Origin of the sequence: Paraburkholderia sp. UCT2, from assembly GCF_014397665.1 — a bacterium.
Classification (GTDB): Bacteria; Pseudomonadota; Gammaproteobacteria; order Burkholderiales; family Burkholderiaceae; genus Paraburkholderia; species Paraburkholderia tuberum.
On the sequence record NZ_VZQO01000026.1, the window covers coordinates 1 to 101346 of the forward strand.

Consider the following 101346-nt stretch of genomic DNA (forward strand, 5'->3'; position numbering starts at 1 on the left):
CCCCCGCCCGCCACCTGAAAAAACGCCACCGCTTCGCTCAACTGCTGCCCCTGATTCTCCATCGCGCGCGATGCCGCCGCCTGTTCGACCAGCGCCGCATTCTGTTGCGTGAGGTTGTCCATCTGCGTGATCGCGAGATTGACCTGCTCAATGCCGCCGCCATCTCCGCCATGATGTCGGTCACGCGCGCCACGGCATGCGTGACTTCGCTCATCGTCCTGCCCGCTTCGCCGACGAGCGCCGAGCCGTCGCGGATCCGGTCGACCGACGTCGCGATCAGATCCTTGATCTCCTTGGCGCGCTCGACGAGCGTTGCGCAAGGTTGCGCACCTCGCTCGCGACCACCGCGAAACCGCGTCCCTGTTCGCCGGCGCGCCGCTTCGACGGCCGCGTTCAGCGCGAGGATATTGGTCTGGAACGCGATGCCCTCGATGATCCCCGTGATGTCCGCGATCTTCGTCGAGCTATCGCTGATGTCCTGCATCGTGCTGACGACCTGGCCGACCACCGTGCTGCCTTTCTGCGCAACCGACGACGCATTCGCCGCAAGCGTGCTGCCCTGCTGCGCGTTGTCGGCGTTCTGCTTGACCGTCGACGTCAGTTGCTCCATGCTCGACGCCGTTTCCTGCAGCGACGCAGCCTGCTGCTCGGTGCGCTGGCTCCATCCAACGGTGGTTTGACGGCGCGCAATGTTTTATTCATTCCCCGGAGCGGGCACGGTTGAGGTAGGCTTAGCGAATCCCACAATGTCGCCCGTTTTGCGCTCTGATCGATGTCCTTCGGGCGCGCCTTCTCGGTAGTTCGTTTTCTGCGTATGCGATCAACACCGGACCCCAACAACCGCGATCTCCGTGCCGCCTTAAGCGACCTAGACGGCGCCCGCAACTGGATGGCATCCATCTGCGGCCCCCACGGCCTGCAGGTCAGTCACCCGGAGCGCTTGCGCTTCCACCAGTCCGGCACCGTACTTCGTTCGATGGCGACGACGATAGGCTACGTCGAATACGGCACCGACGTGACGGTCGCGGTGAGCGAGAGCAGTCCGCTGAACTGCTACAGCGTGAGCCTGCCGATGGTCGGTCAACAGGAGCTCGCAGCACACGGCAAGAGATGGTTGTCAGATCAGGATTGCGGTCTGATCGTCAGTCCACAGGAATCGCAGGATCTCGCGATCACCGGCAATTGCCGCAAGCTGCACGTCGCGATTCCGCGCTCCGCGCTCCAACAGGTGCTGCAGACGATGCTGCAACGCCCCATCGAAGCGCCGCTCATGTTCCAGCCCGACATGGACGCAGCCGCCGGCGACCAGGCATCGTGGTGGCGCATGGTCAAGTTCCTGGCCGGCGAGATGGAGCGCTCGGGACCGTCGCTAGGGCAGCTTTACATGTCCAGCGAATTCGAACTAACGTTGCTGAAGGGGCTGCTGCTGTCACAGCCGCATAACTATTCGGAACAGTTGGCCAACGCGACCGCGCCGACGCCACCGCATTATCTGACCCGCGCGCGCCAGTTCATTCACGACAACGCGCGCGAGCCGATCACGCTCGAAGACATCGAGCGCGCGTCGGGTGTGTCGCGCTTCAAGCTGTTCGACGGCTTCCGTCAATATTTTGGCTGCGCGCCGATCGCGTATCTGAAACGCTACCGGCTCGAATCGGCGCGGCGCGACATTCTCGACGACCGCTCGGCGCGCAATATCTCGTCGGTGGCGCTGGGCTGGGGGATGTCCCATCTCGGCCGTTTTTCGACCGAGTACAAGGCATTGTTCGGCGAGTCGCCGTCCGAGACGCTGAAGCGCGCGGCGCGGCGTTAGAACGTCCTATCGCGCGTTGCTTTCGCCGAACTTCTCGTAAAACAGCCGGTAATCCTGAATACCCTGTTCGGTGAGCCAGGTCTTGATCGCTTCGACCATCGGCGGCGGTCCGCACACGTACATGTCAAAGCCATTCGATTCGAGAAACGAGCGGTCGAAATGCTCGGGAATCAGCCCGGTCTTGCCCGACCATTCCGGCGCCGGATTCATCACGACGGTCTCGACCGCGAATCCTTCGATGCTCGCCTTGTAGCCGTTGATGCGCCCGGTCTCGCACAGATCGGCTGCATTCGTGACGCCGTAGTACAGATGCACCGGATGCGCGACATTGCGTTTCGCCGAGATGTCGTCGAGCATGCCGAGGAAGGCGGAGAGTCCCGTGCCGCCCGCCACCATCACGAGCGGACGCTCGACATGGCGCAGATAGAACGCGCCGAGCGGCGCCTCGAACTCGACCGTATCACCGGCCTTGCAACGTTCGCGCAGATAGTTGCTCATCATGCCGTCGGGCAGCAGACGGATCAGGAATTGCAACTCGTTGCGCGCGTTCGGATGATTCGCGAACGAGTACGAACGCCATTCTTCGGTGCCGGGCACCTTCACGCGCGCATACTGGCCCGGCAGAAAATCGAGCTGACGCTCAAGCGCGCTCGCATCGACACGCAGAATCGCGGTCGTCGCCGACACCAGCTCGACGCCGATCACGCTCGCGCGCACGGTGCTCGTGCCGGCGCCTTCGCACAGCGTCGAGTCGAAGTCGAAATAGAACGACGCATCCGACTTCACGCGCGTCTGGCACGAGAGGATCTTGCGCTGCGCGAGGTCCTCTTCGCTGAGCGTTTCCTCGTCGACGTAATCGAGCGTGTAGTCGCCCGATTCGCAGCGCCCCTGGCAGGTGCCGCACACACCTTCGCGGCAGTCGAGCGGAATGTTCACGCCGTTCTTCAGCGCCGCGTCGAGCAGCAGCTCGTTCGGGCTCACATCGAAGAACGCGGTTTTGCCATCGGCGAAGCTCAACGCGACCTTATGTTTCATCGTCGTGCTCCCGGCTTACAGATGGTAGAAATCCAGCACCGCGTTGATGTGGTCGTTCAGCAGCAGCACGTGCTTGCGCTTGATCTTCCAGCTATCGCCCGACGCTTGCAGGTCGTACACCGCGCGGCCGTAGAAGTAGTCGGTCGAGCCGTGACGCGTGTACAGCGTCGACCAGTTCACGTTCGCTTCGACGCTCGAATCTTCGCGCTCGCTCAGGCGCACGTTACTGATCTGATGCATCGTGCGCGGCAGCGGCGTCGACGCGGCCGACTTGCCGGTGCGCAGCCGGAACACGCGGTCTTCGAGACCGGCGCGATCCGAGTAGTAAATCAGCGACATGCCCTGCTTCGGATCGGTCGTGTACACGTGCTCGGAATCCCACTGCGGCACATGGAACACGCTCTGCGGATCGAATAAATCGAGGTATTCGTCCCATTGCTGTTTGTCGCACAGATCGGCCTTCAGATACAGAAACTGCTCGACGGAGTGTTGGAGTTGGCTCATGCCTGCTCTCCCTGCGATTCGATGGATTTGTCGAGACCCTTGAGGATCGCGTCGCGCCAGGTGCCGTGCTGGTTCACGTAAAGCCCTTCGTGGGTCAGTTCGGTGCCGGTCAGATTCGGCTCGATGCCGAGCAGCGTGGTGTTCGCGGTCGCGCCGCTGGCCCACTTGTGATGCCCGCGCGAGATGTCGCTCCAGCGTTCGAGGCGCGCCTGGAAGCCGCGCTGCTGCTCGCGGAACTCGACGAGATCGTCGGGCGTGCCCATGCCGGACACGTTGAAGAAGTCTTCGAACTGACGGATGCGGTTCTCGCGATCCTTCGCCGACTCGCCCTTCACGCCGATGCACTGGCTGATGACCTCGGTCTTGTTCCACGCGACCGGCCGCACGATGCGCAGCTGCGAGCTGATCTGGTCCATGAAGAACAGGCTCGGGTAGACATTCAGATTGCGCAGCCGGTGCATCATCCATTCGGCCTTGTCCTGGCCGTAGGTTTCGACGAGCCGCGGCATCACGCTCTCGTAGCCGGGACGCACTTGCGGATTCGGCATGTCGCTGAACAGCACGCTGTGGCCATTCCTGAACGCGAACCAGCCGTCGTCGGTTTCGCTGTCGCCGGCGCCGAGCTTGCTGTAGTCGAGCGTGCCGCCGGGGTTATCCCCTTTCTTCGCATTCGACTCGATGCGGTGCTGCACGGTCGCCACGTAGTTGTAGTGCACGGTGCTCACGTGATAGCCGTCGAGACCGTTCTCGTTCTGCAGCTTCCAGTTGCCGTCGAACGTGTAGGTCGACTTGCCGGGCAGCACTTCGAGCTCGCCGGTCGGCGACTGCGCGACCATCATGTCGAAGAAGATGCGCGCGTCGCCGAGATAGTCTTCGAGCGTGTCGATGCCGTCGACGTCGAGGCTCACGAATACGAAGCCCTTGTAGCTCGCGATGCGCGCTTTCTTCAGGCCGCGCACCGACTTGTCGAAGTCGTCGCAGTATTCGCCCGGCGCCTTCACCTTCACGAGACGGCCGTCGTTCTTGTAGCACCAAGCATGGAACGGGCACGTGAAGGTCGACTGGTTGCCCTTGGTCATACGCGTGAGCGTCGCACCGCGGTGCTGGCACGCGTTGATCATCGCATTCAGGTTGCCGGCGCCGTCGCGCGAGATGATCAGCGGCTGGCGCCCCGCGCGCATCGTCAGGAAATCGTTCTTGTTGGGGATCTCGCTTTCGTGGCACGCATAGATCCAGGCCTTCTCGAAGATGTGCTCCATCTCGAGCGAGAACAGCTCGGGCTCCGTGAACATTTCGCGGGCAATCCGGTACACGCCTTCCGCGGGGCGGAAGTCCAGACAGCCGCTGACGAATTCGCGCCATTCCGAGGCGCCGCGCTTCTCGCTCATGATGTGTCTCTCTCCTTGTGTTCAATCGTTTGAACGTGACAGGCTCGATTGAATACTCAAGTGGCGAGGCCAACTATCCAGCCAATTCGCATTTGCTATCCGAATAATTGGACGGCGCCCGGATAATCTGGCGATCGGGCGCAACCTCCGCCGGACGGGACTTCTGGCGTGCCGTTCCGGTGCATGCGGGCAAAAACCCGGCTACGCAAACGTTTGCCTGCACGCCATGTCTGCTACGCTAACGTTTTCGTAGGTCGCGTTTTTGACGGTGATTGCCGAGACGCGGCCGCTTCCTCACGCGCGACGTTCAGCGCATGTCAGAACCAAAAACGCATGGTGACGCGCCGACCGAACAACGTGATTGCGATCAGTGTCTTGCTGGCTGGCGCGATCCTCGCGATCGCCGTGTCGCTGCTCGCACAGATGCGCGAAGATGCGTTGCGGCGCGCGCAGGACTCCGTCGCCAACATATCCCTGCTGGTCCAGCGCGACGTGTCGCGCAATCTCGAGATCTACGACCTGTCGCTGCGCGCGGCGATCGACGGACTGAAGCAGCCGGGCGTGCTCGATCTGCCGCCGGAGATCCGCCAGATGGTGCTGTTCGACGGCTCGATCAGCGCAAAGGACATGGGCTCGGTATTCGTGCTCGACGAGAACGGCAACGTGCGCTTCGATTCGCGCGCGTGGCCGCCGCGCGCAAGTAACCATGCGGACCGCGACTACTTCAAGGCGCAGCGCGCTTCGCCCGACGTCGGCCTGTACGTCAGCCATCCGTTCAGCCCGAGCGGCACCGACGACGACCTGCGCATCGCGCTGAGCCGGCGCATCTCGAGGCCGGACGGCAGCTTCGGCGGCGTGGTGGTCGGCACGCTGCGCCTCACGTATTTCCATCGGCTGTTCGACGGCATGAAGCTCGGGCCGAGCGGCTCGATGGCATTGATGCTCAACGACGGCACGATGTTGATGCGCCGTCCTTACGATTCGAAAACGATCGGCATCAACCTGACCGGCACGGCCAACTTCTCGCGCTTCATCAAGGGGCCGAGCGGCGACTTCTTCGGCACGGCGGCGATCGATCGCGTCGAGCGCTGGTATGCGTTCCGCCATATCGACGGCTTTCCGCTGATCCTCGACGTCGCGCTCTCGACGCGCGACATCTACGTCGAGTGGCGGCGGCGCGCATGGATCATCGGCACGCTGATCGTCGCGCTCGACGTAACAATCATCGCGCTCGCGATCCTGTTCTCACGCCAGTTGCGTCTGCGCCGCGCGGCCGAGGAAGAGTTGCGCGAACTGGCGCGCACGGACGGGCTGACCGGCCTGAACAACCGCCGCGCCTTCGAGGAGCACGTGAACGACGAATGGCGACGCGCGCAGCGCACCGGCCGGCCGCTGTCGCTGCTACTGATCGATGTCGACAACTTCAAGGGCTTCAACGACCTTTACGGCCATTCGGCCGGCGATGAAGCGCTGATCGGCGTCGCGCGCTGTATCGCGCAGAACGTGCGACGTCCGGGCGATACGGCCGCGCGCTTCGGCGGCGAGGAGTTCGCGGTGCTGCTGCCGGACACCGATGCGACGGGCGCGCAGCGGATCGCCGAGCAGATCCGCGCGGCGGTGCAGGCGCTGCAATGCCGCCATGTGGCCAGCACGCATCACGTGCTGACGGTGAGCGCAGGCGCTGCGACCGCGCAGGGCGCGGCGCTCGCGACGAGCCGCGCGCTCGTCGACGCCGCCGACGAAGCGCTGTATCGCGCGAAGGATGCCGGCCGCAATCGGGTGATGCTGTACGGCGCGCCGACGGACCACTCCGCGCGGGACGGCGCCGCGGTGACGCCGGACACTGACCCGCGCCGCACGAATTGACGCGCTTCCAGGGCTCGTTTCCCGAGCCACTTGCCGGCCCGCTTGCCAGCCCTTATTGCTCTCCGTAAACTCGCGCGTAACTTTTGCCGGACCCACGCCGCAGCGCGTGATCGGCACACACCACGCCGACCCTGAGGAGAATCCCCGCGATGGCCGCATCCTATTTCCCCCGCTGGCGCCGCCAGCCTGCCGGCGCCGAAGGCGGCATCGTCGGCATCGACGAAAGGCTCGGGTGGCCGCAGATGTTCGCGATGGGCGTCCAGCACGTCGTCGCGATGTTCGGCTCGACCGTGCTCGCGCCGCTGCTGATGGGCTTCGATCCGAACCTGGCCATCTTCATGTCGGGGATCGGCACGCTGCTGTTCTTCGTGCTCGTCGGCGGGCGCGTGCCGAGCTATCTCGGTTCGAGCTTTGCGTTCATCGGCCTCGTGATCGCGGTGACCGGCTACGGCGGACACGGCGCGAACCCGAATATTGCGGTCGCGTTGGGCGGCATCATCGCGTGCGGCGTCGCGTACGGGGTGATCGGCCTGATCGTGGCGGCGGTCGGCACGGGCTGGATCGAAACGCTGATGCCGCCGGTCGTGACCGGCGCGATCGTCTGCGTGATCGGTCTGAACCTCGCGCCGATCGCCGTGCATGGCGTGAGCGGCAGCAATTTCGAGTCGTGGATGGCGCTCGTCACGGTGCTGTGCGTCGGCGCGGTCGCGGTGTTCACGCGCGGCATGCTTCAGCGTCTGCTGATCCTGGTCGGCCTGCTGCTCGCCTACGTCATTTACGCGATCGTCACGAACGGCCTCGGCATGGGCAAGCCGATCGATTTCTCGATCGTCGCGAACGCCGCGTGGTTCGGCATGCCGCACTTCGTGTCGCCGGTGTTCGACCCGCACGCGATGACGCTGCTCGCGCCGATCGCGGTGATCCTCGTCGCCGAAAACCTCGGCCACATCAAGGCCGTCAGCGCGATGACGGGCCAGAACCTCGACCGCTATATCGGCCGCGCGTTTCTCGGCGATGCGCTCGCGACGATCGTGTCCGGCTTCGCGGGCGGTACCGGCGTGACCACGTACGCGGAGAACATCGGCGTGATGGCGGTCACGAAGATCTATTCGACGCTGGTGTTCGTGATCGCCGCGTTGATCGCCCTCGTGCTCGGCTTCTCGCCGAAGTTCGGCGCGGTGATCCAGACGATTCCGGGACCGGTGCTGGGCGGCGTGTCGATCGTCGTATTCGGGCTGATCGCGGTGACGGGCGCGCGCATCTGGGTCGTCAACAAGGTCGACTTCTCCGACAACCGCAATCTGATCGTCGCGGCCGTCACGCTCGTGCTCGGCGCCGGCGACTTCTCGCTGAAGCTCGGCGGCTTCGGGCTCGGCGGCATCGGCACCGCGACGTTCGGCGCGATCATCCTGTACGCGCTGCTGAGAAGAAAGCCGACGCAAGGGCCGGTGGCCTGAGCGTCTTTTATCGGCACTGGCATTGCAAGCGCCGGTGCCGATGCCGATGCGGCAGCCAACTCCTACCTTTTGCGCGCGGTCAGCGCCGTCTCCGACAGATCCACCTCGCGCATCAGCTTGTTCAGCGTCTCGTCGTTGATGCGCTGGGTGTCGCGCAGGTCGAGCAGCGTCTTGCGCTCGGCGCGCATCGCCGCGAGCTTCATGCGGAATTCGAGGGCATCGGCGCTGCGCGCGAGTTCGCGTGGCGCCTGTTCGTCGTCGAGCGTCGCGAGGCGGCGGCGGTACAGGTCCATTACCCGTGCGGTTACATCGGTCGCATACGCCTGAGCCGATTCCTCGAGGTCCGCGCATTCCGTGTCGTGCAGATGATCGACCGCGCGAATCGCCGACTGCGCGGCGAGCGTACGCGCGAGTGCTTCCTCGGCGGCATGCGGGTCCTTGCCGCGCCGCCAGCCGCGCAGCAGCAGCGGCAACGCGGCCACCGCCACCAGCAGCGACAGCAGGATCACCCCCGACGCGATGAAGATCGCGAGATCGCGTCCCGGCAGCGGCGTGCCGTTCGGCAGCACCTCCGGCAGCGACAGCACGCCCGCGAGCGTCACCGCGCCGCGCACGCCGGCCACCGTCGTCACCGACACCATGCGCAACCCGGGCACTGCGTTCGCGACGCCGTGCTTCGTCGCGCCGCGGCTCGCGAACCAGCGCAGCAGCCACACCCACGCGAAGCGCATCGCGTACAGCGCGAGCGCCACCGCAACGATATAGCCGATCAGCAGCGCGACCTGCGCGTCGTTGGTTTCGTGCGCGTCGAGCAGCGCGCGGCCGAGGATGTGCGGAAACTGCAGGCCGAGCATGATGAACACCATGCCGTTGAACACGAACTCGATCATCGTCCACGTGCTCGAGGCCCGCACGCGCGAGGCGACCTGCCATTTTTCCGTGATGCTCGCGTAGTTCATCATCATGCCGGCGGAGACCGCGGCGAGAACGCCCGACAGCTCGAAGCGCTCGGCGGTCAGATAGGCGGCGAACGGGATCAGCAGGGTCATCACGACGCCCGGCGCGGGATCGCCTTCTTCGGTGAGATTCAGGAAGCGCGCGGACACGAAGCTGAACACCGCGCTCACCGCCGCGCCGACAGCGAGGCCGCCCACCGCGATGATCACGAAGCTCACCGACGCTTCACGCAGCGAGAACGCGCCGGTCAGCGCGGCGGCGATCGCGAACTTCAGCGCGACGAGGCCTGACGCGTCGTTCATCAGCGCCTCGCCTTCGAGGATATGCATCAGCTGGACCGGAATCTTGCCCTTGCCGGCGATGCCGGACAGCGCGACTGCGTCGGTCGGCGACAACACGGCGGCGAGCGCGAATGCGACCGGCAGCGAGATCTGCGGCACCAGCACGTGCACGAAGTGACCGACCACCAGCACCGTCATGAACACGAGGCCTAGCGCGAGCATCAGGATCGCGCGGCGCGCCATGAAGAACTCGCGCTTCGGGATGCGCCAGCCGTCCGCGAACAGCAGCGGCGGAATGAACAGCAGCATGAAGATTTCCGGATCAAACGCGACGTGCAATTCGAGGCGCGGCCACGCGAGCATCGCGCCGATCGCGATCTGCACGAGCGGCAGCGGCAGCTTGAACGGCAGTGCGCGGGTCAGCATGCCGGACGCGGCGACGGCGAGTAGCAGGATCAGGACGGTAAAGACAATTTCCATCGTGTGTTTCGGGGGATGAAGGGGTTGTCCCGGGAGAGGGCGCGATGCAGGGTCGAGTGTAGCCGGCGGCGCGCGCAGTTGCCGCGAGCTTCGCCGCGACGCGGCCTGCGAATCCGTGCACCGCAACGGTGCGCGCGACGCCCACGGGCGGCGCACGAGCGCTGTCGCCGGTGCAATCTTTCGAGCGAGTTACAGCGCAGTGTGCGCCAGCGTGCGCATGGACCTTGCTTAACCGGTAACGATGACGCACATTTTGAGAGCTCGTTGCCGGTCGCGTTCGGACCGGCCGGCTCTCGCGTGAGAGGATTGCATGACGATTGCGCAACAGGACAGGGCGGCGAGCATGCCGCACGGCTTCGAGGTCGAGGTGAGCTCGGGCCTTCAACGCTATTCGGTGCAGCACGGCGAACTGACGCTTACCAGCGTGTTCCAGCCGATTTTCAGTCTGTCGCACCTGCGCGCGGTCGGCTATGAGGGCTTGCTGCGCGCGCACGACGCGCTCGATCGCGCGGTGTCGCCGCTCGATGTGTTCGGCGAGGCCGCGCGCCTCGGCGACGCGCTGCAGGTCGACCGGCTGGCGCAGACGCTGCATCTGGAGAACTTCAAGGTGCTCGGCGCCGAGCGCGAATGGTTGTTTCTGAACGTGCACCCGGGCGTGCTGACCGACCCGTATCTCGCGGCCGCTTTGCTCGCCAATCTGCGGCGGCTCGATCTGTCGCCGCGGCGCGTCGTGCTCGAAGTGCTCGAGCAGAGCGCCGAAGATCTCGATCGACTCGCCGACGCGGTGCGCGAGTTTCGCGAGCGCGGCTTCCTGATCGCGCTCGATGATTTCGGCGCCGGCCATTCGAACATCGAGCGGATCTGGCAACTGAATCCCGACATCGTGAAGCTCGACCGCGTCATGCTGTCACATGCCGCGCATCGCGCCGACATGGCGACGATCCTGCCGGGGCTCGTGGCGATGCTGCATGAAGCAGGCAAGCTCGTGCTGATCGAGGGCATCGAAACCGAGCACGAAGCGCAGATGGCGCTCGCCTGCAATGCCGACTTCGTGCAGGGCTTTTTCTTTGGCCGGCCGAATCCGGGTGTTGCCGATCCGATCCACGCGGCGGTTTGCATCGGCGAAGTCACCGAGCGTTATCGTGAGCAGGCCGAGGCACGCGAGCGGCGCAGCGCGAGTCGGCTGGCGCCGTATCTGCGCGCGTTCGAGCGCGCCGCGGAGCGTCTCGCCGCCGGTGAGCCGCTCGACGAGGTGTGCTGGAATTTCCTCGCGCTCGATCACGTGGCGCGCTGTTTTCTGCTCGACGCGAAGGGGCGCCAGGCCGGCCGCAACGTCGTGCTGCGCGCCGATCGCGCGGCGCACGAAACGCGCTTTCTGCCGCTCGCCGACGCGCAGGGCGCGAACTGGCTGCGTCGGCCGTACTTCAGCGTCGCGATCAATGCGCCGGAGCGGGTGCACGTGACGCGGCCATACCTGTCGATCAACGAGGCGTTGCCGTGCGTGACGCTGTCGGTGGCAACGCGCGTCGGCAGCGAGACCTGCGTGCTGTGCGGCGATATCGACTGGGTCGAAGACGAACGCGACGCGCGCATCTGACATGATGTCGTTTTCAACGACACCAGGTTGCGCTCATGTCCGTGCTGCTCGAAGTGATTGCCACGACCGTCGCCGATGCGCGCGCTGCCGCGCAGGCCGGTGCCGACCGTCTCGAACTCGTGACCGCGATGCGCGAGGGCGGACTGACGCCGAGTGTGGGGTTGATCGAGGCGGTGGTTTCAGCGCTCGGCGTCCGGGCAGCCGGCGTACCCGTGAACGTGATCGTGCGGCCGCATAGCCGCGCGTTCGTCTACGACGCCGACGACTACACGGTGATGCTGCGCGACATCCGGGCCGTCAAGGCGGCCGGCGCGAACGGCATCGTGATCGGCATGCTCGATGCCGAGCGGGCGATCGACCGCGAAGGTCTCGCGCGCGCGTGCGAAGCTGCCGATGGACTCGCGATCACGTTCCATCGCGCGTTCGACGAGGCGCGCGATCTGCGCGAAGCGCTCGACGTATTGCTCGGTTTCGAGGCGGTGACGAATGTGCTGACGTCGGGCGGACAGCCGTCGGTGCTGCGGGCGCAAGCGACGATCGGCGAACTGCTGCGGCAGGCTGCCGGCTCGCATTGCACGGTGCTCGCCGGTGCCGGCTTGACGGTCGATGCGGTCGCGGAGTTCGTGAGCAAAACGCGCGTCGAGGCCGTGCATTTCGGCTCCGGCGTGCGCGTGAACGGCAACGGACTCGCGCCCGTCGATCCGGCGAAGGTGATGCAGGTGAGGGCGCTGCTCGACGCAATGCAACGGTGAGCAGCGCAACGAACCACTTACTTCGCGACCACCACCGGAATGCCGCGCAATTGCCCGGCGCCCTTCATCGCCTCGAGCGACTTCTTCACCGCGACACCCGTCGCCGCATCGATGCCGAGGCGCACGGCGAGGTCATGCTCACCACGCTTGACCCCCGCCAGATTCGCCAGCTTCACGTGCCCATACCCGCGCACGCGCGCATGCAGTTCAGCGAGTTTCGCGACGTCGTCGAAATGGCTCGCGTCGAGTTTCGCTAGCGCACGGTGCAGCGTGACTTCGTAATCGCCCGCGAGCTCGCGCTCCATCTTGCGCTCGAGCGTGCGGCCGAACGGATCGAGCGCAGAGCCACGCAGACCGCGCCATTTCGCGAGCAGGCCGAGCACGGGCCACATCCACTGACCATAGGTTTTCTTCGTCGGCACGGCGCCGGGTTGCGCGCGTGTGAGCGTCGGCGGCGCGAGGTTGAAGCGGATCGTGAAGTCCTTGCCGGCGACGCCCTCGAACTGCGCTTCGAGCGCATCGCGGAACGCGGCATCCGTATGCAGACGCGCAACTTCGTATTCATCCTTCACCGCGAGCAGGCGGTAGAACGTGGTCGCGACCGCGCGCGTCACGCGCTCGCTCGCCGCATCGACGGCGGTTTCCGCCCGCCGTGCCGCATCGACGAGCGAGCGATACCGCTTCACATAAGCCGTGCCGCCATACGCGAGCAGCCGTGCTTCGCGATGGGCGATCAGCTCGTCGAGCGTATCGACCCGCACGCTCGGCTTCGGTGCATGACGCGACTGCCACAGCGATTCGAGCGCGGCGGGATCAGCCGCGGCCATGCGCCCGATCGAGAACGCGAGCTGGTTCATCTGCACGGCGACGTTGTTCAGTTCGATCGCGCGCATCATCGCGGCGAACGACACCGGCACGAGACCGAGCTGCCACGCGAAACCGAGCATCAGAATGTTCGCGCCGATCGTATCGCCGAGAAAACGCGTTGCGAGCGCTTGCGCGTCGCACGTCGACATACGCTCTTCCCCGGCCGCGTGACGCATCTTGTCGATCAGCGCGTCGGCATGCAGCGTCGCATCCGGGTTCTGCACGAAGCTCGCGTTCGGAATCGCATGCGTGTTGACGACGATGCGCGTGCGGCCATGTCGCACCGTCTGCAGTGCCTCGGCACTCGCGCCGACCACCATGTCACAGGCGAGCAGCACGTCGGCCTGCTGCGTGTCGATGCGGACCTGGTTCAGCCATTCGTCGCGGGCGGCAAAGCGCACGAACGACAGCACCGCGCCGCCCTTCTGCGCGAAGCCCATGAAGTCGAGCACCGACGCGCTCTTGCCTTCGAGGTGCGCGGCCATGCTGATCAAGGCGCCGACCGTCACGACGCCGGTACCGCCGACACCCGTGATGAGGATGTCGTACGGCGCGGCGTCGAGTTGCGTCGCGGGAATCGGCAACGCGTCGACGTGCGTGGCGAGCGCCTGCGGATCGAACGCGTCGCCCGCGGCTTTTTTCAGCGTACCGCCTTCGATGGTGACGAAGCTCGGGCAAAAGCCGTTCACGCACGAGTAGTCCTTGTTGCACGACGACTGATCGATGCGGCGCTTGCGACCGAGCGCGGTTTCCACCGGTTCCACCGACAAACAGTTCGACTGCACGCCGCAATCGCCGCAGCCTTCGCAGACTTCCTCGTTGATGAAGAGCCGTTTGTTCGGGTCGGGGAATTCGCCCTTCTTGCGGCGCCGGCGTTTTTCGGCCGCGCAGGTCTGGTCGTAGATCAGCACGGTCACGCCGTCGGTGTCGCGCAACTGGCGCTGCACCGCGTCCATCTCGCTGCGATGGTGAAACGTCGTGCCCTGCGGAAACTGGCCGTGATGGCCGTCGTATTTCTCCGGCTCGTCGCTGACCACGACGAAGCGCGACACGCCCTCGGCTTCGACCTGCCGCGCGATCTGCGGCACCGAGATGCTACCGTCGACTGGCTGGCCGCCCGTCATCGCGACCGCGTCGTTATAGAGGATCTTGTAGGTGATCGTCGCGTTCGCGGCGACCGCCTGGCGGATCGCGAGAATGCCGGAGTGAAAGTAGGTGCCGTCGCCGAGATTCTGGAATACGTGGCGGGTTTTCGTGAACATCGAATGCGCGGCCCAGTCGACGCCTTCGCCGCCCATCTGAATCAGCCCGGTCGTGTCGCGCTCCATCCACGACGCCATGAAATGACAGCCGATGCCCGCCTGCGCGATCGAGCCGTCCGGCACTTTGGTCGACGTGTTGTGCGGGCAGCCGGAGCAGAAGTACGGCGTGCGCTTCACGCTGTCCGCCGCGTTCGACAGGATCTGCGGCGCGACCAGATCGACGACGCGTTCACGGCGATCGAGCGCCGGCTTGTGCTTCGCGAGCCAGTTCGCGAACACCGGGAGAATGCGCGACGGCCGCAATTCGCCGAGCGACGACAGCAGCAACGTGCCATCTTCGGCGTGCTTGCCGATCACGACCGGCCGTGTGCCTTGCGTGCGGTTGTACAGATAGTCCTTGATCTGCTGCTCGATGACCGGGCCTTTCTCTTCGATCACGAGCAATTCGGACAGACCCGACACGAACGCGTCGATGCGCGTCATCTCCAGCGGAAACGACAGCCCGACCTTGTAGATGCGCACGCCGGCCGCGTCGAGATCGGCGACCGTCAGATCGAGCCGGCGCAGCGCTTCCATCAGATCGAGATGCGCCTTGCCGCAGGTGACGATGCCGACATTGGCGTGCGGGCTCGGCGCGATCCATTTGTCGATGCTGTTCATGCGCGCAAACTGGCGCACCGCGTCGAGCTTCGCGTGCAGACGCGCTTCGATCGTCAGACTCGGCAGATCGGGCCAGCGGTTGTGCAGACCGCCGGCTGGTGCTTCGAATTCCGGTGGCGGTGTCCATTCGGTTTGCAGCGCGTCGAGATCGACGGTCGAGCCCGATTCGACGGTCTCCGAAATGGCCTTGTAGCCGACCCACGCGCCGGAGAAGCGCGACAATGCCCAGCCATACAGGCCGAATTCGAGCATGTCCGCGATGTTCGACGGATTCACGACCGGCATATGCCAGCCGATCAACGCGAAGTCGCTCTGATGCGGCATCGACGACGACACGCAGCCGTGATCGTCGCCCGCGACCACCAGCACGCCGCCGTGCGGCGACGAGCCGTACGCGTTGCCGTGCTTCAAGGCATCGCCCGCGCGGTCGACGCCCGGGCCTTTGCCGTACCACATCGCGAATACGCCCTCGACGGTGCGCTCGGGATCGGCTTCGACGCGCTGCGTGCCGAGCACGGCGGTGCCGCCGAGTTCTTCGTTGATCGCGGGCAGAAAGCGGATGTCGCTCGCGGCGAGCAGTTTTTTCGCCTTCCACAACTGCTGATCGACCATGCCGAGCGGCGAGCCGCGATAGCCGCTGATGAAACCGGCCGTGTTCAGGTTGCGGCTCTTGTCGAGCGCGCGCTGCATCAGCGCGAGGCGCACGAGCGCCTGCGTGCCGGTCAGAAAGATCCGGCCGCGCGTCGCGGTGAGATTGTCGGAAAGCTTGTAGTCGGCGAGAGCGGGCGTGCCGTCGATGGGCAGGCGAGCGGTCATGGGGGAGTCTCCAAGGTTCTGGCTTCGCGCGCGGGCGGTGGGGTCACGGATGCCGCGCAGCGAAAGAGACTCTATTTTTTAGCGCTCGTGAGAGTGAATTATTTCTTCTTTAATCGGGCGTGCGCGAATGGGCGCGACGAGTCGCGCGTTTCGGCCCGCTTTTGAGCCGGATTTGCCACGCGGCGGCGCGCTTCGGGTATGCCCTGGGTGTCGTGAGGCGGCGAATGGGACGATGGCTATTGCTATTGCGCCGTGTTCGCCGCGATGTCCGGTTGGAGCGGTGCCGCATCGAGCGGCACGATTTCGTCGAAGTGCGCGTAGTCGATGTGGCTCACGCCGTCGCGCTCACTCATGATGTCGACGAACCGGTACTGCCAGACGATCTGGTCGCAGGTCCACATGTGGCGCGCCTGCATGGTTTGCGACGTCGATTCGTCGATGCCTTCGAGCGTGAGCAGCAGCGAAACGTCGCGGCCTTTCAACGATTCGGCGTTTTCGCCGAACAGCGGACTCGCCTCGTCGATGATGTGCATCAGCGTCCAGCCGAGCTTGAAGACCGGGTGCTGGTCGCGCACCAGCGCGAGGTCGTAGAGCTTGCGCAGCGTAAAGCCTTCGATCGAGGTCTCCAGACGCATGATGCGCAGCCGCGCGCGTGCCTCGGCGATCACGTTCTGACGCGCGTTGGCCGAGCGCACCATCAACGTCATGCGGCCGTCGATCGGCCGGATCACCGCGTAGCGCGCGAACATGATCTTCGCGTGCGGCCGCGAAAAGCGCGCGAAGATCAGCCCGGTCGCCAACGCGATGCTCGACATGCCGATGAAGATTTCGAGCGTCGCGATCCAGTGCGCGTAGACGGTTTGCGGATGCATGTCGCCGTAGCCGACCGTCGCGAGGGTTTCGACGCTAAAGAAGAACGCGCCGGCGAAGCCCTTCGGAAACTGATTCGCGATCGGGGCGTCGCCGAGCATGTAGAGCATGGCGAACACGATGTTGAGCAGCAGGAACAGCAGCGCGAGCGACACGAAGAACCCCGGCCAGCGCACGCCGAGCGCGCGGTGATACAGGTCTTGCCACAGCGGCGTCGGCATGCCGTGCGCGATCACCACGCGATCGTCGAGACGCATTTCGCGACTGCCGCGCGCGCGGCGCCTCGATGCGCTTGCGTCGGTGTCGGTGCCGGTGTCGCCGAGCGTGGAAAAACGGTCTGACGGTTCGCTTGCCATCACGCGCTCGTGGGGATGAAGACGTGCACAGCGTAGCATGGCGCGTTGTGCGCGCTGCGCGAGTTTCCGCGCGGTGCGAAGGCGGCGCGGCGCGATGTATCGCCAAGGTGCGAGGTTGCGCGATGCCGTCGTTGAAATGCTTCCGGGCGCGTCCCGGATTTCAGGCTGGGTCAGGTCGCATCACGCGCGGCGAGCGGGTCGGGCGCAGCCGCGCACCACACGCACCCAACCGCCGTCACGGAAACACGCGCGGCTTCGGAATTCCCGCGCCATGCTCGATATCGTCGACCGCCTGCCGATGCGCACTTTCCACCGCTTCGGCCTGCTCGGCATAACCCGCGTCGCCGCCGACCGTGGTCCACGCCTTGACGGCCTTCTCGCGATGACGGATTTCGTATTCCGCGTCCCAGCGCGCGCCACTGAGTTCGAGCGGACGAACGTGAATCGAATACACGCCGTATTGGAACAGCTGTTCAGCCATGATCGCCTCCAGCCGGCCGATCCGGCAGCGGCGCGCCGATGCGCGAGGACGCGCGACGCGCTGCCCCCTGGTTCGGCCTACAGTTCGATTTCCCCGAGGATACGATGTGCGAGCGCTTTGGCTTCTTCGAGCGCTTCTCCCGGCGTCGACGACGTCGAGTCGACTTCATAGAGCGTGGTTTCCTGATTGGCGCTCGGTTCGCCTTCGTCGCGCGCGAGGGTGACGACACCTTGCCAGGCGTCATGTGCGACTTCTCTTATCGACGCGGTGGCCGTGTAGAGCCCTTTGGTGTAGGTGACGTCCTCCATGGCCTCGCTCCTTTTCGCAAAGGTTTCGATGTTTTCATCCTAGCACGGCGTGGCGGGATCGGTTCCCGCCCTGGGGCGGCTTCGGACCGCGCGACGTGCTCGACATCCGTTACGCTACGCGCGCTTCAGGGCAGCAGAATTACAGCGCCGCGCTTTATAGCAGCGCGACCACCTCGTCGAGCGTCGGCGCGTGCGCACCGGCGTGCCCGCAAGCCGCCGCGCCGGCCGCGAGCGCGAACGCGAGATGCTCGGGCCACCCGCGTTGCGGCGCGCTCATCAGGCTGAACAGCAGACCGCCGATCGACGCATCGCCCGCGCCGACCGTATCGACCACTTCGACGCGCGGCGGCTTCGCCTCGATCACCGCGGCGCCGTCGAGCAGCATCGCCGCTTCGGGGCCGCGCGTGACGAGCACGGTGGCGGCGGGATTCATCGCGCGCAATTGCGCGAGCGCGGCGGCTTCGTCGCTGGTCTTGAAGATCATGCGCAGGTCTTCGTCCGATACCTTGATCAGATCCGCGAGCGCGGCCATCTTGCGCAGCGTCGGCTCGTAGCCGTGCGCCATCAGGTTGCGATAGTTCGGATCGAAGCTGATCTTCACGCCGTGCGAACGCAACTCGGCGGCGAGTTTCGCCAGTGTGTCGCCGAGCGGCTGACGCACGAGGCTGATGCAGCCGAAGTGCGCCCACTTCACCGCGTTCATCCAACCGGCGGGCAGCTTCGCCGGCTCGAACGCGAGGTCGGCGCCGTTCTCGCCCATGAAGAAGTACGCGGGCGGATGCGTCTGATGCACGATCGCGAGCAGCGGCGGGCGCTCGACGCGCTGCAGGAAGCGCACGTCGAGGCCGGCCGCGACGCTCGCGTCCCACAGCTCGTCGGAAAAGTTATCGACGCCGAGCGAGCCCGCGCACGCGGTCGGCAGGCCGAGCCGCGCGACGCAGCGCGCGGCGTTCCAGCCCGCGCCGCCCGGACGCGACAGCCAGTGCGATGCGCCGGTGCGCACGAGATCGGTCAGGATGTCGCCGGCGGATACGAAAACGGGGAGGTTGGTCGTCGCGCTCATTGTGCTTTCTCCGCGGAAACCGCTGCGGCGGGAGCGGCTGATTCAGCCGCAGCGTTTTCGCCGAGCGCATGGGCGAGCACTTCGTAGCACGCGCCCATCGTGTGATAGTCGGTCTTGCCGGCCGGGCTCTTTTCGTCGCTGTACTTGCGGTTGTCGCAGGTGAGGATGCGATACCACGCGCCGTACTTGTGGTCCACGAAGTGCGTCCAGCTATAGCGCCAGATCTCGTCGTACCAGTCCCAGAAGCGCTCGTTGCCGGTGCGCTTGCCGAGCAGCGCGGCGGTCGCGAACGTTTCGGCCTGCACCCAGAAGTACTTGTCGTGATCGCACACGGTGCCATCGGGGCCAAAGCCATAGTAGAGGCCGCCGTGATCTTCGTCCCACGCGTGCGTCATCGCGGCGTCGAACAGTTCGATCGCGCGCGGCAGCAGCCACGGCAGCGGACGGAAGCGTTCGAGAATCAGCAGCAGCTTCGCCCATTCGGTCTGATGACCGGGCTGGAAGCCCCACGGACGGAAGATGTTCGAGCTGTCCTCTTCGTTGTAGTGCCAGTCGACCGACCAGTCCGCGTGAAAGTGCTCCCACACGAGCCCTTGCGACAGCTTCGCCTGGCGCAGCGTGATATTCGACGCCACGCGCTCGGCGCGATCGAGATACACCAGATGACCGGTCGCTTCGTGCGCGGCGAGCAGCGCCTCGGTGGCATGCATGTTCGCGTTCTGCCCGCGATACGTGCTGACACGCCAGTCGGCCGACGCGTCGTCGGCATAGAGGCCGGCGGCGGCGTCCCAGAAGCGGTGCTCCATCAGCTCGAAGGTCGCGCCGATCATCGGCTTCGCTTCCTCGATGCCGGCCATCGCCGCGTGCGAGTACGCGAGCAGCACGAACGCGAGGCCGTAGCAGTGGCGCGTCGCGTCGAGGGTGCGCTGTTTGCCGTCGCGCCATTCGATTTCCCAGTCGTAGCCCTCTTGCTGCGAGTCCCAGTGCGCGTCGCGCAGAAAGCGCAGGCCGTGGCGCGTGTATTCGAGGTGCTTTGGGTCGCCGAACTGCCGGTACGCCATCGCGTAGTTGAACACGTAGCGGCAACTGCTGACCAGGTGGCGCGTGGTGCGGTTGTAGATCGAACCGTCGTCGCGCAAGAAGTGGTAGAAGCCGCCGCTCGGGTCGAGCACGTTCGGCGCGTAGAAGCGCAGCGTGTCCTCGATGTGCGTGAGCAGAAACTCGCGCTTGCGGAAGCTGGCGAACGGCGGCGCCTTCGCGGCGTCGCTGGAAAGTTGAAGCGGATCGGTTAGCGTCATGGCGTTTTCACCAAAGTACTGGCACGGGCAACGAGTTGAACGGGCAAGCGGACTTCGAGTTCGGCGGGCGAGTCTTCGAGCAGCAGTTCGACGCCGCGTCGGCCGAGCGCTTCCTTGTCGACCGCGATCGTCGATAGCGGCGGGGTAGCGTGGGCGGCGGCGGGGATGTCGTCGAAACCGATGATCGCGATGTCGTCGGGCACGCTGAAGCCGCGCGCGAGGCACACGCGCAGCGCGGCAAGCGCGGCGGCGTCGTTGAACGCAAATACGGCGTCGGGGCGCGGGCCCGGCGCGTCGAGCAGGCGTTGCATCGCGCGCGCGGCGCCGGTGTCGGGATCGAGCCCGGCGTCGATGTTCACTTCGAGCGACGGATCGAACAGCAGCCCCGCTTCGAAGAACGCGCGCCGGTAGCCGAGCGCGCGCTCGGCGATGCTGAAGTGCGCGAGCGAGCCGCCGATGAACGCGACGCGCTTGCGCTGCTGCGCGAACAGATGGCGCATTGCGAGCGTGGCGCCGCCGGCGTTGTCGAGATTGACCGAGCGCAAGCCGGGCGACCATAGATCGATCAGCACCAGCGGGCGTTGCATCGCGACCAGCGTGGCGAGCGTTTCGGGCTCGACGAAGCCGGCGATCGCGACGGCGTCGGGCGCGTGCAGGCGCATCTGATGAATCACGTCCTCGGTCGGCCCGGCAGTCAGCACCGACGGCACGATGCCGCGCTCGCGGCACGCGTCTTCGACACCGTGCAGCACGTGCGAGAAGAACGGGCTCGCGGCGAAGTTGTTGTGCTGACGATGCAGCAGGAAAGTTAGCCGGCGGATGCGCGGACGCAGCTGCGCCGAGTCGTAGCCGAGCTGGCGCGCCGCTTCGACGACGCGTTCGCGCGTGGCCTCGGAAAGGCCAGGCTGATTCTTGAGCGCGCGCGACACGGTGCCAATCGAAACGCTGGCCGCGCGGGCGACGTCGCGGATGGTTGTGGCCATCGAATGAAGCTGCCGCGCGAGGCGAGGCAGCACGGGTTCAGGTCGGGCGATTGTATAGTAAAACGCAGCTAAAGCCGCCCGCAAAACGCCAGCATGACACAGGTAAATACCCGTATCGTATGGAGTTGTCGGAAATTAAGCTGTTTAGTAAAACAGACTAAACAGCAGGCGGGCCGCCGTTTTCGAGACGGTTCGAGAATCGTCCTATGCCATCCGGCCGAGGCGACAGCGAGAGCGTTTGCGCGTGAAATAACGACAAAGGCCAGTGAAGAGCCAAAAGAAAAGCCGCCCGAAGGCGGCTTGCTTCACACGATCAAAACGACGCTCAGGGAGGGCGCTTATGAATGTCCTGTTTGCATTGCGTGTGTTTTCAACGGCGCGCGACGGCGGCGGCGGGTCGCCGCGCCGCGGCATTGCTCTCGCCGCTGAGGTCGCGGGCGCCCCAGCGTTGCGCGAGCGCGGCGCAGACCATCAGCTGGATCTGGTGGAACAGCATCAGCGGCAGCACCACGGCGCCGACCGCATGCGACGCGAAGATCACCTTGGCCATCGGCACGCCGGCGGCGAGGCTCTTCTTCGAGCCGCAGAAGATGATCGTGATCTGGTCCGCGCGGCTGAAGCCGAGCCGCTTGCTCGCGAAGATCGTCACGGCCAGCGCGAGCGCGAGCAGCACGGCGCTCACCACGACGAGGCCGCCGAGCGCCGACAGCGGAATCGTGTGCCACAGGCCTTCGGTGACGGCCTCGCTGAACGCGCCGTAGACGACGAGCAGGATCGAGCCCTGGTCGACGAACTTCAGCACGCCGCGATTCTTCTCGATCCACTTGCCGATCAGCGGGCGCAGCAGCTGGCCGGCAACGAACGGCACGAGCAGTTGCAGCACGATGTTGCCGATCGTATGCCACGGCGACGCACCGCCGCTCGCGGCCTGATTCGTCACGATGACGCTGACGAGTGCTGGAGTGACGAAGATGCCGAGCAGGCTCGAGGCGGACGCGCTGCATACCGCAGCCGGCACGTTGCCCTTGGCAATGGACGTGAACGCGATCGACGACTGGACCGTCGACGGCAGCGTGCAGAGGAAGAGGACGCCGGCGTAGAGCGACGGCGTGACCAGCGGCGAAAGGACCGGTTTAAGCGCGAGGCCGAGCAGCGGAAACAGCGCGAACGTGCTCAGCAGCACCACGAGGTGAAGGCGCCAGTGCGTCGCGCCCGCAATGATCGCCTCGCGTGACAGCTTGGCGCCGTGCAGGAAGAACAGCAGGCCGACCGCGATGTTCGTCACCCAGTTGAACCCCACGGCGGCCTGTCCATGAACGGGCAGGAAGCTGGCGAGGATCACGGTGCCGACGAGGCACAGGGTGAAGTTATCGGGCAGGAATTTCGGGCGGGCCATGTCGCAATCTCGATTCAATGACGCGGTGTAAGCATGGGACGGGTCTGTCAGGCGTGGTCCATGCTAATGGAAAGCGGCTATTGTTGTCGAAAGCCGATTGAAAACGCAAATTCATTTGCCGAATCGATTAATGAAGTTTGCGCATTGATTCCCCAATCAGGCCGAGCCCATTCGTGCGACGCGCCAGGTTTCAGTATTGGCGAGGCGCTTTCTCGCGACAAACCGTTTAACCATTGACGTTGCAAGCCGCGTTTATTTGCAACAAACGGCGCCCGAGCGGGCCAGGCGAAAACGCCGGCCAGCAAGCCGCCGAGGCGCGTCCGCACGAGGGCTCCGGCGCGGAAAAACGCCGCAGTAACAGGGTGTTACATCCACCGACGAGACCTAACACTTTTTGGCTCGACACCCTCTGCCCCCGACCATAAATTACTCGTTCAAAGGCCGCAGGGATGCCCTGCGCCGCGACAGGAACGCGGCGCTTTTCTTCCTCCCGCAACAGGTCCATCGCAGCTCGAACGGTGGATTTCAGGCAAGTCTTCGGGCGTGAGAGTCACAGGTGGACGGGTTGTCGAGAACGAGGCACTGGGCGTGGGGCGCGGTCATCGCCGTGCTGTGCTCGTTCGCCTATGCGAAGGAGCCGGGTGGGCCGCATGGCGGCGGTGCCGCCGCGGGCGGCGCTCATTCGCGCGACACTGCCGGGCGCGCGCCGCGCATGGAGATGCGTGGCGACGGCCGTTATGCCGGTGCGGGCGGCGCACCTGCTCCGCGCGGCTCGCGCAGTGCGATAGCTTCTCGTGACGCACGCGCGCAGCGCGGCAACGCGAATATCGCGGACGCCAATTTCGGTTATGGCTTCGGCAGCTACAAGTCCGGCATGCGCCGTGTCGGCAATCCGTCCGGCTATGCGGGCGCGATCACGCCGATCAGCGCGGAGTCGCGTCCGGTGCCGCATCCCCCGTCCAACATGCCGATGCGCAACGGCTCGATCCGCGCCGACGTCGCCCGCTACAACGAAGAGCGTGGCGCAGCGCGCCCGCTGCAACGCCCAGCCGACGATCCGCGTCAGCCGGGCGGTTCACCGTACCGGAATTAGCTGAGCGCGATTTCGCAAACCACCGCACCGCCCCCACCGCAGTCCCGAAACCCGTCTTCCAGATCCTTCCCGCGATCCCTCGCGTGGCTTCGCGCGCCTTCCTCTGCGCTGTAGCCCCGAATCTGACGTTTCGACGCCACACTTTTTTGAAAACACCCGGCATCGAAGTACCGGTCAGCGTCAAATCCTGGCATTCTGCCGCGTCGCGTCATCGGCCCGTCATTTAAGGCGTTCACGCACGCCGTGGCGCGCCGTTCGCCGCATGCCGCATTGCGTCCAGGAGTCGGCGCCAGTCCGCTCTGAAGCGTCGTATCAAGCCGATAACCGACCAAACTAATCAGACCGATATACCCGCAATAAGCAGCGATATTTTTGTTCATAAAAATGGTCCGCAAAGATGGGACCCGCCCAGATTGACTCGACCATCGAACGGATAACAACAACGTTTCGCGCGAGCGCCCCCTTTCGCACAGCCACACCCTTTTGACAAAGATTGGAGAATCCATGAACACAAGCCTCAGCAGCGCGCTGAAGACTACTCTCAAGGCCACCGCATGCGTCGCCGCGCTAGCGAGCGCGTCGTCGGCGTTCGCGCAATCGAGCGTGCAGCTCTACGGCCAGGTCGACGAATGGGTCGGCTCGCAGAAGTTTCCGGGCGGCAAGACCGCGGTGGTCGTGTCGGGCGGTGGCATGTCGACGTCGTACTGGGGCTTCAAGGGGACCGAGGATCTGGGCAACGGCTACAAGGCGATCTTCACTATCGAGGGCTTCTTCCGCGCGCAAACCGGCGAGTACGGCCGCTTCACCGGCGACACGACGTTCTCGCGCAATGCTTACGTCGGCATCGAATCGCCGTACGGCACGGTGACCGCCGGCCGCCTGACGACGCCGCTGTTCGTGTCGACGATCCTGTTCAACCCGTTCGTCGATTCGTACTGGTTCTCGCCGATGGTCTATCACGTGTACCTCGGCCTCGGCACCTTCCCGACCTACACGACCGACCAGGGGGTGACCGGCGACTCGGGCTGGAACAATGCGGTGTCGTATACGTCGCCGAACTTCAACGGACTTTCGGCGACCGCGATGTACGCGCTCGGCAACACGACCCAGAACGGCGCGAAGAAGTGGAGCGGCCAGGTGCTGTACTTCCACGGGCCGTTCGCGGCGACGGCGGTGTACCAGTACGTGAACTTCAACAACGTGCCGGGCGACCTCGGCAGCTTCGAAACCTCGGGCGTGCCGGGTCTGCGCAGCCAGAGCGTCGCGCAGGCGGGCGTGTCGTACGACCTGAAGTTCGTCAAGCTGTACGGCCAGTACATGTACACGTACAACAACCAGCAGGTCACGAGCTGGCACGTCAACACGGGACAGGGCGGCGTCACGGTGCCGTTCGGGCCGGGCACGGTGATGGCGTCGTATGCGTACTCGCGTAACGGCGGCGGTTCGAACCAGACGCGCCAGACGGCGGCGGTCGGCTACGACTATCCGCTGTCCAAGCGCACCGATGTCTATGCCGCGTACCTGTATGACCACATCACCGGTCAGTCGAGCGGCAATACATATGGCGCGGGGATGCGCGCGAAGTTCTGAGCTCGGCCCACGGTGTCACCGCAAAGCCCGCGTTCCGCCCGGAACGCGGGCTTTGTTGTTTTCGGGCGCCGCCGAATACGAGCGTTTGCTGCCGTTCTTTTGATAAACCCGGCAAAATGGCGTCGATTGATTCCTGAAGCGAGCGACTGAGATGGACACCCTCGTCAGCATGAAAGTGTTTCGCCACGTGGTCGAAGCCGGCAGTTTCGTCGGCGCGGCGGAGAAGATGGAGATGTCTGCGGCGATGGCGAGCAAGCACGTGATGCATCTGGAGCAGCAGCTCGGCGCGCGGCTCCTGAACCGCACCACGCGCCGCGTCGCGCCGACCGAGGCAGGCCGCGAGTACTACGAGCGGCTGAGTCAGGCGCTCACCGAGCTCGACGAAGCCGGCCAGGCGGTCGGCGCGGCAAGCGTCGTGCCGCACGGGCGGCTGCGGGTGTCGTCGCTGTCGGCGTTCGGCCTGAATCACGTGATGGCCGCGGTCGCGGACTACGCCGCGCAGTATCCGCAGGTCATCGTCGATATGACACTGTCCGACCGCGTCGTCGAGCTGATCGACGAGGGCTTCGACGTCGCGATCCGCGCGTCGCCGGGCGGGCTCAAGTCGTCGTCGTTGATCGCGCGGCAGATCGCGACCGCGCATCTGGTGCTGTGCGCATCGCCCGCCTATCTGCGCAAGCATGGCACGCCGAAGAGCGTCGCCGATCTCGCGCGCCACAACTATCTGCAGTACGCGGGCGTATCGGCGCTCGAAGTCGCGACCGGCGACGCGGGCTCGCGTGTGCGCCTGTCGGGCAACCTGATCGTCAATCAGCTCGAGGCCCAGCGCGTGGTCGTGCTGCATGGCGCGGGCATCGCGATGCTCGGCACCGAGGTGATCGGCAGCGATCTCGCCGAAGGGCGGCTCGTGCCGCTGCTCGTCGACCAGGTGCCGCCGCGGGAGCTGCCGATCCACGTCGTCTACACGAGCCGACGGCATCTATCGGCCAAGGTGCGCTCATTCGTCGATTTTCTGGCGGCGCGGTTCGCAAACGAATCGCTGTGGCCGTCGCTCGACGAAATCAAGGCGTTGGCGGTGCGGTAGCGTTTCGCGAAGCACCGAGCATACGTCGCCAATCGCCCGCCCCGCGCCCCGGCGCCGTGTTACCCCGTTTCTATATACTGATTGTGAACACCCATCAGTCAAATGATCTGGGGGAGACATGACCGATCTGTCCACGCCGCAGCGTGCCGGCAGCCACGAACTGCCCGCGGGCCGGCGCCTGCGCTTCGTCACCGCCGCCGCGTTGTTCGACGGCCACGACGCGTCGATCAACATCATGCGGCGCATCCTGCAGGCAAGCGGCGTCGAGGTGATCCACCTCGGCCACAACCGCTCCGTCGCCGAAGTCGCGACCGCCGCGCTCAACGAGGACGCCGACGGCGTCGCCGTGTCGAGCTACCAGGGCGGCCACAACGAATACTTCCGCTACCTGGTGGATTTGCTGCGTGCAAGCGGCGGCGAGCGCATCAAGGTGTTCGGCGGCGGCGGGGGCGTGATCGTCGCCGAGGAAATTGCCGCGCTCGAACGCGACGGGGTCGAAAAGATCTACTCGCCGCACGACGGTCAGCGGCTCGGTCTGCAAGGCATGATCGACGACATGATCGCGCGCTGCGTCGAAGGCGCGCGCGCGGCCGACGCGGCGCGGCCGACGCCGGTGCGCGAATGGCTCGCCGAGCTGGCCGGGCGGCCGTTGCCGCGTTGCGGTGAGGCCCATGCCCCGCACGCTGGCACTGCTGCTGGCTCGCACCCCGCCGATCCCGCCGCGCCGATCTTCCGCCGCCTCGCGCAACTGATCAGCGCGTTCGAAACGAACAGCGTCGACGCCGCCGCGCGCGACCAGCTAGCGACGCTCGCGCAAGCGCCACGCATCCCGGTGCTCGGCATCACCGGCACCGGCGGCGCGGGCAAGTCGTCGCTGACCGACGAACTGATCCGCCGCTTCCGGCTCGACCACGGCGACACGCTGAACATCGCCGTGCTCGCGATCGATCCGTCGCGCCGAAAATCCGGCGGCGCGCTGCTCGGCGACCGCATCCGCATGAATGCGATCGGCGATTGGGGCGACGGCGCACGCATTTATATGCGCTCGATGGCGACGCGCGAGGCATCGACCGAACTCTCCGATTCGCTACCCGCCGCGCTGATGCTGTGCAAGGTGGCGGGCTTCGATCTGATCGTCGTCGAGACGTCGGGGATCGGTCAGGGCGATGCGGCGATCGTGCCGTTCGTCGACGAATCGCTGTACGTGATGACGCCGGAGTTCGGCGCCGCGAGCCAGCTCGAGAAGATCGACATGCTCGACTTCGCGAGCTTCGTCGCGATCAACAAGTTCGATCGCAAGGGTGCGCAGGATGCGCTGCGCGACGTCGCGAAGCAGGTGCAGCGCAATCGCGGGGACTTCGCGACATCGCCCGACGCGATGCCGGTGTTCGGCACGATCGCGTCGCGCTTCAACGACGACGGCGTGACCGCGCTGTACCGGCGCATCGCTAATGCGCTGCGCACGCACGGCCTGCGCGAGGGCGGCGCACGGCTCGGCGCGACCGAAGGCCTGCGCTTTTCGAGCAACCTGCATGCAATCGTGCCGCCCGCGCGCGTGCGCTATCTGGCCGACATCGCGCAGACGGTACGCGGCTATCGCGAGCGGGCCGACGCGCAGGCGCAAATCGCGCGCGAGCGCTGGCAACTGGTCGAGACGCGCCGCATGCTCGGCGAGGCGGGCAGCGACGCAGCGTCGCTCGATGCGCTGATCGACCAACGCGGCGCCGCGCTCGGCGAGCGCGAACGCAAGCTGCTCGACGCGTGGCCGCAAACGGTGGCCGCCTATACGGGCGACGAACATGTGGTGCGCATCCGCGAGCGCGAAATCCGCACCGCGCTGACGGTCACGACGCTGTCCGGCTCTGAAATCCGCAAAGTGTCGCTGCCGAAATTCGTCGATCACGGCGAGATCCTGCGCTGGCTGATGCTCGACAATCTGCCCGGCTATTTCCCATTCACCGCTGGCGTGTTTCCGTTTCGTCGCGAGAACGAGGACCCGACGCGCATGTTCGCGGGCGAGGGCGATCCGCAGCGCACGAATCGTCGCTTCAAGCTGCTGTCGGAAGGCATGCCGGCCAAACGGCTATCCACCGCGTTCGACTCGGTGACGCTTTACGGTGAGGAGCCGCACGAGCGCCCGGATATCTACGGCAAGGTCGGCAATTCGGGTGTGTCGGTCGCGACGCTCGACGACATGAAGACGCTGTACGACGGCTTCGATCTGTGCTCGCCGGATACGTCGGTCTCGATGACGATCAACGGCCCCGCGCCGACGATCCTCGCGATGTTCTTCAACGTCGCGATCGACCAGCGGATCGCGCTGGGCGAGCAACAGCAAGGCCGCCCGTTGACCGAAGCCGAACTCGCCGCAACGCGCCGCGCCGCGCTCGAAAACGTGCGCGGCACCGTGCAGGCCGACATCCTGAAAGAAGACCAGGGGCAGAACACCTGCATCTTCTCGACCGAATTCAGCCTGAAGGTGATGGGTGACATTCAGGCGTATTTCGTCGAACACGGCGTGCGCAATTTCTATTCGGTGTCGATTTCCGGCTATCACATCGCCGAGGCCGGCGCGAACCCCATCTCGCAGCTCGCGTACACGCTCGCGAACGGCTTCACCTACGTCGAGGCGTATCTCGCACGCGGCATGTCGATCGACGACTTCGCGCCGAATCTGTCGTTCTTCTTCTCGAACGGCATGGACCCGGAGTACACGGTGCTCGGCCGCGTCGCGCGACGCATCTGGGCGGTCGCGATGCGCGAGCGCTATGGCGCGAACGAGCGTAGTCAGAAGCTCAAGTATCACGTGCAGACGTCGGGCCGCAGCCTGCACGCGCAGGAGATCGATTTCAACGACATCCGCACGACGCTGCAGGCGCTGATCGCGATCTACGACAACTGCAACTCGCTGCACACCAATGCGTTCGACGAAGCGATCACGACGCCGACCGAGGAATCGGTGCGCCGCGCGGTCGCGATCCAGCTGATCATCAATCGCGAATGGGGGCTCGCGAAGAACCAGAATCCGAATCAGGGCAGCTTCGTGATCGACGAGCTGACCGACCTGGTCGAGGAAGCGGTGCTCGCCGAGTTCGAGCGACTCACCGAGCGCGGCGGCGTGCTCGGCGCGATGGAAACCGGCTATCAGCGCGGGCGGATTCAGGACGAGTCGATGCTGTACGAGCATCGCAAGCATGACGGCTCGTATCCGATCGTCGGCGTCAATACGTTCCTGAGCGCGCATCCGCATGAAGCGCCGCGGCCGCTGGTGCTCGCGCGTTCCACCGACGCGGAGAAGCAGAGTCAGCTGCGGCGGTTGCGCGACTTCCAGGCGCGCCACCGCGACGCCGCGCCTGACGCGCTCGAACGCCTCAAGCGCGCGGTGATCGACGACGGCAACGTGTTCGCGGTGCTGATGGACGTGGTGCGCGTGTGTTCGCTCGGGCAGATCACCCACGCGCTGTTCGAGGTGGGCGGGCAGTATCGGCGGAATATGTAGGCCGCGAGCGGGCGCCCCGGCCCGCTCCGTTCTTCACCTCAGCGCGCGATGCCGAGCCGCGCCTTCGCGTCGTCGTATTCGTTCTTCAGACGCCGCACGAGTTCGGCGACGTCCGGCACGTCGTCCATCAGGCCGACGCCCTGGCCCGCGCCCCAGATGTCCTTCCACGCCTTCGCCTTGTCGCCGCCGAAGTTCATCTTGGTCTTGTCCGATTCGGGCAGCGCGTCGGGGTCGAGGCCCGCGTTCGTAATGCTCTCGCGGATGTAGTTGCCGTGCACGCCGGTGAACAGGTTCGTGTAGATGATGTCCGACGCCTTCGCGTTGATGATCGCCTGCTTGTAGCTGTCGACCGCGTGCGCTTCTTTGGTGGCGATGAAGCGTGTGCCCATGTACGCGAGGTCCGCGCCCATCGCCTGCGCGGCGAGAATCGAGCCGCCGTTGGCGATCGAGCCCGACAGCACGATCGGGCCGTCGAAAATGCGCCGCACCTCGCCGACCAGCGCGAACGGCGAGGTGGTGCCCGCGTGGCCGCCCGCGCCCGATGCGACCAGAATCAGCCCGTCGACGCCGGCTTCCAGCGCTTTCTGCGCATGACGCAGATTGATCACGTCGTGCAGCACGATGCCGCCGTAGCTATGCACCGCATCGACGATCTCGCGTGCCGGCGCGCGCAGGCTGGTGATGAAGATCGGCACCTTGTGCTCGACGCAGACGCGCACGTCGTGCTCGAGCCGCGCATTCGACTGATGAACGATCTGATTGACCGCGATCGGGCCGATCACCGCATCCGGGTTCTCGGCCTTGTGCCGGGCGAGTTGCGCCTGGATCTGCGTCAGCCATTCGTCGAGCAGCTCGGCCGGGCGCGCGTTGAGGGCAGGGAACGAGCCGACGATACCGGCCTTGCACTGCGCCAGCACGAGTTCGGGATAGCTGACGATGAACATTGGGGAAGCGACGACGGGTAGCGCGAGGTTTTGCAGAACGGCGGGCAATGCCATGGTGCGAGTCTCCAGGTTGGGCCAACCGGTGCGACGTGCGCCCGGCGAATCGATGAATGAGTTTAGCGGCACACGGCTTGCGGCGTGTTGACCGGCGAATGCGTGTGGCAATCGAACGAAACCGTCATGCCGAAGTGGCGGCAAATTTTTAAGAACGATCGTTCGATTATAGGCGAGGCAGGCGACCCGCGCGCGGTAGGCCCGTTTGGAACGGTTCGAAGGAGTATTCAGGTTCCATGTCTGCGTGGGATATCCCACCTCGCACGGACCTGTTGGCCTTCTACAATGCACGGACCTCAAACGATCAACGAGACGTCATGGCCTTCGAAAATTTCACGTCTTTTCGCGTCGCCGTGGGCGATGTCGACATTTTCGGAGTGAAGGGCGGCGCGGGGCCGCCTCTGCTTCTGCTGCACGGCCATCCGCAATCGCATCTGATCTGGGAACGCTGCGCCGCGCCGCTCGCGCAGCACTTCACGGTGATCGCAACCGATCTGCGCGGCTATGGCGCGTCGGGCAAACCGCCGAGCGATGCCGCGCACGCACCGTATTCGAAACGCGTGATGGCCGCCGACCAGGTCGCGGTGATGCGCCACTTCGGCTTCGAGCGCTTCCTCGTCTGTGCGCACGATCGCGGCGCGCGCGTCGCGCACCGGATGGCGCTCGATCACGCCGACGCGGTCGAGCGTTTGATGCTGCTCGATATCGCGCCGACACTCGCGATGTACGAAGCCACCGACCGCGCGTTCGCAACGCACTACTTCCACTGGTTCTTCCTGATCCAGCCCGAGCCGCTGCCCGAAACGTTGATCGGCGCAAATCCGGCCGCCTATGTCGACGCGGTGATGGGCGGACGTCACGCGGGTCTCGCACCGTTCGATCCCACCGCGCTCGACGCGTATCGGGCGGCGCTCGCGCAACCGGGTGCGGTGCACGCGATGTGCGAGGACTATCGCGCGTCGGCGAGCATCGACCTCGAACATGATCGCGCCGATATCGAGCGCGGCAACAAGATCGGCTGTCCGCTGCGGGTGCTGTGGGGCGACAAGGGCGTGATCGAAAAATGCTTCGATGCGCTAGATGAATGGCGGCATGTCGCGCGCGACGTGAGCGGCCGCGCGCTATCGTGCGGGCACTATCTGCCCGAGGAAGCGCCGGACGAACTGGTCGCCGAGATGCTGTCGTTTTTCGAGGCGCTCGAACAATAAGCGCCGGGCTGCTTCGCGCGACCTTCGTTTGACCTGCGCTCGACCTTCGTTAGCCGAGCGGCGGCAGCCGTCGCGCGACCGGCGTCGACTTGACGATCGCCGTGCTGGTCTCCGCGCGCTCGGTCACTTTCGACAGGATCTCGTCGAGCTGCTCGATCGAATGCAGGTACAGGCGACAGATGAAACAGTCGTCGCCGGTCACCTTGTCGCATTCGACGAACTCCGGAATCCGCCGGATCACTTCCTCCACCAGATGCAGCTGCCCGGGCAGCGGCTTCACGCGCACTACCGCCTGCAGCGTGAAGCCGAGCGCGCGCGGATCGATCTGCACGGTGAAGCGCTCGATCACGCCCTGCGCTTCGAGCCGCCGCACGCGTTCGGCCGTGCTGGGCGCCGATAAGCCGACGACGCGCGCGAGTTCGCTGACCGGCTGGCGCGCGTCCTGCGCGAGCGCGGCGAGCAGTGCGCGGTCGGTGTCGTCGAGTGCGACCGGCGTGATCGATGCAAGGCGTTTGCTCATGATGGCCTTCGTTTATGAGGTGAAAATGCGGTAACGCTTAAGTTTAGCCATGTATTCGCGCGGGTGGATTAATTAGACTGCCAGTTATGCAGTCACAATCCGGGATCGAATCATGGCTTCAAACAAGGCTTCCGTCACGACCTCGAGCAGTTCGCCCAGTGACATCCGCCGTGGCGCGGCGGAGATGAGCGTCGCGATGCTGATGTCGGGCACGATCGGCTGGCTCGTCGTGTCTTCGCAGCAAAGCCCGTTCAACGTGGTGTTTTTCCGCTGCATTTTCGGCGGCGCGACGCTCGCGCTCGTGTGCGCCGTACTCGGCCTGTTCCGCCGCGAGCTGTTTTCGTGGAAGATGCTCGGCCTCGCGTTGCTCGGCGGCGCGGCGATCGTCGTGAACTGGGTATTGCTGTTTGCCGCGTATTCACGCGCGTCGATTTCGATGGCAACGGCCGTCTACAACACGCAGCCGTTCATGTTGGTCGGGCTCGGCGCGCTGGTGTTTCGCGAGCGCATCAGCGCATCGACGATCGCGTGGCTCGTGGTCGCGTTCGTCGGGCTCGTGTTCGTCGTGAAGGTCGAGCCGGCCGTGCTCGCGGTGCCGGGGCAGTATCTGGTCGGCGTCGCCTATGCGGTCGGCGCGGCGGCGATGTACGCGGTGTCGTCGATCATCACGAAGCGGCTGAAGGGCACGCCGCCGCATCTGCTCGCGCTGATCCAGGTATCGCTCGGCGTGCTGTTGCTCGCGCCGTTCGTACGCTTCGACGCGTTGCCGGCAAACGGCGCGCAGTGGCTCGAACTGATCGTGCTCGGCGTCGTCCATACCGGGCTCATGTACGTGCTGCTGTATGGCGCGATTCAGAAGCTGCCGACGTCGATGACAGGCGCGTTGTCGTTCATCTATCCGGTGGTCGCGATCATCGTCGACCGGCTCGCGTTCGGACAGACGCTCGCATGGATTCAGGTGCTCGGCGCCGCGCTGATTCTGCTGGCGGCGGCGGGCGTCAATCTCGGGTGGCGGATCGTGCCGCAGAGAAAGCGCTTATCGTCCACGTGATGCCGATTCGACATTCAATCGGATATTGCTACGGATCCAGGAATAACGCGCAAGCGTTCAAGGGCCTAACCACGTTTGATGACAGATCATGTATGCATTCGTAAAACGTGGCGTCTAATTTCTGTAGGGAAATCACCGATGCGATGCAAAAAACCATACGCGTATCATCGACAGCGACGCTGATCACGTCCAACAGATGTTCCGCCGCTCGCTTCGTCGAGCGGTTTTCTTTTTGGGAGCACGGTTTTGCGTTCCGGTGCGCTTTTCCACCGCACGGGCCAATCACACGTTCAACGCCGCGCGAGAATGCGTGTGCCGTCCACTTCGAGCGGTCCATCGTTCGCCGCTAGCTCCCCGATCATTCCCTTCAGCAACGCGGGCCATTCGCCGCGCGGCTTCAGCATCGATGCGGCGGCGCGCATCACGGCCGCGTCGTCGAGCATGCGCAAAAGCGTGTCCACGCTCATCTCGCGGACTTCGAGCAGCTTGAATACGATCAGCACTTTCAGCGCATTCTTTGCGTTGCGCGCGGGATCGGCGCGCAACCAGGCGACGCGCGACATCGCGCGTTCGAGCGCCGCTTCGACCTGCGTGAACGGCGCGCCGTGGCCTGGGATGACGACGCGCACGTCGAGCGTTGCGATCAGGTCGAGCACGGCTTGCTGCTCGGCGAAGCCGCTTTTGCCTTCGAGTTCGGGAAAGATCACGCCGAAGCCGTTTTCCCACAGCGCATCCGCGCTGATCAGCAAGCGTTCGTCCGCGCAATAGAGCATCAGCGAATGCGGATCGTGGCCGGGCGCGCCGAGCACCTGCCAGTCGAGCGCGCCCAGCCGCAAGCGCGCGCCGGGTGCCAGCGTGCCGGTGAAGCCGAAGCGCTCGCAGGTTTGACCGGTCGCGCGAAAGGTGAGGCGAGTTTCGTCCCAATCGCCTACCGCGTTTGCTTCCGATGCGGGGATCAGCGTGCGGCACGGCCACGTAGCCTGCAGCAGCGCGTTGCCGCCGCAGTGATCCGAATGCAGATGCGTGTTGATGATCAGATCGAGCGGCCGCGCGCGCAACGCGTTGCGTACCAGCGCGACCGTCTGCGATGCGTGAGTCGCATAGCCGGTATCGAGGAGCGCCGCGCATCTGTCGTCGATGAGCAGCACGTTGTTCGACGACAGCCAGCCGCGCTCGAACACCTGGATCGATGCGGGCAGTGCGATCATGGTGCGACCGTTCTCGCTTGCGGGTCCACGAGCGCGTCGGGCTTCGGCATCACGAGAATCGTCGAGGTACCCGTCAACATCAGCTCGCCGCGCTGATTGACCACCGAACCTTCGAGATAGGTCAGATCGCCGTTCAGGCTCGGCTTCCAGTGAGCGTCGCGCACACGCCACGTGATCGTCAGCGTGTCGTGCGCCTGCACTGCCTTCTTCAGCTTGATATCGAATTCGAGGCCGAGCGGTTGCGCGTAAGTAGAGAAATGCGTGGCGAGCAGCGCCATGAAATACGCGGTGGGTTGCGTGCCCGACGCGATCAAGCCTCCAAAGCGGCTTTGCGCGGCATACGCTTCATCGTGATGCAACGGGTTCAGATCGACGACGAGCGTCGCGAACGATTTGATCGAATCCACCGACAACTCGAGCGTCGAACTGAACGTCTCACCGGGCGTCACGATGCGCGGCGCGGCGTTCATTGCTTCTCCTTCGTCGTCGATGTCGTGCGCAGCGCCATTAACGTCGCGTGGCGCACTTCGATCGCGTCCCACACCGCGCGCTTCGCGTCGCTGTCGAGCGTCGACCAGCCGGCGATTTCGTCGATCGTGCGCAGGCATCCTTCGCACCAGCCGGTCGATGCATCCATCCTGCACACGCTGATGCACGGCGACGGCACGCAACCGCCGTCGTCCCTGTCGTCGTAATCGTTGCCGCTCGCCATCGTGTTCAGGCCGGCTCGCGCAACGCGACATCGACGACCGGCGCGCCTGTGAGCGAGATCAGCTCCTGCGCGGTCAGATTGAACACCGCGTGCGGATGACCGGCGGCCGCCCACAGGCTCTCCAGCTCGAGCAGATCCGCATCGATCAACGTGACCGGCTCGGTCGCGTGACCGACCGGGCACACGCCACCGATCGCATAGCCGGTTTTTTCGCGCACGAACTTCGCGTCCGCGCGGCCGATCTCGCCGATGTGCGCGGCCACTTTCTTTTCGTCGACACGATTCGCGCCGCTTGCGATCACGAGCACCGGCGCGTCGTCTTCGCGGCGCCGGAACAGGATCGACTTCGCGATCTGCGCGACCGAGCAGCCGAGTCCGGCGGCCGCTTCGGCGGAAGTCCTGCCGGTTTCCGGCAGCATCACGATTCGCCCCGCGTGACCGCGTTCGCGCAGCAGCAGCGCGACGCGGCGTGCCGAGTCGGGCAGCGCGGCGAGATCGTCGGAGTCGAAGGACGCGAGGTCGTTCATTGTTTGGGACCCTGAATGAAAATGGATGCTGCGGTTATACGCAGGTGTTTGCTTCGCTGCGCGCCTTCGCGAGCAGCGCTTTACCGGCGCGCGACACGTTGGACCGGCCGATCGCGTTCGAAATGAAGTCACCGATTTCGACCACTTGCGCGAGGTCGATACCGGTCTCGATGCCGAGGCCGTTCATCAGATACAGCACGTCTTCGGTCGCGACGTTGCCGGTCGCGCCCTTCGCATACGGACAGCCGCCGAGCCCCGCGACCGATGCATGAAAAATCTCGACGCCTTCGAGCAGCGCCGCGTAGATGTTCGCGAGCGCCTGGCCATAGGTGTCGTGGAAGTGTCCCGACAGATGCTCGCGCGGAAACACGTCGGTCACGGCCTCGAACACTTCGCGGGTGCGCTTCGGCGTGCCGACGCCGATCGTGTCGGCGATATCGATCTCGTCGCAGCCGAGCGCCGCGAAGCGCTTGACGACGTCGACGACCGACGCGACCGGCACTTCGCCCTGGTACGGACAGCCGAGCGCGCATGACACGCTGCCGCGAATCCGCAGCTTATGTTGTTTCGCCGCCGCGGCGACTGGCGCGAATCGCTCGATGCTCTCCGCGATGCTGCAGTTGATGTTCTTCTGCGAGAACGCCTCGCTCGCCGCGCCGAAGATGACGATCTCGTCGGCGCGCGCCGCGAGCGCGCCTTCGAAACCGCGCAGGTTCGGCGTCAGCACCGAGTAAATCGTGCCGTCGCGGCGCTCGATGCCGGCCATCACGTCGGCCCCGTCGGCCATCTGCGGCACCCATTTCGGCGACACGAACGACGCTGCCTCGACGTTGCGGAAGCCTGCCGCCGACAGACGGTTGATCAGCTCGATCTTGGTCGCGGTCGACACGAATTCCTTCTCGTTCTGCAGCCCGTCGCGCGGACCCACTTCGACGATTTTCACTTGCTTCGGTAAGGCCATGATGTGTCTCCGATCCGATGCGGTTTGATCGCTGTCCCATCCGGGATGGGTGCTGCCGCGTTGCTGCAATTCAAGTCAGCCCGCACGCCTGCGACGCGTGCGGGCGCGGGTTTCACTCAGTAGCCGCGTTCCAGTTGCACTGCGCCGCTCACCTGCTCGCCGCGCATCATCGCGCCGATCTTGTCCGCGACCTGCGCGACGCTGTCCTCGCGCAACGTCAGCGCCGACGTGTGCGGCGTGATCGTGACGCGCGGCTCGCGCCAGAAAGGATGATCGGCGGGCAGCGGTTCCTCGCGGAACACGTCGAGCGTCGCGGCGGCGAGCTGGCCGCTCGCGAGCGCAGCGAGCAGATCCGCTTCGACGAGATGCGCGCCGCGCGCGACGTTGATCAGATATGCGCCGCGCGCGAGCTTCGCGAAGACTCGCGCATTCAGCACGCTTTCCGTGTCGGGTGTATGCGGCAGCAGATTGACGAGCACCTTCGCGCCGTCGAGGAAGCTATCGAATTGCGCGTCGCCGGCGAACGTCGCGATGCCATCGATCTGCTTCTCGCCGCGAGTAAAGCCGCGCACCGGCAGGCCGAACGAAGCGAGCGTTTGCGCGACCTGCGTGCCGAGCACGCCGAGCCCGAGCACACCCACCGTGAACGTTGCGCGCGGATGCGGCTCGAGCACTTTCCAGCGGCGCTCGCCTTGCAGCGCCTGATATTCGTCGAAGCGGCGCAGATAGCGCAGCACCGCATGCGTCACGTACTCGGCCATCTGCGCGCCCATGCCGGTATCTTCGAGGCGAATCAACGGCACCTCGGGCGGCAACGTGCCCGGATGCGCGCGTTCGAGCGCGAGAATCGCATCGACGCCAGCGCCGAGATTGAAGATCGCGCGCAGCGTATAGCGTCCGGCCAGCATCTCGCGCGGCGGACGCCAGACCACCGCGAAATCGGCTGGGCCGGTGTCGCCGGGCTTCCATTCGCGCAGCTCGGCGGCGGGCAGAGCGCGCGCAAAGTCGTGCAGCCACGCGGCGGCTTCGGTGTGCGATGCGTAGAAGAGTATTTTCATGCGGTCCGGAATGCGTCGGCGTCGATGTGGGCATGAGCGGGACGGACCCGGAGCGCGCGACGGCAATCGGACGACGCGTGCGGGATCGGGTCTCCTCCCGGTATGAATAGGCTTCATTCTACTTTTTCGACGCAAATCGCGCGCGTTTGCGCACGCACGTGCGCTTCGAGATGCATGCCGTGGTGGGCGTCGAGGTCGCGCGTACCCGCGCATTTCTTCGTTTGCCCGATAACGAAAGCACAAAAACCTGGTTCATCGATGCGCGACCGAGCGGGACAATGCTTGCCTGGATTCCTTGCGCAGCGAGGCACGCACATGCTTTCATGCACCCGATCGATCGCAACAATTCCTAATTTGACGCAATTTGTATATTGATTAGGTTTCTTGAATTGCTGATCAAAGCTTCGCCATGAAAAACACCCCGAAGATTGGATCAACGTCCAACTTTCGGGGTGAATTTCGCCACTATGCGGCGACGCAGACCACTAGTTCGCGCACGCAGCGCATGCGGCTCAGCGGTTCCGCGACTCAATTCGCCACGCTGTGATCCCCATGCCCATGCGCACACCCATGCTCGCGCTCACTCTGCTCGACCGGCATCTGCTGCGCGGCCTCAGCGCGAATCCCTAGGCGCGCGAGCAGCTTGCGATCCGCTTCCGCCTGCGGGTTGCTCGTGGTCAGCAACTGATCGCCGTAGAAAATCGAATTCGCGCCTGCGAGGAAGCACATTGCCTGCAACGACTCATCCATCTGCTCACGGCCGGCTGACAGACGCACCATCGCGCGCGGCATCGTGATGCGCGCAATCGCGATCGTGCGCACGAATTCGAACGGATCGATCGCTTCGGTCCCGGTCAGCGGCGTGCCTTGCACCTGCACCAGATTGTTGATCGGCACCGATTCCGGATACGGCTCCATGTTCGCGAGCTGCGCGATCAGCCCCGCGCGTTCGCGGCGCGATTCGCCCATACCGACGATGCCGCCGCAGCACACGTTGATGCCCGCGTCGCGCACGCGTTCGAGCGTGTCGAGCCGATCCTGGTACGTGCGCGTCGAAATGATCTGGCCGTAGAACTCCGGCGACGTATCGAGGTTGTGGTTGTAGTAGTCGAGGCCCGCATCGCGCAGCGCCTGTGCCTGGTGCGTTTCGAGCATGCCGAGCGTCACGCAGGTTTCGAGGCCCATCGCCTTCACGCCGCGGATCATGTCCTTGATCGGCTCCAGATGACGGTCCTTCGGATTGCGCCACGCGGCGCCCATGCAGAAGCGCGTCGCGCCGTTCTGCTTTGCGACCTGCGCGGCGGCCAGCACTTCGTCGACCGGCATCAGCTTGTCGGCGGCGAGACCCGTGTCGTGATGCACCGATTGCGGACAGTATGCGCAATCCTCTTCGCAGCCGCCGGTCTTGATCGACAGCAGCGTCGACAGTTGCACCGCATTGGCGTCGAAATGCTCGCGATGCGTTTGCTGCGCGCGAAACAGCAGGTCGTTGAACGGCAGTTCGTACAACGCGACGATATCGGCGACGCGCCAACGCGCGAGCGGCTTCGCTTCAGTGGCGGCGGCAGTCGGATTGCTGTTGGTGGCGCTCGTGTCGGCGGTGCCTGCTGCGATGTTCAGTTGTGTCATGTGATCGATCCTCGTAAACGGATGAATTTGGGTTCGGCGCTGCGGGGCAGCGCTATGCCGCGCGCAATTGGCGCAGCGTTTGCAGAAGCTGTCGAATGTCGAGCTGTTGCGCTGCAAGCTCCGGCGACGACGGGCTGATATGCGGCACGACGCCGAGCAACGGCGCGTCGTATGCTTGCGCGAAATGCACGCGAATCGACGCGATGTTTTCGTCGGGAAAGGTCATGTCCGGGTCGATGCGATTCGCGACCCAGCCCGCGAGCGTTAGACCGCGCGCGGCGATCGCCTCCGCTGTCAGCAGCGCGTGGCTGATGCAGCCGAGCCGCATGCCGACCACCAGCACCACCGGCAGCTTCAGCGCGACGGCGAGATCGGCGGTGTCCTGCGTCGCGGTCAACGGCACACGAAAGCCGCCGACACCTTCGACAACGACCACCTCGGCGAGCTTCAACGCCTCGCGATGGCACGCGACGATGTGCTCGAGATCGAACGAGACGTTTTCCAGCGCCGCCGCGATGTGCGGCGCGGCCGGTTCCCTCAGCAGATACGGCGTGCGCATGGCGGGCGGCAGCAGCACGCTCGACGCGGCATCGAGCTGATCCGCGTCCTCGTTGTGCAGCACGCCGTTCACTTCGAACGCGCCCGCCGCGATCGGCTTCATCGCTGCTGCCTGCAGGCCTTCGCGCCCGAAGCCGCGCAATAGCGCCGACGACACGAAGGTCTTGCCGATTTCCGTATCGGTGCCGGTGACGAACAGCGACAGCGCGCCGTCATCGTTAATCATGTTGCTCATGCCGCGCGCGCTCCGACTTGTTGCAGGCCGGCCTCGAGCCGGTCGAGATCCGCATGCGAGTGCGCGGCCGACAGCGAGATGCGCAGACGCGACGTGCCGGTCGGCACGGTCGGCGGACGGATCGCGGGCACCCACAACCCCGCGCGATCGAGCGACGCGGCGATGTCGAGCGTCGCATCGTTCGCGCCGATGATCAGCGGTTGCACGGCCGTATGTGAATCGACGGGCAGCCACGGCGTCGCCTTCAGCATCGCGCGCGTGCGTTCGATCAGTTGCTGGAGATGCGCGCGGCGCGCATCGCCTTCCTCGCCGCCGACGATGCGCAGACTCGCCGACACCGCATGCGCGGCCGCCGGCACCGACGCGGTCGTGAAGATATACGGACGCGCGCGCTGCACGAGCCATTCGATCACGGTCGCGTGCGCGACGACGAACGCGCCGGAGACACCCGCCGCCTTGCCGAGCGTGCCGATCGAGATCAGATGCGGCGAGCGCAGCGCGGCCTGCGCGATCGCGCCACGGCCTTGCGGACCCAGTACGCCGAAGCCGTGCGCATCGTCGACGATCAGCCATGCGCCGTGCCGCTCGGCGAGTTCGAGCAAACGCGGCAGCGGCGCGATGTCGCCGTCCATGCTGAACACCGTGTCGGACACGATCACCTTGACGTCCGCCTCCGACGCTTCGAGCATCGCGCTCAATGCATCCACGTCGGAGTGCGGATAGATCTGCACATCCGCGCGCGACAGCCGCGCGCCGTCGATCAGCGAAGCATGATTGAGCGCATCGGAGAACAGCGTCGTGCCGCGGCCCGCGAGCGCGGTCAGCGTCGCGAGATTCGCCATATAGCCGGTGCTGAAATACAACGCGCGGGCGTCGTCGAGAAAGCCGCCCGCAAATTCGGCGAGATCGTCTTCGAGTTGCGCATGCGCACGCGAATGACCGCCGAGCAGATGCGAGCCGCCGCTGCCCGCGCCATACAGGCACGCGCCTTCGGCGATCGCGTCGATCAATTGCGGATGCGCGGCAAGGCCCAGATAGTCGTTGCTCGCGAAGCCGATGATTTCACGGCCGTCGACCGTCATGTGCGCGGCGCATGGTGTGTCGGCGGTGCGCCGGCGTCGGCGCAGGCCGCGCGCGTCGATTTCCTTCAGGCCTTCGGCGAGTGTGTCGAGCAGATGCATCAGCGTGCCGCCGCGAGCGTGGCGTCGAAGGTGTCGCGCGTGCGCGTGGCGAGCAGCGCGAGTTCTTCGTCGTCGAGGATGTACGGCGGCATCAGGTACACGGTGGTGCCGATCGGGCGCAACAACAGCTCGCGTTGCAGCGCGTTTTCGAAGAAGCGGCGCGAGAACGTTTTGGCTTGCTGAGGATCGTCGATCATTGCGTCGAACGCGAAGATCGTGCCGCGCTGACGCAGATTGCGCACCTGCGCGTGCTCGACGAGCGGCGCGAGCGCGGCCGCGAGGGTCGCCGATTTGCGCGCGTTGGCGGCGAGCACGTCATCGCTCGTGAACAGATCGAGCGTCGCGAGCGCGGCGCGGCACGCGAGCGGATTGCCGGTGTACGAGTGCGAGTGCAGGAAGCCGCGCGCGGTGTCGTCGTGATAGAAGGCCGCGAAGATCTCGTCGCGCGACAGCACGATCGACAGCGGCAGATAGCCGCCGCTGATGCCTTTGGACAGACACAGGAAGTCCGGCCACACGCCCGCCTGTTCGCACGCGAAGAACGTGCCGGTGCGGCCGCAGCCGACTGCGATTTCGTCGGCGATCAGATGCACGCCGTACCGGTCGCACAACGCGCGCAATCCGGCGACGTACGACGCGTCGTGCATCGCCATGCCGGCCGCGCATTGCACGAGCGGCTCGACGATCAGTGCGGCGATGCGGTTCGCGCGCGCCTCGAACAGCGCGCGGACATGGTCGAGCGCGCGGCGCGCGACGTCGGCGGCGGTTTCGCCCGCTTGCGCGAGCCGCGCATCGGGCGAGGCGACGACGTGCGCGTGACGAATCAGCGGATCGTACGCGTCCTTGAACAGCGCGACGTCGGTCACGCCGAGCGCGCCGATCGTCTCGCCGTGATAGCTGTTGGCAACACAGACGAATTCCTGCTTGTCGGCGTAGCCCCGGTTGCGCCAGCTGTGAAAGCTCATCTTCAGCGCGATCTCGACCGCCGACGCGCCATCCGACGCGAAGAACGCGTGGCCGAGCGTGTTGCCGGTCAACGCGTGCAGACGTTCCGCGAGTTCGACGGCGGGCTCGTGCGTGCAGCCGGCGAGCATCGCGTGTTCGAGCGTATCGAGCTGATCTTTCAGCGCCGCGTTGATGCGCGGGTTCGCATGACCGAACAGATTGACCCACCACGAACTGATCGCGTCGAGATAGCGATGACCGGCGCGATCGTACAGCCACGCGCCTTGACCGCGCGCGAGGGGGATCAGCGGCAGACGTTCGTGGTGCTTCATCTGCGTGCACGGATGCCACACCGCGCGCAGGCTGCGGGCGACCCAATCTTCAGGGGCGACCGGGGGGACTGCTGACTTTTCCAAAGAGGTACTCCAGGGTGCTTTTTTGCCACGCACGCAAGCCTCGGCGAGTGCGCGGGGTCGAGATTAGCGGTTTATTTGGTCGCGCGCATCAACCGCGAAATGCTCGTTTTTCGCGGTGGCGTCGAGGTTTAGCATCGTTCGATGCAGCTCGTTCGATTTCGTGAGGGAAGCTCGCCAATCGACGGAGATAGCGACGTCAAAGTAATGGGCTGTTACTGGCCAGAATTGGGGAGACGAGGTGTTTTTTTGCGGGGGAACGGAGCGCACAAGAAAAAGCCCGCCGATACGGCGGGCTTGCGGCACATCAGAATCAGGCGCGATTTACGGCTCGACTCACGCCTCTATTCGTACTTCACTCCCGGCTCGCAATCGCTTTGCGCCCATTGGCATCGGCATCGCTTGCATCCGCCGTCTGCGAGTTCTGATTGCCCCACACGACAGCGTTATCGACCGCATACAACCGGCACGGATCGGAGCTCTGCTTCTGGCAATTCTTCACCGCCACCGACATCGGATCGTCGCCGCCCTCGGCCCACGACCACGCGCCCGAGTCCGACACCGCGAACGCGCGGCTCGGATACTGATGCAGGAAGTTGCGATAGCCATTGCGGCCCTCGTTGTCGAGGTACGGCACCGAGTCGACCGCGTCGAGCGCGGCGAATCCGGTTGCCTTCGGCGCGGCCGGATCGGCGACGTGATACTGCACGGCAGTCGGCATACCGGCGCGCGCGAGGAACGCTTCGACGGCCGGCCACCATACGTGCACGCCGTCGCGGTCGCCGACCAGCCGATGCGCGTCGTTCTTGTAGTGGCCGAAGTCGACCATCTTCACGCTGGCGCCATGCGCGCCATACGCGGCATACATGCCCGCGACGAGCGGCGCGTTCCACACCGAATCGTTATCGCCATAGAGCCACAGCGACGGCACCGCAGTCTTCTCGCCGTACGCGCCGAATGCGCGCGTCAGATTGCCTTGCCAGTCTTCGCAGGCGTCCTGGCGCAGGCCGCCCGAGAAATTGATCAGCGCGCGCACGCCGGGCGCCGCTTCGGTGCCGTATGCGATCGTCGCAAGACCGCCATGCGAGGTGCCGGCCACCGCGATGTGCGTCGCGTCGACATAAGGTTGCTTCGACATGTAATCGATCGTTGCTGCGACGTCGCCGGCCTGGCCAAGGCCGTTGCGCTCGACGTCGCAGCCGTCCTGCTCGTACACGCCATCCGAGTGACCGAAGCCCTGGCGGTTCGGCGCGACGACCACGTAACCGCGGCGCACGAATTCGCGCGCGAACGGCAGCGGGTCGCTGCGTTCCTGCGTGCGCGGGTCGCCCGGAATCTTGCCGTGGTTGAAGACGATCATCGGGAACGGGCCGGGGCCGTCCGGCTTGTAGATCGTGGTTTCAAGCGTGACCGTGCCGGCGGCGTCGACCGGCACGCGGATGATCTTTTCGTTCAGGTGAGCGGTGGGCAGGTAGACGTCGTCGTCCAGCGCGAGGCGCGGCACGCGGGCGCGCGACAGCGGTCCCTGGATGTCGCTCGACGGCGTCGCGTCGTGTGCGGAAAGGGACGAGTAGGCGAGCGGATCGGCATGCGCGATCGTGACAGCACACGTGGCCGCGGCGCAGATCGCCGCACACTTCGTCAGAACCTTGCTCAACACCATTGACGCACCTGCTTTAAAGACGTGTCCTGAACTCCGTGCTGTCCGGTTGCGCAAAACGCGGCTGACATTCAGCTTTCGTTCGCGATTTCGACACAAACAGACTCACTCGCGAGCGTTGCGGGAAGCGCACGCTCGCAAATCGAGATTGCACGGGATGAACCCAACGGCCGACGCGACCCCACGCGTCGAGGATGAACGTCACTTGATACTGTCGGAGTCCGCGCGGCTCGCGTTCGATCAGCGGCCGGTCAGCGTTCCTTTGCATGTTGCGGAGCCGGTATGACCCGCTCTCGCAATGTGACGTCATGAAGCTACGGACTCATCCTGGCACGACAATTTTGTTTTGTGCAATCAAGGAGAACCCGTGACGAAAAAATTGCTGGATGTGCGAACGAGGCTTCAAAGCCTTGCCGGGCAAGGGCCGGGGACATGTGGCGGGAAGCGGCGAGTAAAGGTCGTGTCAGTGCTGTGGCGCGAGGCCAACGAAGAAGCCCGCGTGAAAGGAACGAAAAAAGGCCTATGCAAAGGCCTTTATAAAGTTTGTGGAGGGCAAGTGAAAGACACGAGAAAGCTTCGGCGCGTAATGCAGCGATTGCTTAATCGGCGCGTGCTCTTCATTTACTCATTGACGTCGCCATCGACATAACGCCAGCGGCCATCATCGCCGCGCACGAATCGACTCGATTCATGCAACCGATAAGCACGTCCCCCCACTTTGTAGCGGGCGATGAATTCGACGGTCGCGCGATCGGCATCGCTTTCGGCGAAGCCTTTGATCTGCAGTCCGAGCCAACGGGGCGCGTCGGGCGCGGTGGGATCGACGTCGAGATCGGCGGGGCAGGTGCTGGGGTCCCACGTCGCGCGCAGGTAGTCGGTTGCACCGAGCACGTACGCGCTATAGCGCGAGCGCATCAGTTCGAGCGCGCGCGGCGCCGCTTCGCCGCCGTCGATATAGCGGCCGCAGCATTGCGCGAAACGCGGGGCTTTGGTCGCGGTGCCCCCGCGTGCGTCGGGCGCGGCGCCGCCGCACGGACAGTCGACAGGTCTTTGCAGTGACAATAATGGCTTGTTCATTGAAATTTCAGCTGAGCGCGCGAGCGATCAGGATCTTCTGGATGTCGCTCGTGCCTTCGTAGATCTGGCACACGCGCACGTCGCGGTAAATCCGCTCGACCGGGAAGTCGCTCAGATAACCGTAGCCGCCGTGAATCTGCAAGGCGGCCGAGCAGATGCGCTCGGCCGCTTCGGAGGCGAACAGTTTTGCCATCGCGGCTTCGGTCAGACACGGCTGGCCCGCGTCCTTCAGCGACGCCGCGTGCCAGATCAATTGACGCGCGGCTTCGAGTTGGGTCGCCATGTCGGCAAGACGGAACTGCACCGCCTGGTGCGAGAACAGCGGCGCGCCGAAGCTCTCGCGTTCTTTTGCGTAAGTCAGCGCCGCCTCGAACGCGGCGCGTGCCATGCCGACGCTTTGCGCGGCGATACCGATGCGCCCGCCTTCGAGACCCGACAACGCGATCCGGTAGCCTTCGCCTTGCGCGCCGATCAGGTTCGCGGCCGGCACGCGGCACGCCTCGAACACGATTTGCGCGGTATCCGACGAATGCTGGCCGAGCTTGTCTTCGACCCGCGCGACCACGTAGCCCGGCGTGCCGGTGGGCACGATGAACGCGCTGATGCCGCGCTTGCCAGCGGCCTTGTCGGTGACGGCCATCACGATCGCGACGTCGCCGTTCTTGCCGCTCGTGATGAACTGTTTGACGCCGTTCAGCACGTACGCGTCGCCGTCGCGTGTCGCGGTGGTGCGCAGCGCCGACGCATCCGAGCCCGCTTGCGGCTCGGTCAGGCAGAACGCGCCGAGCATCTCGCCGCGCGCGAGCGGCGTGAGCCAGTCGCGCTTCTGCGCGTCGTTGCCATAAGTGAGCAGGATGCTGCACACGGGGCAGTTGTTCACCGAGATCGCGGTCGACGTGCCGCCGTCGCCGGCCGCGATTTCTTCGAGGATCAACGCGAGCGCGAGCGCGTCCATGCCGGCGCCGCCATACGCTTCGGGCACCAGCACGCCATAAGCACCGAGCTCGGCGAGCTGCCGGTGCACGTCGCGCGGGAAGGTGCGCTCGCGGTCCCATTGCGCCGCGTACGGCGTGATCGCTTCGCGCACGAAGGTGCGCAGCGCGTCGCGCACCATCAGGTGATCCTGATCAAGCACCATGAGCGTGTCTCCGGTCCCATGCAACGTAGTTGTCTACCAGTCGAGCTGCGTGCCGTCGTGCTGAAAGAAGCGGCCGTGGAACGCGTCGCGCGATGCCGCCGCCTGCGCCAGCACCTCGCGCATGCCCGCCACGCTGCGCGCGGGATCGAGCGCGGCTTGCGCGCCGCCCATGTCGGTGCGCACCCAGCCGGGATGCAGCGACACGCAGGTCGCGCGCTGCGCGTCGAGCGACGCGAGCTTCAGCACGGCGTTCAGCGCCGCCTTGCTCGCGCGATATAGCCAGCCGGTCGTGCCGCTTGCATCGGCGATGCTGCCCATGCGACTCGAAATCACCGCGAGCACGCCGTCCGTTTCCTCGACGAGCGGCAGCAGGATTGGCAGCAGCTGCATCGGGCCGCGCACGTTCGTGTGCATTACGTGATCGAAGTCCTCGGCGGTGATCGTTTCGATGCCTTCGGTGCGCGGACCGTACACGCCCGACACCAGGATCGCGGCATCGAGCCGTTCGCCGTCGAGCTTCCAGCCGAGCGCCGCGATGTCTTCGGGCGCGGTGACGTCGAGCGCGAAGGTTTCGGCGCCGAGTTCGCTGAGCGCATCGAGCGCGGCGCCGTCGCGCGCGGTCGCGAGCACGCGCCAGCCGCTCTTTCTGTACTGCCGGACGAATTCCTGGCCGATGCCACGCGATGCACCGACGATCAACACTGTTTTCATCGTATTCCTCGAAGATTTTGTGGATGCATCAGATCAGTTCGATACCCATCGCAGTCGCCTCGCCGCCGCCGATACACAGCGTCGCGACACCGCGCTTCAGACCGCGATTCTTCAGTGCGCCGATCAGCGTGACGAGAATGCGCGCGCCCGAGGCGCCGATCGGATGGCCTAACGCGCACGCGCCGCCGTTCACGTTGACCTTGTTGTGCGGTAAATCGTGCTCTTTCATCGCGGCCATCGTGACGACCGCGAACGCTTCGTTGATCTCGTACAGATCGACGTCGCCGGCGCGCCAGCCGTTCTTCCCGAGCAGCTTGCGGATCGCGCCGACCGGCGCGGTGGTGAACTTCGCGGGCGCCTGCGCGAACGTCGAATGACCGACGACGCGCGCGAGCGGCGCCACGCCGAGCCGTTTCGCGGTCGACTCGCGCATCATCACGAGCGCGGCTGCGCCGTCCGAGATCGACGACGAGTTCGCCGCCGTCACGGTGCCGGTCTTGCTGAACGCGGGCTTCAGCGTGGGGATCTTGTCGAGGTTGGCCTTGAACGGCTGCTCGTCGCGCGCGATCGTGACGTCGCCTTTGCGGCCCGCTACGGTGACTGGCGCGATTTCCCAGTCGAACGAGCCGTCCTCGTTCGCGCGCTTCGCGCGGTTCAACGACTCGACCGCGAACGCGTCCTGCGCCTCGCGCGTGAAGTCGAACGACGCCGCGCATTCCTCGGCGAACGCGCCCATCAGACGGCCTTTGTCGTAGGCGTCTTCAAGGCCGTCGTAGAACATGTGGTCGAGCACCTGGCCGTGGCCCATGCGCATGCCGTCGCGCGCTTTCGGCAGCAGATACGGCGCGTTCGTCATGCTCTCCATGCCGCCCGCGACGATCACGTCGAGCGAGCCGGCGGCCAGCATGTCGTGCGCGAACATCGCCGCGCGCATGCCGGAGCCGCACATCTTGTTGACCGTCGTGCAGCCGGTGGCGAGCGGCAGACCCGCGCCGAGCGCGGCCTGGCGCGCGGGCGCCTGGCCGAGGCCGGCGGGCAGCACGCAACCGATCACCGCTTCGTCGATCTGCTCGGGCTTCAGACCCGCTCGTTCTACGGCCGCCTTGATCGCGACCGCGCCGAGTTGCGGCGCGCTCAGCGACGCGAAGTCGCCCTGAAAGCCGGCCATCGGCGTGCGCGCCGCGCTGACGATTACGATTGGATCGGCGTTGATACCACTGTGGTTTGCGTCACTCATGTTCGAGCTCCTTGGTCATAGCTTGGATGGCTACCGCCGCGCGTTGCCCGCTGCGAACCCTTGTGGGATTCATCAAGCCACGCGCACATTTGGCTCGTTCGCCTGCGCATCGGTTGCTTCGGCGAACCGCTCCGGATAGCGCACGCAGAAGCGCACGCTCCGGTCGTACGGGAAAAAATCGGGCAGATCGCCCTTCAACAGAAAATCTTTGTATCGCTGCCACAGCTCGGGCTCGAAGAAATCCGCGTGATGCCGCATGAACGAGCGCCGCACGCGTGGATCGCCGAGCAGGAACGTGCCGTACGTCTCCGGGAAAATATCGTGCGGGCCTACCGCGTACCACGGCTCGTCCGACATTTCGTCTTCCTCGTTGCGCGGCGCCGGCACCGCACGCACGTTGCAGTCGGTCAGGTATTCGATCTCGTCGTAGTCGTAGAACACGACGCGGCCGTGTCGCGTGACGCCGAAGTTCTTGTAGAGCATGTCGCCGGGGAAGATGTTCGCCTGGATCAGCTCCTTCACCGCGTCGCCGTATTCCTTGATGCCGTGCTCGACGTCGTCGTCGCTACCGTTCTGCAGGAACAGATTGAGCGGCACCATGCGTCGCTCGAGGTACAGATGGCGAATCACGAGGTTGTCGCCGTCGTACTCGATCAGCGACGGCACCTCCTTTTCGAGTTCGCGCAACAGCGTTTCGTCGAGCCGCGCGAGCGGCAGCGCGACGCTCGAATATTCGAGCGTGTCGGCCATCCGGCCGAGCCGGTCATGACGTTTGACGAGCAGATACTTCTGCTGGATCTGCGCGCGCGTGGTTTCCTTCGGCGGCGGAAAGTTGTCCTTGATCAGCTTGAACACGTAGGGGAACGACGGCAACGTGAACACCAGCATCACGAGCCCCTTGATGCCGGGCGCGACGATGAAGCGGTCGCTCGAATGCTTCAGGTGATGCAGCAGATCGCGATAGAACAGATTCTTGCCCTGCTTCTGCAGACCCACCGACGTATAGATTTCCGCCTTCGGCTTGCCCGGCATGACCGTGCGCAGAAACTCGACATACGCGGACGGCACTTCCATGTCGACCAGAAAATACGAGTGCGAGAAGCTGAAGATGATCAGCAACTGCTCGCGCTTGAGCAGCACGGTGTCGAGCGCGAGCATGCCCGGTTTCACGTGACGCAGCGGCACCGCGAACGGCAGCAGCGCTTCGCCGTTGATGATGCGCCCGACGATATACGCGCCCTTGTTGCGATAAAACAGCGACGACAACACGTGAATCTGGAAGTTCGGCGCTTCGTCGAACATGCCGAACGCTTCGTGAATCGACTGCATCACGCAGGCGACGTCGCGCGTCAGATCCTCGAACGGCGGATCGAGCTGGAAGTTCGTGACGACCCGTTCGAGCGTTGCGGCAAGTCCATCAGTACCGGGGTAATACGCGCGATAAGTCGGCTTCGCGGCCGGTTCGTCGTTCTCGATGTATTCGGTCGAGATCGCCGGGCGCACGAAAATGAAATCGTTGTTGAAGTACGAGCGATGCAGAATCTTGCAGGAAACCGAATTAAAGAAGGTTTCCGCGCATTCCGGCTGACGGTGCGTGGTCAGGAGGCCGATGTAGTGCAGCTTGATCTGCTGCCACACTTCGCTGTCGATGTTCTCCGCGTCGTACTCGTCTTCGAGCAACTGCACGCATTCCTGCACGCGATCGTCGTACGACGTGATGCGATCGCGCGCGAGCTTTTGCAGGCCATGCCAGTCGCCGACTTCGAACAGCGTCTTCGCGTGGATCGCCGCGTCGCGAAAGATCCGGTAGTGACGGTCGAACCCTTCGAGCATCGTCTGCGCGACGTCGAAACCGATTTGCGACGATAACAGCTTGGGGAAGTGATTCATCACGCGCGCTCCGCAAACGCCGGTCAGAGTCAGGCCGCTTCAGGCAGGCTTCGCGTCGTGCCTCGCGCCATCGAGCAGCGCGCGCGCCTGCGCTTCATACTGCGCGAGATCTTCGAGCGTCGCGTCGAGATCTTCTCGCTGACGTTCGAGCACTTCGCGATGACGCGCGACCGTCGCGAGGAACGCATGCAACTGCGGTACGGTATCGGTCGGCGATTCGTAGACGTCTAGCAGGTCACGGATCTCCGACAGCGTGAAGCCGAGCCGCTTGCCGCGCAAGGTGAGCTTCAGACGCGTGCGGTCGCGGCCCGAATAGACGCGCCGCAAGCCGCTCGAACCCTCGCGGCTCGGTGAGAGTAAACCCTGGTCTTCGTAGAAACGGATCGCGCGTGGCGTGACGTCGAATTCGCGCGCGAGCTCGGTGATCGTGTATTGCATATTCATCGGGACATCTCGTGGCCGCTTGGTCGGCACAAAACCGGATTGGACGATAGAATCGACGTTTACGTTATCGTCAACCTGAGCGGAAAGCAACCACAACCCGGCCGACCGGCATCGCACACCTCGCCATGCCGGAGGGTCGTCGGAGGAAGACAGTCCCCATGAATTCACTCGAACACCAGCTCGAATACCCCTTCAACGACACGATGCCCGACGCGGGCCGCACGATAAAAGTCGCGCCCGGCGTGCTTTGGCTGCGCATGCCGCTGCCATTCGCGCTCGACCATATCAACCTGTGGCTGCTGCGCGATGAGATCGACGGCCAGCAAGGCTGGACCGTGGTCGATTGCGGCATCACGTCGGAAACGATCAAGGCGAATTGGGAGAGCGTGTTCGAATCGGTGCTCGACGGCCTGCCGGTGCTGCGCGTGATCGTCACGCATTGCCATCCGGATCACATCGGCCTCGCGCATTGGGTGTGCGGCGGTGGCGATAAAAAGCGTTGGGACGCGCGGCTGTGGATGACACTCGGCGAATACATGCAGGCGCGCGTGATGGCGACCGGCGACGGCTCGAACGCGGGTGGCGAGGCCGCGGCGCGGCACTTCGCGCGGCACGGTCTGACCGACGCCGAATCGCTCGAAAAACTGCGCAATCGCAATAGCTACTACTCGAGCCTCGTGCCGGCGATTCCGGGGCAATACCGCCGTTTGCGCGAAGCCGAGGACGTGAGGATCGGCGGCAGGACGTGGCGCGTGGTGACGGGATTCGGCCATTCGCCTGAGCACTGCGCGCTGTACTGCGCGCAAACCGGCACGCTGATTTCCGGCGATATGGTGCTGCCGCGCATTTCGACGAACGTGTCGGTGTTCGATATCGAGCCTGAGGGTTCGCCGCTCGAACTGTATCTGGAGTCGCTCGGCCGCTACGAGACGATGCCTGAAGACACGCTCGTGCTGCCGTCGCATGGCAAGCCGTTTCGCGGCGTGCGCACGCGCATTCAGCAACTGCGCGAGCATCACGACGCGCGGCTCGCCGAAGTGCGCGAAGCATGCGCGGAAAGGCCGCGCAGCGCCGCCGATATCGTGCCGTTAATGTTCAAGCGCCAGCTCGATATCCATCAGTTGACGTTCGCGATGGGTGAGGCGCTCGCGCATTTGCATCTGCTGTGGCGGGCGGGGGATTTGAAGCGGACGCAGGATGCGGATGGGGTGATTCGGTTTGCGGCGGTGTGATCTTTTCGATTCGATGCGCTATATGAGCGCACTCAGCGGCGCAACGGTGCTGGGTGTGTTCATTCGAACTATTTCAACGGCAAGTCAGATGCAGCGTCGCGAAGTTGCTGGGCACGCCGGTTGTTGAGTTCCGCAACGCAAGCCAAACTGCGCACTTCGCGTGCACTGCCGGCTCCACCACCGCTTAGCGAAGCTGCGAACTGGCATTGAGTCTCGCGGTACTTAGCGAATTTGCTGTTTGATGCGACGAGTCTTGCCTTGGCCTGGTTCACGTACTTGTTGTCTTCATCCCATTTGGAGAGGGTGCCAGCCATCTTCTCCTCGGCTCGTCTGAGGGCCTTCTGACTGGCCTCTGCTTTTTCTGCCAGACAGTCCCGCATTCCCGCTTGCGAGAATGCACTGCATTCTTCGCGTAAAGCCCGCTCGCTTGCAACGAGAGCAGTTGAGGCCGCAAGGACCATTGTTGGCAGGTAGGTGGCTAGGCCGAAACAGATCAGGTTTATTGTGCGCATAAGGCTACCTTTCCTTTACGCACCATTGACAAAGCGTAATCAAGCCTCCTGGCGTAGTTGGGGTCGCCCCCTCCGTTGTAACGCTCCGCTATCACTGTCGCGGACATGGGACGCCCGGAACTGCCGCGAAGATGGCGGTTGTACTCATGGACTGCCATCTGGATCTCGCAGTCCCAGGAATTCCATTTGGCATCGCTTACAGCCTTGCTAATGCCATCCTGCCACCGTTCAAATCCTGTCCTCGTTGGAGCTTGCATTGCCATAACCATTCCTTCTGTCAAAGTGTGGGCGGCTACTTTGCAAGCAATTATCAGCTTCTTGCCTGAGGAAAATTGCATTAGGAATCGGTCTGGCGGGCGAAGGCCCGAGATCACGTCGAAAAAAGGTTACGCAGTGTCAGATGCAACCAGCCAATTCGCGTGTTCAATAAAAAAAGCCCGGTTCAAGAACCGGGCTTTCTTGCAGGGCCGGCTGCGTCAACCGCAGCGCAGAATCACTGCACCATCACCGCCCCAAAATTCTGCCGCCCAAACGGACTCACGTGATACCCGCTCACGTTCGTGCGCGTGATCGCGGCAGCGGTCGGATAGCCGAGCGGAATCCACAGCGCTTCGTCGTGGATGATCTGCTGCGCGGCTTCATACGCTTTCGTGCGCTTGGCGATATCGGACGTCGCTCTGCCGTCGGCGATCAGCTTGTCGAGATCCTGATTACAGAAGCGCGCGAAGTTGATGCCCGACTTCACCGCGTTGCAACTGAAGAGCGGCGACAGATAGTTGTCCGGATCGCCGTTGTCGCCGGCCCAGCCCATGAACAGCGTGTCATGCTGACCCTGCTTCGCCTGCTTGATCAGCTCGCCCCATTCGATCACCTTTACGTCCGCCTTCACGCCGATCTTCGCGAAGTCGGCCTGCAGCAGTTCGGCACCGGCCTTCGGATTCGGATTGAGCACGCTGCCATTCGGACGCACCCAGATCGTCGTTTCAAAACCGTTCGGATAGCCCGCGTCGGCGAGCAGCTTCTTCGCCTTCGCCGGGTCGTACGGCCAGCCCTTGATCGAGTGGTTGTAGCTCCACGTATTCGGCGGAAACGGGTTGACGGCCGGCGTCGCGGTGTTGTCGAACACGGTCTTCAGATATGTCGTGCGGTCGAACGCCATGTTCAGCGCGGCGCGTACCTTCTGGTTTTCAAGTGGCTTCTGCTGCGTGTTCAGCGCGACGAAGGCCGTCATGAACGCGGGCGTCTGCACGATCGCGAGCGACTTGTCGTTCTTCGCGTCGGCGAGATCCTGCGGCTTCGGCGACAGCGCGATCTCGCATTCGCCAGCCTTCACCTTCTGCGCGCGCACGGTCGCGTCCGGCGTGATCGCGTAGATCAGGCGCTCGATCTTCGGCTTCGGTCCCCAGTAGGTCGGGTTCGCGTCATAACGGATCACCGCGTCTTTCGTATAGCTTTTCAGCACGAACGGGCCGGTGCCGATCGGCTTCGCATTCAGATCGACCTGCTTGCCGGCCTTCAGCAACTGGTCCGCGTACTCGGCCGAATAGATCGACGCGAAGCCCATCGTCAGGATCGACAGGAACGTCGCGTTCGGCTCGTTCAGCTCGAACTTGACCGTGTTGTCGTCGACCTTGGTAATCGACTTGATCAGCTTCGGCAGCCCCATCGATTGCGCATGCGGGAAGCCGCTCGCGCCCGCCACCTTGTGCCACGGATTGCTGTCGTTGAGCATGCGGTCGAACGTGAAGATCACGTCGTCGGCATTGAGCGCGCGGGTGGGCTTGAAGTAGTCGGTGGTTTGGAACTGCACGTTGGGGCGCAGGTGGAACGTGTACGTCAGGCCGTCGGGGCTCACTTCCCACTTGTCGGCGAGCGCGGGCACGACCTTCTTCGCGGCTTCGTCGAACGACACCAGCGAGTTGAAGATCACGTCGGCCGATGCATTCGTCGTGACGAGCGAATTGAACTGCACGACGTCGAAGCCGTCGGGGCTCGATTCGGTACAGACGGTCAACGGTTTGGCGAGCACGAGCGCGGGCGCAGTGAGCAGGATGGCGGCTGCGAGCAGTTTGAAACGCATAGGATCTCCGGTAACGAGCGCAGTCAGGCAGTGCGTCTGGTTGTGTTTATGGCGGCGATGCGTGAGCGGGCAGGTCAGCGGTCCCGGCGCGCGCGTCGCCACGATTGTGATACGTTCCCGGCGCCGTCGTACAGGTCGGGCGATCCCGGCCTGAGGCCTGGGCGCCAGGCCTTCGAGGCCTGGCCGGCGGCGCGCCTTCGCGAAAGCTTATCGAAGGGCCATTTTGGCGACAACAATTTAATCGACATATCCATATGGGGGCGGCGCGGCCATGCTGCCGCCTCAGGCTGCGGCGGCCTGACGCAGCAGGTAGCCGATGCCACTTATTGCGCGCACGCCGTACCACGACGTCATTTCCCCATCGATCAGATCGATGCGCTTGCCGGTGAGACGCGGATCGCGCGCGAGCGCATCGCGATGCGCGGCCGTGAAGCGGTACGGCTCGCTCGACAGCAGCACCCGGTCGACCTGCGCGAGCCACGGCGCGTCGTCGAAGTCGAGCGTGGGGTAACGCGCGGCGCCCGCGCTGCCGCCGCGCACGTCGGGCAGCGTATGCCAGTTCACGAGGCGCAGCATCGCGGCGATGTAGGTGTCGCGTGCGACGCTCATCCACGGTTCGCGCCAGATCAGGTACAGCACGCTCTGCGCGGCGAAGGCGTGAGCGGCAGCTTCGCACAGACGCGCTTCGAGCGAGTTGCTCAAGCGCCGCGCTTCTTCTTCACGCCCGAAGATCGCGCCGAGCAGCGCGAACAGCGCGAGGTTGTCGTGCGGCGTCTGCGGATGGGTGACGACGATGTGCGGCACGAACGCGCGCAGTTGCTCGACGGTGTCGCGTTCGTTCTCGTCGACATTGACGATCAGATGGGTGGGGCGCAGCGCGCGGATCGCGTCCAGTTTGACGGCCTTCGTGCCGCCGACCTTCGGCACCGCCCGGACCTTGTCGCGCGGATGCACGCAAAAGCCGGTGCGTCCGACGATCTGCCGTTCGAGGCCGAGCGCGAAAAGCGTTTCGGTGAGGCTCGGCACCAGCGACACGATGCGCGCGTCGGTGCCCGCGGATTCGTGCGCGACGCCGGCTGCATCGACCGCACGGGACTGCATGGCTTACTCGGTGGCGGCGCGCGGCTTGCGCGGCGCGCGTTCGAACACGCGGTCGTAGAGCCAGCGCGGCAGCACATGCAGCAGCAACGCGGCCACGCGCATCTGCCATGGAAACACCGCGAACGACGTCTGCCGTTCGACTGCCCGCGCGACCTTCGCCGCGAAACGGTCGGGGTCCATCAGGAACGGCATGTTGTACGGATTGTGCTCGGTCATCGGCGTGCGGATATAGCCGGGCGCGATCGTGACGACCCCGACGCCGAACGGCCGCATCTCGACGCGCAACGCCTCGAGATACTTCAGGGCCGCCGATTTCGACGCGCTGTACGCGCCCGAACCGGGCAAGCCGCGCACGCCCGCGACGCTCGCAATGCCGACCAGCGTGCCGCGCTTCGATGCGGCCATCGCGGCGGCAAATGGCTCGAACGTCGCGACCATGCCGAAGTAATTGATGTCCATCACCTCGCGGAACGTGCGCAGATCGCCGTGACCCGTCAGCGCGCCGCGGCTGATGCCGGCGTTGGCGATCACGACGTCCGGCACGCCGTGCGCGGCGATGAAGCGCGCGGCCGCATCGGCGAGCGCTTCCGCGTCGCGCACGTCGACTGCATAGATCGAGACGGTGTTCTGGGGATGGGACCGCTGGAACGCGGCGAGCGCGTCGCCGCGGCGGGCGACGAGGCCGAGAATCGCGCCGCGCCGTGCGTACTCGCCGGCGAGCGCGAGGCCGATGCCGCTCGAAGCGCCGGTAATGAAAACCTTCAGCGGAGAGGTCATACCGGCGCCTCGTGATTACATCTTCTTGGCGCGGACTTGCGAGACGAGGTAGTCGAGCACCTGGACCGTGCCCGGCAGGGTGCCGGTCGCGGCCGGGCCGGTTTCATACTTGCCCTGCACGGCGAGCGTCGGCACGCCGTCGATCTTGTAGTCGTCGAGCAGCTTCTTGTCCTTCTGCAGCGCGCTTTGCGTCGAGAACGAGTTGTACGCTTCCATGTACTTCTTCGGATCGACGCCGAGCTTCGCGAGGAATTTGGTCTGGTCTTCCGGCGTCAGCAGATAGTTCTTGTTGACATGGATCTCGTTGAACACCTTCGGCGTCAGTTCGTTCGCGACGCCGAGCGCGTCGAGTGCGTGGTACATCTTCGAGTGCGGGATGAAGTCGTCGCGGAAGGCGACCGGCACGCGGCGGAACACGACGTCCGGGCCCTGCTTCTTGACCCAGGCTTCGAGGAACGGCTCGAATTCATTGCAATGCGGGCAGCCGTACCAGAAGAATTCGGTGACTTCGATCTTGCCGGCCGGCACGTCGGTCGGTTGCGGCGAGGCCAACACGGTGTAGTCCTTGCCGGCAACCGGCGCGGTCGGCGACGCATGCGCGCTGGCCGCGATCAGGCCTAGCGAGAGAAACAGGATGCTCAGCAGCTTTTTCATGTTGTGTAGACCCAGATAAGGCGGTAGCGCGGCGACGCCATGCTAAGGGCCCGTCGCCGCTGGTCGGATTCGGTGTGGCCGCCCGCCACAATACAGGTCGAAGCGGCCATCGTGCTTGTGACCCGCGCGCCGCGCCGATAGTTCGACGCGCCGTGCGGGCCGGCATTACCGTTTATTTATTGTTTGGTGAAGCGGATCACCGCGGTATCGACACCCGCGTCCGACAGACGCTGACGGCTCGAATTCATGTCCTCGAACTTCGAGAACGGCCCGATGCGCACGCGGTAGTACGTGACGCCGCCGGCATCGCGCTGCGTGACCTTCGATTCGAAGCCCTGGAACGCGAGGCGCGCGCGCTGCTGTTCGGCATCGGCGGAGGTCTTGTACGCGCCGACCTGCAGGAAATAGCCGGTGTTCGCCTCGCCCGGCGCCGGAGCGGCGGCCGGGCCCGGCTTGGCGTTGGCGGCCGTGGTCGCGCTCTTAGGCGCGGAGCCTGCCGCCGTGGCGGCCGGCGCGCTCGAGGTCTGCGGCTTCTTCGCCGGCGCCGGCGCGACGATGCCGCCGGTGCCGTTCTCCTGCGCGGGATTTGGCGCGACCGCCGTGCCGTTGTTATTCGCGTTGCCGCCCGACGGCGGCACTTCGACGATCTGCGGTTCTTCGAGCATGCCCGACTGGGTCTGGGCGTTGGTCTGGCCCGGCGCGGTGTTCGGCGGAGCCGGTTGCGCGGCCTGCGGCACCGGCTGGCCCGGCGTCTTGCCTTGCAGCGGACGGTTCGGATCGTATTGCGGCTGGCTCGCACCGTTGTCGGTCGCCGCTGGCGGCGCGACCTTCGACACGAACGGCGTAGGTGCACGGGTGATATACAGCGCCACCACTACCGCGATCGCCAGGCCGACGATCAGGCCCAGCACGATGCCGAGAAAAGTGCCCCCGGTTTGCTTCGATTGCTTTGTTGTGCGGCGTGGTTTTGCCATCGTACGAATCACCTGCAAAAAGAATCCAGGAACGGCCGCCGATTATAACGACGGCCGCGCGCATATTACGCTGGAGGAGTTACATCTTGACGGGAGCGGAGACGCCGATCGTCGCGAGACCGTTGGCCAGCACCTGGCGCGTGGCCGCGAGCAGCGCGACGCGAGCGTTGCGTTCGGCCGCGTCGTCGACCAGCACGCGCTCGGCACGGTCATTGTAGAACGAGTGAAATTCGCCGGCGAGTTCGCGCAAGTAGAAGGCGACCGCGTGCGGCGCGAGTTCGTCGGCGGCGTGCTGCAGCATGTCCGGGAATTCGGCGAGCTTGTTGAGCAGCGCCATCGAGCGCTCGCTTGTCAGCGGCGCGAAGTCCACGCTTGCGAGCGCGTTCTCGTCCAGGCCGTAGCGCGCGTTGCACTCGGCGATCACCGAGCAGATGCGCGCGTGCGCATACTGCACGTAGTGCACCGGATTCTCGTCGTTCTGCTTCAGCGCGAGGTCGATGTCGAACACGAACTCGGTGTCCGCCTTGCGCGAGATCAGGAAAAAGCGCACCGCGTCGCGGCCGCGGCGAATGGTTTCCTCGTCGATCAGATCGACGGCCGCTTCCGAGCCCGGCGTCGCGCCGCCCGACCATTCGATCAGGTCGCGCACCGTCACGTAGCTGCCCGCGCGCTTCGAGATCTTCACCTCTTCGCCGTTGCGCATGACCGTGACCATCTTGTGCAGGATGTAGTCGGGGTAGCCCTTCGGAATGCCGATGCCGAGACCCTGCAGACCTGCGCGCACACGTGCGATCGTGCCGTGGTGATCCGAGCCCTGCACGTTGATGACCTTGGTGAAGCCGCGCTCCCACTTCGCGACGTGATAGGCGACGTCCGGCACGAAGTACGTGTAGGTGCCGTCGGTCTTGCGCATCACGCGGTCTTTGTCGTCGCCGTCGTCGGTGGTGCGCAGCCACAGCGCACCTTCCTGCTCGTAGGTCTTGCCCGCGGCGATCAGCGCGTCGACCGTTTTCTCGACGCGGCCTTCCGTGTACAGCGACGATTCCAGGTAGTACTGGTCGAACTTCACGCCGAACGCCTGCAGGTCCATGTCCTGCTCGCGACGCAGATACGTGACCGCGAAGCGGCGGATCGCCTCGAGGTCCTCGACGTCGCGCGCGCCGGTGACGGGCTCGCCGTCGCTCGCCTCGACCGTGATGCCGTTCAGATAGTCTTTCGCGATGTCGGCGATGTACTCGCCGTTATAGGCCGACGCGGGCCAGCCTTCGTCGCCGGGGGCGAGGCCGCGTGCACGTGCCTGGGTCGACAGGGCGAGCGTGTGGATCTGCACGCCGGCGTCGTTGTAGTAGAACTCGCGGTGCACGTCCCAGCCCTGCGACGCGAGCACGTTCGCGAGCGCGTCACCGAGCGCGGCCTGGCGGCCATGGCCGACGTGCAGGGGGCCGGTGGGGTTGGCCGACACGAACTCGATCAGCACGTGCTTGCCGGCGTCGCGCCGTGAGCGGCCGTACGCGTCCTTCTCGGCGAACACGGCGGCGATCACGCCTTGCTTGGCTGCGGCAGTGAGCCGCAGGTTGATGAAGCCAGGGCCCGCCACTTCGGCGGTGTCGATCAGGCCTTTGGCCTGCGGATTGACGAGCAGCGCATCGACGATCTGTTGCGCGAGCTGGCGCGGATTGGCGCGCAGCGGCTTGGCGAGCTGCATCGCGACGTTGCAAGCGACGTCGCCGTGCGCGGCGACTTTCGGGCGCTCCAGCGCGATGGCGGGCGAGACGAAGGCGGCTTCCGTCGCGCCTTGGGTGGCAGTCGCGACCTGCTTCACCGTCTCGGCGAGCAGTGTTTCGAGTGTGTGTTTGTGTGCGGGCAGCATGCTTGTTGCGAGTCCAGTGAGGCAATCCGGTAAGGCGGAAGAGGCGCCGGCCGAGGCCGGTGTCGCAAGCGTTGAACGCGGCAGCGCTTTGCGGCGCCGATGGCAGACTGTCCCCCAAGCGATGCGACGAGACGCAAGCAGCGCAACGCGGTGGACTCCCCTCGGCGGCCCGCCGGCACGCAGGCTCGCGCGGCATGCGGATCGCGGCCGATGGTTCGACGCCCCCGCTTTGCCCACGTGTGCGATGCTCGTCGAGCCTTGCCATACGTGGCGCTGGGCGGCGCGCTTTTCCGTTCAGACGGATTTTAGCAGGTGCTAATATGTTCAATGAGTTGCCCACTAGGGGCTGGGGCCGCCGCGCCTTGCCGGCGCCACGTCAGGCGCGCGCTGTTGCCGCCCTTGGGACGCTCATGCGTTAACCCGACATAACGAAAAAGGGAACAGTCATGCTGATTACTTTCAAGTGCCACGCCTGCCCGGACGTGATGATGCTGGAGAATCTGGCGCAGTATCTGGTCGGCATTGTCGGCAAACGCCTTGGGCAGCGGGGCGTCATTACTCACGACGAACTGGGCCCGGCCATCGAGAAGCTCGAAGCGGCGATCACCTCCGACAAGCAGGAGCGCGCCGAGCACGAGGGCCATTTCCACGAGGGCGAAGACGGCCGCGATCGTCACGAGATTCCGCCCGGACTCGCGCAGCGCGCGTATCCGTTCCTCGACATGCTGCGCGCGGCGCAGAAGGAAAACGCGGATATCGTCTGGGGGCTTTGATTTCTGCTGGGTCCCGAGCGCCGCGGCCCGGTCTCAGAAGGCCTTCATAAGCGCTTTTGGGGCGCACTCAAAGAAAGAAGCCCGCTTGACGCGGGCTCTTTGTCATTCAGAGGGCTTGTCCGCCTCGCCGCTCACTGGCTCGCGGGGGCCGCCGACGCTGCCGCGCCTTTCTTCATCTTTTGCTTCTTCGCCTTTTTGACATGCGCCTCGGTGGGGGGCGAGTAGGAGCTGACCGCGCTCGATCCGCCCGGAGCGGCGGGTTGCGCGAGCGCCACGGAAGCGTCCGCGGCCAGCGAAACAGCGGTCAATAACAGTGTCAGCTTCTTCATACGATTTTTCTCCGTTGACGGTTGCAATCTCGGTGAGCCGGCGCGTTGTGCTCGCGCCTGACGGGATGAAAGCCGACTCAGTCTACAAAGCCGAAATTGCCGTGGCGCCAAATATTCTGTCTTTCGGACTCGATATAGTCGCGCACGCGCGGCCCGGGCCGCACGGCCCGGCCACGTATCGCTTCACGCTCAAAGCAACGGCGCCAACGCGCGCTCGGCGTCCGCTTTCGTGAGCGACATCCGCTGCGCGTAGTCGTCGAGCTGATCCGCGCCGATCTTGCCGACCGAGAAATAGGTGCTGTCCGGATGCGCGAGGTAGAAGCCCGACACGCTCGCCGCCGGCAGCATCGCCAGCGATTCGGTCACGCTCATGTTGATTTCGTTCGCCCGCAGCACGTCGAACATGTCGCGCTTGACGAGGTGGTCGGGGCAGGCCGGATAGCCTGGCGCCGGGCGGATGCCTCGGTATTTTTCGGCGATCAGCTCGTCGCTGGAGAGGTTTTCGCTGTTCGCGTAGCCCCACAGGTCGCGCCGCACGCGCGCGTGCAACGCTTCGGCGAATGCTTCGGCGAGCCGGTCCGCGAGCGCCTTCAGCATGATCGCGCTGTAGTCGTCGAGATCCTTCTCGAACTGCCTCTCCTTCACGTCGACGCCAAGACCCGCCGTCACCGCGAACATGCCGATGTAGTCGGCGACGCCCGAGTCCTTCGGCGCGATGAAGTCGGCCAGCGAGCGGTTCGGTCGCATCACCCCGTCGACCACCGGCCGCACGCTCTGTTGACGCAGATTGCGCCACGTCAGCGCGACTTCGGTGCGCGATTCGTCCGTGTAGATTTCGATGTCGTCGTCGTTCACCGTATTGGCCGGCAACAGCGTGATCACGCCGTTGGCCTGCAGCCAGCGGCCCTGGATCAGGCGCGCGAGCATCGACTTGCCGTCGGAGAACACGCGCCGCGCCGATTCGCCGACGATCTCGTCATTGAGAATCGCCGGATATGGGCCGGCGAGATCCCACGTCTGGAAGAACGGACCCCAGTCGATATAGTTCGCGAGCTCGTTCAGATCGAAGTTCTTGAACACGCGCCGGCCGATGAACTTCGGCTTGACCGGCTGATAGCCTGCCCAGTCGATCTTCGTCTTATTGGCGCGCGCTTGCGCGAGCGTGACCATCGGCTGTGCTTTTTTGTTCGCATGCTGATCGCGGATGCGGTTGTAGTCGGCGTTCAGTTCGTCGATGTACTTCGCGGCGCCCTCGTCGGACAGCAGGCTCGAGGCGACCGATACCGAGCGCGACGCGTCCGGGACGTAGACCACCGGCCCGTCGTAGTGCGGAGAGATCTTCACCGCCGTGTGCACACGCGAGGTCGTCGCGCCGCCGATCAGGAGCGGAATCTTCTTGACGCGGAAGTAGTCGTCGCGCTGCATTTCCGATGCGACGTAGGCCATTTCTTCGAGACTCGGCGTAATCAGGCCCGACAGCCCGATGATGTCCGCGCCCTCGACCTTCGCCTTCGCGAGGATCTCGCTGCACGGGACCATCACGCCCATGTTGACCACTTCGAAGTTGTTGCACTGGAGCACGACCGACACGATGTTCTTGCCGATGTCGTGCACGTCGCCCTTCACGGTCGCGATGACGATCTTGCCCTTGGCGCGCACGTCGCCGCCGGCCGCCGCGAGCTGGCGCTTTTCTTCCTCGATGAACGGGATCAGATGCGCGACCGCCTGCTTCATTACGCGCGCCGACTTCACGACCTGCGGCAGGAACATCTTGCCCTGGCCGAACAGGTCGCCGACGATGTTCATGCCGTCCATCAGCGGACCTTCGATCACGTTGATCGGACGGCCGCCTGCAGCGGCGATCTTCGCGCGCACTTCCTCGGTGTCTTCGACGATGAACGTGGTGATGCCGCTCACGAGCGCATGCGCGAGACGCTTCTCGACCGGCTGCTTGCGCCACTCGAGGTTCTCTTCCTTCTTCGCGGCGCCGCTTTTGAACTTGTCGGCGATTTCGAGCAGGCGGTCGGTGCCGTCTTGACGGCGATTCAGCACGACGTCTTCGACGAGCTCGCGCAGTTCGGGATCGAGTTCGGCATACACGCCGAGCTGGCCCGCGTTGACGATGCCCATGTCCATCCCCGCCTGGATCGCGTGATAGAGGAACACGGTGTGAATCGCCTCGCGCACCGGATCGTTGCCGCGGAACGAGAACGACACGTTCGACACGCCGCCGCTCACCTTCGCGTACGGCAGGTTCTGCTTGATCCAGCGGGTCGCCTCGATGAAGTCGACCGCATAGTTGTTGTGTTCCTCGATGCCGGTCGCGATCGCAAAGATGTTCGGATCGAAGATGATGTCCTCGGGCGGAAAGCCGACTTCGTTGACGAGCACGTCGTACGAGCGCTTGCAAATCCCGGTCTTGCGCTGGAACGTATCGGCCTGGCCCTGTTCGTCGAACGCCATCACGACCGCAGCCGCGCCATAGCGGCGAATCAGCTTCGCATGATGAACGAACGCTTCCTTGCCTTCCTTCAGCGAGATCGAGTTGACGATCGCCTTGCCCTGCACGCACTTGAGACCCGCCTCGATCACGTCCCACTTCGACGAGTCGATCATGATCGGCACGCGCGCGATGTCCGGCTCCGACGCGATCAGATTCATGAAGCGGACCATTGCCGCTTTCGAATCGAGCATCGCCTCGTCCATGTTGATGTCGATTACCTGCGCGCCGTTCTCGACCTGGTGGCGCGCGACGGCCAATGCTTCGTCGAACTGATTGTTCAGGATCATTCGCGCGAACGCTTTCGAGCCGGTCACATTGGTGCGTTCGCCAACGTTGATGAAGAGCGTCCCGGACGTGACGTTGAACGGCTCGAGGCCGGCAAGGCGCATGGTGTGATCGGTCATGGCGTGTGTGCGAGTCGGGTGCGTGCGTTAAGGGACGTGCAGGGCGTCAGGGCGAAGTGTTTCAGGCGGGCTCAGGCCGCGTCGCGATACTGGCTCGGCCACTTGCGCGGCTTCAGCTCGGCGAGCGCCTTCGCGATCGCCGCGATGTGCTCGGGCGTCGTGCCGCAGCAGCCGCCGGCGATGTTCACGAGCCCCGCTTCGGCGAATTCCTTCAGCAGGCCAGAGGTATCCGCGGGCAATTCGTCGAAGCCGGTGTCGCTCATCGGGTTCGGCAGGCCGGCGTTCGGATAGCACGACACGTAGGTGTCGCACAGCTTCGCGAGCTCGGCGATGTACGGACGCATCAGCGCCGCGCCGAGCGCGCAGTTCAGGCCGAACGTGAGCGGCTTCGCGTGACGCAGCGAGTTCCAGAAGGCCTCGACGGTCTGGCCCGACAGAATGCGGCCCGACGCATCGGTGACGGTGCCCGAGATCATGATAGGCAGACGCTCGCCGGTGTTTTCGAACAGCTCGTCGAGCGCGAACAGTGCGGCCTTCGCATTCAGCGTGTCGAAGATCGTTTCGACGAGGAACAGGTCCGCGCCGCCGTCGAGCAGCGCTTTCGCCTGCTCGTAGTACGCGGCGCGCAGTTCGTCGAAGGTCACGTTGCGCGCGCCCGGATCGTTGACGTCCGGCGAAATGCTGGCGGTTTTCGGCGTCGGGCCGATCGCGCCGGCGACGAAGCGCGGCTTGTCCGGCGTTGCGTATTTGTCGCACGCGGCGCGCGCGAGCTTCGCCGATTCGATGTTCATCTCGACGGCGAGCGATTCCATGCCGTAGTCGGCCTGCGCGACCGTGGTCGCGCCGAACGTGTTGGTCTCGATGATGTCCGCGCCCGCCGCGAGATACTGCTCGTGAATCTCGGCGATGATCTGCGGCTGGGTGATCGACAGCAGTTCGTTGTTGCCCTTGATGTCGCGCGCGTAGTCCTTGAAGCGCTCGCCGCGATAGCTGGCTTCGTCGAGCTTGTAGCGCTGGATCATCGTGCCCATCGCGCCGTCCAGAATCAGGATGCGCGAGTTCAGCAGCGCGGGCAGCGCTGCGCCGCGGGTGTAGGCGGGCTCCGAACGGACTGGCGTGATGGATTGAGCAGGCTGGGTCATGGCGGACGAGGGCTTGCGCCGGCGTTGGCGGAAAGCCTGTCATTGTAGCCGCAGCCGGGCGGATGCGCCCGCCGCGGAGGAGAGTGCGAGGCGCGGCCGGCAAAATCGACCGATACGAACGCGCCGCGCCGGGAATTCAGAAACGCGCTAACAAACGATGCAATAAAAAACGGCCCGGCAAGCCAAAGCCTGCCGGGCCGTTTCGCTGCCGCCGACCGCTTGATGGAACCCGCCGCCAAAGCCGCGCGGTGCGGTCGATCGATGTCGCCAGAGCGCCAGCTGAACACCTCCGGTCAATGCAGGACCACCGGTTGATGCATCAGACTGTCGAATTGACCGAGGAATTCATCAACCTCGTCGAGCGTCGGCTCGCCTTCGATCAGCTTTTGCACATGCTCGCGAAAACGCGCCGCCATTGCCCCATCGATGTAGATTTCGCGCTGCATGTTCTTGTCGACAATCTCGTAGCCGCCCGACTTCATGGCAAGCAGACCTTCCTGCGGAGGAAACTCGACGACACAGTAGTTAGGGCTGTTATAGATCATTTGCATGGCGACACTCCTTATTTCCGTTGGGCTCCTGCCCTTTTCTGCACCGTAGGTGGAGCATGTGGGATGGAATTCAAGGGGTGGGTCCGGACGACGCAAGTAAAAACTCCGGACCTGACGGTTAGACTCGCCGCTCCAGAAACGATTCAAGCAAGGCGGCGAAACGCTGTGATTGCTCGATTGGCGCGAGATGCGCGGCGTCCAGCAACTCGAAGCGGGCGCCCTCGATCGCCTCCGCTATTGCCTGCGTAGCAGCAGGGGGCGTGCCAGTGTCGTGACGTCCGGCCACCGTCAGCGTCGGCAAGCGGATTGCGCCGTGCTGGCCGCGAAGGTCGAAATCGCGCAGTGCCTCGCAGGCCATCGCAAAACCTTCCGGCGAGGTGCGCGCAAATGTCTCACGGATCGGCTCGACCGCTTCGGGATGGCCGGCCTGAAAGTCGGGCGTGAGCCAACGCGCGATCGTCGACGGTAACAGCGCCTCCATGCCGTCGCTGCGCGCGGTGTGGGCGCGCTGATTCCACAACTCGCGGTTCTCGGGCGGAGTGCCGCCGGTGCTGTCGGCAATCGTCAGCGTGTCGATGCGCGATGGATGGTCGAGCGCGAACTGCTGCGCAATCATGCCGCCGAGCGACAGGCCGACCAGGTGCGTCGTCCGCGCGCCGAGGGCATCGAGCAGTTTGGCGAGATCGTCGGCCAGATCGCGCATGGCGAACGGCTCGCGCGCAACCGCGCTGTGGCCGTGGCCGCGCACGTCGTAGCGCAGCACCGTGTAATCGTCGCGGAAATAGCCTGCCATCTGATCCCAGATGGAGAGATCGCCGCCCAACTGATGGATGAACGTGAGCCACGGGCCGCCGCCTTCGTTGCTCAGCACGTAGCGTGTGTCGATACCGTTGATGTTCACTTGCATGCGGACTCCTTTGAAGGAAACGCAGTGAAAAAGCGCGGTGGGTCGCCTCGTTCGCGCGAACGGGGCTCCATTGACGTGCGAGTCAGCGTTGCAAAGGAAGTTTCGCCGATCTCGTGCGGATTTGCTCGTGACACTCTGTCACGAAACCTGTCACGGTTTGATGATGGTCGGAGCGGTCGAATCGACCGGTGCAACTGGGGCGGCCTCGGGTGTTACTGCCGATGCGTCGGCCGGAGCCGGCGCCGGCGTTGCAGGGCCCGTGGCAGCGGGGGCTGCGGGTGCAGCAGGCGTGGCCGGCGCGCCACCATTGCCGCGGTCATCCGGCGACGTGCCATCGACATTCAGCTTGCCGCGCCACACCAGTTCGAACTGGGTACCGTTCGGCTCCGTCTGCAGGATGCGCGCCGGCAGCCAGCCAAGGGACGGGGCGAGCCACACATCGACGCGGCGCTGGTCGCCATCGTGCCGCGGCAGACGTTTGAAGTGACGCGTCTCCAGATAGCCTTGCGCGGCGCGGATCGTTTCGTCGCCGATCGTCTCGATCGGCCAATTCTCCCCGCTATCGGTATCGACGACGAAAAACTGTCGCGTCACGCCAGGCTTATAGGCGTCAGGATCGCCGCGCACGAGGCTCGCGAGCTGCATCACGACACTGAAGCGATCCTGCGCGCCGTCGGGCAACGGCAACGAGGCGGGCGTGCGCGTAAAGCCAACCTTCTTGTCGTTGCGATTGAAGATCGCGATGTCTTCGGCGCGACGGCCACGCTTTTCGCTGTACTGCGCCGGCGCGAGGCCAAAGGCATCGATGCCGCCGTGGCTCGAAAACACGAACGGACCGACGAACGGCAGCGGCACTGATACGACCATTTCGTAGCCCTGCCCGTCGCTCGCCCAATGGATCGTGCCGGGCGCGTTGCGCACGCCGTTGTAGAACGTGTCGTAGTCGAGTTCGGCCGACGGCGGTACCGAAAACTTCACGCCCTGCGACGCTTGCGGCGCGCTGGCCGCGGCAGGGGCGCTCGCGACGGCGCCACTGGCATTCGCATGGGCCGATGCATTCGCGTTCGCGGTGGCGGGTGGCGCGCTAGCCGCCACCTCCGATGCCGGCGTGGCCGCGGGCTCGTTCGGTTTGGCCGGTTGCAACGCGGTCATCACATGCTGCTCGCGCGGCGGCCTCGCCGCGGGCTTGCGTGCTGGCGAGGGCGGATGCGGTGCCGGCACGGCGGGCTGTGGCACGGGTTGACGCTCGACCCTTTCGGGCGTCAGCAGCACGACCTGCACCGGCACATGCTCGTGATTCGCCGGATTCAGATCCACGCGATTGCGCTCGAACCATTGCGCCGCGATCCAGTGCACAACCGCGACGGCCGCGAGGACGGCGATCCAGCGCCACGCGCGCGCGCCGCGTCCCGGCCCGCTACCAAAAGCGGGCAGGCGATCATGACGGCGGTTGGCAGAAGCAAAATCCATCGGCGCTTGAATCGGTGAGAGCGTGAAAGGATACGGTGCGTATCAACCGTTGTCACCACGCGACGTCGCGCTATAGCCGAGTTCGTACGACAGCTTGCGCGCGCATTCGCGCAGCGCGGTATCGATCTCGCCGCCCCAGCGGATATCGAACGCGCCTTCATGGCCGAGCGCGACGAGACCGAGCGCGAGTTCGCCGGTCGAATCGAACACCGGCATGGAGAACGCGTGGATCGTCGGCAGCAGCATGCCTTCGACGCGCGCAGCCTCGTGCTCGCGCACCTCGGCGAGCACCTTGTCGACCTCTTCGCGGGTGCGTGGCGCGCCGCTATACGACGAGCGCCGCGAGTCGGCCAGCTCGCGCTCGAGCATCGCGGCGGTCTTGCCGGACGGCAGGTAGGCGGCGAACAGCAGACCGGTCGCCGAACTGAGCAAGGGCATCACGTCGCCGAGCTTCAGCGACGCCTTGGCCGGATAGCTCGACTCCATCCAGTGCACCATCGTCGGTCCCTGATTGCCCCACACCGCGATGCCGACGGTCAGGTCGAGCCGGTCGCGCAATTCGGCGAGCGCGATGCGCGCGAGCTTCACACCGTCGACGCGAGCAAGCCGCGCGAGCCCCAGCTGCAAAGCGAAGCCGCCGAGTTCGTAGCGGCCCGACAGCGGGTCCTGCGCGACCACGCCGAGACGCAGAAAGCTGACCAGATAGCGATGCGCCTTCGCCGGACTCATGCCCGCGCGCTGCGCGAGATCGCGCAGCATCATCGCGCGCGGCTCGTGGGTCAGCACGTCGAGCAGCCTGAAACCGACCTCGATCGACTGGATGCCCGAGCGCAGTTTTTCTTCGCCGGGCTCGCCGGGTTCGTCATCGGCGCCGGTGGCGTCGGTTGCATGGGCGGGATCGAGCAGATCGTCGGCGGACGCGGGGTCGGTGCGGGTGCGGATCGTGCCGGAGCGGGCGTTGGCGGACATGTGCAAAAGGCGCGGGCAGCGCGTTCGGTGATCGTAATGGAGACGGCTACGGTGACACGACGACGAACACGCAGATATTGGGCCGCGCCGATTCACCATCGTAGAATACATTCCTTCCATCGTCACTAATACACGGTTCACAGCCCTATGAAACTTGCCTCGCTGAAGGACGGCACGCGCGACGGTCAACTGATCGTCGTGTCCCGCGACCTGCACACGGCGGCCATCGCCGACGCGATCGCGCCCACGCTGCAGCGCGTGCTCGACGACTGGGCCTTCTACGCGCCGCAACTGCACGACCTTTACGATGCGCTGAACCAGGGCCGTGCGCGCAACAGCTTTTCATTCGACGCCAAAGAGTGCATGGCGCCGCTGCCGCGCGCGTTCCAGTGGGCCGACGGCTCGTCGTACGTGAACCACGTCGAGCTCGTGCGGCGCGCGCGCGGCGCGCAAATGCCGCCCGAATTCTGGACCGACCCGCTGATGTACCAGGGCGGTAGCGACGACTTCATCGGCCCGCGCGACGACGTGGCGTGCGCATCGGAAGAGTACGGCATCGACTTCGAGGCCGAAGTCGCGGTCGTCACCGGCGATGTGCGGATGGGCGCGACGCCCGAGCAGGCCCTGCGCGGCGTGCGGCTGGTCATGCTCGTCAACGACGTGTCGCTACGCAACCTGATCCCCGCCGAACTCGCGAAGGGCTTCGGCTTTTTCCAGAGCAAGCCGGCCACCTCATTCGCGCCGGTCGCCGTGACGCCCGACGAGCTCGGCGAACACTGGCGCGAAGGCCGCGTGCATCGGCCGATGATCGTCCACTGGAACGGCAGGAAGGTCGGCCAGCCCGACGCGGGCACCGATATGGTGTTTCACTTCGGTCAGCTGATCGCGCATGCCGCGAAAACGCGCAATCTGCGTGCTGGTGCCATCGTCGGTTCGGGCACGGTGTCGAACAAGGACGCGAAACGCGGCTACTGCTGTATCGCCGAGAAGCGCTGCCTCGAAACGATCGAGCACGGCGCGCCGCAAACGGAGTTCATGAAATACGGCGATACCGTGAGGATCGAAATGTTCGACGATGCGGGCAAGTCGATTTTCGGTGCGATCGAGCAGAGCATCGCGCCGCTCGAATGAAGCGCGGCGCTCACGCGGCAATGCTGTGACGCGGGCGGTACGCGCGAAAGGGTTTCGCCCGATGCCGCCACTTGCGCGCGCGGCTACACTGCGGCAAACATCACAACGAAAACCCCGACGTGAGGAGACAGCATGCCGCGATTGGACTTCTCCGCAGCTGGACGTCGGCGCGCTTGCGCGTCGCCCATTGAAGAAGCGCGCACGAGCGCGCGTGGCTTGCCTCAACGTGGTCGGCGCTTCGCGCGGCGCGCCGCGACGCTGTGGGCCGCGCTTGCCTGCGCGTTGCCGCTGACATCGTTCGCGCAGGTGAAGATCGGTCTCGTGCTGTCGCTGACCGGGCCGGCCGCGTCGCTCGGCATTCCCGCGCGCGACACGGTCGCGCTGCTACCCAAACAGATCGGCGGGCAGAACGTCGAATACATCGTGCTCGACGATGCATCGGACACGACCCACGCCGTGCAGGACACCAGGAAGCTCATCAGCGAGAATCACGTCGACGCGATCATCGGCTCGTCGATCACGCCGAATTTGCTCGCGATGATCGACGTGGTCGCCGAGGGCGAAACGCCGATGATCTCGCTCGCGTCGTCCGCGAAAATCATCGAACCGGTCGACGCGAAACGTCGCTGGGTCTTCAAGACGCCGCAGACCGACGCGATGATGGCCGCGGCGATCGCCGAGCATGCGAGCGGACACGGCGTGAAGACGATCGCGTTCATCGGCCAGGCCGACGCGCTCGGCGAGACGTTCTACGCCGAGGTCGCGAAGTTCGCGCAGCTGCATCACATCGACGTGGTCGCGAGCGAGCGTTTCAATCGCACCGATCCGAGCGTGACCGGCCAGGTGCTGAAGATTCTCGCGACCCACCCCGACGCGGTAGTGGTCGGCGCGGCCGGCACGCCTGCCGCATTGCCGCCGAAAACGCTGCGCGAGCGCGGCTACAAGGGCGTCATCTATCACAACCACGGCGTCGGCAATAACGACTTCCTGCGCGTGTGCGGCGCCGATTGCAACGGCACCTTCCTGCCCGCGAGCCCAGTGCTGGTCGCCGCGCAATTGCCGGCCGATCATCCGGCGAAGGGTCTCGCCCTCGATTACATCGCGCGCTTCGAGGCGCAGCACGGGGCGGGCAGCGTGTCGGCATTCGGGTCGTACACGTCGGACGCGGGCGCGTTGCTCGAGCATGCGATTCCGCTCGCGCTGAAAGCCGGCGCGCCCGGCACGCCGCCGTTTCGCCGCGCGCTGCGCGACGCGCTCGAAGGAACACGCGGTCTCGCGGACACCAATGGCGTCGTCAACATGAGCGCGGCCGATCATCTCGGGCTCGATCAGCGCGCCCGCGTGATGGTCGAAATCACCAATGGCAAGTGGCTTTATCAGCCGCATTGAACGGGTCGCGGCGTTCCGCGCGCGACTGAACGAATCTCCTCCGGACTGCTCACCATGCCTCAGCCATCGCAACCGAACGACGCGTACTACGCGCACTACCAGTCGCTGCGTTTGCAGCGTCATCCGCATGGCGTGCTCGAAGTTGTGATGAGCGGCGAGGGTGCGAATAAAAGCGGCCTCGCGACCGCGAACGCACGCATGCACTACGAGCTCGCGGAAATCTGGCGCGATATCGATCGCGATCCCGATACGCGCGTCGCGATCATTCGCGGCGAGGGTAAAGGCTTTTCGGCCGGCGGCGATCTGCAGCTCGTCGAGGACATGGCGAACGATTTCGAGGTGCGCACGCGTGTGTGGCGCGAAGCGCGCGATCTCGTCTACAACGTGATCAACTGCGGCAAGCCGATCGTGTCGGCGATGCACGGGCCGGCGGTCGGCGCGGGGCTCGTCGCGGGGCTGCTCGCCGATATCTCGATCGCGGCGAAGACGGCCCGCATCATCGACGGACACACGCGCCTCGGCGTCGCCGCGGGCGATCATGCGGCGATCGTCTGGCCGCTCCTGTGCGGCATGGCGAAGGCGAAGTACTACCTGCTGCTGTGCGAGCCGGTGAGCGGCGAGGAGGCGGAGCGCATCGGGCTCGTGTCGCTGGCCGTCGACGAAAGCGATCTGCTGCCGAAGGCGTTCGAAGTCGCGCGCAAGCTGGCCGACGGTTCGCAGACTGCCATCCGCTGGACCAAGTACGCGTTGAACAACTGGCTGCGCACGGCGGGGCCGGCGTTCGATACGTCGCTCGCGCTGGAATTCATGGGCTTCGCGGGGCCCGACGTGCGCGAGGGCCTGAGCTCATTGCGCGAGCGGCGCGCGCCCGATTTTGGCGCGGGCGGTTCACGTAACGACCAACGATCGTGATGTCATACCCCACACGGTATGATCGAATCGACGCGCGCGGCATCGCGCGCTCCACCTATCATCCAGCACCGAGGCGACAACCATGACCGACACCACTGGCTCCGCGCCGCCCTTTCCCGGCTTCCCCGGTTTTCCGCCCGCTGAAATGCTCGATCGCATGTGGAGCATGATTCGGCTGTCGCCGTTCGGCGCTGCCATGACGGGCGCGCAGCCGGGTGGGGGCACGAGTCCGTCGCTGTCGATGATGTCCGACATGATGGCGCCGCTCACGAGCGTCGAGGAACTCGACAAGCGCATCACCGACATGCGCGCGGTCGAGCAATGGCTGAAGCTGAATCTGAGCATGCTGCAGTCGGCGATCCAGGCGCTCGAAGTGCAACGTGCGACGCTCGCGACGCTGCGCGCGTTCGGCGCGTTCGCGCAATCGTCGATGTCGCAGGCGGCGGCTGCTGCGTCGGGTGCCGCCGCGAGTGGCGCGCCGAACACCGCCCCGAGTCCCGCCCCGGCGCCGAGTTGGACGAAGCCGGCCGAGCCCACGCCCGAAAGCGCCACGCAGGCCGACGGCGACGAAGAGGAAGCGCCCGCGGCGCCCGGCTTCGATGCGTCCGCGTGGTGGAATCTGCTGCAATCGCAGTTCAACCAGATCGCGCAGTTCGCGATGACGCAGCCGTCCGTCGCGGTCGCCGCGGCGGGCGGGGGCACGCAGGGCAAGCCGGAACCGTCGAACGCCGCGGATGCGTCGGGCGCCGATGCGTCGGGCGCCGATGCGTCGGGCGCCGCCGCGCAAAACGCGAAGCCCGCCGTCAAACGGCCGGCGGCGAAGCGCGCCGCGCCGTCGGCCAAACGCGCGGCCGGAACGAGCGCGGCAACGCCGAAAAAGTCGACGTGAGCCGGACGGCGCGCCGGGAATCAGTGGCCGATGATGAAGGCGACTGATCGGCTGCGTTTTTCCCTATTCCAGCGCCGGCGGTTTCCGCCCGCGCGAATCGCCGACTTTATTGAGAGAAGTCAATGCCACAGTGCGCTCGCGCCGCTTCTGTCACGGGTTTCGTGGGAGGCGCGTGCTATCATTGTGTAAGCTTGATCTGGCTTTGGGGCGTGCGCCGAAAACGACCAATCCCGCCGCCCTCGCGTCATTCGCCGCCGGCGCTACCGGTGCAGGGCTGGACGGTGCGGTTGTCGACCCAGACTGGCTCGACCTCAGGCAAAGGGTATCCCTCACCCACGGTTGGCCACGGCGCCTGATTCACGCTTCAGGCGCCAATACAAAAGCCCGGACTTCTTTGCTGCCCGATGCTTCTGGGCGGCTGATTAACGCGTAAAATTGAATGCTTGGCCGATAAACGGCACGTCCGTTCGTCGTAGGTAAAAACGGCTACACGTAGCAGCAACAGACACACACAGTATGTGCAGAACAGGGGTGGGACTATGAACACCATGCTTTATCCGGAACTTTATAAATCGCTCGAATCCGTTCGATGGGACATGGAGAAGGACATTCCCTGGGACAAATTCGATGCATCGCTGTTGACCGACGAGCAAGCCGCGACGATCAAAATGAACGCGATCACGGAATGGTCGGCGTTGCCCGCCACGGAAATGTTTCTGCGTGACAATCATCATGACAGCGATTTTTCCGCATTCATGAGCGTGTGGTTCTTCGAGGAGCAGAAGCACTCGCTGGTGCTGATGGAATACCTGCGCCGCTTCAAGCCGGAACTGGTCCCGACCGAAGAGGAACTGCACGCAGTGCGCTTCGAGTTCGATCCCGCGCCGCCGCTCGAAACGCTGATGTTGCACTTCTGCGGCGAAATCCGCCTGAATCACTGGTATCGCCGCGCCGCCGAATGGCATACCGAGCCAGTCATCAAGCACATCTACGAAACTATCTCGCGCGACGAAGCGCGCCACGGCGGCGCGTATCTGCGCTACATGAAGAAGGCGATGGCGCAAACCGGTGACATCGCGCGTGCCGCGTTCGCGAAGATCGGCGTGCTGATGGCGTCGGCGCGTCGCACCGAAAAGCCGCTGCACCCCACCAACCTGCACGTGAACCAGGCGCTGTTCCCGCGCGACACGATCCAGTCGCGTCTGCCGGATCCGGAATGGCTCGAGCGCTGGCTCGACGAGCAGATCCGTTTCGACGACGGCTGGGAAAAGAAGGTCATCGAGCGCATTCTGCACAACCTGTCGCTGCTGTTCGAACGCACGTTCAACACCGCGCAGGAACTGAACCGTTATCGCAAGGAAGTGGTCGCGCGTCTGCAAGCTGCTGAACAAAACCCGGCGCAGCAGCAGCCGGCGTAACGACTCAGGCGTTTCAGCACCGTATCAAACGGCGGTCCGGCAAGCGCGAGCTTGCCGGACCGTTTTGCTTCGGGCCGTCCAGCGTGTATCGTGACGGCACCTGGCATTCCTGTTCCCGTCACGCCCCAACTCCCTAATTCCCCAACTCTGTGACCGTGCGATGACCGCCATCTTTGAACGCAAGATTCTGACGCGCGATGCCCTGGTGAAGCTTCGTCCTTCGCTGCGCGCGCCCATCGTGTTTACGAACGGCGTGTTCGATATCCTGCATCGTGGTCACGTGACCTATCTGGCCGACGCAAAGGCGCTGGGCGCTTGCCTGGTCGTTGGTGTCAATAGCGACGCATCGGTGCGGATGCTCGGCAAAGGCGACGACCGGCCGATCAACAACGAGGCCGACCGCATGGCCTTGCTAGCGGCGCTGGAAAGCGTCGATTACGTGGTGGGCTTCGGCGAGAAGACGCCGGTCGAGCTGATTTCCGCGCTGCGCCCGGACGTGCTCGTGAAGGGCGGCGACTACGACATGGACGCGCTGCCCGAATCGGCGCTCGTGCGCGGTTGGGGCGGCAAGGCGCTCGCGATTGCGTTCGAGCACGATCGCTCGACGACCGCGCTGTTGAAGAAGGTGCGGACGCAGGGTTGATGCGGCCCGTTACCGCAAAACGCGCGGCGCACTGCTGAACTTCTAACCGATCGCGTCGTTCACCTGATTACTGCGGCAACTCCGATGTCGAAATCGGCGCCTGCGGCGCGGGTCCGCCGACCACCGCCTGGTCGGCCGCATCGGCGGCGCTGACCGGCCGCACCTTCAGCCAGTCCGGATGAATCTGGCGATTCAGATGATTCGGCTCGCGTCCGCTGGCGGTGGGTGTGGGGCCGAAGGCGCCAAGCAGCGCGACGAAAGCCAGCACGTTGACAACAATCAGAATGGCGATCGGCCAGCGAAGCATTGTGGGTGTTTCCAATTCAGAAAGAAGTTGAGCCTGGGGCGTGCGGGAAAGACTCGGGTTCGGAAAATGGGCGGCGAATTGCGCGCAACTCAGGCGCACGTTCTACACGTACATCACGCGCCACCCGGTCGTGAATCGAACGCTAGCCACGGCAGGCAATCAGCCGCTTTGCCGCGCCGTATCCTCGGCTGCGATCAGCGCAAGCCCTGACAGCACCAGCGAATCGTGGCGAGTATGCGGCACTTTCAGGGCGCTTGCCACTTCGTCGGCGGCGCCCCCGCTGACCACGAGACGCACCGGCACCTGCCACTCATCCTGCAGGTCCCGCCACATCCGCTCGATCAATCCGGCCTGCGCCAGCGTGCAGCCCGCCGACAGCGAGCGCGGCGTATCCGTTGCGAAGAACGGCCCGCGACGGCCCGCGTCGGTGGTATCGGCCGCGACGAGCAGACCGCGCGCGCGCGCGGCGTCGAGCGTCGGCAGTTGCGCGGTGTGCTCACCGAGCGAGCGCATCATCAGCGTCCAGCCCGGCGCAATCAATCCGCCGATAAACGCGCCATCGGCGCGCAAGGCCTCGAGCGTCGTCGCGGTGCCGAAGGTCGCGAGCAGCAGATGCTCGCCGGGAAAGGTCGCGTGCGCGCCGATCATGCCGGCCCAGCGGTCGCTGCCGAGCGAGTCCGGTGTCGTGTAGCAATTGGTCACGCCGCATCGACGAGCACTTGCGCGGATCGTCGCGAGCGGCAGTCGCCGCCAGTGCGCGTCGACGAGCGCCGCGATGTGCGTCGCGACCTCCGCGCCCGCGACGTTGGAGAGCCACGCGCCGCATGGCGCCGGCCAGTCAGTCCAACCGGGTTGCGCACCCGATCGCGCGCGTGGCCCGGCAAGGTCGTCATGCGCGAGCGCGCCGCTCGCCAACTGCGTCCCATCGGGCTGCACCAGCGCCCACTTGATCCGGCTATTGCCCGCGTCGATCAGCAGATATGGCGCGCGCTGACTCATGCGACACCGTGGGCGAGGCGCAGCGACACGTCGCCGGTCGCGATGCTCTGGCGGCCCTCAGCCGTATCGAGCAGCAACTGGCCACGCTCGTCAACGCCCGCCGCCACGCCGCGCGCGAGCTCCTGGCCTTGTTCGAGCAGCACGACGTCGCGGCCCGCGTAAGCATGCACCGCGTTCCAGCGCGGCTGGAACGGCGCGAAGCCTTCGGCGCCGAAGCGCTGCAGCATCGGTTCGAGCGCGTTCAATTCGGCTGCCAGCGTATCGGTCAGATTCGCGTTCGGCAGCGCGCGTTGCAACGCGGTCGGCACGGTGCCGAGCGCCTGCGGCGGTACCTCGGCGTTCAGCGCGCCCACCTTCGCCGCGAGTTCGTCGGCGCCTTTCACGTTGGTGCCGATGCCGATCACGACCGCGCTCGCGTCGTCGGTGCTCCACGCGGTTTCGATCAGGATGCCGGCGAGCTTGTCGCCTTCGAGCAGCACGTCGTTCGGCCACTTCAGCGCGATCTGTCCGGGACCCGCGACCGGCAGCGAGCGCAGCCCGTCGACGAGCGCGACGCCCACCGCGAGACTCAAGCCCCCGAGCCCTTCGAGCGGTCGCGGCAAGACGCACGCGACCGAAAACAGCAGCGCGTTGCCGGGCTCCGCGTACCACGGCCGCCCACGGCGGCCGCGCCCGGCGGTCTGCAGATACGCGACGCGCACGATCGGCCGCGGCAGCGCGTTCGCGCGGCGCGGCAGGGCTCTCACGTGGGTCATCAGGTCGGCGTTGGTCGAGCCGGTTTCTTCGACGATTTCGATCGGCCAGTCATGCGCATGCGCGCCGAACAGCTTGACCGCGCGTTCGCGATCGATGCGCCAGTCGGTCGAAGCCGACGACGAGGCTGGTGCCGCGCTTGTCGCTGCGGACGGGGAGGCGGGAGTCTTGGTGGCATTCATGTCCCATATTGTAGCCACAGCGAACCCGCCCGGGACTCGAATGCGCAGCGGTGAACGGCGACGCCGATCGATGTGCATCAGTGCGGACCGGCGGCCGAGCCTTCGTTACAATGGCCGCTAATCCGATAACCAGATTCACGCGATCCTTGAACAACGACACTCCGCCCGGCCTTGAAGTCGCGGCCGGCAGCCAAGGCAAGATCGTCCGTCTCTCGGGCCAGTGGACGGCGCTCGCGCTCGCGCGCGATCGCGACACCGGGCACGTGATTCCGCAACTGCGTTCGCTGACCGGCGCGCAGGGCATCGGCGAGTGGGACCTGTCGCGCGTCGACAGGATGGACCACGTCGGCGGCCAGGCGCTGTGGCGCGTGTGGGGCCGCAAGATGCCGCCGGGCACCGCGCTCACGGACACGCAGCGCGACATCTTCGAGCGCATCGCGCTGCTCGACACGGTGCGCGAGAGCGCCGAGCCGGTCACGCGCCTCGATCCCTTTACGCGTCTCGGCCTCGGGCTCTTCTCGTTCGTCGAGCACATGCAAGGCGGCGTCGCGATGCTCGGGCGCTTCGTGCTCGATCTGCTCGCGATCGTGCGCAAGCCGAAACTCACGCCGTGGACCGAAATCTCCGCGAACATTTACAACGCCGGCGCTCGCGCGCTGCCGATCACCGCGCTGGTCGCGTTCCTGATCGGCATCGTGTTGAGCTATCTGTCGGCACAGCAATTGCGCATGTTTGGCGCGAACCAGTTCATCGTCAATATTCTCGGCCTCGCGGTGATTCGCGAACTTGGCCCGGTGCTGTCGGCGATTCTGGTGGCGGGCCGCTCGGGCTCGGCGATCACCGCGCAGATCGGCGTGATGCGCGTGACCGAGGAGCTCGACGCGATGCGCGTAATGGGCATCCCGCACGGCCTGCGGCTGATCCTGCCGCGCGTGATCGCACTGGCCGTCGCGATGCCGCTGCTCGTGATGTGGACCAACGTGATCTCGTTGACGGGCGGCGCGCTCGCCGCGAAGCTCGTGCTCGGCATCGACATGAGCTTCTTCGCGCGCCAGCTGCCGAACGTCGTGCCGATCGCGAACCTGTGGATCGGGCTTGGCAAGGGCGCGGTATTCGGCATGCTGATCGCGATCGCCGGCTGTCATTTCGGCTTCCGTATCAAAGCCAATTCGCAGAGTCTCGGCGAAGGCACGACGACCTCGGTGGTAACGTCGATCACCATCGTGATTCTCGCGGACGCGGTGTTCGCGATCCTCTTTCAAAACGTGGGGCTAGGATGATCGCGCCACTCACCGAAGCCGTACGCGGCCAACCCGTACCGTCGATCGCCGAGCCGGTGATCGAGGTGATCGACATCACCAAGCGCTACGGCCGCAACATCGTGCATCAGCATCTGAGCCTCGACGTGCGGCGCGGCGAGATCGTGTCGATCGTCGGCGGCTCGGGCTCGGGCAAAACCACGCTGGTGCGGCAGATTCTCGGCCTCGAGCGCCCGTCGAGGGGCACGATCAAGCTGTTCGGCGAAGACCTCGCAACGATCTCGCCCGACACCGCGCTGCTGATGCGCAGCCGCTCGGGCATGCTGTTCCAGCGCGGCGCGCTGTTCTCGTCGCTGTCGGTGTTCGACAACGTCGCGCAACCGGTGCGCGAGCTCGGCAAGGTGCCCGAAGACCTGCTGCGCGACATCGTGATGCTGAAGCTCGAAATGGTCGGGCTGCCGTGCAAGCACGCGTCGAAGATGCCATCGGCGCTGTCGGGCGGCATGATCAAGCGGGTTGGCATCGCGCGCGCGATCGCGCTCGAACCCGAACTGCTGTTCCTCGACGAACCGACCGCCGGCCTCGACCCGGAGGCGTCCGACGAATTCGTCGAGCTGATCTCGGGGCTGCATCGCGCGCTCGGTCTGACGGTCGTGATGATCACGCACGATCTCGATACGATGGTCGCACTGTCGACACGCGTGGCCGTGCTTGCCGATCGCAAAGTGCTCGTCAACGCGCCGGTCGAGGAGGCCGCGGGCGTCGACCATCCGTTCATCCACGAATATTTCCTCGGCCTGCGCGGGCGCCGCGCGCTGCAGGCGCTGCCGCCCGAGCGCCGCGCGAAGCTGCCGCAGGCGGCGCTCGAGCCGGCGTCGTCCGAGTTGCCGCTGTGAGGCCGGCCGCCATGAACCAGGCCGCTATGAACCAGGGAAACTGACAATGGAAAACAAAGCGCATGCGTTCTGGGCCGGGCTCTTCACGGTCGTGCTGACGGCGGCGATCGCGCTGGCGGCGTATCTGTTCAACGTCGACCGCACGGTGCGGGTGCCGTACGACCTGATCGCGCGCACCAGCGTGAACGGCCTCTTTGCGGACGCGGCGGTGCGCTTTCGCGGGCTCGACGTCGGCCGTGTGCAGTCGATCAAGTTCGATCCGACACATCCGGGGCAGATCCTGATCCGCATCATGGTCGACGAGCACGCGCCGATCACGCATTCGACGTTCGGCAGCCTCGGCTTGCAGGGCGTGACCGGCATCGCGTTCATCCAGCTCGACGATACCGGGCGCGATCTGACGCCGCTGCCGTCGTCGGCCCAAAAGGTCGCGCAATTGCCGATGCGCCCGGGTCTGTTCGACCAGTTGCAGCGACGCGGCGAGGTGCTGCTGCGCAAGCTCGAAAAAGTGACCGACAACGTGAACGACATGCTGTCGCCGGAAATGGTCGCGCAGCTGCACGACACGGCGGCGAGCATCGCGCAGGCGGCCTCGGGCGTCGCGACGCTGACTCGTGAGATGGCGCCGGTCGCCAGCAAGCTGCCCGGCACGATCGACCAGCTGAACCGCACGCTCGCGTCGACCAACCAGATGATCACGGGCCTGAACCGTCCGGACGGACCCCTCGAGCGCAATCTGAACAAGGTCGGCACGGCCGCGCAGCAGGCGGGCGATGCGCTCGCGCAGATGAACACGTCGCTGCAGGACCTGTCCGCGCAGGTCGGCTTCGAGACGCTGCCGCGCGTCAATTCGCTGACCGAGGACGTGCGCGCGGCGGCGCAATCGATCGACCGCGCCGCCGACACCTTCAACACCAATCCGCGCAGCGTGCTGTTCGGCGCGCCGCGCCCGGCGCCGGGTCCGGGCGAGGCCGGCTTCGCGTGGCCCGCCGCCGCCGCGCCGGCAGCTCACTAAATCCGCAGGCTAGAACAGAGGAAGATGCCCATGTCACGCTCGATTCACCGACTGTTGTCCTCGCGCGCCGCGTTCGCGGCGCTGCTTGCGTTCGGCGTGCTGGCGGCGGGCTGCGCGGGCACGTCCGCGGTGGTGTCGGACGTCCGCTACGACTTCGGACCACCGCCGCAGGCCGCCGCGGCGAGCCGGCTGCCGGCCGTCAAGGTGCTGGAGGTCAGCGCGCCGTCCGTGCTCGAATCCGACCGGCTGACTTATCGGCTGAGCTACGCCGACGCGCAGCAGACGGCCGCCTACGCCAACAGCCACTGGACGATGATGCCGTCGCAACTGCTGACGCAGCGCCTGCGCAACGCGCTGAGCGAGCGCGGCACCGTGCTGACGGGCGCGGACGGCGTGAGCGCGCCGGTGCTGCGGGTCGATCTGACCGAGTTCGAGCAGGTGTTCGACAGCCAGACGGACAGCCACGGCGCGATCACCGCGCGCGCGACGCTGATGCAGGGCGGCAAGGTGATCGGCCAGCAGACCTTCGTCGCGCACGCGCCCGCGCATTCGGCGGATGCGGCCGGCGGCGCGCGGGCGCTCGCCACGGCCAGCGACGACCTCGTCGCGCAGATCACCACGTGGCTCGGCTCGCAGGCGCTGGTCGCCGCGCAATGACGGCCGGGCAGCGCACGCAACGGAGCGCTGCATGAGCGAACGCCCCTGGCTGCGCCGCCCATCGACGCTGGCCCGTCAGGCGCTGCTGCTTTACACGGCGCTGATCGTCTACGGCTCGTGGTATCCGTTCTCGGGCTGGCGCTCGCTCGGCATCACGCCGTTCGCCTATCTGTTCGATCCGATGCCGCGGTATCTGACGGCGTTCGACGTCGTCACCAACGTGCTCGGCTATATACCGTTCGGCGCGCTGGTGGTGCTCGCGGTGTACCCGCGTTGGCGCGGCACGCTGGCCGTCGCGCTCGCGTTCGTGTTGGGCGGTCTGCTGTCAGGCACGATGGAAGCCGTGCAGACCTATCTGCCGATACGCGTCGCCTCCAATCTCGATCTCGCCGCCAACACGCTGGGCGCGCTCGTCGGCGCGGCGGTGATGTCGCCGTTGACCGGCGCGCTGCTCGACCGCGGCCTGCTCAGGCGTGTGCGGTTGCTGTGGTTCGAGCGCGGCCATGCGACGCTCGCGTGCCTCGTCGCCGCGTGGCCGTTTGCGACGATGTATCCGTCGCCGCGTCTGTTCGGTCTCGGCAACTGGCCGCGCGCGCTGTGGCTGAGCGTCGATCCGGCCACCCAGGACGCGCTGCTCGCGTGGACGCCGTCCGCGTGGCATGTCGGCGCATGGCCGGCGGCCGCCGCCGCGTGGCTGGACGACGACACATGGGAAGCGCTGATCACGGCGCTAAACCTGTTCGCGGCGCTCGCGCTTGCATCGCTGCCGGCGCGCCGTCATGCGCCGCGCGTGCGCCTGCTGTTCGTGTTCATCGTCGCGACCTTGTGCGTGAAGGCCGGCGCGACGTTCCTGCAATCGCAATCGGGCCTCGCGTTCGACTGGGCGACGCCCGGCGCGCTAATCGGACTCGTGTGCGGCACCGTCGCGGCGCTCGTCGCGCTGCCGCTGCGGCGGCGGTTGCGTGCGACGCTCGCCGGGGTCGCGCTGGTCGTCGCACTCGTGTTCGTCAATCTGCTGCCGGTGAACCCGTATTTCGACGCCGTGCTCGCCGACTGGCGGCAGGGACGCTATCTGCATTTCAACGGGCTCGCGCGCTGGCTCGCATGGATATGGCCCTATGCGGCGCTGGTGTGGCTCGCGTTCGCGGTCGAGCGGGCGTGGCTCAAGCGGCGCGCGAGGCGGGCGTGACATGCTTGCGCGCCGGCCGCCAGGTCCCGACGCCTGCACAGCCCGGTCGCTATAATCGTCCGCACCGCCATTGCACTTCCTTTCAGGCTCGCCTCCCGAACATCATGGATTCCTTCTACAAGCACCACGTTTTCTTCTGTCTGAATCAACGCGACCCCGGCGCCGAGCGTCCGAGCTGCGCGAACTGCAACGCACAGGCGATGCAGGAATACGCGAAACAACGCGTGAAGCAACTCGGCCTCGCCGGGCCCGGCCAGGTGCGCATCAACAAGGCCGGCTGCCTCGATCGCTGCGAACTGGGCCCGACGCTCGTCGTGTATCCCGAGGCGGTCTGGTACACCTATGTCGACGAGAGCGACATCGACGAGATCGTCGAATCGCATCTTGCGAACGGCAAGATCGTCGAGCGTCTGAAGATCGATCAATAACGCGAACCACAAAACGATCCATCGCGATGAACGTCAACACGAAGAAGTATCTGATCGACGGCCCGGTCGGCAAGATCGAGGTCGCGCTGGACCTGCCCGACGGCGTGCGCGAAAAAGGCGCCGCGCCACGCGGCATCGCGCTCGTCGCGCATCCGCATCCGCTGTTTGGCGGCACGATGGACAACAAGGTCGCGCAGACCCTCGCGCGCACGCTCGTGCAGCTGAACTACGTCACTTACCGGTCGAATTTCCGCGGCGTCGGCCAGACCCAGGGCGAGCACGACGCGGGCGTCGGCGAGCGCGACGATCTGCGCGCGGTGCTCGAGCACATGCGCGCAGATCCGGACTACGGCGATCTGCCGCTCGTATTGGCGGGCTTTTCGTTCGGCACCGTGGTGCTGTCGCACGTCGCGGCGAAGCTGCGCGATGAAGGCCGGGAAATCGAGCGCATCGTGTTCGTCGGTACCGCGGCGAGCCGCTGGGACGTCGCACCCGTGCCCGAAAGCACACTCGTGATCCACGGCGAAGTCGACGAGACCGTCCCCGTCCAGTCCGTGTTCGACTGGGCGCGGCCGCAGGAACTGCCGGTCGTCGTGATTCCGGGCGCCGAGCACTTTCTGCATCGCAAGCTTCACATCCTGAAGCGGATCATCGTCGACGCCTGGCGCTGAAAACGCGCGACGCGCATTTTGCGGGGGACAGGTGTGCGCAAACGTGTGCAAATCGACGACACGCGCGCGAAACTGACCAGGTAGCGCGCGTATAATGGGCGCTCTTTTTTTGGGCACAGCGCCGCCCAGCCGGCAGAATCGCGCGCCGCGGAATCATTTCGCGGGAGGGCGCGGCCGGGTGCGCGGCGCTGCGCTCGCGAACCGATTGCGTCGCCATCAGTCCAACGGGCGCCCGCCGTTTTACGGCCAGATGCCCCGCCGACCGGCTCCCCCAACTCCGCGCGCTGTCGCGCAACGAATTTTTCTGCACGAATCGACCCTATGCGTTTCTCCTCCTCTGGCCGCACGTCATTCCCGTCACTCGCTTCTTTCGTTCCCGCTTCGCTCAATCGCGCCGTCGCCGTCGGCCTCGTGCTGCCGGCCACGCTCGTCGCCAGCACCGCGTTCGCGCAGGTGCCGCCGCCGGGCGTCAACGCGCGCTCGTGGGTGCTCGTCGACGCGACCAGCAACCAGGTGCTCGCGTCCGCCAATGCCGACGAGCGCGTCGAGCCGGCGTCGTTGACCAAGCTGATGACCGCGTATCTCGTGTTCGAGGCGCTCGACACGAAGAAGATCACGATGGATCAGAGCATCGAGCCGAGCGCAGCCGTGCGGCGCGTGCGCAACGACGAATCGCGCATGTTCATCGAGGCGCTCAAGCCGGTGACCGTGCACGACCTCGTGTACGGCATGATCGTGCAGTCGGGCAACGACGCGGCAATTGCGCTCGCCGAACTGGTGGGCGGCAGCGAGGCGCAGTTCGTCGACATGATGAACAAGGAGGCGCAAAAGCTCGGCATGACGCACACGCATTTCGCCGACGTGAACGGCATGCCCGACCCGCAGCACTACACGACCGCGGGCGATCTCGCGATCCTGTCGGCCCGCCTGATTCGCGACTATCCCGAGTACTACAACATCTTCTCGGTCAAGGAATTCACGTACAACAAGATCAAGCAGCCGAACCGCAACCGTCTGCTGTGGATCGACCCGACCGTCGACGGTCTTAAGACCGGTCACACGCAAGCGGCCGGCTACTGCCTGATCGCGAGCGCGAAGCGTCCGCTGCCGGGCACGACCGACGCGTCGCGCCGTCTCGTCTCGGTGATGATGGGCGAGACCAAGGAGCACGACCGCGTGCAGGACAGCCTGAAGATGCTGAACTACGGCTACACCGCCTACGACACGACGCGTCTGTACAAGGCGAACCAGGTCGTGGCCACGCCGCGCGTCTACAAGGGTTCGCAGGACAGCGTGCAGGTTGGCGTGAAGAGCGACCAGTACATCACGCTGCCGAAGGGCGCCGCCGACAAGGCGAAGCCGCAGATCGAACTCAATGATCCGCTCGTCGCGCCGATCGCCAACGGCCAGCAGATCGGCACCGCCAAGCTCGTCGCCGACGGCAAGGTGCTCGCGCAATTCCCGGTGGTCGCGTTGCAGCCGGTGCAGCAAGCCGGTGTGGTGGGCCGCGTGTGGGATTCGCTGATGCTGATGTTCAACAAGAAAAAGTAAGGGCTACGTCGCAATGACCGTTGTCTCCGAGGTTTCGCCGGACCCGATCGTTCATCTGAACGGCGAACTGGTGCCGTTGTCCGAAGCGCGCGTGCCGGTGCTCGACCGTGGCTTCATTTTCGGCGACGGCATTTACGAAGTGGCGCCGTTGTACGCGCACGCGAGCGGACGGCGCACCGCGTTTCGTCTGAAGCAGCATCTGGCGCGTCTCGCGCGCTCGGTCGGCAAGATCGGCATCGCCAATCCGCTCGACGACGCTGGCTGGCGCGAGCTGATCGGACGCGTGGTCGAGGCCAACGAAACGGACGGCGGCTTGCGTGCCGATCAGGACGCGATCGCATACATCCAGGTCACGCGTGGCGTCGCGAAGCGCGCTCACGCATTTCCGGCCGGCGTGAAGCCGACCGTGTTCGTGATGGTCACCGCGCTGAACCTGCCCGCCGCCGCGCAGCGCGCAAGCGGTGTCCCGTGCGTGAGCGCCGAGGATCGTCGCTGGCTCAATTGCGACATCAAGTCGGTGTCGCTGCTCGGCAACGTGCTGATGGCGCAATACGCGGCCGAAAACGACGCCTTCGAGACGCTGCAGTTCCGCGATGGTTTGCTGACCGAAGGGTCGTCGTCGAACGTGTGGATCGTGAAGGATGGCGTGCTGGCCGCGCCGCCGCGCAGCAACAGGATTCTCGAAGGGATCCGCTATGGGCTCATCGAGGAGCTGACGGCCGAATGCGGTATCCGCTTCGAAGCGCGCGACATCACCGAAGCTGAAGTGCGCGCGGCCGATGAAATCATCGTCAGCTCGGCGACCAGGGAAGTGCTGCCGGTCACGCGGCTCGATGGCGCGCCGGTCGGCGCGGGCCGCCCGGGCGCGGTGTTTGCGGAGCTGTATGCGGCGTATCAGCGAGCCAAGGCGGCTGAAGCCGCCGCGGCGGAAGAAGGAGTAGAGAATGAATCCCGAGAACGACTCACTGTTTGAATTCCCCTGCGATTTCCCGATCAAGATCATGGGCAAATCGCACCCCGAGTTTGCCGCGACGATCGTCGAAGTGGTGCGCGTGTTCGATAGCGAGGTCGATGCGGCGCGCGTCGAGACGCGGCCGTCGAGCAGCGGCACCTACACGGGGCTGACCGTCCACGTGCGGGCGACGAGCCGCGCGCATCTCGACGACATCTATCGCGCGCTGACCGGCCATCCGATGGTCAAGGTCGTGCTGTAACACCGCGCGGTTTTTCACCTTACGGCGCGACGCGCAACGCGTCCGCCGTCACTCCCTGCGCCGCCAGGCGCGCGCTCGCCGCGGGACCCGCCTCGCAGGCGAGATCGAACAGCAGCCTGAAGCGCGCCACCTCGTCGAACAACCAGTCGCGAAACGCCTTGACCCGCGCGGTCCCCAGCATCTGCGGCAGGCAGACCAAATAGTATTGCCACGGGCTCGGCCCATCCACATCAAAGAGCCGCACGAGCCGGCCCGCCGCGATTTCGTGCATCGCGAGCGAGCGGCGCGTCAGCGCGATCCCCTGGCCGTCGACGGCCGCCTGCAACAGATTCGACGAATCCTGATACAGCACGCCGCGCTTCGGCTCCGGCCAGTCGGTGAGGCCGGCGGCGTCGAACCATGGGCGCCATAGCTCGTCGTCGGAGCGCAGCAGCGGGACTTTGGCGAGATCGGCCGGGGTTTGCGGCAGCTTGCCGCCGTTGAAGTTGGGCGAGCAGGCGGGGAAGAAAATCTCGTCGAGCAGCAGCTCGGCGTGCAGCCCCGGATATTTGCCGAAGCCGAAACGGATCGCGACGTCGACGTCGTCGCGCGCGAAGTCCGTCAGCGCATTGGTGGTCAGCAACTCGAGATCCCACTGCGGATTTGCCTCGATAAAGCTGCCGATGCGCGGCGTCACCCAGCGTGCCGCGAACGACGACAGCATCGATATCACGAGGCGCCGCTCGCGGTCGCCGGCACGGATCGCGCGAGTCGCGTCGGCGAGCTCCATCAACGCGGCGCGCACCTGGGTGGCGTAGCGACGGCCGGTTTCGGTGAGGCGCACGCGCTTGCCGTCGCGCGCGAACAGCGACACGCCGAGCTCGGCCTCGAGCGCGCGGATCTGGTGGCTGACCGCGCCGTGCGTGACGAACAGCTCGTCGGCGGCGCGCGAAAAGCTTTCGTGGCGGGCGGCGGCTTCGAACGCCTTGATCGCGTTCAGGGCGGGGAGTTGACGCAGGTCCATCGCAATATTTCTCACATAGACGTGAAAATTGATCGTTTTGCCCAAGTCCTTGCTGCACCTAGGATTCTAGTCATGAAACGATTTTTGGCGAGGGCCTCATGCGAGAAATTTCCTCTAGCATTGCATATGAAATCCGCACTGGCGACACGCTGCCGCTGAAGGTCGCGCGCAGCACGAAGTTGCGCGTGCATGGCGGCGCAGTGTGGGTCACGCGCAGCGACGACACGAAGGACTATTGGCTGCAGCCCGGGCAGACGCTGCATCTGCGGCGCGGCGAGCGGCTCTGGCTCAGCGCCGAGGGCGCCACGTTCGCGAAGGTTACGTTCTCGGTGCCGACCCGCTGCGACGAGCGCGCGCTGAACTGGCTCGCTCGCATCGGCGAGCGCTGGATGATGCGTGTGCGCGGCGGCTGGCGCACCGTTTGACGGTGGCGCGGCGCAACAGCCGTGCATGACGCCGGGGCCGGCAGGGTACCGGCCCCGGCTGTGCAGGTTCCCGGTGGCCGCGGGCGCGGTTTCCGAGATTTCGGTAAACTCCCGGAATCATGTGCGCCACCCCGGTCTCTCCGTCTCCTCTACCTGCCATCGAGCCGCCCATGCTGCGCTGGCTCGGCCGCGAACCCTACGAAGCCAGTTTCGACGCGATGCGCGCCTTCACCGACGCCCGCACCGCCGACACCGCCGACGAAATCTGGCTCGTCGAACATCCGCCCGTCTTCACGCTCGGCCAGGCCGGCGATCCGGCGCACCTGCTCGCGGCAGACAGCAACATTCCGCTCGTCAAGGTCGACCGCGGCGGGCAGATCACGTATCACGGGCCCGGCCAGGTGGTCGCCTATCTGCTGCTCGACCTGCGCCGGCGCAAGCTGATGGTGCGCGAGCTGGTCACCCGGATCGAGCAGGCCGTGATCGACACCCTCGCGGCGTATAATCTCGCCGGAGAACGCAAGGCGGGCGCCCCCGGCATCTACGTGGCGCCTGGGCCCGACGCCGGGCTCCATGCCGGCGCCAAGATCGCGGCGCTTGGCCTGAAAATCCGCAACGGCTGCAGCTATCACGGCGTGAGTCTGAACGTGAACATGGACCTGCGGCCGTTTCTCGCGATCAATCCATGCGGCTACGCGGGGCTCGAAACAGTCGACATGGCGACGCTCGGCATCGCCGCCGGCTGGGACGACGTGGCCCGTACCCTCGCAGCAAGTCTCACCGCAAACCTCGACGGCAATCCCGCGGCCGTCGCCCAACCGCAGGCCGGTGCGCTCACCGCCTGACTGGATCGAACGAATGACTGACGTAACCGCGAATTCCGCAGCAGCCACCCCCGCGCCCGAAGGCGTGCCGGCCCCCGCCGCCTACGACGCCACCGCGAAGCAGAAAGCGCAAGCCAAGACCGCGCGCATCCCGATCAAGGTCGTTCCGATCGAAAAGCTGAAGAAGCCGGACTGGATTCGCGTGAAGGCGGCCACCGGCAATTCGCGCTTCTACGAGATCAAGCAGATCCTCCGCGAGCACAATCTTCACACGGTGTGTGAAGAGGCGAGCTGCCCGAACATCGGCGAATGTTTCGGCAAGGGCACCGCGACCTTCATGATCATGGGCGACAAGTGCACGCGCCGCTGCCCGTTCTGCGACGTCGGCCACGGCCGTCCCGATCCGCTCGACGCCGACGAACCGGCCAACCTCGCGCGCACCATCGCTGCGCTGAAGTTGAAGTACGTGGTGATCACCAGCGTCGACCGTGATGATCTGCGCGACGGTGGCGCGGCGCACTTCGTCGAATGTATCCGTCAGACGCGCGAGCTGTCGCCGCAAACGCGTATCGAAATCCTGACGCCGGACTTCCGTGGCCGCCTCGACCGCGCGCTCGGCATTCTGAATGCGGCGCCGCCCGACGTGATGAACCACAACCTCGAAACGGTGCCGCGTCTGTACAAGGAAGCGCGCCCGGGGTCGGATTACGCGCATTCGCTGAAGCTGCTGAAGGACTTCAAGGCGCTGCATCCGCACGTCGCGACCAAGTCCGGCCTGATGGTCGGCCTCGGCGAAACCGAAGAGGAAATCCTGCAAGTGATGCGCGATCTGCGCGAGCACGACGTCGACATGCTGACGATCGGCCAGTACCTGCAGCCGTCGGAGCATCATCTGCCGGTCCGCGCTTACGTGCATCCGGACACCTTCAGGATGTACGAGGAAGAGGCGTACAAGATGGGCTTCACGCACGCCGCGGTGGGCGCGATGGTTCGTTCGAGCTATCACGCCGACGTGCAGGCGCATGGAGCCGGCGTGGTCTGACGCGCTCGCGCCTCGCCGCTGTTGCCTCGCTTCACGCCCGCAGAAACGAAAAGCCCGCCGATGTGCGGGCTTTTTTCATAGACCGCTCTTCTATCAGCAAGGAAACGACACGTGGCAACCCCGATGGATCGCGGGACCTCCGCACAATGGCCTTATCCGCGGCTGATCGCGCACCGCTGCGGCGGTACGCTTGCGCCGGAAAACACCTTGGCCGGTTTCGACGCCTGCGTGCGCTACGGCTATCGCATGGTCGAATTCGACGCGAAGCTGTCCGCCGACAACGCGCTGTTCCTGCTCCATGACGACACGCTCGATCGCACGACCAACGGCCACGGGCCGGCGGCCACGCACACATGGCAGCAACTCGCCGCTCTGGATGCCGGCGCGTGGCGCGGCGCGGAGTTCGCCGGTACGCGGCTGCCGACGCTGGCCGACGCGGCCGAGCGTTGCGCGCGCGACGGCATCGCGGCGAACATCGAGATCAAGCCGTGTCCGGGCCGCGAAGTCATCACCGGCGCACTGGTCGCCCGGGGCGCGCTCGAGCTTTGGCAAGGGCAGACGCCGCCGCTGGTGTCGTCGTTTTCGTTCGACGCGCTCGCCGCCGCGCGCGATGCCGCGCCGTCGCTGCCGCGCGGCATGCTGTTCGAGCGGGTGCCGGCGGACTGGCTGCGCGTCGTGCGCGAACTCGACTGCGTCTCGCTGCACGCGAGTCACCGCTATCTGAGCGAACCGCTGGTCGCGCAGATCCGCGCGGCCGGGCTGCGCGTGCTCGCCTACACGGTGAACGATCCGGCGCGCGCGCGGTTGCTCGAAGAATGGGGCGTCGACATGATCTGCACGGACCGGATCGATCTGTTGACGTGACGTCGCACTGGCAAGCTCCGCACAAACCCCTGCGGGTTTCCCCGCAAACGCGCGCGCACCGAATTCCGGATTCCTCGACAGCGCTCGTCCGGATTTCCGGAAACCCGGACGGCGCGCGCCGAGCTGTGCCGGAAAACCCATAAAAATCAAGGCTTCCAGTCTGAAATCAAACTGGCATCGACCTTGCGAAAGAAAGCGCGTGGCCGCCACGGCCCGACAAAAAAGCAAGGAGACAAAATGTCCGATTTCCCTTCCCGGTATTTCTGAATTCGTCGTCTTTGCAGCGGTCCGCTAACGTGCGCCCGCGCGACGACGTTTCGTTCGCGTGTCGCGCCTCGCGGCGGGTCATCAGCCCATATCCCTCGCAGGAACCATCGTGAAGAAACCTATCCATAAAGTGCTGTACGTCCAGGTGATCGTGGCGATCATCATCGGCATCGTACTCGGGCATTTCTACCCGAACCTCGCCATCGACATGAAGCCGCTCGGCGATGGCTTCATCAAGCTGATCAAGATGGTGATCGGGCCGATCATCTTCTGCACGGTCGTGACGGGCATCGCCGGCATGGAGGACATGAAGAAGGTTGGACGCGTCGGCGGCAAGGCGCTGTTGTACTTCGAAATCGTCTCGACCTTCGCGCTGGTGCTCGGCCTCGCCGCCACGCACCTGCTGCGACCCGGCGCCGGCTTCAACGTCGATCCGGCTTCGCTCGACGGCCGCGCGGTTGCGTCGTATGCCGCGAAGGCGCACGGCCAGTCGACGGTCGACTTCTTCATGCACATCATTCCGGACACGCTGTTGTCGGCGTTCGCGCAGGGTGAGATCCTGCAGATCCTGCTGATCGCGCTGCTGTTCGGCGCCGTGCTCGCAACGGCCGGTGAGAAGGGCAAGCCGGTGACCAACTTCATCGAAGGGCTCTCGCACATCCTGTTCGGCATGGTGCGCATCATCACGAAGCTCGCGCCGATCGGCGCGTTCGGCGCGATGGCCTTCACGATCGGCAAGTACGGCATCGGCTCGCTGCTGCCGATGCTCAAGCTGGTCGGCACGTTCTATCTGACCTCGATCGTGTTCGTGGTGGTCGTGCTCGGCGCGATCGCGCGGGCGGCGGGCTTCAACATCCTGCGTTTCGTCGCATACATCAAGGAAGAGATGCTGATCGTGCTCGGCACGAGCTCGTCCGAAGCCGCGCTGCCGCAGCTGATGCTGAAACTCGAAAAGCTCGGCTGCTCGCGCTCGGTGGTGGGCCTCGTGGTGCCGACCGGCTACTCGTTCAACCTCGACGGCACCAACATCTACATGACGATGGCGGTGCTGTTCATCGCTCAGGCGACCAACACCGACCTCACGTGGGGCCAGCAGCTGACGCTGCTCGCGGTGACGATGCTGACCTCGAAGGGTGCGAGCGGCGTGACCGGCGCGGGCTTCATCACGCTCGCGGCGACGCTGGCCGTGGTGCCGACGATTCCGCTGTCGGGCATGGTGCTGATCCTTGGCATCGACCGGTTCATGAGCGAGTGCCGCGCGCTGACGAACATCGTCGGCAACGGTGTCGCGACGGTCGTCGTGTCGGCCTGGGAAAAGGAGCTCGATCGCAGCAAGCTGAACAAGGTGCTGCGCGGCGAGGTGGCGGTCAAAGAGCCGGCCGGCGTTTGAGTCGCGCCTCGCCAACCCTGTCGTGACCAGCGCGGACGCTTAAGCATGAAACCGGCGTCCGCGCGACCTTCCGAGGCGTCTGCCGGCGAGACCGCCGGCAAAAGTCGCGGCCCAGCCCGCGACGCGTCTGGCGGCGACGCCTTGCCGCCCTATGCCACAATGTCCGATGCACATCGATCGGACTTTGCCAACGTGACCCGCCGCCTGCTGATTCTCTTCGCGCTCGCAGCCGGGCTCGCGGCGGCATGCTGGCTTACCTACAACCTTGCGTGGAAAAGCGGTGTCGATACGCTGCGGCGCAACGCCGCCGTGCGCGCCGAGCGCACCGCGAGCGCGCTCAAGAGCACGCTCGAACGCTACGAATCGCTGCCGTATCTGCTCGCCGAGCATCCGATCGTGCAGGACGTGCTGATCGATCCGAATCCCGCCAACGTCAAGCGCGCGAATCTCTATCTCGAAGACCTGAACCGCCACGCGCGCGCGACGGTCACCTACATCATTTCGCTCGACGGCTACTGCATCGCCGCCAGCAACTGGCGCGGGCCGGGCAGCTTCGTCGGCGCGGGCTATCAGTTCCGGCCGTATTTCGTCGATGCAATGAAAGGCGGCGTCGGCCGCTTCTTCGGCATCGGCACGATTTCGCAGGCGCCCGGCTACTACATCTCGCAGCCGGTGCGGCGCGACGGCAAGATCGTCGGTGTGGCGGTCGTCAAGCTCGATCTCGAATGGTTTCAGGGCGTGGACGCGTCCGAGCCGCTCGTCGTCACCGACGATCATGGCGTGATCTTCCTGTCGTCGGTGCCGGCATGGAAGTACCACACGATTCGGCCGCTGCCCGGCCAGATCGCCAATTCGATCTACCAGGCTCGCCAGTACGCGCAGCAGCCGATCGAGCCGCTGCCGGTGACGGTCGAGCGCATACTCGAAGGCAATGCGCAGATCCTGCGCATCGGCGGCGGGCGCTCCGCGCCGCGCTTCCTCGCGTCGCGTCACGCCATGGGCGAGCCGGACTGGCATCTGATCACGATGTCGCCGGTCGATCCGGTCGATGCCGACGCGCGCAAGGCGACCATCGTCACCGGCTTCGGCTATGTGTCGCTGGTGCTGCTCGCGTTCTACTGGCGCATGCGGCGCGCGCGTGTGCGCGAAATGATGCGCAGCCGCGCGCTGCTGCAGAAGGCCTATGCCGAGCTGAACCAGCGCGTTGCCGAGCGCACCGCCGATCTGTCCGAGGCGAACGAGCAGTTGCACAAGGAAGTCGCCGAGCGTACACGCGCCGAGCAGGAACTGCGCGCCGCGCAAGACGAACTGATCCAGGCGAGCAAGCTGGCCGCGCTCGGCCAGATGGCGGCCGGCATCACGCACGAGCTGAACCAGCCGCTCGCCGCGCTGCGCAGTTTTTCCGATAACACGCGCGTGCTGCTCGAACGCGGCGATCAGGCATCGGCGCGCGAGAATCTCGAAGCGATCGCGGCGCTCACCGAGCGCATGGGCAAGATCACGAACCAGCTGAAGCTGTTCGTCGGCCGCGCGCGGCCGCGCAGCGCGCGCGCGTCGATCGTGCGGGCCCTGCGCAACGTCGTCGCGCTGCTGCAAAAGCGCCTGCAGGGCGTCGACCTCGAGTTCGTGCTGATCGATATCGCGGCCGACACCGACACCGACGCCGACGCCGCCGCTGCGGCAGGCGGCGCGCGCACGCCGCTGAATCTCGCCGACGATCATCCGGAGCTGGTCGCGAATTGCGACGATCTGCGGCTCGAACAGGTGCTGATCAACCTGCTCGGCAACGCGCTCGACGCAACCGCCGGCATGAACCCGCCGCGTATCACGGTCGAGGTGGAGGCCGGCGTCGCAAACCTGTCGATCGCGGTCGGCGACAACGGCCCCGGCATTCCCGACGACGTGTTGCCGCACCTGTTCGAACCGTTTTTCACGACGAAGGAAATGGGCCAGGGGCTCGGCCTTGGCCTCGCGATTTCATCGTCGATCGCGCGCGATTGCGGCGGCTCGCTCGTCGCGCGCAACGCGCCGCACGGTGGCGCATCATTCGTGTTGACGCTGCGTCGTGCGCGCGTGCAGACCAGCCCCTCGCACAATTCGCTGACCGCGGGCTCCTGATTTCACCCCGAAGCATCACCCGGAACACGCAATGAACGACGGCCTGCAAGTGCTGTATATCGAAGACGACGAACTGGTGCGCCGCGCGAGCGTGCAGAGCCTGCAACTGGCGGGCTTCGAGGTGGTCGGCCATGCGTCGGTCGAGGCCGCGGCGAAGCTGATCAGCGCGGACTTCTCCGGCGTGATCGTCAGCGATATCCGGCTGCCCGGCGCGAGCGGTCTCGACCTGCTCGCGCAGTGCCACGAGCGCGCGCCCGACGTGCCGGTGATTCTGGTCACCGGTCATGGCGAGATCTCGATGGCCGTGCAGGCGATGCGCGACGGCGCCTACGACTTCATCGAAAAGCCGTTCGCGTCCGAGCGGCTGATCGAAACCGTGCGGCGCGCGCTGGAGCGCCGCAAGCTCGTGCTCGAAAACCTCGCGCTGCGCCGTGAGCTGGCCGGGCAGAACGCGGTCGCGCCGCGCATCATCGGCCGCAGTCCGGCGATCGAGCAGGTGCGGCGGCTGATCGCCAACGTCGCGCCGACCGATGCGTCCGTCCTGATCAACGGTGATACCGGCGCGGGCAAGGAGCTGATCGCGCGCAGCCTGCACGAGTTGTCGCCGCGGCGTGACAAGCCGTTCATCGCAGTGAACTGCGGCGCGCTGCCCGAGCCGATGTTCGAATCGGAGATGTTCGGCTACGAGCCGGGCGCGTTCACCGGCGCGGCCAAACGGCGGATCGGCAAGCTCGAACATGCGTCGGGCGGCACGCTGTTTCTCGACGAGATCGAGAGCATGCCGCTCGCGCTGCAGGTCAAGCTGCTGCGCGTGCTGCAGGACGGCGTGCTGGAACGGCTCGGCTCGAATCAGCCGATTCGCGTCAATTGCCGCGTGGTCGCGGCTGCAAAAGGCGACATGGCCGAGCACGTCGCGGATGGCTCGTTCCGGCGCGATCTGCTGTACCGGCTCAACGTGGTGACGATCGCGCTGCCGCCTTTGAGCGAGCGTCGCGAGGACATCGTGCCGCTGTTCGAGCATTTCCTGCTGGATGCTGCCGTCCGTTATCAGCGGCCGGCGCCGATGCTCACCGATCGCCAACGCGCGAGTCTGATGCAGCGAGACTGGCCGGGCAACGTGCGCGAGCTGCGTAATGCCGCCGACCGCTTCGTGCTCGGCATCGCCGACGAACCGGTGCTGTCGTTCGGCGAAGACGGCGGGGCCACCCATCCGCTGAAGGAGCGTGTCGAGCAGTTCGAGCGCGCGATGATCGCCGAGGCGTTGGAGCAGGCGGGCGGCGTGGTCGCGGTCGCGGCGGACCGGCTGCAGCTCGGCAAGGCGACGCTCTACGAGAAGATCAAGCGATATGGCCTTGCGGCCAAAGGGGAAGGGGAGCGGTGAGGAGGCGGACGCCGGCGGCGGGAGGTTGCGCCGGCGTGTGGGGATCTGCTTGCGCCGGCTTAAGCCGCGCCAGCCTTCAGCGCTTTCGCGAGCAACTGGTCGAGTTCCGCGAACTGCGGCTCGCCGACATAGCGCTTCAGGATCTTGCCGTCTTTATCGACGACGAAGGTGGTCGGCGTGAGCTGCACGTTGCCGAACCGCTTGGCGGCCGAGCCGTCGTCCATTGCGACCTTGAACGGCAGCTGACGCGTTTGCGTGTAATTGGTCACGTACATCGGCGCGTCGTAGTTCATTGCCACCGCGACGAATTCGAGGCCCTGGCCCTTGAAGCGGTTATAGGTCTCGACCATCTGCGGCATTTCCTTCATGCAGGTGTCGCAACTCGTTGCCCAGAAGTTGACCAGATAAACCTTGCCTTTGAGGTCCGCTGTCGTGAGCTTCTGTCCCGATAGCAGCGTGAAGGTCGCATCGGGTACGCGCTGCTGGCCGGCAAACGCGAAGTAACCGGCGACGGCGAGCGCAATGGCCACGGCCACCGCAATCAGATAGCGAAGCGGGTTCGTGCGCCGGACGGCGGTCGGTGAATTGGAACTCATGGACGGAACCTCGTGAGTCGCGCGCGGCGCGGAACAATGGGGCGGTGTGGTGGCCCGCGGGCCGGTACTGAACAACTCTTCTATTCTAGCTCCAATGGGTTCGGCTGCGCCGAAATGGCGGGACGGCTGCGCTCCGCGTCGGCCCGGCAGTCGATCAGCGGATAATGGCGCTTTACGCTCCGAGAAGCCCGATCTTCCGTCCCATGCTCCGAACCGTTCTTCGCGTCTGCTCTTTAGTTGCCCGCGTTTCTTGCCGTTTTCCGTTGATCAGCCGATTGTCCGCCCGCCGTGCGGGCGTCTTCCAACCGGCGGGCCTATTTCTCCGTGCATTCACGCGATCCGGTCACGCTCGAACCGTGATCGGCGCGGCGACGGCCGCGTTGGCGCTCGGCGTCGCGCTCAGCGCCTGCTCACCGACCTTCGACTGGCGCACCGTGATGAACAACGACAAGGGCTACACGGTCGACTTCCCAGCCAAGCCGGACAACGATCAGCGCGCGGTGCAGATCGGCGGCACACCGATGCAGATGGCAATGCAGACCGCCGAAGCGGGCAATGCGGTCTTTGCGGTCGGCACCGTGATGCTGCCCGACGACAGCGACGCGACCCAGCGTGCCGCACTCGATTTCCTGCGCGCGGGACTGGCGCGCAATGTCGGCGCGACGCCCGATGCTCACCCAGCGCAAATCCCGCTGGCGGCGGGCGGCAAGATACCGGGGCTGGAAATGACGGTGAGCGGCGCGGCGGGCGCCAAACACGAGACGCGCACGCTGTATGCGCGGCTCGTCGCGCGCGGCCGGCACGTGTACCAGGCGGCGATCATCGCCGATCAACCGCTGCCGCAAGACCAGGTCGACCAGTTTTTTTCGTCGTTCCAGCTGTACTAAATGCGGTATTTTTGGCCGGTCGGGCGCACCTCAGAGGGCCGAACCCAGTGAAAGTTCCTTCGCAGGTTTGTACGCTAATTGCCGGTTTACGTTGAGATTTTTGAGTTACGCGCACAGCCTGTGGATAACTCTGTTGAGAAGTCGGCCTCAATGGCCGCAAAAGCCCATCAGGCGGGCCTTCCGGCAAAATCCACAGGCGTAGGGAATTTAAAAAAATACAGTGAAATCAATGGCTTGGTGAGATGCTCGTCTGCGCGCTTTTGAGTTGTATCAAAATCTAACAGGATCGCGCGTGTGTGAATAAGTCAAGTCTTGACAGTCGTTTTTTCTCCTCATAACGAGCCAAAAGCGCGGCGGTATTGGACTGCCTCGGCGACCTGCGCGGCGCTCGGCATCGCCGCGCCAGCCAGGTCCGCGACGGTGCGCGCGACCTTCAACACCCGGTAGTACGCCCGCGCCGACCAGCCAAAGCGCTCGCCGGCTTCGCGCAGCAGCGCCTCGCCCGCTGCGTCCGGGCGACATACATCGTCGACTTCGCGTCCGTCCAGCTCGCGGTTGGTCTTGCCTTGCCGGGCCAGTTGCCGCTCGCGCGCAGCGCTCACGCGCTGTGCGATCGCCACGCTTGCTTCGCCGGTGGTGGCGGCGCGTGCCGCGAGTTCGGTGGCGGTCAGTGCTGGAATTTCGAGCTGGATGTCGATGCGGTCGAGCAGCGGTCCCGACAATTTACGCAAATAGCGCGCCGCAACTTCAGGCGTACAGCGGCAGCGCCCGCCCGGATCGCCGCGCCAGCCGCACGGGCACGGGTTCATTGCGGCGATCAGTTGGCAGGCGGCGGGGAAATCCGCTTGCCAGGCGGCGCGCGAGATGGTGATGCGGCCAGCTTCGAGCGGCTCGCGCAGCGTTTCGAGCACCACGCGATCGAATTCGGGAAGCTCGTCCAGAAAAAGCACACCCAGATGCGCGAGCGTGATCTCGCCAGGCTGCGGCGGATTGCGTCCGCCGACCAGCGCCGCCGCGCTCGACGAATGGTGCGGCGCGCGAAACGGCCGCTGGCGCCACTGCGACGGCTTGAAGCCGATGCGGCTCGCGGACAGTAGCGCGGCGGAGGCGAGCGCTTCGTCGTCGGTCATGGGCGGCAGCAAACTGGGCAGGCGTGCCGCGAGCATCGACTTGCCGGCGCCGGGCGGTCCGATCAGCAGCACGTGATGGCCGCCGGCCGCCGCGACTTCGAGGGCGCGCCGAGCGGCACGCTGGCCAATCACGTCGGCCATGTCCGGCGACGGGGCGGCGGCGTGCTCGTTGTGCTCGGGCGCGGCGACCGGACTAAGACGCGCGTCCGGCGAGCCTGCGAGATGCGCGCATAGCGACGGCAGATCGGCGGCGCCGAACACGTCGACGCCGGGCACGAGCGCCGCTTCCGCCGCGCTCGCGGCCGGCAGGTAAAGCTGTGGGGTATGGAAGGCCGGTGCGGCTAGTTGATCGAGGAGGGCGGGCAACGCAGAACGCACTTCAGATGAAGCGTCGGCGTCGCCGGCGTTCGCCAGAGCGCCGCGCGCGGTGCCGCAGGCCATCGCGAACGCGCCGCGCATCGGCCGCAGCGCGCCGGTCAGCGACAGCTCGCCGGCAAACTCGCGATGGAGCAGCGATGCGGCGGGAATCTGCCCGCTTGCGGCGAGGATGCCGAGCGCGATCGGCAGATCGAAACGACCGGATTCTTTCGGTAGATCGGCCGGCGCGAGGTTGACGGTGATGCGGCGGACCGGAAAATCGAAACCGCAGTTCTGCAGCGCCGCGCGCACGCGTTCACGGCTCTCGCGCACTTCCAGGTCGGGCAGGCCGACGATCGAAAAGGACGGCAGTCCATTGGCGAGGTGAACCTCGACGGTCACCTCGGGCGCACGGCCAGCGGCCGGCGCGCGGCTGCGCACCACGGCAAGCGACATATTCTCTCCCGTCGGACGGCGCGCTCACATCGCGCGCAAATCCCCTAAAACGCTGATGACGTCACGGCCCGCTTGTCTGTGATGTGCGGCACTGCGCAGCGCGAAGGCTGCGAGCAGCGCTTACGGCGTCTGCGTGAGCGGCAATTTCTGTTCGAGCTCGGCGACGCGGCGTTCGAGTTCTTCGAGGCGCGCGCGCGTACGCACGAGCACCTGGGTCTGCGTATCGAATTCCTCGCGCGTGACCAGATCGAGCTTCGAGAAGCCCTGCGACAGCATTGCCTTGACGTTGCGTTCGACATCCTTGGCCGGCGAATTCTTGAACAGATCGCTGACGCGGGCCTGGAAGTCGTTAAAAACGTCGTTCGGTTGTTTCATCGTGTTCCCCTTGGTGCACAAAAAGTGTGCATGTTTGATTGCGCCCGTGCCCCGTTACGGCGAACGGGCGATCCTGGTGCGCGCGACGTATTGGTTGCCGCGGCCGCGTGAGCGTGTTTGGTGCGCGCCCTCGCGTTCAGAACGTTCGAACACTCTAGCAATGATCCCCCCGCCGCGCCACCGCCCGCCGCGCCGCTGGCCGTTCGGACAAGGCCGCTCGGGCGCGCTGCGCCACGCGCGCGAGGCGCGCTCCGACACAACATGGCATAGGAGTTGCTGTTACTGCCCCGCGCGCGCACTGCCAGGGCGCTTTTCCCGGTAGCGCAGGAGACCGCCGTCACGGGTACGCCACGGGGCACAACGGATCAGCAATAACTAGCGAGGATTTCATGAAACTCATTACCGCAATCATCAAGCCGTTCAAGCTGGATGAAGCGCGCGAAGCCCTGTCGGCGATCGGCGTGTCGGGCATCACGGTGACCGAAGTCAAAGGCTTCGGACGGCAGAAGGGCCACACCGAGCTGTATCGGGGCGCCGAATACGTCGTCGACTTTCTGCCGAAGGTGAAGATCGAAGCGGCGGTATCCGACGACATCGTCGACCAGGCGATCGAGGCGCTCGAGCGCGCCGCGCGTACCGGCAAGATCGGCGACGGCAAGATCTTCGTCACGCCGATCGAGCAGGTGGTTCGAATCCGCACCGGCGAGACCGGCGCGGACGCACTGTAAAAGACCAGAACATAGCGACACGGATAGCGACAAGAGGAAAACCAAGATGCGCAAACTAATGATGTCCCTGCTGATGGCCGGCTCGCTGCTCGCGGGCGGTGTCGGCACCGCCCTCGCGGACGATGCGTCCGCTCCCGCAGCCGCCTCCGCTCCCGATACGACGGCGAGCGCGCCCGCACCGGACGCCTCCGCCGCAGCCGCTGCCCCGGCGGCCTCGGCTCCCGCCGCCGATGCGTCCGCCGCGCCGGCCGCAAGCGCACCGGCCGCCGCCGATGCATCGGCCGCCGCCGCGCCGGCCACCCCGACCGCGCCGTTCTCGGTCGATTCATCGAAGATCAACTCCGGCGACACCGCGTGGATGCTGACCTCCACCGCGCTCGTGCTGTTCATGACGATCCCGGGTCTCGCGCTGTTCTACGGCGGCATGGTCCGCAAGAAGAACGTGCTCGCGACGCTGATGCAAAGCTTCGCGATCACCTGTGTCGTGACGATCGTCTGGACCGTGGTGGGCTACAGCCTCGCGTTCACGCCTGGCAGCTCGTTCATCGGCGGCTTCTCGCGCGTGTTCATGACGGGCATGAACTACATCAAGGGCGACAAGGCCACGACGCTGACCGTCAGCCACCTCGCGCCGA

At 65.4% G+C, this 101346-nt stretch carries 90 protein-coding genes and 3 pseudogenes; 39 read left to right on the plus strand and 54 right to left on the minus strand.

Features of this window, described 5'->3' with window-relative positions; all coding sequences use genetic code 11:
- Nucleotides 1-661: pseudogene (locus F6X39_RS21370) on the minus strand (methyl-accepting chemotaxis protein); the annotation flags it as partial.
- A gap of 228 nt (nucleotides 662-889) precedes the next feature.
- Here F6X39_RS21370 and F6X39_RS21375 point away from each other — a divergent pair.
- Nucleotides 890-1813 carry an AraC family transcriptional regulator gene (locus F6X39_RS21375; protein ID WP_262414763.1) on the plus strand — a complete coding sequence of 308 codons (924 nt, stop codon included), beginning with the start codon at nucleotides 890-892 and terminating at the stop codon, nucleotides 1811-1813.
- A gap of 6 nt (nucleotides 1814-1819) precedes the next feature.
- Here F6X39_RS21375 and antC read toward each other — a convergent pair whose 3' ends face one another.
- Genes antC through antA form a run of 3 tightly spaced genes read right to left on the minus strand, consistent with a single transcriptional unit; the run spans nucleotide 1820 to nucleotide 4740 of the window.
- The gene (gene antC, locus F6X39_RS21380) at nucleotides 1820-2848 is read right to left on the minus strand and encodes an anthranilate 1,2-dioxygenase electron transfer component AntC (protein ID WP_187618005.1); all 1029 of its coding nucleotides are present in this window, start codon (nucleotides 2846-2848) and stop codon (nucleotides 1820-1822) included.
- Nucleotides 2849-2863: 15 nt separating this feature from the next.
- Nucleotides 2864-3352 carry an anthranilate 1,2-dioxygenase small subunit gene (gene antB, locus F6X39_RS21385; protein WP_184026235.1) on the minus strand — a complete coding sequence of 163 codons (489 nt, stop codon included), beginning with the start codon at nucleotides 3350-3352 and terminating at the stop codon, nucleotides 2864-2866.
- A complete protein-coding gene (antA, locus tag F6X39_RS21390) occupies nucleotides 3349-4740 on the minus strand; it encodes an anthranilate 1,2-dioxygenase large subunit (protein WP_187618006.1) in 1392 nt (463 codons plus the stop codon). The genes antB and antA overlap by 4 nt, the downstream gene beginning before the upstream one ends.
- 333 nt (nucleotides 4741-5073) lie before the next feature.
- Between antA and F6X39_RS21395 the strand changes: the two genes are divergently transcribed.
- Together F6X39_RS21395 and F6X39_RS21400 are read left to right on the plus strand one after the other, a co-directional pair.
- Nucleotides 5074-6606, plus strand: coding sequence for a diguanylate cyclase (locus F6X39_RS21395; protein ID WP_187618007.1), 1533 nt, complete (start codon nucleotides 5074-5076; stop codon nucleotides 6604-6606).
- Between the two features lie 149 nt (nucleotides 6607-6755).
- Nucleotides 6756-8063, plus strand: a complete 1308-nt coding sequence (locus F6X39_RS21400; RefSeq protein ID WP_187618008.1) for a solute carrier family 23 protein — start codon at nucleotides 6756-6758, stop codon at nucleotides 8061-8063.
- Between the two features lie 62 nt (nucleotides 8064-8125).
- On the opposite strand, the gene F6X39_RS21405 is transcribed toward F6X39_RS21400, so the two are convergent.
- Entirely contained in the window at nucleotides 8126-9781 is a 1656-nt protein-coding gene (locus F6X39_RS21405; protein WP_187618009.1) for a Na+/H+ antiporter, read from the minus strand.
- A 310-nt stretch (nucleotides 9782-10091) separates the two neighbouring features.
- Between F6X39_RS21405 and F6X39_RS21410 the strand changes: the two genes are divergently transcribed.
- Nucleotides 10092-11378 carry an EAL domain-containing protein gene (locus tag F6X39_RS21410; RefSeq protein WP_184026261.1) on the plus strand — a complete coding sequence of 429 codons (1287 nt, stop codon included), beginning with the start codon at nucleotides 10092-10094 and terminating at the stop codon, nucleotides 11376-11378.
- A gap of 35 nt (nucleotides 11379-11413) precedes the next feature.
- Nucleotides 11414-12130: a copper homeostasis protein CutC gene (locus tag F6X39_RS21415; RefSeq protein ID WP_187618010.1), complete on the plus strand. Its 717-nt coding sequence runs from the start codon at nucleotides 11414-11416 to the stop codon at nucleotides 12128-12130.
- Between the two features lie 17 nt (nucleotides 12131-12147).
- Here the strand turns inward: F6X39_RS21415 and F6X39_RS21420 are convergent, their stop codons facing one another.
- The 8 genes from F6X39_RS21420 to F6X39_RS21455 form a co-directional block, all read right to left on the minus strand.
- The gene (locus F6X39_RS21420) at nucleotides 12148-15735 is read right to left on the minus strand and encodes an indolepyruvate ferredoxin oxidoreductase family protein (protein ID WP_187618011.1); all 3588 of its coding nucleotides are present in this window, start codon (nucleotides 15733-15735) and stop codon (nucleotides 12148-12150) included.
- Nucleotides 15736-15977: 242 nt separating this feature from the next.
- A complete protein-coding gene (locus F6X39_RS21425) occupies nucleotides 15978-16961 on the minus strand; it encodes an ion channel (RefSeq protein ID WP_187618012.1) in 984 nt (327 codons plus the stop codon).
- Between the two features lie 235 nt (nucleotides 16962-17196).
- Nucleotides 17197-17442 carry a hypothetical protein gene (locus F6X39_RS21430; protein ID WP_090802738.1) on the minus strand — a complete coding sequence of 82 codons (246 nt, stop codon included), beginning with the start codon at nucleotides 17440-17442 and terminating at the stop codon, nucleotides 17197-17199.
- A gap of 77 nt (nucleotides 17443-17519) precedes the next feature.
- Complete coding sequence (locus tag F6X39_RS21435; protein WP_187618013.1) at nucleotides 17520-17750, minus strand: hypothetical protein; 231 nt, start codon at nucleotides 17748-17750, stop codon at nucleotides 17520-17522.
- Nucleotides 17751-17904: 154 nt separating this feature from the next.
- Nucleotides 17905-18813, minus strand: a complete 909-nt coding sequence (locus F6X39_RS21440) for a carbohydrate kinase family protein (RefSeq protein ID WP_187618014.1) — start codon at nucleotides 18811-18813, stop codon at nucleotides 17905-17907.
- Nucleotides 18810-20111: an AGE family epimerase/isomerase gene (locus F6X39_RS21445; RefSeq protein ID WP_187618015.1), complete on the minus strand. Its 1302-nt coding sequence runs from the start codon at nucleotides 20109-20111 to the stop codon at nucleotides 18810-18812. The genes F6X39_RS21440 and F6X39_RS21445 overlap by 4 nt, the downstream gene beginning before the upstream one ends.
- Nucleotides 20108-21094 carry a LacI family DNA-binding transcriptional regulator gene (locus F6X39_RS21450; protein WP_090805561.1) on the minus strand — a complete coding sequence of 329 codons (987 nt, stop codon included), beginning with the start codon at nucleotides 21092-21094 and terminating at the stop codon, nucleotides 20108-20110. The genes F6X39_RS21445 and F6X39_RS21450 overlap by 4 nt, the downstream gene beginning before the upstream one ends.
- Nucleotides 21095-21464: 370 nt before the next feature.
- A complete protein-coding gene (locus tag F6X39_RS21455; protein WP_187618016.1) occupies nucleotides 21465-22490 on the minus strand; it encodes a bile acid:sodium symporter family protein in 1026 nt (341 codons plus the stop codon).
- Nucleotides 22491-23046: 556 nt separating this feature from the next.
- Between F6X39_RS21455 and F6X39_RS21460 the strand changes: the two genes are divergently transcribed.
- The gene (locus tag F6X39_RS21460; RefSeq protein WP_316251708.1) at nucleotides 23047-23583 is read left to right on the plus strand and encodes a hypothetical protein; all 537 of its coding nucleotides are present in this window, start codon (nucleotides 23047-23049) and stop codon (nucleotides 23581-23583) included.
- Here the strand turns inward: F6X39_RS21460 and F6X39_RS21465 are convergent.
- On the minus strand, nucleotides 23580-23963 hold the full coding sequence (locus tag F6X39_RS21465) for a hypothetical protein (RefSeq protein ID WP_187618017.1): 384 nt from the start codon (nucleotides 23961-23963) through the stop codon (nucleotides 23580-23582). The genes F6X39_RS21460 and F6X39_RS21465 overlap by 4 nt on opposite strands.
- Nucleotides 23964-24087: 124 nt before the next feature.
- Between F6X39_RS21465 and F6X39_RS21470 the strand changes: the two genes are divergently transcribed.
- The 3 genes from F6X39_RS21470 to icmF all read left to right on the plus strand — a co-directional run bounded on the left by F6X39_RS21470 (nucleotide 24088) and on the right by icmF (nucleotide 29756).
- Complete coding sequence (locus tag F6X39_RS21470) at nucleotides 24088-25173, plus strand: porin (protein ID WP_187618018.1); 1086 nt, start codon at nucleotides 24088-24090, stop codon at nucleotides 25171-25173.
- Nucleotides 25174-25324: 151 nt separating this feature from the next.
- The gene (locus F6X39_RS21475; RefSeq protein ID WP_187618019.1) at nucleotides 25325-26257 is read left to right on the plus strand and encodes a LysR family transcriptional regulator; all 933 of its coding nucleotides are present in this window, start codon (nucleotides 25325-25327) and stop codon (nucleotides 26255-26257) included.
- A 118-nt stretch (nucleotides 26258-26375) separates the two neighbouring features.
- Nucleotides 26376-29756 carry a fused isobutyryl-CoA mutase/GTPase IcmF gene (gene icmF, locus F6X39_RS21480; RefSeq protein WP_187618020.1) on the plus strand — a complete coding sequence of 1127 codons (3381 nt, stop codon included), beginning with the start codon at nucleotides 26376-26378 and terminating at the stop codon, nucleotides 29754-29756.
- A 38-nt stretch (nucleotides 29757-29794) separates the two neighbouring features.
- Here the strand turns inward: icmF and F6X39_RS21485 are convergent, their stop codons facing one another.
- Nucleotides 29795-30754: an NAD(P)H-dependent flavin oxidoreductase gene (locus F6X39_RS21485; RefSeq protein WP_187618021.1), complete on the minus strand. Its 960-nt coding sequence runs from the start codon at nucleotides 30752-30754 to the stop codon at nucleotides 29795-29797.
- Between the two features lie 317 nt (nucleotides 30755-31071).
- On the opposite strand from F6X39_RS21485, the gene F6X39_RS21490 reads away from it, so the two are divergent.
- Complete coding sequence (locus F6X39_RS21490; protein WP_184026304.1) at nucleotides 31072-31962, plus strand: alpha/beta fold hydrolase; 891 nt, start codon at nucleotides 31072-31074, stop codon at nucleotides 31960-31962.
- Between the two features lie 49 nt (nucleotides 31963-32011).
- Here the strand turns inward: F6X39_RS21490 and F6X39_RS21495 are convergent, their stop codons facing one another.
- Nucleotides 32012-32482, minus strand: coding sequence for an Lrp/AsnC family transcriptional regulator (locus F6X39_RS21495; protein WP_184026307.1), 471 nt, complete (start codon nucleotides 32480-32482; stop codon nucleotides 32012-32014).
- A gap of 112 nt (nucleotides 32483-32594) precedes the next feature.
- On the opposite strand from F6X39_RS21495, the gene F6X39_RS21500 reads away from it, so the two are divergent.
- Nucleotides 32595-33533 (plus strand): DMT family transporter, encoded by a 939-nt coding sequence (locus tag F6X39_RS21500; RefSeq protein ID WP_187618022.1) that lies wholly within the window; start codon nucleotides 32595-32597, stop codon nucleotides 33531-33533.
- 290 nt (nucleotides 33534-33823) lie between these two features.
- On the opposite strand, the gene F6X39_RS21505 is transcribed toward F6X39_RS21500, so the two are convergent.
- The 17 genes from F6X39_RS21505 to F6X39_RS21585 form a co-directional block, all read right to left on the minus strand.
- Entirely contained in the window at nucleotides 33824-34741 is a 918-nt protein-coding gene (locus tag F6X39_RS21505; RefSeq protein ID WP_187618023.1) for an MBL fold metallo-hydrolase, read from the minus strand.
- Complete coding sequence (locus F6X39_RS21510; protein WP_187618024.1) at nucleotides 34738-35211, minus strand: MaoC family dehydratase; 474 nt, start codon at nucleotides 35209-35211, stop codon at nucleotides 34738-34740. The genes F6X39_RS21505 and F6X39_RS21510 overlap by 4 nt, the downstream gene beginning before the upstream one ends.
- Nucleotides 35208-35453, minus strand: a complete 246-nt coding sequence (locus F6X39_RS21515; RefSeq protein WP_187618025.1) for a DUF1289 domain-containing protein — start codon at nucleotides 35451-35453, stop codon at nucleotides 35208-35210. The genes F6X39_RS21510 and F6X39_RS21515 overlap by 4 nt, the downstream gene beginning before the upstream one ends.
- A gap of 5 nt (nucleotides 35454-35458) precedes the next feature.
- Nucleotides 35459-35980 carry a YbaK/EbsC family protein gene (locus F6X39_RS21520; RefSeq protein WP_187618026.1) on the minus strand — a complete coding sequence of 174 codons (522 nt, stop codon included), beginning with the start codon at nucleotides 35978-35980 and terminating at the stop codon, nucleotides 35459-35461.
- 34 nt (nucleotides 35981-36014) lie between these two features.
- On the minus strand, nucleotides 36015-36941 hold the full coding sequence (locus tag F6X39_RS21525; protein ID WP_187618027.1) for a hydroxymethylglutaryl-CoA lyase: 927 nt from the start codon (nucleotides 36939-36941) through the stop codon (nucleotides 36015-36017).
- A gap of 116 nt (nucleotides 36942-37057) precedes the next feature.
- Nucleotides 37058-37999, minus strand: a complete 942-nt coding sequence (locus F6X39_RS21530; protein WP_187618028.1) for a 2-hydroxyacid dehydrogenase — start codon at nucleotides 37997-37999, stop codon at nucleotides 37058-37060.
- 528 nt (nucleotides 38000-38527) lie between these two features.
- On the minus strand, nucleotides 38528-39628 hold the full coding sequence (bioB, locus tag F6X39_RS21535) for a biotin synthase BioB (protein ID WP_187618029.1): 1101 nt from the start codon (nucleotides 39626-39628) through the stop codon (nucleotides 38528-38530).
- Nucleotides 39629-39680: 52 nt separating this feature from the next.
- Complete coding sequence (gene bioD, locus F6X39_RS21540) at nucleotides 39681-40421, minus strand: dethiobiotin synthase (protein ID WP_187618030.1); 741 nt, start codon at nucleotides 40419-40421, stop codon at nucleotides 39681-39683.
- On the minus strand, nucleotides 40418-41602 hold the full coding sequence (gene bioF, locus F6X39_RS21545; RefSeq protein ID WP_187618031.1) for an 8-amino-7-oxononanoate synthase: 1185 nt from the start codon (nucleotides 41600-41602) through the stop codon (nucleotides 40418-40420). Before bioF ends, bioD begins: the two co-directional genes overlap by 4 nt.
- The gene (gene bioA / locus F6X39_RS21550; RefSeq protein ID WP_187618032.1) at nucleotides 41602-42963 is read right to left on the minus strand and encodes an adenosylmethionine--8-amino-7-oxononanoate transaminase; all 1362 of its coding nucleotides are present in this window, start codon (nucleotides 42961-42963) and stop codon (nucleotides 41602-41604) included. The genes bioF and bioA overlap by 1 nt, the downstream gene beginning before the upstream one ends.
- A gap of 352 nt (nucleotides 42964-43315) precedes the next feature.
- Entirely contained in the window at nucleotides 43316-44623 is a 1308-nt protein-coding gene (locus tag F6X39_RS21555; protein WP_187618033.1) for a dienelactone hydrolase family protein, read from the minus strand.
- Nucleotides 44624-45241: 618 nt separating this feature from the next.
- The gene (locus tag F6X39_RS21560; protein ID WP_184068671.1) at nucleotides 45242-45697 is read right to left on the minus strand and encodes a YchJ family protein; all 456 of its coding nucleotides are present in this window, start codon (nucleotides 45695-45697) and stop codon (nucleotides 45242-45244) included.
- A 7-nt stretch (nucleotides 45698-45704) separates the two neighbouring features.
- Nucleotides 45705-46835: an acyl-CoA dehydrogenase family protein gene (locus tag F6X39_RS21565; RefSeq protein ID WP_187618034.1), complete on the minus strand. Its 1131-nt coding sequence runs from the start codon at nucleotides 46833-46835 to the stop codon at nucleotides 45705-45707.
- Between the two features lie 33 nt (nucleotides 46836-46868).
- Complete coding sequence (locus F6X39_RS21570) at nucleotides 46869-47546, minus strand: SDR family oxidoreductase (protein WP_184026369.1); 678 nt, start codon at nucleotides 47544-47546, stop codon at nucleotides 46869-46871.
- Between the two features lie 28 nt (nucleotides 47547-47574).
- Nucleotides 47575-48783 (minus strand): acetyl-CoA C-acetyltransferase, encoded by a 1209-nt coding sequence (locus F6X39_RS21575; RefSeq protein WP_187618035.1) that lies wholly within the window; start codon nucleotides 48781-48783, stop codon nucleotides 47575-47577.
- A gap of 72 nt (nucleotides 48784-48855) precedes the next feature.
- Nucleotides 48856-50673 carry a bifunctional isocitrate dehydrogenase kinase/phosphatase gene (gene aceK / locus F6X39_RS21580; protein WP_187618036.1) on the minus strand — a complete coding sequence of 606 codons (1818 nt, stop codon included), beginning with the start codon at nucleotides 50671-50673 and terminating at the stop codon, nucleotides 48856-48858.
- Nucleotides 50674-50712: 39 nt separating this feature from the next.
- Nucleotides 50713-51117 (minus strand): MerR family transcriptional regulator, encoded by a 405-nt coding sequence (locus F6X39_RS21585; protein ID WP_187618037.1) that lies wholly within the window; start codon nucleotides 51115-51117, stop codon nucleotides 50713-50715.
- A gap of 158 nt (nucleotides 51118-51275) precedes the next feature.
- Here F6X39_RS21585 and F6X39_RS21590 point away from each other — a divergent pair, with 158 nt between their 5' ends.
- Nucleotides 51276-52349, plus strand: a complete 1074-nt coding sequence (locus tag F6X39_RS21590) for an MBL fold metallo-hydrolase (RefSeq protein WP_187618038.1) — start codon at nucleotides 51276-51278, stop codon at nucleotides 52347-52349.
- A gap of 68 nt (nucleotides 52350-52417) precedes the next feature.
- On the opposite strand, the gene F6X39_RS21595 is transcribed toward F6X39_RS21590, so the two are convergent.
- The 7 genes from F6X39_RS21595 to argS form a co-directional block, all read right to left on the minus strand.
- Nucleotides 52418-52861 (minus strand): lysozyme inhibitor LprI family protein, encoded by a 444-nt coding sequence (locus F6X39_RS21595; RefSeq protein WP_187618039.1) that lies wholly within the window; start codon nucleotides 52859-52861, stop codon nucleotides 52418-52420.
- Nucleotides 52862-53354: 493 nt separating this feature from the next.
- Nucleotides 53355-54941, minus strand: a complete 1587-nt coding sequence (locus F6X39_RS21600; protein ID WP_187618040.1) for an ABC transporter substrate-binding protein — start codon at nucleotides 54939-54941, stop codon at nucleotides 53355-53357.
- A gap of 282 nt (nucleotides 54942-55223) precedes the next feature.
- On the minus strand, nucleotides 55224-56042 hold the full coding sequence (locus F6X39_RS21605) for a helical backbone metal receptor (protein ID WP_187618041.1): 819 nt from the start codon (nucleotides 56040-56042) through the stop codon (nucleotides 55224-55226).
- Between the two features lie 3 nt (nucleotides 56043-56045).
- Nucleotides 56046-56819, minus strand: a complete 774-nt coding sequence (locus F6X39_RS21610) for an SDR family oxidoreductase (RefSeq protein WP_187618042.1) — start codon at nucleotides 56817-56819, stop codon at nucleotides 56046-56048.
- 15 nt (nucleotides 56820-56834) lie between these two features.
- Nucleotides 56835-57473 carry a thiol:disulfide interchange protein DsbA/DsbL gene (locus F6X39_RS21615; protein WP_187618043.1) on the minus strand — a complete coding sequence of 213 codons (639 nt, stop codon included), beginning with the start codon at nucleotides 57471-57473 and terminating at the stop codon, nucleotides 56835-56837.
- A gap of 176 nt (nucleotides 57474-57649) precedes the next feature.
- Complete coding sequence (locus tag F6X39_RS21620; protein WP_184026396.1) at nucleotides 57650-58447, minus strand: SPOR domain-containing protein; 798 nt, start codon at nucleotides 58445-58447, stop codon at nucleotides 57650-57652.
- A gap of 79 nt (nucleotides 58448-58526) precedes the next feature.
- On the minus strand, nucleotides 58527-60317 hold the full coding sequence (argS, locus tag F6X39_RS21625; protein ID WP_090802794.1) for an arginine--tRNA ligase: 1791 nt from the start codon (nucleotides 60315-60317) through the stop codon (nucleotides 58527-58529).
- 446 nt (nucleotides 60318-60763) lie between these two features.
- On the opposite strand from argS, the gene F6X39_RS21630 reads away from it, so the two are divergent.
- The gene (locus F6X39_RS21630; RefSeq protein WP_018419249.1) at nucleotides 60764-61090 is read left to right on the plus strand and encodes a DUF1840 domain-containing protein; all 327 of its coding nucleotides are present in this window, start codon (nucleotides 60764-60766) and stop codon (nucleotides 61088-61090) included.
- 131 nt (nucleotides 61091-61221) lie between these two features.
- On the opposite strand, the gene F6X39_RS21635 is transcribed toward F6X39_RS21630, so the two are convergent.
- From F6X39_RS21635 to F6X39_RS21665, 7 genes and pseudogenes are all read right to left on the minus strand, one after another.
- Nucleotides 61222-61419, minus strand: coding sequence for an acid-shock protein (locus tag F6X39_RS21635; RefSeq protein WP_187618044.1), 198 nt, complete (start codon nucleotides 61417-61419; stop codon nucleotides 61222-61224).
- Between the two features lie 189 nt (nucleotides 61420-61608).
- Nucleotides 61609-64338 (minus strand): annotated as a pseudogene (gene metH, locus F6X39_RS21640) (methionine synthase); the annotation flags it as partial.
- 59 nt (nucleotides 64339-64397) lie between these two features.
- Nucleotides 64398-65468 (minus strand): homocysteine S-methyltransferase family protein, encoded by a 1071-nt coding sequence (locus F6X39_RS21645; protein ID WP_090802800.1) that lies wholly within the window; start codon nucleotides 65466-65468, stop codon nucleotides 64398-64400.
- Between the two features lie 293 nt (nucleotides 65469-65761).
- Nucleotides 65762-66019 (minus strand): DUF3567 domain-containing protein, encoded by a 258-nt coding sequence (locus F6X39_RS21650; RefSeq protein WP_062125693.1) that lies wholly within the window; start codon nucleotides 66017-66019, stop codon nucleotides 65762-65764.
- A 118-nt stretch (nucleotides 66020-66137) separates the two neighbouring features.
- Complete coding sequence (locus F6X39_RS21655; protein ID WP_187618046.1) at nucleotides 66138-66926, minus strand: alpha/beta fold hydrolase; 789 nt, start codon at nucleotides 66924-66926, stop codon at nucleotides 66138-66140.
- A 150-nt stretch (nucleotides 66927-67076) separates the two neighbouring features.
- Nucleotides 67077-68396: a DUF3108 domain-containing protein gene (locus tag F6X39_RS21660; RefSeq protein WP_187618047.1), complete on the minus strand. Its 1320-nt coding sequence runs from the start codon at nucleotides 68394-68396 to the stop codon at nucleotides 67077-67079.
- A 42-nt stretch (nucleotides 68397-68438) separates the two neighbouring features.
- Entirely contained in the window at nucleotides 68439-69365 is a 927-nt protein-coding gene (locus F6X39_RS21665) for an IclR family transcriptional regulator (RefSeq protein WP_187618048.1), read from the minus strand.
- Between the two features lie 147 nt (nucleotides 69366-69512).
- On the opposite strand from F6X39_RS21665, the gene F6X39_RS21670 reads away from it, so the two are divergent.
- The 6 genes from F6X39_RS21670 to rfaE2 all read left to right on the plus strand — a co-directional run bounded on the left by F6X39_RS21670 (nucleotide 69513) and on the right by rfaE2 (nucleotide 75747).
- Nucleotides 69513-70496 (plus strand): fumarylacetoacetate hydrolase family protein, encoded by a 984-nt coding sequence (locus tag F6X39_RS21670; protein ID WP_184051339.1) that lies wholly within the window; start codon nucleotides 69513-69515, stop codon nucleotides 70494-70496.
- A gap of 132 nt (nucleotides 70497-70628) precedes the next feature.
- A complete protein-coding gene (locus F6X39_RS21675; RefSeq protein WP_187618049.1) occupies nucleotides 70629-71885 on the plus strand; it encodes an ABC transporter substrate-binding protein in 1257 nt (418 codons plus the stop codon).
- A 54-nt stretch (nucleotides 71886-71939) separates the two neighbouring features.
- Nucleotides 71940-72797, plus strand: a complete 858-nt coding sequence (locus F6X39_RS21680) for an enoyl-CoA hydratase/isomerase family protein (RefSeq protein WP_184026485.1) — start codon at nucleotides 71940-71942, stop codon at nucleotides 72795-72797.
- Nucleotides 72798-72879: 82 nt separating this feature from the next.
- Complete coding sequence (locus F6X39_RS21685; protein WP_187618050.1) at nucleotides 72880-73686, plus strand: PhaM family polyhydroxyalkanoate granule multifunctional regulatory protein; 807 nt, start codon at nucleotides 72880-72882, stop codon at nucleotides 73684-73686.
- Between the two features lie 539 nt (nucleotides 73687-74225).
- Entirely contained in the window at nucleotides 74226-75104 is an 879-nt protein-coding gene (locus F6X39_RS21690; protein ID WP_184026492.1) for a ferritin-like domain-containing protein, read from the plus strand.
- A gap of 160 nt (nucleotides 75105-75264) precedes the next feature.
- A complete protein-coding gene (gene rfaE2, locus F6X39_RS21695) occupies nucleotides 75265-75747 on the plus strand; it encodes a D-glycero-beta-D-manno-heptose 1-phosphate adenylyltransferase (protein WP_187618051.1) in 483 nt (160 codons plus the stop codon).
- A gap of 67 nt (nucleotides 75748-75814) precedes the next feature.
- Here rfaE2 and F6X39_RS21700 read toward each other — a convergent pair whose 3' ends face one another.
- The 3 genes from F6X39_RS21700 to F6X39_RS21710 form a co-directional block, all read right to left on the minus strand.
- The gene (locus tag F6X39_RS21700) at nucleotides 75815-76054 is read right to left on the minus strand and encodes a hypothetical protein (protein WP_090802818.1); all 240 of its coding nucleotides are present in this window, start codon (nucleotides 76052-76054) and stop codon (nucleotides 75815-75817) included.
- Nucleotides 76055-76213: 159 nt separating this feature from the next.
- Entirely contained in the window at nucleotides 76214-77053 is an 840-nt protein-coding gene (locus F6X39_RS21705; RefSeq protein ID WP_187618052.1) for a type III pantothenate kinase, read from the minus strand.
- Nucleotides 77050-77988, minus strand: a complete 939-nt coding sequence (locus tag F6X39_RS21710) for a biotin--[acetyl-CoA-carboxylase] ligase (protein WP_187618053.1) — start codon at nucleotides 77986-77988, stop codon at nucleotides 77050-77052. Before F6X39_RS21710 ends, F6X39_RS21705 begins: the two co-directional genes overlap by 4 nt.
- A 146-nt stretch (nucleotides 77989-78134) precedes the next feature.
- Here F6X39_RS21710 and F6X39_RS21715 point away from each other — a divergent pair, with 146 nt between their 5' ends.
- The 10 genes from F6X39_RS21715 (at nucleotide 78135) to F6X39_RS21760 (ending at nucleotide 86868) form a co-directional block, all read left to right on the plus strand.
- Complete coding sequence (locus tag F6X39_RS21715; protein WP_187618054.1) at nucleotides 78135-79268, plus strand: MlaE family ABC transporter permease; 1134 nt, start codon at nucleotides 78135-78137, stop codon at nucleotides 79266-79268.
- Nucleotides 79265-80143 carry an ABC transporter ATP-binding protein gene (locus tag F6X39_RS21720; RefSeq protein WP_018419267.1) on the plus strand — a complete coding sequence of 293 codons (879 nt, stop codon included), beginning with the start codon at nucleotides 79265-79267 and terminating at the stop codon, nucleotides 80141-80143. The genes F6X39_RS21715 and F6X39_RS21720 overlap by 4 nt, the downstream gene beginning before the upstream one ends.
- Before the next feature lie 46 nt (nucleotides 80144-80189).
- Entirely contained in the window at nucleotides 80190-81158 is a 969-nt protein-coding gene (locus F6X39_RS21725; RefSeq protein ID WP_187618055.1) for an MlaD family protein, read from the plus strand.
- Nucleotides 81159-81188: 30 nt separating this feature from the next.
- Nucleotides 81189-81815: an ABC-type transport auxiliary lipoprotein family protein gene (locus tag F6X39_RS21730; RefSeq protein ID WP_187618056.1), complete on the plus strand. Its 627-nt coding sequence runs from the start codon at nucleotides 81189-81191 to the stop codon at nucleotides 81813-81815.
- A 31-nt stretch (nucleotides 81816-81846) separates the two neighbouring features.
- Complete coding sequence (locus F6X39_RS21735) at nucleotides 81847-83004, plus strand: VanZ family protein (protein ID WP_187618057.1); 1158 nt, start codon at nucleotides 81847-81849, stop codon at nucleotides 83002-83004.
- Nucleotides 83005-83108: 104 nt separating this feature from the next.
- Entirely contained in the window at nucleotides 83109-83432 is a 324-nt protein-coding gene (locus tag F6X39_RS21740) for a (2Fe-2S) ferredoxin domain-containing protein (protein ID WP_090802831.1), read from the plus strand.
- Nucleotides 83433-83458: 26 nt separating this feature from the next.
- Nucleotides 83459-84103 (plus strand): alpha/beta hydrolase, encoded by a 645-nt coding sequence (locus F6X39_RS21745; RefSeq protein ID WP_090802833.1) that lies wholly within the window; start codon nucleotides 83459-83461, stop codon nucleotides 84101-84103.
- A gap of 321 nt (nucleotides 84104-84424) precedes the next feature.
- On the plus strand, nucleotides 84425-85654 hold the full coding sequence (locus F6X39_RS21750) for a D-alanyl-D-alanine carboxypeptidase family protein (RefSeq protein WP_187618058.1): 1230 nt from the start codon (nucleotides 84425-84427) through the stop codon (nucleotides 85652-85654).
- Between the two features lie 13 nt (nucleotides 85655-85667).
- Nucleotides 85668-86627 (plus strand): D-amino acid aminotransferase, encoded by a 960-nt coding sequence (locus F6X39_RS21755; protein ID WP_187618059.1) that lies wholly within the window; start codon nucleotides 85668-85670, stop codon nucleotides 86625-86627.
- Nucleotides 86599-86868 carry a DUF493 family protein gene (locus tag F6X39_RS21760; RefSeq protein WP_187618060.1) on the plus strand — a complete coding sequence of 90 codons (270 nt, stop codon included), beginning with the start codon at nucleotides 86599-86601 and terminating at the stop codon, nucleotides 86866-86868. Before F6X39_RS21755 ends, F6X39_RS21760 begins: the two co-directional genes overlap by 29 nt.
- Nucleotides 86869-86887: 19 nt before the next feature.
- On the opposite strand, the gene F6X39_RS21765 is transcribed toward F6X39_RS21760, so the two are convergent.
- Nucleotides 86888-87871, minus strand: coding sequence for a transcriptional regulator GcvA (locus F6X39_RS21765; protein WP_184026524.1), 984 nt, complete (start codon nucleotides 87869-87871; stop codon nucleotides 86888-86890).
- Nucleotides 87872-87969: 98 nt separating this feature from the next.
- On the opposite strand from F6X39_RS21765, the gene F6X39_RS21770 reads away from it, so the two are divergent.
- The 7 genes from F6X39_RS21770 to F6X39_RS21800 all read left to right on the plus strand — a co-directional run bounded on the left by F6X39_RS21770 (nucleotide 87970) and on the right by F6X39_RS21800 (nucleotide 96182).
- Complete coding sequence (locus tag F6X39_RS21770; protein ID WP_184002639.1) at nucleotides 87970-88296, plus strand: DUF2917 domain-containing protein; 327 nt, start codon at nucleotides 87970-87972, stop codon at nucleotides 88294-88296.
- 119 nt (nucleotides 88297-88415) lie between these two features.
- Entirely contained in the window at nucleotides 88416-89141 is a 726-nt protein-coding gene (gene lipB / locus F6X39_RS21775) for a lipoyl(octanoyl) transferase LipB (protein WP_090802840.1), read from the plus strand.
- Nucleotides 89142-89154: 13 nt separating this feature from the next.
- On the plus strand, nucleotides 89155-90162 hold the full coding sequence (gene lipA, locus F6X39_RS21780) for a lipoyl synthase (protein ID WP_184068587.1): 1008 nt from the start codon (nucleotides 89155-89157) through the stop codon (nucleotides 90160-90162).
- Between the two features lie 111 nt (nucleotides 90163-90273).
- Nucleotides 90274-91026, plus strand: a complete 753-nt coding sequence (gene ugpQ, locus F6X39_RS21785) for a glycerophosphodiester phosphodiesterase (RefSeq protein ID WP_187618061.1) — start codon at nucleotides 90274-90276, stop codon at nucleotides 91024-91026.
- Between the two features lie 376 nt (nucleotides 91027-91402).
- The gene (locus F6X39_RS21790; RefSeq protein ID WP_187618062.1) at nucleotides 91403-92683 is read left to right on the plus strand and encodes a dicarboxylate/amino acid:cation symporter; all 1281 of its coding nucleotides are present in this window, start codon (nucleotides 91403-91405) and stop codon (nucleotides 92681-92683) included.
- A gap of 45 nt (nucleotides 92684-92728) precedes the next feature.
- Complete coding sequence (locus F6X39_RS21795) at nucleotides 92729-94801, plus strand: ATP-binding protein (RefSeq protein WP_187618063.1); 2073 nt, start codon at nucleotides 92729-92731, stop codon at nucleotides 94799-94801.
- 31 nt (nucleotides 94802-94832) lie between these two features.
- Nucleotides 94833-96182, plus strand: a complete 1350-nt coding sequence (locus F6X39_RS21800) for a sigma-54-dependent transcriptional regulator (protein ID WP_187618064.1) — start codon at nucleotides 94833-94835, stop codon at nucleotides 96180-96182.
- Between the two features lie 59 nt (nucleotides 96183-96241).
- Here the strand turns inward: F6X39_RS21800 and F6X39_RS21805 are convergent, their stop codons facing one another.
- On the minus strand, nucleotides 96242-96778 hold the full coding sequence (locus F6X39_RS21805; protein WP_184026536.1) for a TlpA disulfide reductase family protein: 537 nt from the start codon (nucleotides 96776-96778) through the stop codon (nucleotides 96242-96244).
- 203 nt (nucleotides 96779-96981) lie between these two features.
- On the opposite strand from F6X39_RS21805, the gene F6X39_RS21810 reads away from it, so the two are divergent.
- Nucleotides 96982-97665 (plus strand): hypothetical protein, encoded by a 684-nt coding sequence (locus F6X39_RS21810; RefSeq protein ID WP_187618065.1) that lies wholly within the window; start codon nucleotides 96982-96984, stop codon nucleotides 97663-97665.
- A gap of 332 nt (nucleotides 97666-97997) precedes the next feature.
- Here F6X39_RS21810 and F6X39_RS21815 read toward each other — a convergent pair whose 3' ends face one another.
- Both F6X39_RS21815 and F6X39_RS21820 read right to left on the minus strand, forming a co-directional pair.
- The gene (locus F6X39_RS21815) at nucleotides 97998-99608 is read right to left on the minus strand and encodes a YifB family Mg chelatase-like AAA ATPase (protein WP_187618066.1); all 1611 of its coding nucleotides are present in this window, start codon (nucleotides 99606-99608) and stop codon (nucleotides 97998-98000) included.
- Between the two features lie 120 nt (nucleotides 99609-99728).
- On the minus strand, nucleotides 99729-99983 hold the full coding sequence (locus F6X39_RS21820; protein ID WP_026228952.1) for an accessory factor UbiK family protein: 255 nt from the start codon (nucleotides 99981-99983) through the stop codon (nucleotides 99729-99731).
- A 389-nt stretch (nucleotides 99984-100372) separates the two neighbouring features.
- On the opposite strand from F6X39_RS21820, the gene F6X39_RS21825 reads away from it, so the two are divergent.
- Both F6X39_RS21825 and F6X39_RS21830 read left to right on the plus strand, forming a co-directional pair.
- Entirely contained in the window at nucleotides 100373-100711 is a 339-nt protein-coding gene (locus F6X39_RS21825; RefSeq protein ID WP_013088261.1) for a P-II family nitrogen regulator, read from the plus strand.
- Between the two features lie 46 nt (nucleotides 100712-100757).
- Nucleotides 100758-101346: pseudogene (locus tag F6X39_RS21830) on the plus strand (ammonium transporter); the annotation flags it as partial.

Excerpts from the sequence above, each read along its gene's own strand:
- F6X39_RS21375 (WP_262414763.1), top strand. The coding sequence starts at position 890 with ATGGCATCCATCTGCGGCCCCCACGGCCTGCAGGTCAGTCACCCGGAG.
- antC (WP_187618005.1), bottom strand. The coding sequence starts at position 2,848 with ATGAAACATAAGGTCGCGTTGAGCTTCGCCGATGGCAAAACCGCGTTC.
- antB (WP_184026235.1), bottom strand. The coding sequence starts at position 3,352 with ATGAGCCAACTCCAACACTCCGTCGAGCAGTTTCTGTATCTGAAGGCC.
- antA (WP_187618006.1), bottom strand. The coding sequence starts at position 4,740 with ATGAGCGAGAAGCGCGGCGCCTCGGAATGGCGCGAATTCGTCAGCGGC.
- F6X39_RS21395 (WP_187618007.1), top strand. The coding sequence starts at position 5,074 with ATGGTGACGCGCCGACCGAACAACGTGATTGCGATCAGTGTCTTGCTG.
- F6X39_RS21400 (WP_187618008.1), top strand. The coding sequence starts at position 6,756 with ATGGCCGCATCCTATTTCCCCCGCTGGCGCCGCCAGCCTGCCGGCGCC.
- F6X39_RS21405 (WP_187618009.1), bottom strand. The coding sequence starts at position 9,781 with ATGGAAATTGTCTTTACCGTCCTGATCCTGCTACTCGCCGTCGCCGCG.
- F6X39_RS21410 (WP_184026261.1), top strand. The coding sequence starts at position 10,092 with ATGACGATTGCGCAACAGGACAGGGCGGCGAGCATGCCGCACGGCTTC.
- F6X39_RS21415 (WP_187618010.1), top strand. The coding sequence starts at position 11,414 with ATGTCCGTGCTGCTCGAAGTGATTGCCACGACCGTCGCCGATGCGCGC.
- F6X39_RS21420 (WP_187618011.1), bottom strand. The coding sequence starts at position 15,735 with ATGACCGCTCGCCTGCCCATCGACGGCACGCCCGCTCTCGCCGACTAC.
- F6X39_RS21425 (WP_187618012.1), bottom strand. The coding sequence starts at position 16,961 with ATGGCAAGCGAACCGTCAGACCGTTTTTCCACGCTCGGCGACACCGGC.
- F6X39_RS21430 (WP_090802738.1), bottom strand. The coding sequence starts at position 17,442 with ATGGCTGAACAGCTGTTCCAATACGGCGTGTATTCGATTCACGTTCGT.
- F6X39_RS21435 (WP_187618013.1), bottom strand. The coding sequence starts at position 17,750 with ATGGAGGACGTCACCTACACCAAAGGGCTCTACACGGCCACCGCGTCG.
- F6X39_RS21440 (WP_187618014.1), bottom strand. The coding sequence starts at position 18,813 with ATGAGCGCGACGACCAACCTCCCCGTTTTCGTATCCGCCGGCGACATC.
- F6X39_RS21445 (WP_187618015.1), bottom strand. The coding sequence starts at position 20,111 with ATGACGCTAACCGATCCGCTTCAACTTTCCAGCGACGCCGCGAAGGCG.
- F6X39_RS21450 (WP_090805561.1), bottom strand. The coding sequence starts at position 21,094 with ATGGCCACAACCATCCGCGACGTCGCCCGCGCGGCCAGCGTTTCGATT.
- F6X39_RS21455 (WP_187618016.1), bottom strand. The coding sequence starts at position 22,490 with ATGGCCCGCCCGAAATTCCTGCCCGATAACTTCACCCTGTGCCTCGTC.
- F6X39_RS21465 (WP_187618017.1), bottom strand. The coding sequence starts at position 23,963 with ATGAACAAAAATATCGCTGCTTATTGCGGGTATATCGGTCTGATTAGT.
- F6X39_RS21470 (WP_187618018.1), top strand. The coding sequence starts at position 24,088 with ATGAACACAAGCCTCAGCAGCGCGCTGAAGACTACTCTCAAGGCCACC.
- F6X39_RS21475 (WP_187618019.1), top strand. The coding sequence starts at position 25,325 with ATGGACACCCTCGTCAGCATGAAAGTGTTTCGCCACGTGGTCGAAGCC.
- icmF (WP_187618020.1), top strand. The coding sequence starts at position 26,376 with ATGACCGATCTGTCCACGCCGCAGCGTGCCGGCAGCCACGAACTGCCC.
- F6X39_RS21485 (WP_187618021.1), bottom strand. The coding sequence starts at position 30,754 with ATGGCATTGCCCGCCGTTCTGCAAAACCTCGCGCTACCCGTCGTCGCT.
- F6X39_RS21490 (WP_184026304.1), top strand. The coding sequence starts at position 31,072 with ATGGCCTTCGAAAATTTCACGTCTTTTCGCGTCGCCGTGGGCGATGTC.
- F6X39_RS21495 (WP_184026307.1), bottom strand. The coding sequence starts at position 32,482 with ATGAGCAAACGCCTTGCATCGATCACGCCGGTCGCACTCGACGACACC.
- F6X39_RS21500 (WP_187618022.1), top strand. The coding sequence starts at position 32,595 with ATGGCTTCAAACAAGGCTTCCGTCACGACCTCGAGCAGTTCGCCCAGT.
- F6X39_RS21505 (WP_187618023.1), bottom strand. The coding sequence starts at position 34,741 with ATGATCGCACTGCCCGCATCGATCCAGGTGTTCGAGCGCGGCTGGCTG.
- F6X39_RS21510 (WP_187618024.1), bottom strand. The coding sequence starts at position 35,211 with ATGAACGCCGCGCCGCGCATCGTGACGCCCGGTGAGACGTTCAGTTCG.
- F6X39_RS21515 (WP_187618025.1), bottom strand. The coding sequence starts at position 35,453 with ATGGCGAGCGGCAACGATTACGACGACAGGGACGACGGCGGTTGCGTG.
- F6X39_RS21520 (WP_187618026.1), bottom strand. The coding sequence starts at position 35,980 with ATGAACGACCTCGCGTCCTTCGACTCCGACGATCTCGCCGCGCTGCCC.
- F6X39_RS21525 (WP_187618027.1), bottom strand. The coding sequence starts at position 36,941 with ATGGCCTTACCGAAGCAAGTGAAAATCGTCGAAGTGGGTCCGCGCGAC.
- F6X39_RS21530 (WP_187618028.1), bottom strand. The coding sequence starts at position 37,999 with ATGAAAATACTCTTCTACGCATCGCACACCGAAGCCGCCGCGTGGCTG.
- bioB (WP_187618029.1), bottom strand. The coding sequence starts at position 39,628 with ATGACACAACTGAACATCGCAGCAGGCACCGCCGACACGAGCGCCACC.
- bioD (WP_187618030.1), bottom strand. The coding sequence starts at position 40,421 with ATGAGCAACATGATTAACGATGACGGCGCGCTGTCGCTGTTCGTCACC.
- bioF (WP_187618031.1), bottom strand. The coding sequence starts at position 41,602 with ATGCATCTGCTCGACACACTCGCCGAAGGCCTGAAGGAAATCGACGCG.
- F6X39_RS21555 (WP_187618033.1), bottom strand. The coding sequence starts at position 44,623 with ATGGTGTTGAGCAAGGTTCTGACGAAGTGTGCGGCGATCTGCGCCGCG.
- F6X39_RS21560 (WP_184068671.1), bottom strand. The coding sequence starts at position 45,697 with ATGAACAAGCCATTATTGTCACTGCAAAGACCTGTCGACTGTCCGTGC.
- F6X39_RS21565 (WP_187618034.1), bottom strand. The coding sequence starts at position 46,835 with ATGGTGCTTGATCAGGATCACCTGATGGTGCGCGACGCGCTGCGCACC.
- F6X39_RS21570 (WP_184026369.1), bottom strand. The coding sequence starts at position 47,546 with ATGAAAACAGTGTTGATCGTCGGTGCATCGCGTGGCATCGGCCAGGAA.
- F6X39_RS21575 (WP_187618035.1), bottom strand. The coding sequence starts at position 48,783 with ATGAGTGACGCAAACCACAGTGGTATCAACGCCGATCCAATCGTAATC.
- aceK (WP_187618036.1), bottom strand. The coding sequence starts at position 50,673 with ATGAATCACTTCCCCAAGCTGTTATCGTCGCAAATCGGTTTCGACGTC.
- F6X39_RS21585 (WP_187618037.1), bottom strand. The coding sequence starts at position 51,117 with ATGAATATGCAATACACGATCACCGAGCTCGCGCGCGAATTCGACGTC.
- F6X39_RS21590 (WP_187618038.1), top strand. The coding sequence starts at position 51,276 with ATGAATTCACTCGAACACCAGCTCGAATACCCCTTCAACGACACGATG.
- F6X39_RS21595 (WP_187618039.1), bottom strand. The coding sequence starts at position 52,861 with ATGCGCACAATAAACCTGATCTGTTTCGGCCTAGCCACCTACCTGCCA.
- F6X39_RS21600 (WP_187618040.1), bottom strand. The coding sequence starts at position 54,941 with ATGCGTTTCAAACTGCTCGCAGCCGCCATCCTGCTCACTGCGCCCGCG.
- F6X39_RS21605 (WP_187618041.1), bottom strand. The coding sequence starts at position 56,042 with ATGCAGTCCCGTGCGGTCGATGCAGCCGGCGTCGCGCACGAATCCGCG.
- F6X39_RS21610 (WP_187618042.1), bottom strand. The coding sequence starts at position 56,819 with ATGACCTCTCCGCTGAAGGTTTTCATTACCGGCGCTTCGAGCGGCATC.
- F6X39_RS21615 (WP_187618043.1), bottom strand. The coding sequence starts at position 57,473 with ATGAAAAAGCTGCTGAGCATCCTGTTTCTCTCGCTAGGCCTGATCGCG.
- F6X39_RS21620 (WP_184026396.1), bottom strand. The coding sequence starts at position 58,447 with ATGGCAAAACCACGCCGCACAACAAAGCAATCGAAGCAAACCGGGGGC.
- argS (WP_090802794.1), bottom strand. The coding sequence starts at position 60,317 with ATGCTGCCCGCACACAAACACACACTCGAAACACTGCTCGCCGAGACG.
- F6X39_RS21630 (WP_018419249.1), top strand. The coding sequence starts at position 60,764 with ATGCTGATTACTTTCAAGTGCCACGCCTGCCCGGACGTGATGATGCTG.
- F6X39_RS21635 (WP_187618044.1), bottom strand. The coding sequence starts at position 61,419 with ATGAAGAAGCTGACACTGTTATTGACCGCTGTTTCGCTGGCCGCGGAC.
- F6X39_RS21645 (WP_090802800.1), bottom strand. The coding sequence starts at position 65,468 with ATGACCCAGCCTGCTCAATCCATCACGCCAGTCCGTTCGGAGCCCGCC.
- F6X39_RS21650 (WP_062125693.1), bottom strand. The coding sequence starts at position 66,019 with ATGCAAATGATCTATAACAGCCCTAACTACTGTGTCGTCGAGTTTCCT.
- F6X39_RS21655 (WP_187618046.1), bottom strand. The coding sequence starts at position 66,926 with ATGCAAGTGAACATCAACGGTATCGACACACGCTACGTGCTGAGCAAC.
- F6X39_RS21660 (WP_187618047.1), bottom strand. The coding sequence starts at position 68,396 with ATGGATTTTGCTTCTGCCAACCGCCGTCATGATCGCCTGCCCGCTTTT.
- F6X39_RS21665 (WP_187618048.1), bottom strand. The coding sequence starts at position 69,365 with ATGTCCGCCAACGCCCGCTCCGGCACGATCCGCACCCGCACCGACCCC.
- F6X39_RS21670 (WP_184051339.1), top strand. The coding sequence starts at position 69,513 with ATGAAACTTGCCTCGCTGAAGGACGGCACGCGCGACGGTCAACTGATC.
- F6X39_RS21675 (WP_187618049.1), top strand. The coding sequence starts at position 70,629 with ATGCCGCGATTGGACTTCTCCGCAGCTGGACGTCGGCGCGCTTGCGCG.
- F6X39_RS21680 (WP_184026485.1), top strand. The coding sequence starts at position 71,940 with ATGCCTCAGCCATCGCAACCGAACGACGCGTACTACGCGCACTACCAG.
- F6X39_RS21685 (WP_187618050.1), top strand. The coding sequence starts at position 72,880 with ATGACCGACACCACTGGCTCCGCGCCGCCCTTTCCCGGCTTCCCCGGT.
- F6X39_RS21690 (WP_184026492.1), top strand. The coding sequence starts at position 74,226 with ATGAACACCATGCTTTATCCGGAACTTTATAAATCGCTCGAATCCGTT.
- rfaE2 (WP_187618051.1), top strand. The coding sequence starts at position 75,265 with ATGACCGCCATCTTTGAACGCAAGATTCTGACGCGCGATGCCCTGGTG.
- F6X39_RS21700 (WP_090802818.1), bottom strand. The coding sequence starts at position 76,054 with ATGCTTCGCTGGCCGATCGCCATTCTGATTGTTGTCAACGTGCTGGCT.
- F6X39_RS21705 (WP_187618052.1), bottom strand. The coding sequence starts at position 77,053 with ATGAGTCAGCGCGCGCCATATCTGCTGATCGACGCGGGCAATAGCCGG.
- F6X39_RS21710 (WP_187618053.1), bottom strand. The coding sequence starts at position 77,988 with ATGAATGCCACCAAGACTCCCGCCTCCCCGTCCGCAGCGACAAGCGCG.
- F6X39_RS21720 (WP_018419267.1), top strand. The coding sequence starts at position 79,265 with ATGATCGCGCCACTCACCGAAGCCGTACGCGGCCAACCCGTACCGTCG.
- F6X39_RS21725 (WP_187618055.1), top strand. The coding sequence starts at position 80,190 with ATGGAAAACAAAGCGCATGCGTTCTGGGCCGGGCTCTTCACGGTCGTG.
- F6X39_RS21730 (WP_187618056.1), top strand. The coding sequence starts at position 81,189 with ATGTCACGCTCGATTCACCGACTGTTGTCCTCGCGCGCCGCGTTCGCG.
- F6X39_RS21735 (WP_187618057.1), top strand. The coding sequence starts at position 81,847 with ATGAGCGAACGCCCCTGGCTGCGCCGCCCATCGACGCTGGCCCGTCAG.
- F6X39_RS21740 (WP_090802831.1), top strand. The coding sequence starts at position 83,109 with ATGGATTCCTTCTACAAGCACCACGTTTTCTTCTGTCTGAATCAACGC.
- F6X39_RS21745 (WP_090802833.1), top strand. The coding sequence starts at position 83,459 with ATGAACGTCAACACGAAGAAGTATCTGATCGACGGCCCGGTCGGCAAG.
- F6X39_RS21750 (WP_187618058.1), top strand. The coding sequence starts at position 84,425 with ATGCGTTTCTCCTCCTCTGGCCGCACGTCATTCCCGTCACTCGCTTCT.
- F6X39_RS21755 (WP_187618059.1), top strand. The coding sequence starts at position 85,668 with ATGACCGTTGTCTCCGAGGTTTCGCCGGACCCGATCGTTCATCTGAAC.
- F6X39_RS21760 (WP_187618060.1), top strand. The coding sequence starts at position 86,599 with ATGAATCCCGAGAACGACTCACTGTTTGAATTCCCCTGCGATTTCCCG.
- F6X39_RS21765 (WP_184026524.1), bottom strand. The coding sequence starts at position 87,871 with ATGGACCTGCGTCAACTCCCCGCCCTGAACGCGATCAAGGCGTTCGAA.
- F6X39_RS21770 (WP_184002639.1), top strand. The coding sequence starts at position 87,970 with ATGCGAGAAATTTCCTCTAGCATTGCATATGAAATCCGCACTGGCGAC.
- lipB (WP_090802840.1), top strand. The coding sequence starts at position 88,416 with ATGTGCGCCACCCCGGTCTCTCCGTCTCCTCTACCTGCCATCGAGCCG.
- lipA (WP_184068587.1), top strand. The coding sequence starts at position 89,155 with ATGACTGACGTAACCGCGAATTCCGCAGCAGCCACCCCCGCGCCCGAA.
- F6X39_RS21795 (WP_187618063.1), top strand. The coding sequence starts at position 92,729 with ATGAAACCGGCGTCCGCGCGACCTTCCGAGGCGTCTGCCGGCGAGACC.
- F6X39_RS21800 (WP_187618064.1), top strand. The coding sequence starts at position 94,833 with ATGAACGACGGCCTGCAAGTGCTGTATATCGAAGACGACGAACTGGTG.
- F6X39_RS21805 (WP_184026536.1), bottom strand. The coding sequence starts at position 96,778 with ATGAGTTCCAATTCACCGACCGCCGTCCGGCGCACGAACCCGCTTCGC.
- F6X39_RS21810 (WP_187618065.1), top strand. The coding sequence starts at position 96,982 with ATGCTCCGAACCGTTCTTCGCGTCTGCTCTTTAGTTGCCCGCGTTTCT.
- F6X39_RS21815 (WP_187618066.1), bottom strand. The coding sequence starts at position 99,608 with ATGTCGCTTGCCGTGGTGCGCAGCCGCGCGCCGGCCGCTGGCCGTGCG.
- F6X39_RS21820 (WP_026228952.1), bottom strand. The coding sequence starts at position 99,983 with ATGAAACAACCGAACGACGTTTTTAACGACTTCCAGGCCCGCGTCAGC.
- F6X39_RS21825 (WP_013088261.1), top strand. The coding sequence starts at position 100,373 with ATGAAACTCATTACCGCAATCATCAAGCCGTTCAAGCTGGATGAAGCG.